We start from the raw sequence: 113,477 nt of genomic DNA, 5'->3' as shown, positions 1-113,477 counted from the left end.
GAGGTGGTGAAGGAGAGCTGGGCGACCGGGGAGTCGATCGCGGACAGGCCCTCCAGCAGGAAGCCGGGGTTGAAGGCGATGGAGATGTCGTCGCCCTCCAGCCGGGCGTCGACCCTTTCCACAGCCTGTGCGTCGTCGCTGGAGCCGGCCTCCAGGATCAGCACGCCCTGCTCGAAGCTCAGCCGGACAGGGGTGTTGCGCTCGGCGACCAGGGCCACACGCTTGACGGCCTCGACGAAGGGGGCCGTCTCGATCACGGCGACCGAGTTGAACTCGGTCGGGAAGAGCGTGCGGTACTTCGGCAGGTCGCCTTCCAGCAGCCGCGTCGTGGTGCGGCGGCCGGCGCCCTCGAAGCCGATGAGGCCCTCGCCCGCGCCGGAGCCGGAGAGCGCCAGCGAGACGGAGTCGCCGCCGCTGAGGGACTTGGCGGTGTCCAGCAGCGTCTTGGCGGGGACCAGGGCCACTGCGGAGACGTCGGGGGTCTCCGGCTTCCACATGAACTCGCGGACGGCGAAGCGGTAGCGGTCGGTGGAGGCCAGGGTGACGGTGTCGCCCTCGATCTCGATGCGCACACCGGTGAGCACCGGCAGGGTGTCGTCACGGCCGGCGGCGATGGCGACCTGGGCGGCGGCGGACGCGAAGACCTCGGCCGGGACGGTGCCGGTGGCGGTGGGCATCTGGGGCAGCGCCGGGTACTCCTCCACAGGCAGGGTGTGGAGTGTGAATCGCGAGGAGCCGCAGACCACGGTGGCGCGGACGCCGTCGGTGGAGATCTCCACAGGCCTGTTGGGAAGTGCGCGGCAGATGTCGGCGAGGAGCCGGCCGGAGACGAGGACGGTGCCGTCCTCTTCCACGTCGGCCTCGACGGAGACGCGGGCCGAGACCTCGTAGTCGAAGCCGGAAAGGCTGAGCGAGCCGTCCTCGGCCTTCAGCAGCAGTCCCGCGAGGACCGGCACCGGCGGACGGGCCGGGAGGCTGCGGGCCGCCCAGGCCACTGCCTCCGCGAGTACATCGCGCTCCACCCGGATCTTCACCGGAACCGCCTCCTGCTTGTTGCTGGCTGGCCCTGCTGGGCTGTCTTCATCGGCTTCGTCGGCTTCCAAGCCGGAGACCAGTCTGACGTACGCCGCTGACAGCCGGCGCTGCTCGGGGTCAAGTCGGACCGGACGGCGTGGCGCGGCCTCGGGCCGAGTTGTGCACAGGGCCCACTTCGAAACGAGTTCCCCGGTTGATCTCAGTGGTCGTAGTAGTAGGGCCTGTGGAAACCGTGGAAAACTTCCTTTGCCCAGGTCAGGCCGGATTTTTTGTCCACTGCCCCTGTGGGCGGCCCCGGTGGAAAACAGGGGGTCACTGTGGAGAAACAAAAGTTCTGCACAGGCGGTGCACAGGCGAGGTGCACTTCTCCCCAGGCTCGTCCCCAGCTTTACCCAGGTTCCCCACAGCCCAACCCGGCAGCTTGGTGTGACGCCTTTCACTCGGCGCGGTGAGCCCGGGCGTTTCGTTGCCGAACAGTGGACAACCCTGGGGAAAGGCTGTGCACAACGCCTCTCTTCCTGTGGGCGGCCGGTGGACAACCGGCGCGGCCGCTGTGGGCGGACTCGTCATCCACAGGCTGTGGACTTCGGTTCCCCACACTTCCACACCCTGCTGACCTCCTCTGATGAGCTGTCAACAGGCCCGGCTGTGGACATCATCTGGATAACTTCCCAGTCCCCAGGATGTGGACGGGCCTCGGGGGCGGTTTCTGTGGAGAACGCGGTGACCTGGGTCCCTATTCGAACGAGGTGGCCGCGAGGCGACGCCGTCCGGAACGGCGAAAGGCGCCCCGGGAACCGTCCCGGAGCGCCTTCGGAGGCGTCCCCGCGCGCTCGGCGCGGTCCTGTCAGCCGTTCTTGATGCGGTTGGTCAGCTCGGTCACCTGGTTGTAGATGGACCGCCGTTCGGCCATCAGCGCGCGGATCTTGCGGTCCGCGTGCATCACGGTCGTGTGGTCGCGGCCGCCGAACTGCGCGCCGATCTTCGGCAGGGACAGGTCCGTGAGCTCACGGCAGAGGTACATGGCGATCTGGCGCGCCGTCACCAGCACCCGGCTGCGCGAGGCGCCGCACAGGTCCTCCACGGTGTGCCCGAAGTAGTCGGCCGTGGCGGCCATGATGGCCGGCGCGGTGATCTCCGGCGAGGCGTCCTCGCCGCCCGGGATCAGGTCCTTGAGGACGATTTCGGTGAGGCCCAGGTCCACGGGCTGCCGGTTGAGGCTGGCGAACGCCGTGACGCGGATGAGGGCGCCCTCCAGCTCACGGATGTTCCGCGAGATCCGGGAGGCGATGAACTCCAGCACCTCCGGCGGCGCGTTGAGCTGCTCCTGGACCGCCTTCTTCCGCAGGATCGCGATCCGGGTCTCCAGCTCGGGCGGCTGGACGTCGGTGATCAGGCCCCACTCGAACCGGTTGCGCAGCCGGTCCTCCAGGGTCACCAGCTGCTTGGGCGGTCGGTCCGAGGAGAGCACGATCTGCTTGTTGGCGTTGTGCAGGGTGTTGAAGGTGTGGAAGAACTCCTCCTGCGTCGACTCCTTGCTCGCGAGGAACTGGATGTCGTCGACCAGCAGGATGTCCATGTCGCGGTAGCGCTTGCGGAACGCGTCCGCCTTGCCGTCGCGGATGGAGTTGATGAACTCGTTGGTGAACTCCTCGGAGCTCACGTACCGCACCCGCGTCCCCGGGTAGAGGCTGCGCGCGTAGTGCCCGATCGCGTGCAGCAGGTGCGTCTTGCCGAGCCCCGACTCCCCGTAGATGAAGAGGGGGTTGTACGCCTTCGCCGGCGCCTCGGCGACCGCCACGGCCGCCGCGTGCGCGAAGCGGTTGGACGCGCCGATGACGAAGGTGTCGAAGAGGTACTTGGGGTTCAGCCGGGCGGTCGGCTCCCCCGGGCCCGACCCGGAGGACTTCCCCGCGCCCGGTGCGCCCGAGCCGCCGGGCACCGGCCGGTCGCTCTGGCCGGCGCCGCGGCCGTGGGCGTCCGGGAGCTCGCGCTGCTGCTCGTAGGGCCGCTCGGTGCCGGCCGGCCGGTAGCCGCCGGGCTCGCGTTGCTGCTCGTAGCCGGGCGGGGTGTGCTGCGGCGAGGCATAGGGGTCGCGCTCGTTCTCGGCGAAGCCGAGCCGCGGCTGCTGCCAGCCGTAGTCGCCCCGGTCCGGCGTACGGCTCCCCGGGCCGCCGGGGCGGCCGGGGCCCGTGTGCCGCGGCCAGGAGCCGGGCTCGCTCCGGGACTGCTGGTAGTCGGGGTAGGCGGGCCGGACCGTCGGCAGGTCGTCGCCGGCGCCGCGGCCGTAACCGTCCCGGCCGTCGTAGCCCGGGCGTCCGTCGTACCCCTCGTACGTGTCACGGCCCTGGCCGTTGTGCGAACGCTCTTCGTGCGCGGGCTGCTGCGGCGCGGCCGGCTCGCCGACCGAGTTGTCGACGGTGATCGCGATGCGGATGGGGCGGCCGCACTCCCGGCTGAGGGCGTCGCTGACGACCGGGGCCAGCCGCCCCTCCAGTACGCCCTTGGCGAACTCGTTGGGGACGGCGAGCAGCGCCGTGTCCGCGACCAGGGCCAGCGGCTGACAGCGCTTGATCCAGTGCTCGTCCTTGCTCTCGACTCTTCCCTCGCCGAGGAGCTGCTCCAGCACGCGCGGCCACACTGCGGCAAGATCGGCAGGCAGGTCAGCCACAGGGCACGCTCTCTCGGTCAGCGGGGGCGCCCTCCGGTCCCACGAATGTGTGGTTCTCGGGACGGGCGGGAAGGATTCGGAGTTCAGCCACGGTAGTCAGGCCGTGGCACGTCGTTCAAGTCGTTGTCCACAGGGTGTGTACAAATGTGCCATGGGGCCGTCCGTGGCGCCTCATCCGGGCACGGCTGGTACTTCCGGGGCATCCGGGAGGCTACGGTTAATGCTGGTGCGCTGCCGGTTTGACCGGATGGCGTAACGGCGCGTACCGTGACCAGGTCGAGTTGTCGATGGCTGCTGCCGCCTGCCTCCGATGGGCAAGGGTCGCACTTCTCCCATGTGGGGTGTGATCGTGAAGCGGTGCCTTGCGTATTGCGAGCTTCCTCGTGGGCGCACGGTGACAGCCAGGCGATGTCCCGCCATCACACGATTCATTTCTGGAGCCCCCGAGTGAGCAAGCGCACCTTCCAGCCGAACAACCGCCGTCGCGCGAAGACCCACGGCTTCCGCCTGCGCATGCGCACCCGTGCCGGCCGCGCGATCCTCGCGTCCCGCCGTGGCAAGGGTCGCGCCCGCCTGTCGGCCTGAGCAGCCTGACTCAAGGTCCATGACGTGCTGCCTTCCGAGTCTCGGCTGAGGCGGCGCGAGGACTTCGCGACCGCGGTTCGACGAGGACGCAGGGCCGGGCGCCCACTCCTCGTCGTCCACCTCCGCACCGAAACGGACCCGCACGCGCCTGGGGGAACTGTCCCCCCGGCACGTGCGGGTTTCGTCGTGAGCAAGGCGGTGGGCGGCGCGGTGGTCCGCAACCGTGTCAAACGCCGGCTGCGCCACCTCGTGCGTGACCGGCTCGAAGCGCTGCCCGCCGGTAGCCTGGTGGTGGTGCGAGCCCTGCCGGGCGCGGGCGAAGCCGATCACGGTCAGCTTGCCCGCGATCTCGATACCGCATTGCAGCGGCTGTTGGGAGGGGCGCCGCGAAGCTGCAATCCCCCGGGTACCGATACCCCGGTTCCCCGGAACCCCGGCCATGACCCGGGAGGGAGTGCACGGTGAAGTACCCGCTGCTGTGGTTGATCAAGCTGTACCAGTGGACCATCAGTCCGCTGCTCGGCCCGGTCTGCAAGTACTACCCGTCGTGCTCGCACTACGGCTACACGGCCATCCAGGTGCATGGCGCGATCAAGGGGACGGTGCTGACGGCCTGGCGCATCCTGCGCTGTAACCCGTGGTCGCTCGGTGGCGTCGACCACGTACCTCCCCGGAAGCGTCCGGTCTGGCACCAGCGGCTGAGGAGCCGACTGGGCGGACACCCCGTAGCCGGGGCCGCCGCACAGCCCGAGACTCAGCCCAACGCCCAAGGAGCCTGATACGTGGACACGGTCCTCAAGCCCCTTTATTACGTAGTTTCCTGGATCATCGTCCAGTTCCACTCGTTCTTCAGCCTGATCTTCGACAAGAACAGCGGCTGGGCGTGGGGTCTGTCGATCGTCTCGCTGGTCGTCCTGATCCGCATCTGCCTGATCCCGCTCTTCGTGAAGCAGATCAAGGCGACCCGGAACATGCAGGCGCTCCAGCCGAAGATGAAGGCGATCCAGGAGCGCTACAAGAGCGACCGGCAGCGCCAGTCCGAAGAGATGATGAAGCTCTACAAGGAGACGGGCACCAACCCGCTCTCGAGCTGTCTCCCGATCCTGGCCCAGTCGCCCTTCTTCATCTCGCTGTACCAGGTCCTCAACCACATCGCGCAGGGCAAGACGGTCGGGTTCATCAACGAGGACCTGCTGGCCAGTGCCCGTGAGGCCCATATCTTCGGTGCCCCGCTGTCCGTGAAGTTCATGGACAGCGCGGCCAAGATCGAGAAGCTCGGTTCCACCGTCACCGACGTCCGCGTCGTCACGGTGGTCATGATCGTCCTGATGTCGCTGTCGCAGTTCTACACGCAGCGCCAGCTGATGACGAAGAACGTCGACCTCACGGTCAAGACGCCCTTCATGCAGCAGCAGAAGATGCTGATGTACGTCTTCCCGATCATGTTCGCCGTCTTCGGTATCAACTTCCCGGTCGGTGTCCTCGTCTACTGGCTGACCACGAACGTCTGGACCATGGGTCAGCAGATGTTCATCATCCGCCGCAACCCCACCCCGGGCAGCCTCGCCTTCAAGCAGCGCCAGGAGCGCCTGCGGGCCAAGGGCAAGCTCAAGGAGGACCCGGCCGAGGTCGAGGCCAAGCAGGCCGCCGAGGCCGCCCGCGCCGCCCGCCAGCAGCCCAAGCGGCAGCCGAAGGCCAAGCGCACCGCCGCCCCGGCCGCCGGGCAGCAGCCGGCCGGGCGTCCGCAGGCCCGCACCAAGGCCTCTTCGGGCAACGGTGCCGCCTCCTCGGAAAACGGTGCCAAGGAGCAGGCCGAGGACGCCAAGCCCAAGCAGGGCGGTGGCTCGTCCCGCGGCGCCAAGTCCGGGCAGCGCAAGGGCGGCCCGCAGCGGCCCAAGCACCCGTCGTCCAAGAAGTAGCGAAGGAGTCCCACCGTGACGGACACCCAGGACCAGACCCGTGCGGACGCCGCCGAGGGCACCGACCCGCTGACCCGCCTGGAGCAGGAGGGCGAGATCGCGGCGGACTACCTGGAGGGTCTGCTCGACATCGCCGACCTGGACGGTGACATCGACATGGACGTCGAGGCCGACCGGGCGTCCGTGTCGATCATCAGCGACTCCACCAGCCGGGATCTGCAGAAGCTGGTGGGCCGCGACGGCGAGGTGCTGGAAGCGCTCCAGGAGCTCACGCGGCTCGCGGTGAACCGGGAGACCGGCGACCGCAGCCGGCTGATGCTCGACATCGCCGGCTTCCGGGCCCGCAAGCGCGAGGAACTCGCCAAGCTGGGTGCCCAGGCCGTCGCGGACGCGAAGCAGAGCGGCAAGCCGGTCAAGCTCGACCCGATGACGCCGTTCGAGCGAAAGGTCGTCCACGACGCGGTGGCCGCCGCAGGTCTGCGCAGCGAGTCCGAGGGCGAGGAGCCCCAGCGCCGCGTGGTCGTCCTGCCGGTGTGACCTGCTCCCGTTTCCCGGTAGCTTCGGCCCCGTCTGTGCGCAGACGGGGCCGATCCTTGTCAGCCTGACATCGGACTCCGGTGCATGGAGTCCCACCCATTCGTCGATACGCAGAGTCGTCGATAAAAACGTGGTACGGAAGGACGGTTCACTGTGGAAGAGGCAGCGGAGCTCCCCCCGGCGCCCCCGGAGGCACGGGCGGTTTTCGGTGACCGCTTTCAGGACGCCGTCCGCTACGCCGAACTGCTCGCCGACGCGGGCGTCCGGCGTGGGCTGATCGGCCCGCGGGAGGTTCCCCGGCTCTGGGAGCGGCACCTGCTGAACTGCGCGGTGCTCTCCGAGGCCGTCCCCGAGGACGTCTCCGTGTGTGACGTCGGCTCGGGCGCCGGCCTGCCGGGCATCCCGCTGGCCCTGGTCCGCCCCGACCTCCAGATCACCCTGCTGGAGCCGCTGCTGCGGCGGACGACCTTCCTGTCCGAGGTCGTCGAACTGCTCGGCCTGGACCACGTCACGGTCGTCCGGGGGCGCGCCGAGGAGGTCCTGGGCAAGCTTCAGCCGGTGCACGTGGTGACGGCGCGCGCCGTGGCCCCGCTGGACCGGCTGGCGGGCTGGGGCGTTCCCCTGCTGCGGCCGTACGGCGAGATGCTGGCCCTCAAGGGCGACACCGCCGAGGAGGAGCTCAAGGGCGCCCGCGCTGCGCTCAGCAAGCTGGGCGTCGAGCGGACCTCGGTGCTCCAGGTCGGCGAGGGAGTGGTGGACCCGCCGTCCACGCTGGTGCGGGTCGAGGTCGGGGAGAGCCCCGGCGGCGTCCGCTTCGCGGCGAAGCGCGCCAAGGCCGCCCGGGTGAGCCGGACGCGTCGCCGCCGCTGATTACTCCGGCCGGCGGCACCGGGAGTGCTCCATACAAGCTGCCTAAACTATGCGTCACGGAGTGTCGTGACGGGGTAGCCAAGGGTCACAGGCATCGTGTTTCACGTGAAACATCGCTCGTTGCTGCAAGGGATCATCGGTCGTGGCCGTGCGGCCGCGGCTCGCGACCGTCGGCCGGCCGACGCTGTGGAACCTCCCCCGGTATCCACAGGAACGGCGGATTCATCCACAGGAGAGTGGGCCTCACTGGTTCGTACCCGGCGAACCATGGCAGGCTCTCCCCATCGCGAGCCTGATGTCGAGGAGAGTGAATCCTTGCGGTCCGACGCCAATATCGCGGGGCCGATGGCCGACCCGGTCCCCGGTCCCCGCCCCGCCGACTCCGAGCCGGTGCCCGGCCATCTGGGTGCCGCCGAGGTCGTTTCACGTGAAACCCGGATGCCGCGGCCCGACCAGACCCGGGTCATGGTGGTGGCGAACCAGAAGGGTGGCGTCGGCAAGACGACGACCACCGTGAACCTGGCGGCCTCCCTGGCGCTGCACGGCAACCGTGTGCTCGTCGTGGACCTGGACCCACAGGGCAACGCCTCCACCGCGCTGGGCATCGACCATCACGCCGATGTGCCGTCCATCTACGACGTCCTGGTGGACCAGAGGAAGCTCTCCGACGTCGTGCAGCCGGTACGGGACGTGGAGGGCCTCTTCTGTGCACCGGCCACCATCGACCTGGCCGGTGCCGAGATCGAGCTGGTCTCCCTGGTGGCCCGGGAGAGCCGGCTGGACCGGGCCATCAAGGCCTATGAGCAGCCGCTGGACTACATCCTCATCGACTGCCCGCCCTCGCTGGGACTGCTGACCGTCAACGCGCTGGTCGCCGGCGCCGAGGTGCTGATCCCGATCCAGTGCGAGTACTACGCGCTCGAGGGCCTGGGCCAGCTGCTGCGGAACGTCGAGCTGGTCCGCGGCCACCTCAACCCGAAGCTGCATGTGTCGACGATCCTGCTGACCATGTACGACGGACGCACCCGCCTCGCCTCCCAGGTCGCCGACGAGGTACGCAGCCACTTCGGTCAGGAGGTGCTGAGGACCAGTATCCCGCGCTCGGTCCGCATCTCCGAGGCGCCCAGCTATGGGCAGACGGTGCTCACCTATGACCCGGGGTCCAGCGGTGCGTTGTCGTACATGGAGGCGGCGCGCGAGATCGCGCTGCGGGGCATCGGTGTGCATTACGACGACAGCAAGGCCCATACCGTGGGTCATCAGCCGGTGGGGCACCAGCCGGTGGGCCATCAGCAACAGCAGGACCAGCACAGCATGTCGGAGGGGCTGCAGTGAGTGAACGACGTAGAGGACTGGGCCGTGGGCTCGGGGCGCTGATCCCGGCGGCGCCGAAGGGGGCGGAGATCGGCACCCCCACGGTGGGGCCCGGTGCCACGTCTCCCACTGCGGTGCCGCTGCTGACCGCCGAGCGGTCGCACGCGCCGGCCGGCGTGACGCCTCTTGAAGGCGGAGTGTCCGTGGCGGAGCCGGCGGACGTCCGGAAGCCCGAGCCGGAGCCCGAGGTCACGGAGACGGTGGCGGGGGCCCACTTCGCCGAGCTGCCCCTGGACTCCATCACGCCCAACCCCCGGCAGCCCCGGGAGGTCTTCGACGAGGACGCCCTGGCGGAGCTGGTCACCTCGATCCGCGAGGTGGGTCTGCTGCAGCCGGTGGTCGTCCGGCAGCTGGCGCCGGAGCGGTACGAGCTCATCATGGGCGAGCGCCGCTGGCGCGCGTGCCGTGAGGCCGGTCTGGAGAGCATCCCGGCGATCATCCGGGCGACGGAGGACGAGAAGCTCCTCCTGGACGCTCTCTTGGAGAACCTTCACCGGGCGCAGCTCAACCCGCTGGAGGAGGCCGCGGCCTACGACCAGTTGCTGAAGGACTTCTCCTGCACGCATGACGAGCTGGCGGACCGTATCGGGCGGTCGCGCTCGCAGGTTTCCAACACGCTGCGGCTCCTGAAGCTCTCGCCCGAGGTGCAGCTCCGGCTCGCCTCAGGGGTGTTGTCGGCCGGGCACGGCCGGGCGCTGCTCGCCGTGGACGACGTCGAGGAGCAGGAGAAGCTCGCCCGCCGCATCGTGCAGGAGGGCCTCTCCGTGCGGTCGGTGGAAGAGATCGTCCAGCTGATGGGGTCCCGGACGAAGAAGTCGGCGAAGGCCAAGGGGCCGAGGGCCGGCGCCCGGGTGTCCCCGGCCCTCAGCGACCTGGCATCCCGTCTCTCCGACCGTTTCGAGACGCGGGTCAAGGTCGACCTCGGGCAGAAGAAGGGCAAGATCGTCGTCGAATTCGCGTCGATCGAGGACCTTGAGCGAATCCTCAGCACGCTCGCCCCGGGCGAGGGCGGCGTGCTGGAGCAGAAGCTGTCGGACGGAACCACCGAGGACGCGGACGAGTAGGTCTGCGGCCGGATCCACCCTCGGGGCGGGGTGTGTTCCACGGGAAACGCGATGTTTCACGTGGAACACACCCCGCCCCTTTGCCTTTGTCGGCTGTCGGGCCAAACCCCCGGTGGATACGATGCGTTGAGGTATGGCACCACCACGTCGGACATGCGGACGCAGTTGACGGAGGAACGAGGCCATGCGAACGGTGAGCCGGACCGGACTGGTGGCGACGGGCCTGGGCCTGGGCGCGGTCGGCGGATTCGTCGGCGGCCTGCTCAGGGAGCGCAGTGCGCTGGGCGCCGCCTGCGGCGCGGCACGGGTAGGAAGTGAGGAACTGGCTCCATGGGGCGTCGCCTCGTACCGCTCACTCTGGACAATCTGCCGGACCTTCCCCAGCGCTGCCGGGCGTGTGTGTTCTGGGAGCTTGACCCCGTCAGCGGCGAGGCCGCGCTGAGGGCGGGCCGTCCCGAGCTGGAGAAGGAGGCCTGGATCTCCGCCGTGCTCCTGGAGTGGGGATCCTGCGGCCGCGTCGTCTATGTGGACGACGAGCCGGCGGGGTTCGTCCTCTACGCTCCACCGGCCTATGTGCCCCGGGCGACGGCGTTCCCCACGAGTCCCGTGGCTGCCGATGCCGTCCAGCTCATGACGGCATGGCTGGCACCGAAGTTCCAGGGCCAGGGTCTGGGCCGGGTCATGGTGCAGACGGTCGCCAAGGATGTGCTGAGGCGCGGGTTCAAGGCGATCGAGGCGTTCGGGGACGCGCGGTGGAAGGAACCCGCGTGTGTCCTCCCGGCCGATCATCTGCTGGCGGTCGGCTTCAAGACGGTGCGCCACCATCCGCGGTACCCCCGGCTCCGGCTTGAGCTGAGGTCCGCGCTGTCCTGGAAAGAAGATGTGGAGCTGGCGCTGGACCGGCTGTTGGGCGCCGTACAGAAGGAACCGGCGCTACGGCCTTTGTAGAGGAAGCGGAACGGGGTCCGTCTCCCGAAGGAGACGGACCCCGTTTCACGTGAAACCGTGCTGCCGACTACTTTCCGGCGATGAAGACGTCCAGGTCGCGCTCGAGAGCGGCCTTCGCCTTGGCACCCACGATGGTCTTGACGACCTCGCCGCCCTGGTAGACGTTGAGGGTCGGGATCGACATGACACCGTACTTGGCAGCGGTGCCCGGGTTCTCGTCGATGTTCAGCTTGACGATCTCGAGCTTGTCACCGTGCTCGGCGGCAATGGCCTCGAGCGAGGGAGCGATCTGACGGCACGGGCCGCACCATTCGGCCCAGAAGTCCACCAGCACGGGCTTGTCGCTCTTGAGGACGTCCTCGTCGAAGGACGCGTCGGTCACGGCCTTGAGAGCCATTGCGGTCTCCTTGGTTGTTCTCTGTGGGGGAAAGGGGTCAGGCGCTCTGCTCGGGCTCGCGGACGTTCTCGCCGTCACCGAGGGCGGCGAGGTAGCGCTCCGCGTCCAGGGCGGCGGAGCAGCCGGTGCCCGCGGCGGTGATCGCCTGGCGGTAGGTGTGGTCCACAACGTCACCGGCGGCGAAGACGCCCGTGAGGTTGGTGCGGGTGGAGGGCGAGTCGACCTTGAGGTAACCCTCGTCGTCCAGCTCCAGCTGACCCTTGAGGAGCTCGGTGCGGGGGTCGTGACCGATGGCGATGAAGAGGCCGGTCACCGGCAGCTCCGAGGTCTCTCCGGTCTTGACGTTGCGCAGGGTCAGCCCGGAGAGCTTGGCTTCGCCGTGGATCTCGGCGACCTCGCTGTCCCAGACGAAGGAGATCTTCGGGTCGGCGAAGGCCCGCTCCTGCATGGCCTTGCTGGCGCGCAGCGCCTCACGGCGGTGGATGACGGTGACCGACTTCGCGAAGCGCGACAGGAAGGTGGCCTCCTCCATCGCGGTGTCGCCACCGCCGACCACGGCGATGTCCTGGTCCTTGAAGAAGAACCCGTCGCAGGTGGCGCACCAGGACACACCGCGCCCGGAGAGCTCGTCCTCGCGCGGCAGACCGAGCTTGCGGTGCTGGGAGCCGGTGGTGACGATCACGGCCTTGGCCCGGTGGACGGTGCCGGCGGAGTCGGTGACGGTCTTGATCTCCTCGGTGAGGTCGACGGCCGTGACGTCGTCCGGGATCAGCTCGGCGCCGAAGCGCTCGGCCTGGGCCCGCATGTTGTCCATGAGGTCCGGGCCCATGATGCCGTCGCGGAAGCCGGGGAAGTTCTCGACCTCGGTGGTGTTCATCAGCGCACCACCGGCGGTGACGGCGCCCTCGAACACCAGCGGCTTCAGCGAAGCGCGGGCGGTGTAGAGCGCGGCCGTGTAGCCCGCGGGCCCGGAGCCAATAATGATCACGTTGCGGACGTCGCTCACGGGTGTCTTCCTTGTCTCTGCCGACTGCTGACTGGGTCCTTGCTGGGTCTCACCCCACCCAACGGATCCTACGGGGCGAGCATTCCCCCAAGGACATCGCAGCGGCCGGAGAGACGGCCTACGAACGCGAGACCGTCTCGCGCGCCAGCACCTTTCCGGGGGCTCCGGAGGAGGTGACGACACAGTCCGCCGCGACGACATAGACGTCAACGAGCGCGGCATCGCGGGAGTGCGGGTAGATCACCAGGTAGGTGTCCGTTCCGGTGAAGCGCTCCTGGCGCACTGCGAGGGCGCGGTCCGCGCGGCCGATGCCTTGACTCACACAGTACGGAGCGGTGCCGTTCGAAGAGCCCTGGTAGGTCTCGGTGCCGTCCTGTGCGCGCATGCCGCGCGTCTCGGCCGGCTTGAGGTTCGACAGCGCGTCGTGAACCCGCGTCTTCAGCTCGGCCACGGCCACCGCAGTCGCGTCCGCTTGTGGTGTGGCACGGTCTCCCCCGTCGTCGCCTGAGCCCTGGAGGAGGAAGGTGCTCACGCCGATGGCGGCTGCGGCGCAGGCCGTACCCAGAAGGGTGCGGCGCCAGCGGCGGCTGCGGGCGGGCGACGGGCGGCCTGGGCCGACGGCGCCTCGGGGACGCCCGGCGGGTCGTTCACCGGCCGGTGTTTCACGTGAAACCAGACGGTCCATGTCGTGGGCAGGATCAAATGATGTTTCACGTGAAACAGGACCGGTGATCACTGTCGTCGCCGTTTCACGTGAAACGGTCGCGACCGCCTCCTGGGGCGCCGTCGCGTCAAGCAGCGCTTCGGCGGCGAGAGCCGCGTTGATCCGGCCCGCGACGTCCTCCGGCATCCTTGCGGGGCCGGGCAGGGTGCCCAGCAGCTCGCGGATCTCGTCGAGGGAGGCGCGGACGTCGTCACAGACCGTGCAATCGGCCAGATGCTCTCGCAGGTCCGCGCTGCGTGCGGGTGAGAGCACGCCCTCGGCGAGCGCGGAGATCTCGGAGACCTCCGGGTGCCCGTCCGTGTCGGTCGTCGAGGTCACGCTCGCCCACCTCCGCCCTTCACTGGGTTCACGTCACTCCGTCCAGCCGGTGGTGGGACGGACGTCCCCTGCGACCGGTTCCTTTCCCTCTCGGTACGAGGGCTACCCCTGCCGCCGGGGTGCAGATGGGTGAGCAAGGGCAGCAGTCTCGCCCGTGCTCTGGCGCACCGACTCTTCACCGTGCCCACGGGAACATTCAATACGGCCGCCGCCTCGGCGACGGGATAACCCTGCATATCGACCAGGACGAGGACGGCCCGCTGATCGGGCGGCAGGGTCGCGAGGGCTCTCAGTAGCTCTCTGTGGAGATCGCTTCGCTCGGCCGGCTCGGCCGCCGACTCATAGGGCTCCAGCAGGTGCTCAAGCTTCTCGGTCTCGGCGAGCGGTGACGTACGGCGCGCGGCGGCTTTGCGGGCCCGGTCCAGGCAGGCGTTCACAGTGATGCGGTGCAGCCAGGTGGTGACGGCCGACTGGCCACGGAAGGTGTGAGCGGCGCGGTAGGCGGAGACGAGGGCGTCCTGCACGGCGTCGGCCGCTTCCTCCCGGTCGCCGAGGGTCCGGAGGGCTACCGCCCAGAGCCGGTCGCGGTGGCGCCGGACGAGTTCGCTGAAGGCATCGGGGTCCCCGGCGACATGCAGGGCGAGCAGCTCGCTGTCACTGCCGGCCGTCGGCGTCCGCTGCTGCCGTCCGTCCTCTGCGATGGCACTCACCCCGCCCTGAGAGCGCTGTCCCGCGCGCGATCTGTTGTTGAGACCAACTTAGAGAGGTGGGGGAATGGCTGGGTAGGGGCAGAGGGCCCCACCGCCGGTTGGGTTGCCGAGTACCCGGCGGGCACTGCCTCAGGATCGGGTGCCGAACACCTTGATTTCATAGATGCCACCCCGGTAGGTGTTGCCGCTTTCCAGGGGCAGCTCGGTGAGGTGGACGAGCACGTAACGCGTTTTGACGCTCTTGACGACCTGGAGGTTCTCCCCGGGCACTCGCCGAGATCCCAGGAGTTCCTTCGGGAAGTCCGCCAGCGCACTGGGCTGAGAGGCGGAGGTGTCGGCAGCGCGGATCTCTATGGTCTGTCCCGCGAACATCCGCACATCGATGCGTGAGACCTCCTTGACCTTGCCCAGGTCGACGACGATCCCGCTGCCCTGGGCACGCTGGTCCAGGTTGCCGAAACGGGGATAACCGTAGAAGGCCCCGGTCTTCCAAGCCGTGTTCTCGTCGCCATCGGCTGCGAGTGACACGGACTTGGGCCCGGTCGGCGAGGCCAGCGGGGAGAACTCCATGACCTTCTCGATCGGAAGCTGCTTCTGCTGAGGCTTCTTCCTTCTGGCCTCGTTGTCAGACAGCTGCGACTGTTGGGGATCGTCTTCCGAGTCCGTGTGCTTCAGCAGGGTGTCCGCGAGCTGCCAGCTGCCCAGGCCCAGCGCGGCGATGAGGAGCGAGGAGACGATCCACTTGATGGCGGTGCCGGTACGGCTCTGCAGCGGGGGCGGCGGGGTGAGGGGAGCGGAGTGGACGGTCTGCGGGCCGTATGCGCCACCTGCCGGGGGGCGGGGGTAGGACGGTGTGGCGGAGAACGGCGTCTCGGGGGGACGGATCCGCGGCATGGCCGAGACGGCCTTGGCGAGTTCCTCCGGCGTGGTGCAGGGCGGCTCCTGACGGGACGCGGTGGCGCCGTCGTTGACGAGGGCGCGCATCGCCAGCTGGGAGAGCCCCCGGTGGACACCCGCCCGCACCTGGTCGGGCGGGATGAGACCGACGTCCTTGGGCAGGCCGGCCAGGCCGTGGGCGTCGCCCTCGTAGGGCCAGCGCTGGGTGAGGGCGGCGTACAGGAGGGCGCCGATGGCCTCGGTGTCGGTGCGCTGGGGAGTGTCGGAGGTGATGCCGCGGAGTGCCGCCATCACGGCCAGGCCGCGGATGCGGTACTGCCCGGAACCGGTGCGCAGCACGCAGCCGGGGCCCAGACGCAGATGGGAGAGCCCCTCGCGGTGAGCGGCGGCCATGGCCTGCGACACCTGGCTGACCAGCTGGTAGGCGTCGAAGGCCGCCATGGGCCCGGAGGCCAGTACGGAGGTCAGTTCGGTGGCGTCGGGCAGCCACTCGTGGACGACGTAGACGAGGGCGTCCTCCTCGACGGCGTCGAGGACCTGGACGAAGCGCGGGTCGCCCAGCAGCGCGGCGGAGCGGGCTGCCGCGAGCACCGTGCGGGCCCGCGGGTGCTCGGCAGGCAGCAGGTGGACGCCGACGGCCCGGCGCAGCTTCTCGTCGACGGCACGCCAGCTGCTGAATCCCTCCAGACGGGTGACGCACTCCTCCAGGCGGTACCTTCCGGCGAGCTTGTGACCGCTGTGCAGTTCGGGCACGCGATCGCCGCGCGGGCCCTTTCCGCCTGTCGCGCGCTCGGTGTCCGGGGGCACGCCGACGCTGCTCTCCTCGGTGTTGCCGGCCTCCGTACCGTCGGCCGTGGCCTTGTCCGCCTTGGCGGTCAGCGACGGTTCGTCCTGCGCGTCGCTGCTGTCTGCCACGTCGACGGCAGCCGTGCTCCGTTCCGCCACCGTCGCTCCTGCCTCCCCGTCCGTTGCACCCTGTCCGCAGCCAAGACAATTGTGCCCACACTCCGTCGCCCTGCACGACACACGACGACGGGTGATGGTTGTGCTCCGGTCAGCGTCCCAGACGCCCGCGGACCATGCCGACCATGGCGTTGACCTCTTCCACCCGCATGCGTTTGGCGGCGATGTAGAAGACGCCGAGGAGCATCACGCCACCGCCGATCAGGGCGGCGAGCGAGCCGAGGACGCCGCTGCCCAGGACCTGGCCGATGCCGTAGGCGATGGCGCCGCCGATGAGCGTCGCGGGGACGCACGCGCCGATGAGGCGGGCGTACGTACGCACCACGCGGGTGCCGTCCAGATCGCCGCCGAGCCGGTTGCGCAGCCTGCGCCATGCGACGCCCACACCGACGGCGTAGGCGAGACCGTAGGAGACGCCCATGCCGACCACGACCCAGCGGGCGGGCAGTAGGAAGTAGCTGAGCGCCGCGCCCGCCGCGTTGACCGCGGCGACGATGACCGTGTTGTAGAAGGGGGTGCGGGTGTCCTCGTAGGCGTAGAAGGCGCGGAGGACGACGTACTGCACCGAGAAGGGGATCAGGCCGAGGCTGAAGCCCATGAGGGCGTAGCCGAAGAAGCGGGCTCCCTCGATACCACCCGATCCGAAGAGCAGGGTGCAGATCGGGACGCCGAGGGCCAGGAAGGCGAAGGCGATGGGCACGATCGCCACGGCCGAGGAGCGCAGGCCCTGCGAGATGTCGTCCCGGACGGCGCTGGTGTCGCCGTCGACAGCCGAGCGCGACAGGCGCGGGAGCATCGCCGCCATGATCGAGACGGTGAGGATGGCCTGCGGCATGTTCCAGATGAGCTGGGCGTTGATGTAGGCCATGATGCCGGTGCCGGCCTGGCGACTGTTGACACCCGCAGCGGTGGCGAGCTGGGTGACGACCAGGTTGCCGGCCTGGTTGGCGAGGACGAAAAGCATCGTCCACTTGGCCAGCTTCGCGGCCTTGCCGAGGCCGTGGCCGCGCCAGTCGAAGCGCGGACGGATCTTGAAGCCCGTAGCCCTCAGGTAGGGGATCATCGCCAGCGCCTGGACGACGAGACCGAGCAGAGTGCCGACGCCCAGCAGTCGGATGCCCTCCGGCGGGATCGTGATCTCGTGCCCGCCGAAGCCCGAGCTGTTCGCCGTGCCGTACACCCAGAGGAACATACCGAGGGTGGCGATGACGACGATGTTGTTGAGGACGGGGGTCCACATCATCGCGCCGAAACGGCCTCGCGCGTTGAGGATCTGCCCCATCACCACGTGGATGCCCATGAAGAAGATGGTGGGCATGCAATAGCGGACGAAGGCGACCGTCACCGAGTTGGCGTCAGGATTGTCGGCGAACTTGCTGGACAGCAGGGGCACGAGGAACTCGGCCCCGAACACGGTCAGCAGAGTAAGACCGCCGAGGATGACGCCGACCACCGTCAGCAATCGGTTTGCGTAGGCCTCTCCGCCGTCGGCGTCCTCCTTCATCGAGCGCACGAGCTGTGGAATGAAGACCGAGTTGAGCCCGCCGCCGATGGTCAGGAAGAAAATCATGGCGGGGAGCTGGTACGCCACCGTGTAGGTGTCGCCCAGTACGCCGGCGCCCAGGGCGGCGACGAGCATCGCCTGTTTCACAAAGCCCAGAAGCCGGGACGCCATCGTGCCCGCCGCCATCAGGGCGCTCGACTTCAGCAGGCCCGCCGCCTTGCCGCCCTTCGCCGCCGGCGCCGCAGGAGCGGGCTCCGGCTCCACCAGGGGCTCGGCCGCGGGGGGCTCCACCGCGGGCACCATCGGCTGGGTGTGTTCCATCGACGCCGCCGCCGGGTGCGGCCCGGGCGCCGGGACCGGCCGGCCCTGCGGCCGCTGCGGCTCGTAGGGCTGCTGCTGGTCCCGGTAGAGGTGGGCGAAGGCGTCGCGCTGGGGCGGCGTGGGCGTGGTCCGGTCGGGGAAACCGCTCACGCTGCCGATGAGCTGGGTCGCGTCGTCGTCACCGGCGGCCGGGGGAGTCTGCGCCTGGGGCGCGGGCGGCCACGCCTGCTGCTGCGGGTACGAGGGGGCGGGCGGCGGAGGGACCTGCGGACCGCCCTGGGGCTGCCCGTAGGGCTGCCGGCCGTAGAGGGGCTGCCCGCCTTGGTGGAAACCACCCTGCTGCGCCGCGCCGTCGTCGGCCGGTGCTTGGCCGGGGTACGGCTCGGCGGGGTAGGGGTCCCCCAAGTACGGGTCCGGGGCGTACGGGCCCGGCTGCGGCGGCTCCTGGGCACCGGGCGGTGCCGGCGGGTACTGGTCCCGCCGGTCACCTCCCGCGCCCCGGCCGCGGTCACCGTCGTACGGCGCGTTCATCCCTAGCCCACCTCATCCGTCCGCGGCCGACCGGCCCCACGACACGTCAACGTTCCACTTTCTCACCCGGCCGGGAGGGTTCACCGCTCCCCGTTCCGTCGTCCGTCGCCGGGTCACCCGGGCGCTCGGGCTCGCCGCCGCCGTTGTCGCCGCCGTCCGAGGGGCCCTCGCCACCGGTCTCCGGACCGTCTCCGGCGCCGTCACGGCTGCCCGAACGCTTGCGCTTCAGGTAGATGCGGAGTCCCGCGAGGACGAGGAGGAGGACACCACCGGCGATGACCAGCAGAACCATAGGGGTGATGGACGTGACATGCACAGTGAAGTCCATCCGCTTGCCCACCTGCTGGCCGTCCGCAGTGTAGAGGCGGGCGCGCACATTGACCGGACCGTTGGCGTAGGCCCGGGTCTCGAACTTCACCGACTGGCTGTGCCCGCCGTCGATCTTCACGAGCTGCTTGTCCGTGACCTTCAGACGGTTCGGCTGCGTCGACTCCAGCTGCAGATACAGGTGGTCGACGCCCTGGAGCAGGCCGTTCTTCACGGTCACCGGGATCGTCGCACTGCGCCCGGAGAGGGTCGCGTCGGACTTCTCCACCAGCTTGACCTGGTCCTGCAGGGTGTCGAGGTACGACTCCACGGACGCCCGGAAGTCGGAGGCGCCCGCCGGGTCACCGCGCCACGAGGTGGACATCTCGCGCATGATCGCGCTGCCGAAGGGGATGACGACCCGGTCCGGGGAGGTCAGGATCGTCTTGAAGGAGGACAGTTTCTGTTGGGTGTCCTGGATCTCCGTGAACGCCTCGGAGGGCAGTTCCTGGGCGCGGAGGGCCTCCGGGTACGAGCCGGGACCGGGGATCCGGCGGCCGGCGGCTGGGTCCGGCTTGGCCTTGGCCGCGTCGCTCAGGCGGTCGAGCGGCTGGGTCCAGCGCCCGGCGGACAGCCCACCCAGCGCTGTCGCCATCGCCTGGGCCTGGCTGGTGGTCGGCATGCGCTGCGGGGCGACGACGATGCTGCGCTCGTTCTCCGGCGCCTGCTTGTTGATCATCAGGCTCTGGGCGAGGAACCGCTGTACCGCGAGCGAGGCGTCGCCCGCGCGGGTCATATCGCCCTCGAAGGCCGTGGAGAGGCGCGCGTCGGCGACGATGGCCGTGACCCCTCCGCCGATCTGCCGGGCCGCCGTAGGGGCGTAGGGGGAGCCGTCGGGCTCCCGGAGGCTGTCGCTGCGGGTGATGATGTTGTGGGCGCCGGCCGAGGTGCCGACGTCGACGACGGAGCGGTCGATGGCCCCGTCGACCGGCCAGGCGAAGTCCGTGCGCGGCTTCACTTGGAGGATGGTGTCCACGGTCGTGGCCGCGAGCTCGGTGGCCGACTGGAGGTGGCTGAGGCCGCCACCGCGGTGCGCCAGCGAGGCGATGTCCGGGTCTCCGAAGGGCAGGGCGACGACCTCCTTGCCGTTCACCGCCGTCTGGAGCTGGCTGAGCCACTGCTTGGCGACCGCCTGGCCCCGGCCGGGGATGTTCTTCCCGCCCGGTCCGGCGACCTGGTAGCTCTTGGTCATGGCCTCGACGGTGGCCAGCAGGTCGGGGTCGATCACCCAGGTGACGTGCAGATCCTGGCCGAGGGCCACCAGCTGCTGGAGGCGGCCGCCCGGGGCCAGCTCCGCCGCGAGGTCGTCGTTGGGGAAGATCGGCGTCTGCTGCTGGTCCGACTCGGTGCGGGCCGTGAGGTGGGTGCTGGAGATCAGCGGCCAGAGGAAGGTGACCTTGGTCTTCTTGCCGTCGGCGCCGGACGGCTGCCACGGCAGCAGGGTGCGGCGGATGCCGAGCACCCGCTCGTACTGCTGGTCGCTGGTCTGGCCGGAGAACGAGACGCCCAGCGGGTAGACACCATCCCGGTCCAGGCTGAGGTCCTTCGCGGGGACGGTCAGCGTGAACTCTCGGGAGATGCCCGGCTGGAGCTTTCCGATCTTCTGCGTGTGGCCGTTCAGCTCGGGGCCGTCGTTGCCCGGGGAGAAGGGGGTCCGGTCGCCGATGTCGTCGATCTCGCTGCGCGTCGAGAGGAGCCCTCCCACCCGCAGTCCGATGTGACCCGCGCTGACCGTGGACCGCCCCTTGTTGGTGACCGTCCCCGAAATCGTGATCTTGTCGCTCTGGGTGGGGGCGACCGGAGTCAAAGAGTCGATGGAGATCGCGACCGTCCGGGAGCCCGTGCCGTCGGCGCGCGCCGTGGGCGCGGTGGAGAGCTCGGTGACGCCCAGGAGCACCAGCAGGACGGCGAGGAGGGGCAGGACCGACCGGATCCGGTGGAAAGCGGCAGGAGGCGTCGTCCCCCGGAACGTCTCCTGGAACTCTGCCGCCTCGGCCACGCGCTCGCCCGTCCCTCGTCGTCGTCAGTGGTCGTCGGTTGTGCGTCCACGAATGGTAACGAGGCGCGCTGTGCCGAAGTGCTGCGGACCGGAGCGCAAGATCACCGGAGCGGGCCGATGCCCAGGCTGTGGCGGTTTATGACGGTCCTCACACAGCTCCGCCGATAGAGGACGGCTATCGGCGTCCGGCCACGTACCCTTTCCTGTTGTGCCGAACGCCAACAACAGCCACTCCGTGCCGACGAACGAACTGAACCAGGTGCAGCGCCGCGCCGTGAGCGAGCTCCTGCGGGTGTCCCCCGTGGCCGACGACCTCGCCCAGCGCTTCCGCGCCGCCGGGTTCACCCTCGCCCTGGTCGGCGGCTCGGTACGGGACGCGTTGCTCGGCCGGCTCGGCAACGACCTGGACTTCACCACCGACGCCCGTCCGGACGACGTCCTGAAGATCGTCCGCCCGTGGGCGGACACGGTCTGGGAGGTCGGCATCGCCTTCGGCACCGTCGGCTGCCGCAAGTCCGGCTTCGATCTCGAAATCACGACTTATCGGTCGGAGGCGTACGACCGGACCTCCCGCAAGCCGGAGGTCTCCTACGGCGACTCCATCGAGGAGGACCTGGTCCGCCGCGACTTCACCGTGAACGCCATGGCCGTGGCGCTCCCGGAGAAGGAGTTCATCGACCCGCACAACGGCCTGGAGGACCTCGCCGCCCGGGTCCTGCGGACGCCCGGCACCCCGGAGGAGTCCTTCTCCGACGACCCGCTGCGCATGATGCGGGCCGCTCGCTTCGCCGCCCAGCTCGACTTCGAGGTGGCGCCCGAGGTGGTCACCGCGATGAAGGAGATGTCCGGGCGGCTGGAGATCGTCTCCGTCGAGCGGGTCCGGGACGAGCTCAACAAGCTCGTCCTCTCCGACCACCCGCGCAAGGGCCTCCGGCTGATGGTCGACACGGGGCTGGCCGCCCTGGTCCTGCCGGAGCTCCCGGCCCTGCGGCTGGAGCGCGACGAGCACCACCGGCACAAGGACGTCTACGAGCACACCCTCATCGTCCTGGAGCAGGCCATCGACCTGGAGGCCCCGCGCGACGAGCCGGGCGGCGGTCCCGACCTGACGCTGCGGCTCGCCGCCCTGCTGCACGACATCGGCAAGCCGCGGACGCGCCGGTTCGAGAAGGACGGCCGGGTCTCCTTCCATCACCACGAGGTGGTCGGCGCGAAGATGACCAAGTCGCGGATGACCAAGCTCAAGTACCCCAACGAGCTGGTGAAGGACGTCTCGCGCCTCGTCGAGCTGCACCTGCGCTTCCACGGCTACGGCACCGGCGAGTGGACGGACTCGGCCGTCCGCCGGTACGTCCGGGACGCCGGGCCCCTGCTCGACCGGCTGCACAAGCTCACCCGCTCCGACTGCACGACGCGCAACAAGCGCAAGGCGCAGGCCCTCTCCCAGGCCTACGACGGACTGGAGCAGCGCATCGCCGACCTTCAGGAGAAGGAGCAGCTCGACGCCATCCGCCCGGACCTGGACGGCAACGACATCATGCGGATCCTGGACATCGCTCCGGGGCCCCAGGTCGGCAAGGCGTACCAGCACATGCTGGAGCTGCGGCTGGAGAACGGACCTATGGAGCACGACGAGGCCGTCGCCGCGCTGAAGGAGTGGTGGGCCGCGCAGGGCTGACCGCTTCGCCGGCGATGTTTCACGTGAAACTCCCGGCGTCGTCGGTGGGCTCGGGCTCGCTCTCAGGCGTCGATGTTTCACGTGAAACCCGGGCTCGGGCCGCCAGGGCGGCGGCCGTCGCCGCGTAGAGCACGGCGACGGTGACAACCAGGGGCACGGACCGGCCGTCGTGCGGCAGCATCAGGGCCGCCACGGCCGCGGCCCCCACGAAGGCGACGTTGAACAGGACGTCGTAGAGGGAGAACACCCGGCCGCGGAACGCGTCGTCCACCGCTGCCTGGACGACCGTGTCCGTCGAGATCTTCGCGCCTTGGGTGATGAGCCCCAGGACGAAGGCGGCGATCAGCATCGGGGCCGGCTCGAAGGGGAGGCCCAGGGCCGGTTCGAGCACCGCGGCGGTGGCGGCGCAGACCACCATCCAGCCGAGCCGGCCGAACCTGCCGACGGCCCAGGGGGTGATCAGTGCCGCCGCGAAGAAGCCGGCCCCCGACACCCCGACCGCGAGCCCCAGCAGGGCGAGTCCTGCGGAGTCCGTGTCCGTCCAGGCGTAGCGGCACAGCATGAGCAGGGTGACGGTGAGGGCGCCGTAGCAGAAGCGCATCAGGGTCATCGCGGCGAGCGCCCGTGCGGCGGGCCGGCGGTGGGCCAGATGGCGGAGCCCGGCCGTCAGACCGCGGACGGTCACTCCGATGGCCGTACGCAGGGTGGTCGGCGTTCCGTCGGTGTCCGGGCCCAGCAGGCCGGGTGGCATACGCAGGGCGCTGAGGCCCGCGCACAGGTAGAGCAGGGCGCCGACCAGGACCACCAGGGCGTCGGAGGCGCTCCCCTTGGGGGCGGCGAGCCGGACCGCGAAGGCGATTCCGCCGCCGGCGGTGGCGGCGAGGGTGCCGGCGGTGGGCGAGACCGAGTTGGCCATCACCAGCCGCTCCCGGCTGTCGACCACATGCGGCAGGGAGGCGGAGAGGCCGGACAGGACGAAGCGGTTGACGGCCGTCACCGAGAGAGCCGAGGCGTAGAAGAGCCAGTCGGGTACCGCGGCGAGGATGAGTACGGCGGTGCCGACGGCCAGGACCGAGCGGACCAGGTTGCCGTGGAGCAGCACCTGGCGGCGGCGCCAGCGGTCCAGCAGGACGCCGGTGAAGGGGCCCAGCAGCGAGTAGGGCAGCAGCAGGACGGCCATCGCCGAGGCGATGGCGGCGGGGGACGCCTGTTTCTCGGGGGAGAACACCACATACGCGGCGAGCGCGACCTGGTAGACGCCGTCCGCGGCCTGGGAGAGCAGCCGTACGGTCAGCAGGCGGCGGAAATCGCGCAGTTGGAGCAGGACGCGGAGATCTCGCACAACGGGCATGTCGCACAGCCTCACACACGGGACAGGCCCCCGAGGAGATTCCCTCCGAGGGCCTGCGCGAGAGCTCTACGAGCGGGTCAGCGCTCGACCTCGCCCTTGATGAACTTCTCGACCTGGTCGCGCGCCTTGTCGTCGAAGTACTGCACCGGCGGGGACTTCATGAAGTACGAGGAGGCCGACAGGATCGGGCCGCCGATGCCGCGGTCCTTGGCGATCTTCGCGGCGCGGAGGGCGTCGATGATGACACCGGCGGAGTTCGGGGAGTCCCAGACCTCCAGCTTGTACTCCAGGTTCAGCGGGACGTCGCCGAAGGCGCGGCCCTCGAGGCGGACGTAGGCCCACTTGCGGTCGTCCAGCCAGGCCACGTAGTCGGACGGGCCGATGTGGACGTTCTTCTCGCCGAGCTCCCGGTCAGGGATCTGGGAGGTGACGGCCTGGGTCTTGGAGATCTTCTTGGACTCCAGGCGCTCGCGCTCGAGCATGTTCTTGAAGTCCATGTTGCCGCCGACGTTCAGCTGCATGGTGCGGTCCAGGATGACGCCCCGGTCCTCGAACAGCTTGGCCATCACGCGGTGCGTGATGGTGGCGCCGACCTGGGACTTGATGTCGTCGCCGACGATCGGGACACCGGCCTCGGTGAACTTGTCCGCCCACTCCTTGGTGCCGGCGATGAAGACCGGGAGGGCGTTGACGAAGGCGACCTTGGCGTCGATGGCGCACTGCGCGTAGAACTTGGCGGCGTCCTCGGAGCCCACCGGCAGGTAGCAGACGAGCACGTCGACCTGGCGGTCCTTGAGGACCTGGACCACGTCGACGGGGGCCTCGGGGGACTCCTCGATGGTCTGGCGGTAGTACTTGCCGAGACCGTCCAGGGTGTGGCCGCGCTGCACGGTCACGCCGGTGGCGGGCACGTCGCAGATCTTGATCGTGTTGTTCTCGCTGGCGCCGATGGCGTCCGCGAGGTCGAGACCGACCTTCTTGGCGTCCACGTCGAAGGCGGCCACGAACTCGACGTCGCGCACGTGGTAGTCGCCGAACTGCACGTGCATCAGACCCGGCACGCGGCCGTTCGGGTCGGCGTCCTTGTAGTACTCGACGCCCTGCACCAGCGAGGCGGCGCAGTTGCCCACGCCGACGATGGCTACGCGAACCGAACCCATTCCGGTTGCTCCCTGTTCGTTCTCGACGAAGCCCTGCTGTATGCAGGGCTCACTGGTCCGGACCGGTGCGTCTGTCACGCCCGGCCCGCTCGCTCTCGATCAGCTCGTTCAGCCAGCGGACTTCGCGCTCCACCGACTCCATGCCGTGCCGCTGGAGTTCGAGGGTGTAGCTGTCCAGCCGCTCGCGCTCGCGGGAACGGGCGAGAGAGGCACGCATCTTCTCCAGCCGCTCCTCGAGCCGGCTGCGGCGGCCTTCCAGTACCCGCATCCGTACGTCCCGCGAGGTCTGTCCGAAGAACGCGAAGCGGGCGGCGAAGTGCTCGTCCTCCCACGCGTCCGGACCGGTGTGCGCGAGCAATTCCTCGAAGTGCTCTTTTCCCTCTGCCGTCAGCCGGTAGACGATCTTCGCCCGCCGTCCGGCCAGGGACGCCGCCTTGGCGTCGTCGGGAGCGCTCCCCTGCTCCTCCACCAGCCAGCCGTTCGCCACCAGGGACTTCAGGCAGGGGTAGAGGGTGCCGTAGCTGAACGCCCTGAACACCCCGAGCGAGGTGTTCAGACGTTTCCGCAGCTCGTAGCCGTGCATGGGGGACTCGCGGAGCAGGCCGAGGACGGCGAACTCGAGGATGCCGGAGCGTCTGCTCATGTTTCGCCTCCTTGTCCCCCACAGCCTAGTCCTTTGCTCCCGCGTCTTTACTGGTCACTTATGCCGAGCTGATGTATCGACTCGATACATCCAGACGATAGAACGCGCCTCCTGAGTCGACAAGAGGGGGAACGGTGAACGAGGTCACATCACCGGTTCGTGGGACACGAGGGGCCTGAATTGGAGTGAACATCCCCAGTAGTCGCGATTTGACCGTGCGTACTCTGTGCGCCATGCAGACCACTGGGAACCGGGTGACGCGACATGACGTCCTCGACCCGGATGCAGTGCGCCCGGCCGTTCAGGGGGCCGGATCGCACCGGGGGGAACGCAAGCCACCTGCCGCTTCCAGGCGATAGCGCCTGCCCGAGGAAGTAGTCGTTCGATGAGCGAGCATCGCCGTAAGCCGCCCCAGCCGCAGGGCGGCGGACGAGCCGCGGCCCGGCGGGCGGCGCAGCAGCCGACGCCCGGCCGCCGCGCCGCACCACGCGGCGGCCCCGCCCTGCCCGGCCGTGGGCGGGTCGAGGAGCCCCGGTCGGGGGGGCCGCGCCGAAGCCCGGCGGGCGGACCGGCGCGGGGCCGGGCCGGGAGGGCGCAGACGCCCGCCCGGTGGCGCGGGACCGGGCCGGTCCCGGCGGGACGGCGGCAGGCCGGGGAAGAAGCGGTTCATCGACTATCCCCGGGCCGGCCGCGACGGCTGGCGGCGCTGGATCCCGTCCTGGCGCCTGGTCACCGGTTCGATCGCGTCGTTCATCGGGCTGATCGTGGGCACGGTGGGCGTGGCCCTGGCCGTGGTGCAGGTCCCCAGTGCCCAGCTGGCCTCGAAGGTGCAGAAGAACGTCTACTACTGGTCCGACGGCAAGCAGATGGTCGTGGCCGGCGGCGGCAGCCTCAACCGGCAGATCGTGCCGATCTCCCAGATCCCGATGTCCATGCAGAACGCGGTGATCTCCGCCGAGAACGCCAGCTTCTACAAGGACTGGGGCGTGGACCCGATGGGCATCGCCCGCGCGGTCGTGAAGATGGCGCAGGGCGGTGAGACGCAGAGCGGTTCGACGATCACCCAGCAGTTCGTCAAGAACACGTACCTGAGCCAGGAGCAGACGCTCAAGCGCAAGGCCACCGAGCTGCTGATCTCGGTCAAGGTCGGGGCCACCCAGGACAAGCACGACATCCTCGCCGGCTACCTCAACACCGCCTACTACGGCCGGGGGGCCTACGGGATCCAGGCGGCGGCGCGCGCGTACTACGACAAGGACTGCGCGGACCTGACGCCGAGCGAGAGCGCCTATCTGGCGGCGACGCTGAACGGGCCGAACCTGTACGACCCGTACGGGGGCCAGGGGCCGGCGGCGACGCCGGAGAAGAACACGAAGCGGGCCACGGACCGCTGGAAGTGGACGCTGGACCGCGAGGTCCAGGTCGGCCACATGCAGGCCGCCGAGCGGGACAAGTGGGTCGGCCAGGGCTTCCCGCAGCCGCAGAAGCCGAAGCCCGCGACCAACCGCGCGGGGCAGATCGGCTACCTCACCGACCTCGCCGACAACTACATCACCAACCACTCCACGATCAGCAAGGGCGAGCTGGACAAGGGCGGTTATCAGATCTACACCACCTTCGACCGGAAGAAGGTCAACGCCCTGGCGAAGTCGGTCGAGGACGTGCGCAAGGCGAACCTCAAGCCCGATGTGCGGGACGTCGACAAGTACGTCCAGTTCGGCGGGGCGTCGGTCGAGCCGGGGACCGGGAAGATCGTGGCCATCTACGGCGGCGAGAACGCCCTGACCCACTTCACCAACAACGCGGACTACACCGGCGTCCAGGTGGGATCGACGTTCAAGCCGTTCGTGCTGGCGGCGGCCATGACGCACGGGAAGCGGAACCCCTCCCTCGGAGCGCAGCAGAGCGACACCCAGCGCACGCTCGTCTCCCCGGAGAGCATCTACAACGGTGACAACAAGCTGACCCTGCGGATGTACAACGGGACCGTCTGGCACGACCAGGACGGCCAGGAGTGGCACCAGAAGAACGACGGTGACGAGGACAAGGGCCTGATCAGCCTCCGGACGGCCATGCAGTTCTCCGTGAACACCCCCTACATCCAACTGGGCATGGACGTGGGGACGGACCTGGTCCGGGAGGCGGCGCTGGCCGCGGGCCTGGACAAGGAGCAGCTGGCCTCGATCACCCCGACCTTCTCGCTGGGCACCTCCGCGCCGAGCGCGATCCGGCTGGCGGGCGCCTACGCGACCTTCGCGGACAGCGGCCGGCAGATCGACCCGTACTCCGTCGAGAAGGTGGAGAAGAACGGCAAGCCGGTCTACCAGCACGAGAAGAAGAGCGCCCAGGCGTTCAGCGCCAACGTCGCGAACAACGTCACCGACGTGCTGAAGACGGTCGTGGAGGCGGGCACCGGTACGGCGGCCAAGCTGGGCGCGCGGCCGGTGGCGGGCAAGACCGGGACGACGGACGGGAACCGCTCTGCGTGGTTCGCGGGGTACACCCCGCAGCTCTCCACGGCCATCGGGATGTACCGCGTCGATCCGAACGCCAAGAACCAGCAGTTCCTGTCGATGCGCGGGGTGGGCGGCAAACCCACCATCCACGGCGCCTCGTTCCCGGCGGAGATCTGGGCCGACTACATGGGCAAGGCGCTCAAGGGCGTTCCCATCCGGCAGTTCGACCCGCCGCAGCCCATCGGCGAGAAGATCTTCGGCGACGGGGCCAGTCCGTCCCCGGCCCCCGCGCCGTCGTCGTCACCGTCCGCGTCGCCTTCGGAGTCGGCGCCCGCCTCCCCGTCCGCCCCGCCGTCCCCGACGCCGCGTCCCACCCGGACCTGCGGGCTGCTCGACCCGCGGTGCCGGCTCGGCGACCACGGGCACAAGGACGACGGCGGGCCCGGCGGCGGGCCCGCGGGGACCACGGGCGGTGAGCCCGGCGGGCCGGGCGGCCAGGAGGGCGACCCCGGTGGCGGCGACGACCAGATGCCGCCGGGCCAGAGCCGGCGGCAGGGCGGCGGCCTCTTCGGCGGGCCGTTCGGCTGAGCGTCCACCAGCCGCTGAGGGCTTCGGGGCCGTTCCGTTCACTCGGAACGGCCCCGAGGTTTTCCACAGGCGCGGGCTTGCCCCCAGGTTGTCCACAGCCTCCAGCGGGCCCGGGGGACGTACGGCAGGATGGGCGCATGAGGAGCGTGCGGGACGACCGGATGGTGCGGCCCACCCAGGAGGACGAGGTCGCCGCGGCCGGCAGCGAGCTGATCGGCGGGCCGGCCGGGCGGCGAGCGCTGCCCGGCGGGTGGCGGACGCCGGTGCGGGTGGTCGTGCTGGTGATGATCGGCATGTTCGCGCTCGGCATGGTGCAGAAGGTCCCCTGCTACGACCACGGCTGGTTCTTCGGCGCCACCACCCAGTACACCCACGCCTGTTACTCCGACATCCCGCACCTGTTCACGGGCCGTGGCTTCGACCAGGGGCTGATCCCGTACCTGGACGAGATCCCGCGCTCCATGGGCGACATGGACTACCTGGAGTACCCGGTCCTGACCGGGGCCTTCATGGAGGTCGCCGCGCTGCTGACGCCGGGCGGCGGTGCTCAGCACCGGGCCCAGCTCTACTGGTTCGTGAACTCCGGGATGCTGCTGGTCTGCGCCGTGGTGATCGCCTTCTGCGTGGCCCGGACACACCGGCGGCGGCCCTGGGACGGGCTGCTGGTGGCCCTCGCGCCGGCCTTCGCGCTGACGGCCACGATCAACTGGGACCTGCTCGCGGTCGCCCTGACCTCGGTGGCGCTGCTCGCCTGGTCGCGGGGGCGCGCCGGTACGGCGGGGGTGTTCATCGGGCTGGCGGCGGCGGCCAAGCTGTATCCGGTGCTGCTGCTGTGGCCGCTGCTCCTGCTGTGCTGGCGGGCGGGGCGGTGGCGGGAGTTCCGGGCCACGCTCTCGTCGGCGGTGGTGGCCTGGCTGGTGGTGAACGTGCCGTTGATGCTGGTCGTCGACGGGCCGATGGCACCGATCCGGGCCGGCTGGGCGAAGTTCTACACCTTCAGCCATGACCGGCCGGTCGACTACGGGTCGCTCTGGCTGCTCGTCTCCCAGCGCACGGGGGACCCGATGGACGACGTCAACACCTACGCCATAGTGCTGATGGTCCTCGGCTCGCTGGCGATCGGCGCGCTGTGCCTCTACGCGCCGCGCCGCCCGCGCCTCGCCCAGCTGGTCTTCCTGGAGATCGCGCTGTTCGTCGTCGCCAACAAGGTCTACTCGCCGCAGTACGTGCTGTGGCTGATCCCGCTGGCGGTCCTGGCCCGGCCGCGGTGGCGGGACTTCCTGGTCTGGCAGACGTGCGAGGTGCTCTACTTCCTCGGCATCTGGTTCCACCTGGCGTACAACGGCGACGGCGACAAACACCAGGGGCTGCCGCAGGACGGCTACCAACTCGCTCTGGTGCTGCACCTGCTGGGGACGCTGTACCTGTGCGCGCTGGTCGTGCGCGATGTCCTCAGGCCCGACCGGGACGTGATCCGGCGGGACGGCTCGGACGACCCGTCCGGCGGTCCGCTCGACCAGGCGCCGGACATACGCGTCCTCGGCCGGACGCGTCCGCACGAGCGGCAGGACGAGCGTCCGGAGACCTTGCGGGTCCAATGGGGCTCCGGGAGCGGCGGCACGGTCTAGCCGCCGCTCCGGGGCCGGTCACACGGGGAGATCAGCCGGGGGGGGGCTCAGTGATCGAGTATCCGGTCGAACTGGGTGGTGGTGTGCCGCAGGTGGGCCACCAGTTCGTCGCCGACCTGCGGCGCGGGGGCGTCGTTGGGCACGAAGAGGATCGACACCTGCATGTGCGGGGGCTCGGCGAACCAGCGCTGCTTGCCCGCCCAGACGAAGGGCGACAGGTTGCGGTTCATGGTGGCCAGGCCCGCGCGGGCGACGCCCTTGGCGCGCGGCATCATGCCGTGCAGCGCCTTCGGCGCCTCCAGGCCGACGCCATGCGAGGTGCCGCCGGCCACGACGACCAGGTAGCCGTCGCCGGCCGTCTTCTGCTGGCGGTAGCCGAAGCGGTCGCCCTTGGAGACCGGCGTGACGTCCAGGACCGCGCCGCGGTACTGGGTGGCGTCGTGGTCGCCCAGCCACAGCCGGGTGCCGATCCGGGCCCGGAAGCGGGTCTGCGGGTACATCTGCTGGAGCCGGGCCAGGTCCTCGGACTTCAGGTGGCTGACGAACATGGTGTGCAGCGGCAGGTGGGCGGCGCGCAGCCGCTCCATCCAGGCCGACACCTCGTCGACGCCGGTGGTGCCGTCGGCGCGGTCCAGGGGCAGGTGTATCGCGAAGCCCTCCAGGCGCACGTCCTCGATGGCGGCGTGCAGCTTGGGCAGGTCCTCCTCGCTGATGCCGTGCCGCTTCATGCTGCTCATGACCTCGATGACGACGCGCGCGCCGACCAGGCCGCGCACCCCCTCGACCGAGGAGACCGAGCGGATCGCCCGGTCGGGCAGCGGCACCGGCTCCTCGCCGAGCCGGAAGGGGGTGAGCACCAGCAGGTCACCACCGAACAGGTCCTTGGCACGGGCCGCTTCGTAGGTGGTGCCGACGGCGAGGGTGTCCGCGCCGAAGCGGATGACCTCCTCGGCGAGGCGTTCGTGGCCGAAGCCGTAGCCGTTGCCCTTGCAGACCGGGACGATGCCCGGGAACTGCTGGAGGACGGACTGCTGGTGTGCCCGCCAGCGCTGGGTGTCGACGTAGAGCGTGAGCGCCATGGCCGGTCCCGGAACCTTTCCCTGAGTGTGGATGGAGCTGTCGGATCAGCGGCGCGACATGTAGATGTCGAGGGCCTTGTGCAGCAGCTTGTTGAGCGGGAAGTCCCACTCGCCGAGGTACTCGGCCGCCTGTCCGCCCGTGCCGACCTTGAATTGGATGAGGCCGAAGAGGTGGTCGCTCTCGTCCAGCGAGTCGCCGATGCCGCGGAGGTCGTAGACGCTGGCGCCGAGCGCGTAGGCGTCGCGCAGCATCCGCCACTGCATGGCGTTGGACGGCCGGACCTCGCGCTTGTGGTTGGCGGAGGCGCCGTAGGAGTACCAGACGTGCCCGCCGACGATCAGCATCGTCGCCGCGGCCACGGCCTCGCCCTCGTGGATGGCGAAGTACAGCCGCATGCGGTTGGGGTCCTCGGTGTTGAGGGCGGTCCACATGCGCTGGAAGTAACTCAGCGGGCGCGGGCGGAACTTGTCGCGCTCCGCGGTGATCTCGTAGAGGTGCTGCCAGGTGGCCAGGTCCTCGTAGCCGCCCTGGACGACCTCGACGCCGGCCTTCTCGGCCTTCTTGATGTTGCGGCGCCACAGCTGGTTGAAGCCCTTGTGGACGTCCTCCAGCGAGCGGTTCTCCAGCGGCACCTGGAAGACGTAGCGCGGCTGGACGTCGCCGAAGCCGGCCCCGCCGTCCTCGCCCTGCTGCCAGCCCATGCGGCGCAGCTTGTCGGAGACCTCGAAGGCGCGCGGCTCGATGAACGTGGGCTCGACGTCGCGCAGGCGCTTGGCGTCCGGGTCGGCGATGCCGGTCTTGATCGCGTTGGCGTCCCAGCGGCGGATGACGACGGGCGGGCCCATCTTCACCGAGAACGCGCCCTGCTTCTTGAGGTGGGCCAGCATCGGCTGGAGCCAGTCCTCGAGGTTCGGGGCGTACCAGTTGATCACCGGGCCCTCGGGCAGGTAGGCCAGGTAGCGCTTGATCTTCGGGAGCTGGCGGTAGAGCACCAGGCCCGCGCCGACCATCTGGCCGGTCTTGTCGAACCAGCCCAGGCTCTCCGAGCGCCACTCGGCCTTGACGTCCGCCCAGGCCGGCACCTGCATGTGACTGGCAGCGCGCAGGCTCTGGATATATGCCAGATGCTGCTGTCGGCTGATGGTCCTCAGGGTCAGGCTCATGCGGGGCGCTCCTCGGCAGGTGTGTCCCCAGGGTCGGGGCTCCGGCTCTCGCGCCGAAGCCTACTGCGACCGGGGAGCGCCCCGTTTGGGCGTACGGTCCGTTATCCGATCACACCTCCGAAGAGGCCGCCGTGGGCCATGCCCAGGAAGAAGCCGATGGCGGACGCGCCCAGGCCGATGATCAGCAGGAAGCGCTCGCCCGTGGTGGCGGAGATGAACTGGCCCCACGCCCCGGTGAGGATCCCCACCAGGCCGCTCCAGGAGCTGAGCAGGTGGAGGTTGGACCAGGCGGAGGAGACGATGGCCAGCAGGCCCAGGACGACCGTCGCCGCGACCAGGGTGTTCTCCCGTGGATGCGGCTTTCCGTCGCTGTTGAGCACCGTGTTGATGAACGAGCGGGGGTTCCTCGATGTGGGAGTCCGGCGGACTGCCTGTGTCATGGGTCTACCTCCTGAAGGCAGGCGGCGCGGTGTAGCGCCGGTCACACCCGGTGCGTCCAGAGTGAAGGGGCGGGCGGCCGGATTTCAACCGGACGCCGTGGTGCGGGTACTCTGGACGGTCTGCATCGGTATCTGCCCGGACCCGGCTTCCGTCCCGGGGGCGACCCAGGGACTTCCCGCTGATCGTCCGTGCGGTTGGCATCGGCCTCGGTGTCAGTGTCAGCCGATACCGTTGTTCACGCATCACGACCCTCCTGCCACGGATCGACCGTGGCCGCTGAGTCCAAAGGAGGTGGGTTCCACATGCGTCACTACGAGGTGATGGTCATCCTCGACCCCGATCTGGAGGAGCGCGCTGTCTCTCCCCTGATCGAGAACTTCCTCTCCGTCGTCCGTGAGGGCAACGGAAAGGTCGAGAAGGTCGACACCTGGGGCCGTCGTCGTCTCGCTTACGAGATCAAGAAGAAGCCCGAGGGCATCTACTCGGTCATCGACCTGCAGGCCGAGCCTGCGGTCGTCAAGGAGCTCGACCGCCAGATGAACCTGAACGAGTCGGTCCTCCGGACCAAGGTCCTCCGTCCCGAGACCCACTGAACCCCTTCGGTTCAGAGGTAATCGGGCTGTATCGCAACGAGTAGCAAGCAGCCAGCAGCACACCCGCCGAGAGGTTCACCCATGGCAGGCGAGACCGTCATCACGGTCGTCGGCAATCTCGTCGACGACCCCGAGCTGCGCTTCACCCCGTCCGGTGCGGCGGTCGCGAAGTTCCGTATCGCGTCCACTCCCCGCACCTTCGACCGCCAGACCAACGAATGGAAGGACGGCGACAGCCTCTTCCTGACGTGCTCGGTGTGGCGGCAGGCGGCGGAGAACGTCGCCGAGTCGCTCCAGCGCGGCATGCGCGTCATCGTGCAGGGCCGGCTGAAGCAGCGGTCCTACGAGGACCGCGAGGGCGTCAAGCGCACGGTCTACGAGCTCGACGTCGAAGAGGTCGGCGCCAGCCTGAAGAACGCGACGGCGAAGGTCACCAAGACCACGGGTCGTGGTGGCCAGGGTGGCTATGGCGGCGGCAACGGCGGCGGCCAGGGTGGCGGCGGCTGGGGCTCCGGTCCCAGCGCTCCGCAGGGCGGCGGGGCTCCCGCCGACGACCCCTGGGCGACCGGCGCTCCGTCCGGCGGCCAGCAGGGCGGCGGCGGAGGTGGCTGGGGCGGCGGCTCCGGCAACTCCGGCGGCGGCTACTCCGACGAACCGCCCTTCTAGGCCCGCAGGGTCTGGAGCCAGGCCCTCCGGGGCCCGGGCCGTCCTCCGTGGCGGTCCGTGGGCGACAGCAACAACTTCTTGATCACACTGGAGAGAGACAATGGCTAAGCCGCCTCCGCGCAAGCCCAAGAAGAAGGTCTGCGCTTTCTGCAAGGACAAGACCGCTTACGTGGACTACAAGGACACGAACATGCTGCGGAAGTTCATTTCCGACCGCGGCAAGATCCGTGCCCGCCGCGTGACCGGCAACTGCACCCAGCACCAGCGTGACGTCGCCACGGCCGTGAAGAACAGCCGTGAGATGGCGCTGCTGCCCTACACCTCGTCCGCGCGATAAGGGAAGGGTGACCGAAAAATGAAGATCATCCTCACCCACGAGGTCTCCGGCCTCGGCACCGCCGGTGACGTCGTCGACGTCAAGGACGGCTACGCCCGCAACTACCTGGTCCCGCGCGGTTTCGCGATCCGCTGGACCAAGGGCGGCGAGAAGGACGTGGCGCAGATCCGCCGCGCCCGCAAGATCCGCGAGATCGCCACGATCGAGCAGGCCAACGAGGTCAAGGGTCAGCTGGAGGGTGTCAAGGTCCGCCTGGCCACCCGTGCCGGCGAGGCCGGCCGCCTGTTCGGCTCCGTGACCCCCGCCGACATCGCTTCCGCGATCAAGGCTTCCGGTGGTCCCGAGGTCGACAAGCGCCGTGTCGAGGTGGGCTCGCCCATCAAGACCCTGGGTGCCCACCAGGTGTCCGTGCGTCTGCACGCCGACGTCGTCGCCAAGCTCGGCATCGAGGTCGTCGCCGCGTAAGCGGAACGCCGCTCCCCAGCGGAGTGGCGTGAGGAAGGGCCGCACCCCTCGGGGTGCGGCCCTTCCGGCGTTCGGGGCGGGGGTGCGGCGGGGCGTCAGGCCCGTACCGCTCCGGTGACGAGCCAGCGGCCGGAGCGGACGCGCAGCCACAGCGTGACCATCCGTACCGCCATCATCAGCGCCATCGCCCACCAAAGGGCCGTGAGGCCGCCGCCCAGCGGCGGGACGAGCAGCGCGACGGGCGCGAAGACCGCGAGCACCACCAGCATCGCCCGGGCGAGGTACGGGCCGTCCCCGGCGCCCATCAGCACGCCGTCCAGGACGAAGACCACCCCGGCCACCGGCTGGCTGAGCGCGGCCACCAGGAGGGCGGGCAGCAGCGTCCGCCGTACGTCCGGGTCGGCGGTGAACAGCGGGGTGAACAGCGGCCGGGAGGCCACCACCAGGACCCCGAGGACGACGCCCGTGCCGATCCCCCACTGGACCATCCGCCGGCAGGCGGCGCGGGCGCCGTCGGTGTCGCCCGCGCCCAGATAGCGGCCGATGATCGACTGGCCGGCGATGGCGATGGCGTCGAGGGCGAAGGCCAGCAGGTTCCACAGGGAGAGCACGATCTGGTGGGCGGCCACCTGTCGGTCGCCCAGCCGGGCCGCGACCGCCGTGGCGATCAGCATCACGGCGCGCAGCGCCAGGGTCCGGACGAGCAGCGGGACGCCGGCCCGGGCGCAGGCGCGGATGCCGGCGGCGTCCGGGCGCAGCGACGCGCCGTGCCGCCGGGCGCCCCGGACCACGACGACGAGGTAGGCGGCGGCCATGCCGTTCTGGGCGACGACGGTGCCCCAGGCCGAGCCGGCGATGTCCCAGCCCGCTCCGTAGACGAAGGCGAGGTTGAGCACGGCGTTGGCGGCGAAGCCGGCGACGGCCACGTACAGCGGGGTGCGGGTGTTCTGCAGGCCGCGCAGGACGCCGGTGGCGGCGAGGACGGCGAGCATGGCGGGGACGCCCAGGGCGCTGACGCGCAGGTAGGTGACGGCGTGCGGGGCGGCGTCCGCGGAGGCGCCGAAGGCGTCGACGAGGGCGGGGGCGCCGGGGAGGACGGCGAGGGCGATGACGGTGCCGAGCAGCAGGGCGAGCCAGATGCCGTCCATGCCCTGCCGGATGGCGGCCGGGAGGTCGCCGGCGCCGACCCGGCGGGAGACGGCCGCGGTGGTGGCGTAGGCGAGGAAGACGCAGACGCCGACGGCGGTGGTGAGGAGCGGGGCGGCGATGGCGAGGCCGGCGAGGCGGTCGGTGCCCAGGTGGCCCACGATGGCGGTGTCGGCCATGAGGAACAGGGGTTCGGCGACGAGTGCGCCGAAGGCGGGCACGGCCAGGGCGAGTATCTCGCGGTCGTGCCGCCGGGCGGGGCGCGGTTCGCGCGCGAGGGCGTCGCTCATACGTTCCATTCAATCTTCCACAGGTAATGAGCGCAACTGGTAAGCGTCTGTTACCTTGGGCGTCGGGGTGTGATCTTCTCTGCGCCGTTTGTCGCGATCCGGCCCCGGCGGGAGAACTTTTTCTCCTCAACAGCCGGTGGATGGGAAAAGTGCAGGTCAGCGGCGTTCGGCTGGATCGGGTGTGGGGTTGTCCACAGCGGTTTCCCCCGGCTCGTGCACAGGATCGGGGGGGTTCTCCACAGGATGGGGCCCGTCATCCACACCTCCTGTGGATAACCAGATTGGCTGACGGTGCCCGCGGCCCTACCGTGGACCGGCGCCCGCCGTCCGTTCCCGTCCCGTCCCGCGCCTCCGGACCACCCCGTCCGGTACCGCGCGGAGCGTCGGAAACCGCGTCGAACCCGATGTGCCGGAACCGGAGTCGGGCGTCCTGTTTGTCGGTGCCGTGCCGTAAGAAAGAGGTGCGCGGCGAGGTCCGCGCCGCGGACGGGAGGAGGTGGCGGGGTGAGCGTCCATGAGCCCATGGACGGCCCGTGGGGCGATGAGGGGCCGGGCGACCGGCTGCCGTTCCCCCGCTCCCGCAGGACCGACGGCAAGGGCCGTGGCGAGCGGCGCGACGGGGACGAGGGCGGCGACTGGCAGGGCTCGCAGGGCGAGCGCGGTTCTCAGGGGTCCCAGGGAAGCGGTTTCGAGCGCGTCCCGCCGCAGGACCTGGACGCCGAGCAGTCGGTGCTGGGCGGCATGCTGCTGTCCAAGGACGCCATCGCCGACGTCGTCGAGATCCTCAAGGGCCACGACTTCTACCGGCCCGCCCACGAGACCGTCTACCAGGCCATCCTCGACCTCTACGCGAAGGGCGAGCCGGCCGACCCGATCACCGTCGCCGCCGAGCTCACCAAGCGCGGCGAGATCGCGCGCGTCGGCGGCGCGGCCTATCTGCACACCCTGGTCCAGACGGTCCCCACCGCCGCCAACGCCGAGTACTACGCCGAGATCGTCCATGAACGGGCGGTCCTGCGGCGGCTGGTCGAGGCGGGCACCCGCATCACCCAAATGGGTTATGCGGCCGACGGTGACGTGGACGACATCGTCAACAGCGCGCAGGCCGAGATCTACGCGGTCACCGAGCAGCGGACCAGCGAGGACTACCTCCCGCTGGGCGACATCATGGAGGGCGCGCTCGACGAGATCGAGGCCATCGGCTCGCGCAGCGGCCAGATGTCCGGCGTCCCCACCGGCTTCACCGACCTCGACGCGCTGACCAACGGCCTCCACCCCGGCCAGATGATCGTCATCGCCGCCCGTCCCGCGATGGGAAAGTCGACCCTGGCGCTGGACTTCGCCCGGGCCTGCTCCATCAAGCACAACATGCCGAGCGTGATCTTCTCGCTCGAAATGGGGCGCAACGAGATCGCCATGCGCCTGCTGTCCGCCGAGGCGCGGGTGGCGCTGCACCACATGCGCTCCGGCGCCATGACGGACGAGGACTGGACGCGGCTCGCCCGCCGCATGCCGGACGTCTCCCAGGCCCCGCTGTTCATCGACGACTCGCCGAACCTGTCGATGATGGAGATCCGGGCCAAGTGCCGCCGCCTGAAGCAGCGCCAGGACCTCAAGCTGGTCATCATCGACTACCTCCAGCTGATGCAGTCCGGCGGCTCCCGCCGGGCCGAGAGCCGCCAGCAGGAGGTCTCGGACATGTCCCGGAACCTCAAGCTCCTCGCCAAGGAGCTGGAGCTCCCGGTGATCGCCCTGTCCCAGCTGAACCGTGGGCCCGAGCAGCGCACCGACAAGAAGCCGATGGTCTCCGACCTCCGTGAGTCCGGCTCCATCGAGCAGGACGCCGACATGGTCATCCTGCTGCACCGCGAGGACGCCTACGAGAAGGAGTCCCCGCGCGCGGGCGAGGCCGACATCATCGTCGGCAAGCACCGAAACGGCCCCACGGCGACGATCACCGTGGCCTTCCAGGGCCACTACTCGCGGTTCGTGGACATGGCGCAGACCTGACGGGCGGCGCTGCGGGGTCCCGGATTCCGTGTCGGCCCCGCCCGTCGGCGGATCGCGATCCCGGCCCAGCCGACCTCTCGGCGCCGCACGGGCTTCTTGGCATCATCGCGAGATGACCCCGACACTTCCCCGCACCGTCCGTGCCGTCGACACGGCGCGTCTCCTGGACTTGGCCCAGGAGGCCGCCACGCACGGTTTCAGCCAGCGCCTCCCGGTCGGCTGGCTCCAGGAGCACCTCGCCGCGGAGGCGACGCACTACCTGTTCCCGACGCTCGTGCAGAGGCTCACGCACCGTCCCGAGGTGCCGCCGCAGTGGCGGTGCCAGCAGCTGCTGACCGTCAGGACCGGCGAACAGGTCCTGGGTCTGCCCGACGTCCTTCCCGACACCTTCGAGCAGATTCCGGAGACCCTGGACACGGCGTCCAAGAAGGACATCGCCAGCCGTATCGAGCGAGCGGTATCCGTGCGGGAGTGGGTGGAACGGACGGGTGCCGAAGCGGGTTTGTGACGCCCAGGCCACAACGCCGGCATGTGGCACCGGAGGTGAGAACCTCCATGCGCCGGCGGGGTCTCGGGTCTCACCCGCCGGCCTGTCCGTTTCGGGTGAAGAAGGTGATCAGCTCCTCCGGGCTGGGGTTGCGGCCGGACACGGCGGCGGCCTCGGTGCCGCGGGGGAACAGGGCCCGCTCGTACACGGTGAGGGCGGTCTCGACGTCGTCGGGGTGTGCGGCGAGGGCCTTGCCGAGTTCGGCGCCGTCGAGCATGGCCAGGTTGGCGCCTTCCCCGTTGGGGACGGAGAGATGGGCGGCGTCGCCGAGCAGGGTCACGCCCGGCACCCGGTCCCAGCGGTGCCCGGCCGGCAGGTCGTACAGGGGGCGCAGGGCCGGGGCGGTGTCGCCGGCGGTGATCAGGGCGGTGAGTTCCGGGGCCCAGCCGGCGTACTCAGCGGCGAGGCGGGCGAGGATCGTGGCGGCGTGGGCGGGGTCGGTGGGACCCGTGCCGGCGAACCGGTTCCGCGGGCCGGGTGCGGTGATGTACGCGCGGAGGGTCCCGCCCTTCTCCCGGTGGGCCACCAGCCACCTCCCGTTGCGGTCGGGGTCGAGCGCGACGAGCGTCCCGCCGCCGACCGCCTTCGCGGTGGCCGGGTGCCGGGTGTCGGCGTCGTGCAGGGAGGTCTCGACGACGGACCGGCCGACGTATTCCGGTACGGCCTCCGAGAGCAGCGGGCGGACGCGTGACCAGGCGCCGTCCGCTCCCACCAGGAGGCTCGCGACGGTGGTCGTGCCGTCGGCGAAGGTCACCTCGTGACGGCCCCCGGGCAGGGCGCGGACGCCGGTGGCCTTGCGGCCCCAGCGGACGGTACCGGCCGGGAGCGCGTCGAGCAGGAGCCGTCGCAGCTCGCCGCGTTGCACCTCGGGGCTTCCGCCCGTGCCGTCGTCGCCCTTCTCGAACAGGATGGTTCCGTTCCGGTCGAGGAGCCGTATCGCTTGCCGGCCGGGCAGGACGAGAGCGCGGAACGCGTCCGTCAACTCGGCCGCCTCCAGGGCTAGTCGGCCGCTGTGATCGTGGATGTCGAGCATCCCGCCCTGCGGGCGCGCCGTGGGGGAGGGGTCCGCCTCGTGGACCGTGACCGGGATGCCGTGGAGGTACAGGACGCGGGCCAGGACGAGGCCGCCGAGGCCGGCGCCGATGATCGTGACGGGAGTGCGCATGGGGCTCCTTGGGGGGCGGGGGCAGGGGGCGGATCACCGGGACGTGCGGTGGACGAGGGGGTGAGGGGCGAGAGGTGAGGGTGAGGGGTCAGATGATCAGGACGCGGCGGCCGCGCGCATGGCCGGCCCGGCTGTCGACGTGGGCGGTGGCGGCGTCGGCGAGCGCGTACGTCTTCTCGACCGGGATGTGGAGCCTTCCGCGGGAGATGAGGTCGACGGCCTCGGCGAGGGCCCGCGGTACGTCACCGGTCACGCCGGAGAACCGGGCCCCGTGGTCCGGCGCGCCGAGATCGGCGATGGAGACGACCTTCCGCGGATCCCCGGTCAGTTCGACGAGCTCGCGGATCACGCCCGAGCCTGCCAGGTCGAGCGCCGCGTCGACGCGGCCGAGCCGCCGGACCCGGTCGGTCCAGCCCTCGTCGTAGGTCGTGGCGAGAGCGCCCAGGCCGCGCAGGTAGTCCTGGTTCGCGGCCCCGGCCGTGCCGATCACCGTGATGCCGCGGTCGCGGGCGATCTGCAGCACCGCCGATCCGACGCCCCCTGACGCGCCGCTGACCAGCAGTGTCTGCCCGGGCCGCACTCCGGACTCGCGGACGACGCGCAGCGCGGTCTCCACGACGGAGGGGTAGCCGGCGGCCTCCTCGAAGGTCAGGCCCTCGGGCATCCGGGCCCAGGCCGACAGCACGGCGTACTCGGCGTACGTGCCGGAGCCCCGCCCGAACACGAGGTCGCCGACCTCGACCCCTTCGACGCCCTCACCGACCTCGTCCACCACTCCGGCGGCGTCCTGTCCCACCCCGGCGGGCAGTTCGACCGGACGGGTCTTCCGGAACTGGCCTTCCCGGATCCGCCAGTCGACGGGGTTCACGCCCGCCGCCCGCACGGCGACGCGTAGGTGGCCGGGGCCCGCGTGGGGCTCCTCGGCGTCGATGAGTCGGAGCACCTCGGGACCGCCGAATTCGGCGAAGCTCACTTTCTTCATGCCGGGAACGTAAGACTAACCGTTAGTGTTTTGGAACGGTTAGGTCTTCGGCCTCAGAGTGGGAGGCGTAGTTATTGACCTGTGGGTCAAGAAAGCGGTAGGTTATCGATCATGGGAAGGCCGAAGCAGTTCGATCCGGACCTCGCCGTCGAGCGGGCCATGGAGGTGTTCTGGAGCAAGGGGTACGCCGCCACCACGCCCCAGGACCTGGTCGACGCGCTCGGCATCGGCAAGGGCAGCCTCTACAACACCTTCGGCAGCAAACGGGAGTTGTTCGAGCGGGCGCTGTGCCGGTACCGCGACGGCCAGGCGCTCGCGCTCGTCGAGCTGCTGGAGGCTGACGGTCCGGTCAAGGAGCTGCTGCGCCGGACGCTGCGTCTGCTCGCCGAAATGGATCTCGCCGATCCCGGCCGCCGCGGCTGCATGGCCGTCAACACGGCGGCCGAACTGGGCGGCAGGGACGAAGAGGCCGTCGCGCTCGTCCGGCGCATGTTCGACCGCACCGAGGACGCTTTCCGTGCCCTGATCGAGAAGGGGCAGCGGACGGGGGAGATCGCTGCCGGCCGGGACGCCCGGGGCGTCGGGAGTCTGCTGTTGAACACGGTGATCGGCCTGCGGCTCATGGCCCGGGTCGCGGACGGTCCGGAACGGCTGGACCGCGTGATCGACGCTGTGATCGACGGACTCTGACGGGCGGCCCCGGCGGCCCCGGCGCGTTCGCTCGACTTCGCGCCGGTCGTCCGGGGCCCTTTCCCGCCCTTTTTCTGACCTCTTTTTGTACCTCTAATTCAAGAATGGCGAGGACATCATGGATCTCCACCTCACCGGCAAGACCGCCGTCGTCACCGGCGCGAGCCGCGGCATCGGCCTGGCCACCGTCCGTTCGCTGGTCGCCGAGGGCGTACGCGTGGTCGGAGCGGCCCGGACGATCACTCCCGAGCTGCGCGAGACGGGCGCCGTGGCGGTCTCCGCCGACCTGGGCACGCCCGAGGGCGTACGGACCCTGGAGGAGCGGGCCCTCGCCGCCCTCGGCGGCATCGACCTGCTGGTCAACAACGTCGGCGCCGGCGACGACGTCGAGCCGGGCGGCTTCCTCGACGTGGACGACGACCAGTGGCGGGGCGTCTTCGACCTCAACCTCATGAGTGCCGTACGCGTCTCCCGGTTCGCCCTCCCCAGCCTCGTCGAGCGCCGCGGGACGATCGTCAACGTCTCGTCGGTCAACTCCCGTCTCCCCTCGGCCGGTCCCATCGCCTACAGCGCGGCGAAGGCGGCGCTCACCGCGTTCGGGAAGTCCCTCAACGAGGAGTTCGGCCCGCAGGGCGTGCGCGTCAACACCGTGTCCCCCGGCGTCGTCCGGACCAGCATCTGGGCGGGGCCGGAGAGCTTCGGCGGGAAGATAGCGGAGGCCGCCGGGGTCGAGGACTACGACGCCTTTCTCCAGGGCCTGCCGGCGGCGTTCGGCATCACCACCGGGCGGATCACCGAGCCGGAGGAGGTCGCGGCGCTGATCACGTTCCTGCTGTCCGACGTGGCGGGCAACGTCTCCGGCGCGGACTACGTGATCGACGGTGGGACGGTCAAGGTGCTGTGACCGGCGGAAGCCGGCTCGCGGGGCGGTCGGTACGCCACGGTGAGCCGGCTCCCGGGCGGTCAGTAGGCCACGGTGAACCGCGCCCCGCGGTGCCTCGGCCGCTCGGCCTCGTCCAGCAGGGCGACCGCGAAGTCCTGGTACGAGATCGCCGAGTTGCCGTCGGCGTCGACCAGCAGTTCGTCGGTGCCCGAGCGGTAGCCGCCCGTCCGCTCGCCGTTCTCCAGCAGGGCCGGCGGGCTGACGTACGTCCACTCGACGTCGGGGCCGGCGGCGCGGACGAGGGCGAACTGCTCCGTGCTCGCCTGGGCGATCGGCCGCCAGGCATCCGGCACCCAGGCGGGGTCGTCGAGGACGGTACGGCCGTCGCCGCCCGGCACGGTCAGGCTGCCGGCGCCGCCGACGACCAGCAGCCGGGCGCCGGTTCCGGCGACGCCGGCGAGCAGCGCCTTGGTGGCGGTGACCAGGTCGTGTTCGCGGCCCGGCGCGGGCCTGACCGCGCTCACCACGATGTCCTGGCCGGCCGCCAGCCGTGCCACGTCGCCCGGATCGGCGGCGTCGCCGGTGCGGTGTGCGGCCGCCGCGGGCAGCCGGTCGAAGCGGGCCGCGTTCCGGACCACGGCGGTGACCTGGTGACCGCGGGCCAGTGCCTCGGCCGCGATGGTGCTTCCCGCGTTGCCTGCCGCGCCGAAGATGGTGATGCGCATGGTCATTCTCCTTGTGAATGGCGTTGAGGGCGTTGAAGACGGTGAAGAGGAGGGGGATCAGCGGGTCGGGGCGGCGGCCTCGCGCCGGGCCGCCGACGGGCGGAGCTGGGCCGCGACGAGGGAGCCGAGGACGATCAGGCCGCCCAGCGACTGCAGGGCGGTGAGCCGCTCCCCGACGGCGATCAGGCCGATGGCCGTGGCGACGAGCGGGCTGAGCAGGCCGAGGAACGTCACGTCCGTGGCGGGCAGTTCGCGCAGGCCGCGGAACCACAGGGCGTAGGCGAGCGCGGTCCCGACGGCGGAGAGGTAGGCGTACCCCGCCAGGTTCCCGGCGGTCAGGCCGGCCGGCGGGAGGCCCTCGACGAGCAGGGCGACCGGGACGAGGAGCACGCCGCCGGCCACCAGCTGCCAGCCGGTGGTGGCGAGGAGGGGCGCCGGGGACGGCCAGCGCTTGCTGAGCACCACGCCCGTCGCCATGAGGAGGGCTCCGCCCAGGGCGGCGGCGACCCCGACCCCGTCCAGCCGCGCCTCGGCCCGGAGGACGAGCAGGCCGACGCCCGCGACGCCCGCGATTCCGGCGACGAGGGTGCGGGTGGTGAGCCGCTTGCCGAGGAGGCCGGTGGAGAGGAGGGCGGCTATCAGCGGCTGTACGGAGCCGACGGTGGCGGCGACGCCGCCGGGGAGGCGGTACGCGGCGACGAAGAGGAGGGCGAAGAAGGCGCCGATGTTGAGCGTGCCGAGGACGAGCGCGCGCCACCACCAGTCGCCGCGCGGCAGCCGCCGGGTGAGCGCCACCAGGAACAGGCCGGCGGGCAGCGCCCGCAGGACCGCCGCCAGCAGCGGGCGGCCCGGGGGCAGCCATTCGGTGGTGACGTAGTAGGTGGTGCCCCAGAGGGCCGGCGCGAGCGCGGTGAGGAGGAGGACACGCAGTCGTTTGCTTAGCACGAAGATAAATTAGCTCATCGCTAAGCTAACTTGATCGTCGGCGAGGGGTGATCTACCTCACCGCTAAGGCATTGCTAGGGTGGATGGGTGGCAGATCACGTCGACCTCGTGCTGGAACAGTGGGCCGCCCAGCGGCCCGACCTGGACGTCTCGCCCATGGCCGTGTTCGGCAGGCTGAGCCGGCTCAAGCGGGTGGTCGACGCCGAGCTGGGGCGGACCTTCGCCGCCCACGGCCTCGACCGGGCCTCGTTCGACGTCCTCGCCACCCTGCGCCGCAGCGCGCCCCCGCACCGTCTGACGCCGACCGAGCTGATGCGGGCCGGAATGGTGACCTCCGGCGCGATCAGCCAGCGCCTCGACCGCCTGGAGGGGCGCGGCCTGGTGGTCCGCACGCCCAACGAGGAGGACGGGCGGGGCGTCCGCGTCTCCCTGACGGACGAGGGGCGCGAACTCATCGACCGGGCGCTGCCGGAACACCTCGCGACCGAACGGCGCCTGCTGGGGCCGCTGTCGGAGGAGAAGCGGGACCGGTTCGTCGAGACGTTGCGGGAGCTCCTGGAGGAACTTGAGGGGCCGGCCGGGTCGGTGGGGGCTGCGCGCTGACACAACTCGTCGCGGCCGAGCGGGGCTTGCCGCGCCGTCTGAGGCGTTTAAGTCCTTTGAGTCGCCTGAGGGCTTGCCGTCGGGGCACCCCGGGACTGTGCGCCGGTCTTGACCTTCAAGCCGCTCGAAGGTCGAGGATCCCCCACATGCATCCCACGGACACCCCCAGCCGCTCGGAAGGCGATCCCGAGCCACTTCTGAGCATCGGGGCCTTCGCCCGCAGGGTCGGGCTGGCCCCCAGCGCCCTGCGCTTCTACGACGACTGCGGCCTGCTGCGCCCCGCCCACGTCGACGCCGTAACCGGCTACCGCTCCTACCGCCCGGACCAGGAGCGCCGCGCCCTGCTCGTCCGCCGGCTCAGGGCCGCCGGGCTGCCGCTCGTCGACGCGGTGTCCGTGCTCGACGGACCTCCGGAACAGGCCGAACGGATCCTCCGCGACCACCTGCGGACCACCCGCGCCGCCGCCGCGGCGGCCCGGACGGCGGTCGAGGATCTGCTGGGCACCCTGCCGGCGGCGGGCGGCAGGGCGTCGGCGCGGCTGGGCGGGCTCGAACTGGCCGCCGCCGTACGGCAGGTGGCGCCCGCCGCCGCCGAGGGGCCCGGCCGGGAGGCGTTCCCGGTGCTGGGCCGGGTGCTGCTGGAGCTGGAGGGGGACGAGGTGCGGCTGGTGGCCACCGACCGTTACCGCCTCGCCGTCCGGGTGCTGCGTGCGGAGGACGCCGACGACTGGGCCGGCCGCCGCCGCCACGCCCTCGTCGACGTCCCCGACCTGCGACGGGCGGCGTCCTGGGCGCTGCGGTGGCCGGAGGTGACCGTGGTGCTCGACGGGTACGGCCTCAGGCTGTGCGCCGGTGACGAGACCCGGACCGTGGCCCCTTACACGGAAGAGGAGTTCCCCGCGTACCGGCTGGTCCTGGACGAGCTGCCGGCCCCGCGGCACCGGGTGATCGTGGACCGCGCCGGCCTGTGCGGCGCGCTCGGCGCCGCGGGGGCGGCCGGCGCCGGTCCCGTACTGCTGCGGGCGGAGGGGGACGGACTCGTCGTCACCGGCGACGGCGCCGACGGTGTCACCCTGCGCGCCGTGTGTACCGGGCCGCCGCTGCGCGTCGCCTTCGATCCGGCGGTGTTCCTGGCGGCCCTGGACGCGGGCGTCGGCCCCGACGCGCTGCTGGAGATCGCGTCGCCCACCGGCCCGGTCGTCGTGCGCTCGGCTGACCAGGGGAGCTTCACGACCCTCGTCATGCCGGTCCGCGACGCCACCGCCACCCCGGACCGGCGGGGTTGACCGGCGGCGGTGGGGCGCTCAGGAGGTCCAGGGGAGCGCGCGCGAGCCCGGCTGCCCCGGTACAGACACCTGGCCGTCGGCGCGCATGGCGACGAGCGCCTCGGCGCCCGCGTCGTCCGCCGCGCGCACCTGGCGCAGCACGTTGGGCGGCAGGACGACCGCGCCGCCCGCGCGCACGGTCTCGGTGGTCCCGTCGGCGGTGAAGGAGAGCGCGCCGCTGAGCACCGTCCACACCTGCTCGCGGTCCATGGAGTGCTCCGGGCCCGCGGCGCCCGCCTCCATCCGCACGCGCCACGTGCTGAGTTCGGTGCTGCCCGCGCTGGGGGCGGCGAGGTGGGTCATGACGGCGTTGGGGGTGAAGGTCGTGCGGTCGACGGACGGGGTGATGACGTGCATCGTCGCTCCAAGGGCGGCTGCGGGAAGGGCGGGCGCCAACACGGAGTAAAGCTGCTTTACTCGCGCCGGACGCGAATGAGTAAAGCAGCTTTACTTTCCTGTGTCAGCATGTTTCCGTGACCGACGACCCGATCAGCCGTGCCGACGACCCCTTCCCCGGCCTCGAACTCACCTTCCTGCTGGGCATGGGCTTCCAGCTCCTGCTGGGGGAGTTCAACGCCCGCCTGGCGGAGGCCGGTTACGGTGACCTGCGGCCCGTGCACGGCATGGTGTTCCAGCTCCTGCGCGGAGGGGGCGCCACCGCCAGTGAGCTGGCGGAACGGCTGGGGATGACGAAGCAGGCGGCGGGACAGCTCGTCGACCGGCTGGAGCGGGCGGGGTACGTCCGCAGGGAGCCGCACCCGGCGGGCGGGCGGCGGCGGCTCGTCGTCCTCACCGAGGCGGCCCATGCCCACCTGGCCGTCGCCGGGCGGGTCATGCACCGGCTGGAGGCCGAGCTCGGCGACCGGCCCGGCGGCCCCCGCCTGCCCGTCCTCCACGCCGAACTCGCCCGGCTGGTCCGGGCCATGGGCGGTGACGAACCACCGCCCCTGCGGCCGGTGTGGTGAGCCCGTGCCTGTGGCGTGACCGCGCGCCCGTGTGGTGACTCCGCGCCTATGGGGTGACCCGTGCCCGTGTGGTGACCCCGCGCCCGTCAGCTGGGGGCGATCCAGGGCAGCTCGGCGGCGAGGTCCTGCCGCAGGCGGCGCAGGGGGCGGGCGCCGACCAGGGTCAGGACCGGCTCGCCGGCGCGGAACAGCGTCAGGGTCGGGGCCGACAGCACGCGGTGGGCCGCGGCCGTCGCGGGGTTGAAGTCCACGTCGAGCGAGACGACCTTCAGCCGGCCCGCCTCGGCCGCCGCCAGTTCGGCGAGGACCGGGGCGATCTGCCGGCAGGGGCCGCACCAGTCGGCGGTGAACTCCACGAGGACGGGCAGGCCGGAGGCGAGGACCTCGGCGGGGAAAGTGGCGTCGGTGACGGGAGTTACCGGGGTGGCGGTGGGTTTGGGCGTCGTCGTGGGCGTGGGCGTCGTCGTGGGCGTGGGCGTGGGCGTGGGCGTGGGCGTGGTCGTGGTCGTGGGCGTGGTCGTGGTCATGGGAAGCCGTTCCTCCGTGAATGAGGGACTCGGTGAGGGATAGGGAAGTGAGTCGTTCAGGCGTACTCGGCCTGCCCGGCGTCCCCCGCGTCGCACGGCGTGAGCGCGCAGCGCGGTGGCGGGCCGCCCGGGACGTCGGCCTCCGCTTCCAGCGCGGCGCGTTCCCGCTGGGCGCGGGTCAGTTGCGCGCTCACCTCGGCGCGGACCTGGGCCAGCCGCTCGATGCACTCGTCCAGCTCGGCGAGTTTGCGCCGGTAGACCTCCAGGGACGCCGGACAGGAGTCGCCGGCGGGGTGGCCGGCGCGCAGGCACTCGACGAACGGACGGGTGTCCTCCAGGCCGAAACCGAAGTCCTGGAGCGTACGGATCTGGCGCAGGAGCCGCAGGTCGGCCTCGTCGTAGTCGCGATACCCGTTGCCCGCGCGGCGGGCGGGCAGGAGGCCGAGCGACTCGTAGTGCCGCAGGGCGCGTGTGCTGATTCCGGCCTGTTCGGCCAGTTCCCCGATCCGCATGAAGTGACCGTAAACGTTGACGCGGACGTCAAGGCCAGCGCTGGGCAAGGGGGAAGACAGAAATCTCCGCCCGTTACATCCGCCCGTCACAGGAGGACTGTTTAGGCTGCGGAAATGGCCAGGGATCACGAGAACACCACGAGCACCTCCGGAATCGCGAACACCTCCGGCATCACGGAGACCGACCGTTTCGCAGACCTGTTGCCCGCGACCCGTCGGGCGCTCCTGCACCAGGTCGCCACCACCCAGGTCCAGGGCCGGGCCCCGTCCCTGGTGGCGGCCCTGGTCCGGGACGGACGGCCGGTGTGGGCCGCCGGCCGGGGGGCGGTGGACGGGCGTGAGCCGGACCCGGAGGCGACCCAGTACCGCATCGGGTCGATCACCAAGGCCCTGATCGCCGTACTCGTCCTGCGGCTGCGCGACGAGGGCCTGCTCGACCTCGGCGACCCGCTCGGCCGCCACCTGGACACGCCGGCCGGCGGGGAGGCGACCGTCGCCCAACTCCTCGCCCACGGCTCCGGCCTGGCAGCGGAGTCGCGCGGCCCGTGGTGGGAGCGGACGGGCGGGGAGCTGCGCCCGACGCCGGCGGACCTGTTCGGCGAGCGCCCGCAGCGGCACCGGGCGGGGGAGCTGTACCACTACTCCAACACCGGTTACGCCTTGCTCGGCGCCCTCGTCGAGAAGCTGCGGGGGGGAGCCCTGGTACCCGGTCCTGCGCCGCGAGGTGCTGCTGCCGCTGGGCATGGAGCGGACGACGTACGGACCGGAGGCCCCCCACGCGGAGGGCTGGGCCGTGCACCCCTGGGCGGACGTCGTCCTTCCGGAACCGGCCGCGGAGACCGGCCTGATGGCGCCGGCGGGGCAGCTCTGGTCGACCGTCGCCGATCTGGGCCGGTTCGCGGCCTTCCTGATGGAGGGCGACGAGCGGGTGCTCTCCGCGGCGACGCTGGCGGAGATGCGGCGGCCCGCGGCCGAGCCGCAGAACGCGGACTGGAGCGCGTCCTACGGCCTCGGGCTCCAGCTGATCCGGGTGGACGGCCGGGTCCTGGTCGGTCACGCGGGTTCCATGCCGGGCTTCGTCGGGGCCGTTCTCGCCTCCCCGGAGGAGGGACTGGCGGCCGCCACCCTCGCCAACCAGACGTCCATGCCGGAGGTCGTGTCGCTCGCCGCCCGGCTCGTGCTGACCACCGCCGAGGCGGAGCCTCGCATTCCGGAGCCGTGGCGCCCGGATGCGGACCCGGACCTCACGCTGCTGGAGCTCACCGGCCCCTGGTACTGGGGGCCCCGGGCCATGGTCCTCCGGCTGGGGCCGGGCCGGACGCTCGACCTGGCGCCGCTCGCCGGCGGGGGCGTGCGCGCCTCACGGTTCCGGCCGGAGGAGGACGGGACGTGGACCGGCCTCGACAACTACTTCGCGGGCGAGACGCTCCGGGTCGTCCGGCGGGCGGACGGCACGGTGAGCCACCTGGACCTCGGCTCCTTCGTCTACACCCGGGAGCCGTACGCGCCGGAGGACGCCGTTCCGGGCGGGGTGGCCGAGGGCGGCTGGCGCGGGGTGGCGGAGGGCGGCCGGCGCTGAACCGCTCCGTAGGACCCGGGGCCGCCCCGGCGTAGGGTCGGGGCAGAGACCGGCGGGCGCCGCGCCGCGGCGCCACCACATCCTGGAAGGCACCGTGACCGCGAACACCGCACCGGACCTGCTCGACCTCCCGCCGCTGGGCGCGGACCACTTCGCCCGCATCGAGGACAAGATCGCCGCGCTGATGCGCACCCGCGAGACCGTCGTCACCCTGCAGGGCGAGGCGCTGCTGCCGCTGGAGGCGTGCATCCGCTCGGCCGTGCGCCCCGGCAGCACCGCCCTCAACGTGATCACCGGGCCGTACGGCGAGACGTTCGGCGGGTGGCTGCGGTCCTGCGGCGCCGACGTGGTCACGGTGTCGGCGCCGTTCAGCGGCGCGGTGAGTCCGGAGCGGATCGCCGACGCGCTGCGCGCCCACCCGGAGATCGACTTCGTCAGCCTGGTGCACGCCGAGGCGGCCACCGGCAACACCAACCCGGTCGCCGGGATCGGCCGCGTGGTGCGGGAGCACGGCGCGCTGCTGATGCTGGACGCCGTCGCCTCCGTCGCCGCCGAGCCGCTGCTCACCGACGAGTGGGGCGTGGACCTGTGCGTCATCGGCGGGCAGAAGGCGATGGCCGGTCCGGCGGGCGTGTCCACGGTGTCGGTCAGCGCCCGCGCGTGGGAGCGGATCGCGGCCAACGAGCAGGCGCCCCGGCGCTCGTACCTGTCCCTGCTGGACTGGAAGGAGCGCTGGATCGACGGAGGGCGCGCGGTACTGCCGCACGCCCCCGCCCAGTTGGAGATGCTGGCCCTGGAGCAGGCGGCCGACCGGATCGCGGCCGACGGCCTGGACGCGGTGATCGGCCGCCACCTGGCCGCCCGGGGCGCCACCCGCACCGGCGTCCGCGCGCTGGGCGGGCTCACCCCGTACGTCGTCCGGCGCGAGCACGCGGCGCCCGCCGCGACCACGCTGCGCGCGCCCGAGGGCGTCGACGCGCGGGAGATCGTCGCGGCGGCCCTGGCGGCCGACCCGGCCGTACCGCTCCAGGCGGGCGGCGGCGCGCTCGCCAAGGAGATGATCCGGGTGAACCACTACGGGAGGGCCGCCGCCCGCGCCACCGTCCTGGCCTCCCTGGCGGCCCTCGCGGCGGGCCTGCGGACGCTCGGCGTCCCGGTCGCGGACGACGACGAGGTGCTGGCCGCGGCGGGGGCGGAGTGGGACGGCCTCGTCCAAGGCTGATCTCCGACGGCGGAAGCGGCCGGTGCGCGGGGTGCGCGCCGGCCGCTTCGTCGTACGGGGACGCGTGTCAGGGCCCGTGTATGGGCCCGTGTCAGGACCCGTGTCAGGGGCGTGACAGCCGCGTGTCAGGGCCGGCCGCGACGGTAGGGGCATGAACGGTTCGGCGATCGCGGTCTCGGGACTGCGCAAGACATACGGTGATCAAGTCGTCCTCGACGGCATCGACTTCGACGTCCCCGCGGGGTCGGTCTTCTCCCTGCTCGGCCCGAACGGCGCGGGCAAGACGACGACCGTCAACATCCTGACCACGCTGGCGAGGGCCGACGCCGGAACGGTGCGCGTCGCCGGGCACGACGTCGCGACCGGGACCAGGGACGTCCGCGCGGCCATCGGCGTCACCGGGCAGTTCGCGGCGGTGGACGACCTGCTCACCGGCCGGGAGAACCTCCGGCTGATGGCGGACCTGAAGCGCGTCCGCTCCGCCGGCCGGGTGGTCGCGGGACTGCTGGAGCGGTTCGACCTGACGGAGTCGGCGGACAAGCCGGCGGCGGCGTACTCCGGCGGCATGCGCCGGAAGCTGGACCTGGCGATGACGCTGGTCGGCACTCCTCGGATCATCTTCCTGGACGAGCCGACGACGGGCCTCGACCCGCGCAGCCGCCGCACGATGTGGGACATCGTCCGCGCGCTGGTGGCCGACGGCACCACCATCTTCCTCACCACCCAGTACCTGGAGGAGGCCGACGAACTCGCCGACCGCGTCGCGGTGCTGAGCGGCGGCGCGATCGCCGCCGAGGGCAGCCCCGACGCATTGAAGCGGCTGGTCCCCGGCGGGTACGTGCGGCTGCGGTTCACCGGCCCGGCCGCGTACCGGTCCGCCGCCGGCGCGCTGCGCGAGGCGACCGCGGACGACGAGACGCTGTCCCTGCGGATCCCCAGCGACGGCAGCCAGCGCGAACTCCGCGCCCTCCTCGACTGGCTCGACGCGTCCGGCGTCCAGGCCGACGAACTGACCGTCCACACCCCCGACCTCGACGACGTCTTCCTCTCCCTCACCGACCGCACCGGCACCGACCGCACCGGCACCGACCACGCCGGCACCGACCACACCCACAAGGAGGCGATCGCGCCGTGACCACGCTCCCCGCGCCCCTGGCCGACTCGTTGATCATGCTGCGCCGCAACCTCAAGCACACGGTGCGGAATCCCGTCACGGTGTTCCAGGCGCTCCTGTTCCCCATCGTCATCATGCTGATGTTCGTCAAGGTGCTCGGCGGCGGCTTCGCCGTCGGCGAGAAGTACATCGACTACGTGACGCCGGGGTTGCTCGTCATGGCCATCAGCTACGGGCTGGGGACCACGGCGGCGGCCGTCAACTCCGATATGACGAAGGGCGTCATCAACCGGTTCAAGGTCATGGACGTCTCCCGGGGCGCCGTACTGACCGGGCACGTCGTCATCACCGCGCTGCGCTGCGTCGTCGCCTGCGCGGCCATCGTCGGGGTCGCCTTCGCGATGGGCTTCGACCCGGAGGCGGGCGCCCTCGACTGGCTCGGCGTGGTGGGAATGGTCCTGCTGCTCGGCGTCTCGGCCGGCTGGCTGACCGTCGCCCTGGGGCTGGCCGCGAAGACCGTGGAGTCGGCGGGCATGGCCGCCGTTCCGCTGGTCATGCTGCCGTTCCTGAGCAGCGCGTTCGTCCCCGCGGACACGATGGGGACCGGCGTGCGGCAGTTCGTGGAGTACCAGCCCTTCACCCCGATCATCGAGACGCTGCGCGGGCTCCTGGCGGGACACCCCTCGGGCGGCGACGCGGCCGCGGCGGTGGCCTGGTGCGTCGGCTTCGCGGTGCTGGGGTACGTGTGGGCGGTCGCGACGTTCAAGAAGCGGGCTTGATGCGGGCTTGATAAAGCCCGTCCGGCGTTTGATGTCCCTCCTACGCCAACGCGGCCTCCACCAGCCGGACCCAGCCGCCATCCGCCCCCTCCAGAGCCCCCTCCCGGGCCGCCCCCGCGAAAGCCGCCGCACCGAGGCACTCCCGCGCCACCCGCTCGATCCGGATCGCGTCCGGGTGGGAGCGGTCCGGCAGCCCGCGCACGGCCGCGCTCGCCGCGAGCAGCCGCACCGCCTGCGCGGGCTCAGCGCGGCGCAGCGCCAGGTCGGCGACCCCGACGAGCACCTGCGCGATCAGCGGCGCGTGCCCCGCCTCGGCCGCCGCCGCGCAGGCCGCCGCGCGGTGCGAACGGGACTCCTCGACGTCGTCGGTGAGGTAGGCGAGCAGATCGTGGCGTCCGGCGCGGACGTTCGGCTGCTCCGCCTCGTCGCCCCAGAGGGCCGTCGCGACGCCGAGCTGCCGGCGGGCCTCGTCGGTGTCGCCCCGCCAGCGGGCGAGTTCGGCCCGTACCAGGGCCAGGTCGATCAGCGCGTCCGGCCAGGTGACCCGCTCCGCGCGGCGCGTCGCCTCGGCGAGGGCCGCGGCGCCGGCCGCCTCGTCGCCGAGCAGCCGGTACAGGCGGGCCTGCCGGGCCCGCATCCGGATGACGTCCTCGGTGGCGCCGACCTCGGTAACGGCCGCGATCGCCTGCTCGTAGTGCTCGCAGGCGGCGGCGAACTCGCCGCGTACCGCGATCCGTTCCGCCAGTTCGGTCAGGGCGATCGAGATCCCGTACCGCTCACCCAGCGCCCGGAACTCGGCCACCGCGCCCTCCAGGTACGCGTCCGCCTCCCGCCCGCCGTGGCCGAGCATGACCCGCATCTTGCCCAGGTGCCAGCGGCCCAGGGCGCGTACCCACGGGTCCTCGTCGTCGAGCAGCGGCTCGAACGCGGACAGGGCCGCGCCGGGCGTCCGCAGCATGCGTTCCAGCGGATCGACGAGCCTCAGCAGCGGGTAGCGGTACCGCCCGTTCCGGCCGAGCCGGTACGCCTCGTGGATCCAGTGCTCCGCGTGGTGCTCGTCGCCCTGCCCGCCGCTGACGAACAGCACCACCAGCCCGTACGCCATCGCCCGGACCTCGTCGTCCGCCGTGCCGGGCGCCGCGGCGGCGGCCGTGACCAGCTCGTGGCCCTCGGCCTTGTGCCCGCTGAGCCACCAGTACCAGCCCGCGCCCGCCGCGAGCCGCATCGCCGCCTGCGTCTCGCCGGCCGCGAGCGCGCCGCGCAGCGCCGCGACGATGTCGTCGTGCTCGGCGTCGAGCGTGGCCAGCCAGTCGAGCTGCTCGGCGCGGCGCAGGTGCGCGTCGGCCGCCTCGGTAAGCCCGGTGAAGTACGCCAGGTGCGCCCGGCGTGCCGCTTCCGCCTCGCCCGCCTCCGCCAGGCGCTGCGCGGCGTACTCCTTGATCGTGCCGAGCATGCGGTAGCGCGGGGCGCCGTCGCCCTCGGCGACCAGCAGGGACTTCTCGGTCAGGGCGGTGAGCAGGTCGAGGACGTCGTCGCGCGTGACGCCGTCCGCTTCGCTCGCGCAGACGTGTTCGGCCGCCTCCAGGCTCGCGCCGCCGGAGAAGACCGCCAGCCTGCGCAGGACCGCCCGTTCGGCGTCGGTGAGCAGCTCCCAGCTCCAGTCGACGACCGCCCGCAGCGTGCGGTGGCGCGGCAGCGCGGTCCGGCTGCCGCCGGTCAGCAGGCGGAAGCGGTCGTCGAGGCGGGCGGCGAGCTGGTCGACGGAGAGCGTGCGGAGGCGGGCCGCGGCCAGTTCGATCGCCAGCGGCATCCCGTCCAGCGCCCGGCAGACGCGCGCCAGCGTCGTCAGGGTGCGGTCGTCGGCCGCGAGGTCCCGGCGCACCGCCCCGGCCCGGTCGCGCAGCAGCCGGACGGCGGGGGACGACGCGATCACGCCCGGCTCCGCGTCCGCCCCCGGCAGGGCCAGCGGTTCGACGGGCCACAGCGCCTCGCCGGTGATGCCCAGCGGCTCCCGGCTGGTCGCCAGGACGCGCAGCCGCCGGCACTCGCCGAGCAGCCGGTGGGCGAAGACCGCCGCGGACTCGATGACGTGCTCGCAGTTGTCCAGGATCAGCAGGGCCTCGCGGTCCCGGACGGCGGCGACGAGCCGGTCCGCCGGCTCGGCGTGCGGGGCGCCGCCGAGGAGGGCGTCCCGGAGGCCGAGCCCGGCGAGCGCCGAATGCGCCACGTCGGCGACGTCGCCGTCCGGGCCGAGGGCGGCGAGCTCGACCAGCCAGACGCCGTCCGGCAGTTCGCCGAGCAGCGTCCGCGCGGTCTCCGCGGCCAGCCGGGTCTTGCCCGAGCCGCCCGGGCCGAGCACAGTGGTGAGCCGGTGCCCGGCGACGAGCTCCCGGACGGCGGTGACGTCGGCGTCCCGGCCGACGAAGGTGGTCAGCTCGGCGCGCAGGTTGGTCTTCGGGGGCTCCTCGCGGCGCGCCACCTCGCCCCGCAGCAGCGCGACGTGCAGCGCGGCCAGCTCCGGGGAGGGGTCGGCGCCCAGCGCGTCGGCCAGGGCCTCCCGCGCCCGCTCGTACACCAGCAGCGCCTCGCTGTCGCGGCCGGCGGCGGCGAGGGCGCGCATCAGGGCGGCGGCGAACCGTTCCCGCAGCGGGTGCGCGGCCACCAGGTCGGTCAGCTCCCGGACCGCCTCCGCGCCGCGCCCGAGGGCGATCTCCGCGTCGAACCGGTCCTCCAGGGCGGCCAGGCGCAGCGCCTCCAAGCGGCCGGCCGCGGCGTCGAACGCGGCGCTGTCCCGCAGGGGGACGTCCTGCAGGGCGGCACCGCGCCACAGGCCGAGGGCCTCGCGCAGCAGGCGGGCCCGTTCGGAGGCGGCTGCCGTACGGGTGGCTGCTGTGGGCGCGTCCGCTGTGGGCGCGTCCGCTGGGCGGGGCTGTTCGGTACGGGCGTGTGCGGCGGTGACGAGGCGTTCGAACCGCACGGCGTCGACCGCGTCGGGCTCCACGGCCAGCCGGTAGCCGTCCGTCCGGCCTTCGACCGCGTCGCCGTCCGGCAGCGCCTTCCGCAGTCGGGAGGCCAGGCGCTGCAGGGCGTTCGCCGCGTCGGCGGGCGGGTTCTCCCCCCAGATCCAGTCGACGAGTGACGCCTTCGGGACCACCCGGCCCGGTGCGAGCGCGAGGGCGGCGAGCAGCGCGCGCAGCCGCGCGCCCGGCACGTCGACCAAGTCGCCGTCGTTCGCGCGCACCTCGAACGGACCCAGCATCCCGATCTGCACGCGCTGATTTTGCCATGGGCGTCCGGCGGGCTCGCCGAGCCCGATCCGCCTCGGCCGCCCACTCGATCCGCCACGCTAGAATCGGAACTCGCATCCCGTTTCTGCTGTGCTCCGCCCCGCTCTTTCCTGAGGCCCCCACCATGTCGCGGAATCCCGCTCCGACGCCCTCCGGCAGCCGGCCGGGCCCGCTCCGGGCCGACGCGCGCCGCAACCGTCAGCTGGTGCTCCAGGCGGCCCGATCCGCCTTCGAGGAAGCGGGATTGAGCGTCCCGCTGGGGGAGATCGCGCGCCGGGCCGGGGTCGGCACGGGCACCGTCTATCGGCATTTCCCTTCCAAGGAAGCGCTGTTCAGGGCGACGGTGGTGGACCGCGTGCGGCTTTTCACCGACACGGCACGGGAGTTGGCCGACGCCGCCGACCCCGGTCCGGTGTTCTTCCGGTACCTGGCGTCGGTGGTCCGGCTGTCGGCGCGGAACAAGGGCCTCTGCGACGCCCTGGAGGCGAGCGCGGAGGGCCGGTTCGACCCGTCGCCGGGCGTGGAGCGGGACTTCCGCGAGGCGCTGTCCGTCCTGCTGGACCGGGCCCAACTGGCCGGTGCGGTACGGCGGGACGTCACGCTGGACGACGTGCTGGTCCTGCTGCTCGGCTGCCTCTCGATGGAGCAGCGGCGAGGCTCCCACGGTGAGCCGGGGCGGATGACGGCCCTGATGTGCGACGCTCTGCGGCCGGGCCGGAACGTGACGAAACTCCCCGTCCAGGCGCCGTCGCGGCGTAACGAAACGGGTTGCCCGGTCTGCGGGGCCGCGCTGCCCGCCGCCCGCACGGGACGGCCCGCCCGGTACTGCGGCGGGGCGTGCCGGCAGAAGGCGCACCGGCGGCGGGCGCGGGAGGGCGTACGGGGGCGGGCGGGGGAGTCGTAGAGCGCGCGGGCCTGGGGAGTCGTGGGCCCGTGGAGCTGTGGACTCGTGGACCCGTGGAGCTGTGGACCCGTCGGACCCGCCGCGTTCGGAAGGCTCGGCTCAGAGGTGGTACTTGAACCCGAGGTGCGACGCCTCGAAGCCGAGCCGCTCGTAGAAGCGGTGCGCCTCCACCCGGGTCGCGTCCGAGGTGAGTTGGAGGAGTACGCATCCCTGGCGGCGGGCCTCCTCGATGGCCCACCGCATGAACCGGCCCCCGATGCCGTTCCCCCGCTCGTCGGCGTGGACGCGGACCGCCTCGACGAGTGCGCGCTTGGAGCCGCGCCGGGAGAGGCCGGGGATGACGGTGAGCTGGAGGGTGCCTATGGTGCGCCCGTCCCGGACGGCGACGGTCAGGTGCTGATGGGGGTCGGCGTCCAGGGTGCGGAACGCCTCCAGGTAGGGCGTCAGGTCGTCGGGTGACTCCCGTCGGGAGCCGAGCGGGTCGTCGGCCAGCATGGCCACGATGGCGGGGATGTCGTCGGCGGTCGCGCGCCGGAACTCGATGTCGCTCATGATCGCGACCTTATGTGTCGGCATGGCGTCGCCACGAGGGTCGGCATGGGGACGGTCCCGAGGGGCGTCACGAGACCGGAGCGAGGGATTCCACCGCGGCGACGAGCGGGGCGAGTTCGGGCCTGGCGGCAGCCTCCCGGAGCGCTTCGCGCAGGGCGGCGTCATTGGTCGGACGGGCCTCGGCCAGCAGTGCGAGCCCGGCCTCGGTGACGTCCGTGTAGATGCCGCGGCGGTCGGTGAGACACAGGTAGCGGGTGAGCAGGCCGCGGTCCTCCAGCCGGTTGACCAGGCGCGTCGTGGCGCTCTGGCTGAGCACCACCGCGTCGGCGACCTCGTTCATGCGAAGGTGGCCGCCCTCGCCGCTGTGCTGCCGGCTGAGCACGTCCATGACGGAGAACTCGCGGACGCTCAGGCCGTGCGCGGCCTGGAGCGCACGCTCGATGTGCGCCTCGATCCGGCCGTGCAGCGCGGAGAGGGCACACCAGCCCTGTGCCAGGCCGGCCAGTGCGGGGTCCAGGGTGCGGGTCATGGGGCCCTCCTTCGTTCGGTCGTCCGTCGGTCGGTGACGCTGCGCACGGGTGCGGGTGCGGGTGCGGGTGCGGCCTCGGGGCCGTCATCACCAGGATATCCCCCCGACGCAATAGCCAGCGCTTGCATGTAACAGGCGTCCGCAATTATTGTGGACGCCGGTTGGAGCTGCGCGCATGGACCGGCGGGCGCCCCGGCCGTACTTACGGGCGCCGGGCCGGAACGGCCTGCCCGGCCCGGCGCCCGTACCGGCGGACCGGGGCGCGCGCCGCACGCCCCCCGCCCGTCCCCGCGCTCCGGGCCGACGACGCCCCGGACGGACCCCGCGTCCCCCACCCGTCCGCCCCCATCCGAGAGCCTCCCGAGCCTCCCCGACCCAAGGACCCCCTCATGCCCCTCGCCCTGCTGGCGCTCGCCATAGGCGCCTTCGGTATCGGCACCACCGAATTCGTGACCTCGGGCCTGCTTCCCGAGGTGGCGGAGGAATTCCACGTCTCCGTCCCCACCGCCGGCTGGCTCACCACCGGCTACGCGCTCGGCGTGGTCATCGGCGCCCCGATCCTCGCGATCCTCGGCAGCCGCGTCTCCCGCAAGAAGATGCTGATCTCCCTGATGGGCCTGTTCACCGCGGGCAACGCGCTGTCCGCCGTGGCCCCGGCCTTCGGCGTGATGCTCGCCGGCCGGATCGTGGCCTCCCTCGCGCACGGCGCGTTCTTCGGCATCGGCGCGATCGTCGCCGCCGGGCTCGTCGCCCCGCGGAAGAAGGCGGGCGCCATCTCGATGATGTTCTCGGGGCTGACGGTCTCCAACATCGTCGGCGTCCCGTTCGGCACCCTGCTCGGCCAGAGCGCGGGCTGGCGCGTCACCTTCGCCGTCATCGCCGGCCTCGGACTGCTCGCCATGCTGGGCATCGCCACGCTCGTCCCGCGGCTGCCGCACCCCGAGCGCACCCCGGTCTCCGGCGAGCTCGCCGCCTTCCGCAACCCGCAGGTACTGCTCGCCATGGCCATGACCGTCCTCGGCTTCGGCGGCGTCTTCACCCTCAGCACCTACATGGCGCCCGTCCTCACGGACGTCGTCGGGTACGCGCCCTCCTCCGTGACCTGGCTGCTGATCCTCTTCGGCTTCGGGATGTTCGGCGGCAACCTCATCGGCGGCCGGTTCGCCGACCGCGCCCTGATGCCCATGCTCTTCACGGCCCTCGGCGGGCTCACCCTGGCCCTCGCCCTGCTGCCACTGGCCGCGGAGAACAAGGTCACCACGGCCATCGCCCTGCCGCTGATCGGCGGGTTCGGCTTCGCGACCGTGCCGCCGCTCCAGAAGCGGGTGCTCGACCAGGCCGCCGCCGCCCCGACCCTGGCCTCCGCCGGTAACATCGGCGCCTTCAACCTGGGCAACGCCATCGCCGCCTGGCTCGGCGGCCTGATCATCTCCGCCGGGTTCGGCTACACGACGCCGACCTGGGCCGGCGCGGCGATGACCGCCGGCGCCCTGGTGCTCGCCCTCGTCTCGGCGGGCCTGGAGCGGCGGACGGCGGACGCGAGCCGCGCCGCCATCCGGGTGGCCGGGAACGCTTCCGGCGCCTCCGATGCCTCGGACTCCCGGCCGGCCGTCGCGGTGGGCCGCTGACGGGGCGAGACGGGGCGGGGCGCCCCCGGGGGATATTCCCTCGGAGGGCGCCCCGCCGCCCGCCTACGCTTCCCGCCATGAGCAGACTGCACTTGTTCGACCTCGACGGCACCCTCCTGCACGGCTCCGCGGCGGCGATCGAGATATCCCGGCAGCTCGGCTGCGAACGGGAGATCGACGCCCTGGAACGGGACTTCTTCGACGGGCTGATCGACCCGGCCGGCTTCGCGGCGGCCGCCTGCGCGCTGTGGGGCGAGGCGCTGACGGACGCCGTGGTGGCCGCGGCCTTCGAGAGCGCGCCGTGGCTGGAAGGGATCAAGGACGTCTGGGCGGACATCGAGGCGCGGGGCGAGCGCTGCGCGGTCATCTCACTGTCCCCCCAGTTCTTCGTGGAACGCCTCACCGACTGGGGCGCCCACGCCACCCGCGGTTCGCGGTGGCCGGCGATCCCGTTCCGCGAGCCGGTGGACCCGGCGGGCATCCTCGACGCCGAGGCGAAGGTGCGGATCGCCGACGAACTCTGCGCCGCGTACGGGCTCACGCGCGCCGACTGCGTCGCGTACGGCGACTCCATGTCCGACGCCCGGCTCTTCGCCGCCGTCCCCGTGTCCGTCGCCGTGAACGCCGATCACCACGTCCGCGACGTCGCCTCGCTCGCGTACAACGGCCTTGACCTCAGGGAGGCTTACGCGCTGGTCGGGGACGGGCGCGGATAACCGCGGCCGGCGAGGCCGCCGGGTGCCCGGCCGCGCGTCGCCACCCGCCGCCGCGTGTCGCCCACTCGCCGCCGTGCGTCACCCACTCGCCGCCGTGCGTCACCCATTCGTCGACCAACCGTCGTCCAACCGTCCGTTCGAACCGGGAACCATAACCGCAATCGCCCTCCCGCCGCGCGGAGTTCCGCGAATCGGCCGGGGTCCGGGCGCGGGCTGGCATGCTACCCGGCACCGAACACCCCATCACCCCAAGGGGATCGCGGGCACCGCCCGGCTCGGCCGGGCGGCGCGGACCGACGAGAGAGGGCCGAGGCGAGAGACGAATGGACGCTCCGAGCCGTCCGTCGCCCGAAGGCGGCGCACCCGGCAGGCGAGGCGACTGGGGCTGGTTCACCCCACCCGGCAGACCCCCGGTGCCCCACCGCCCGGAGCACGGGGAGCCACCGATTCCGGCCAACTCCCCCGCGTCGAGCGGGAAGGTTGGCCGGGGCGGGCCCCGGCGCCCCGACGCCACCACCGCCATCCGCGGCGCCTTACGCGCCGGTCCCCGCCGCCGCACCACCCCCGAGCCGGGCGCTCCGGACGGACACAGCCGCACTGCTCCTGACGGTCCGCACCGCGAAGGCGGGAAGGACGCCCGGAACGTGCGCGACGGTGACGGTGCCGGTGCCGACGGCGTAGACGGGGCCGGGTTCGGCCGAGCCGATGCGACCGGTGCAGGCCGGGGCGACGCGTCCGGCGCCCGGCCCGGGACGTCCGCCGGACACTTCCACGATGTCGGCCTCGGCGGAGGCGCCGGGCGCCTGCCGGCGGCGGACGACGGCCCGCACCGCCCAGGCGGTCACCCGCAGCCGCACCTCCACGACCGGCTTCCTCCCGCACCGCCCGAACTGCCGCCCGGTGCCTCCACCCCCGCGCCGCCGACGGTCGCGGGGCATCCGTCGGGGCATCCGTCGGAACCGGTCCGCGCCCCGGCGGGCCCTGCCGCGCCCCGGTCCGCCGCCCGCGCCACGGCCCGCCCCGGCGCACCGGGCCCGATCCGTACCGCCGAGGCCGTGGCGCCCACGACCGCGGACGCCACGCCCCCCGGGCCGCCGAGCGGCTCGTCGGCCGGCCAGGGGCGTGGTGCGCCGTCCCTCCCGGCGGACACCGGGCAGGCCGAGGTGGCGCCCGGGCCGTCGGCCGGCACGGCGGCCTGCGGGCAGGGCGGTGGGCAGGCGCGGCCGACGGGCGACACCGAGGTGGCGGTGCGACCGTGGCCCACCGGCTCGTACGGACCGTCCGCCGTCACCCCGGCGGGGCCGCCGGGCGCGGGTCCGGCCCCCTTACCGGCAGCCGATCCGGCACACTCGTCGGCCGGCGGGCCGGGTGCGCAGGGGACGGCCGTTCACGGCGGCCTCGTCGGCCTCGGCCGCCAACCCGACCGCGCCACACGTGACGTGACCCGCCGGGCCGCCATCGCGGAGCCGGGCGGCCGCGGCGCACCCGTCGTCCCGGGCGGCCCCGGGCAGGGCGAGGAGCGGCGCGGCGGTGGCCAGTCCCGTACGCCGGCCACGGCCGCCCCACCGGCCGGCCCCGCCGACGCCGCCCCCGACGGCGAACTCATCCGCCGCACCCTGACCGAGATCGAGCCGATCGCCGACACGGTCGTCTCGCACTTCTACGCGCTGCTCTTCCTCCATCACCCCCCACTGCGTGACCTGTTCCCCCCGGCCATGGACGCCCAACGCGACCGCCTCTTCAAGGCCCTGCTGACGGCGGCCCGTTACGTCGACGACGCGGCGGCCCTGACCGCGTACCTCTCCCCGCTGGGGCGCGGGCACCGCAAGTACGGCACCCGGCCCGAGCACTACCCCGCCGTGGGCGAGAGCCTCATCGGCGCTCTCGCCCGCTACGCCCCCCGCACCTGGGGTCCGGCGGCGGAGGCCGCCTGGGTGCGGGTCTACACGGTGATCTCCCAGACCATGATCGACGCCGCCGCCGAGGACGAACCGAACGCACCCCCCTGGTGGCACGCGGAGATCGTCGGGCACGAACTCCGCACGCCGGACATCGCCGTGCTCACCCTGCGCCCCGACCAGCCGTACCCCTTCCTCGCCGGCCAGTACACCAGCGTCGAAACCCCCTGGTGGCCGCGTGTGTGGCGGCACTACTCCTTCTCCTCCGCCCCCCGTCCGGACGGACTGCTCTCCCTCCACGTCAAGGCCGTCCCCGCCGGCTGGGTGTCCGGTGCGCTGGTCCATCGCGCCCGCCCTGGGGACGTCCTGCGACTCGGTCCTCCCGCCGGTTCCATGATTGTGGACCACACCACTGACAACGGGCTGTTGTGCCTCGGCGGCGGCACCGGCATCGCCCCGATCAAGGCGCTGGTCGAGGACGTCGCGGAGCACGGCGGCCGCCGGCCCGTCGAGGTGTTCTACGGCGCCCGGCACGATGGCGACCTCTACGACATGGACACCATGCGGGACCTGGAACGCACCCACCCCTGGCTGTCCGTGCGCCCGGTGGTGTCCGACGGTCCGACGAGCGCCCTCAGCGGCCAACTCCCGCACGTCGTGCGCGCGTACGGGCCGTGGAACGCGTACGACGCCTACCTCTCCGGGCCGCCGGGGATGATCCGCAGCGGTCTGGACACCCTGGTGGGGGCCGGCATCCCGACCCACCGAATACGCCATGACGGGATCGACGGACTTCTTGCGGAGGCGAGAGGCTGATGCGGACGGACGAGCGCGCGGCGATGGACGAGCTCGTGGCGACGGACGAGGTCCCGGTGACGGACCAGCTCGTCGTGACGGACGCGCCGGTGCCGCCGGTGCCGCTGGAACCGCCTGCTCCGCGCCCGGGCAGCGCGGGGGAGCACGCCCTGCAGGAGCGGTTCGGTACCGTCGACCGCGCCGACCGCTTCTACGCCGAGCAGACGCTCGCCTACGTCAACTCCGCCATGCGGGAGTTCCTGGCCCGGCAGGAGATGTTTTTCCTGGCGACCGCCGACGCGAGCGGCGCCTGCGACAACAGCTTCCGGGCCGGGCCGCCCGGATTCCTCAGGGCGCTGGACGAGCACACTCTGGCCTACCCCGAGTACCGGGGCAACGGGGTCCTCGCGAGCCTGGGCAACATCGAGGAGAACCCCCGGGTCGCCATCCTGCTCGTCGACTTCTTCCGCGACCGCGTCGGCCTCCACGTCAACGGGCGCGCCAGGGTCGTCGAGGACGCCGAGATGCGGACCGCCCACCCCGGCCTGCCGGTTGAGGAGGCGCCCGGCCGCCGTACGCCGGTCTGGGTGGAGATCACCGTGGAGGAGGCGTACGTGCACTGCGGCAAGTACATCCCCCGGCTGAGCCTGGTCGGCGACGGACGGCTCGGCGACGGACGGCTCGGCGAGGAAGGGGCCGGTCCGGCGGTCGGCGGCCGCCGGAGGGGCGGCGACTACTTCGGGGCCGCCGCCGGCCGTCCCTGAGGGGAGAGCGGGGGGCGGGGCGCTATCCGAGATCGTCGGCGAGCAGTGCCCGTACCCCCTCGACGTTCTCGCGCAGATAGGCGCGGAGCGAAGGCGGCACGAGCTCCACCGAGGCGATGCCCTCGCGGGTGAACGGCACCCGGACCACCTCGTAGGTGCCGCGCGGTTCATCGACCTCGGGGCCGTGCCGCAGGGCGAGGTCCATCGAGGCCAGGCGGCAGACGAAGAAGTGCTGGACCTTGACGCCGCCGGGAACGGTCCGGTCGTCCGGGTCGGCGGGGTCGGGGACGTGGAGGACGGTGTCGACGAACGCGGGCACGACGTCGACGACCTTCGCGCCCAGCTCCTCGTCGACCTCCCGGTGCAGGGCGGCGATCACGGTCTCGTCACCGGCTTCGACGCCCCCGCCCGGAGTGATCCAGTAGGGGGCCTCCCCGGGCTTGGTGCGCTTGATGAGGATGAGCTGCGGCTCGCCGGAGCCCGAGCCCGGCTCGTCTGCCAGCAGGATGGCGCGGGCGGTGCGTTTGACCACCGGTCGTACGGTCATAAGCGACATCTGCCGCGTCAAGACCACCGCGAAACCCCTTCCTCACCAGGAAACGGCGGCGCGCAGCAGCCACTCGTGTGCCCGGGCCAGATGCGGGTGGGCCAGGGTGCCGGTCCGGACGACGAGGAAGTACGTGCGCAGCGGCGGCACCGGCGGGTTGAGCAGGGCGACGACCTCGCCGGTGTCCAGCGCGTCCTCGCACAGATAGCGGGGGAGGACCGCGATGCCCGCCCCCGCGACGACGCAGGACAGCACCGCCCGTAGGTCGGGGGCGATGACGGCGCCGGTGGCGGCGGGCTTGCTGTCGAAGACGGCGGCCCAGTAGCGGCTGACGAACGGCAGGCTCTCGTCCACCTCCACCACCGGCAGGTGCTGCAGGACGGCCACCCCCTTGTCGCGGACGACGGCCGCGCCGCCGAGCCGGGCCGCCCAGCGCGGTGCCGCGATCAGGACGTGCTCCTCGTCGCACAGCGGCGTGGCGGTCAGCAGCCGGCCCCGGGGGCGGGAGGTGGTGACGGCGAGGTCGTGGTGGCCGGCGGCCAGCCCTTCGAAGAGCGGTTCCGACATGCCCTGCGCGGCGCGCACGGTGAGTCCCTGGATGATCAGCGGGCTCAGCGCGGGCAGCACGCGCAGCGCGGTGAACTCCGGCGGGCCCGCCAGGTGGAGGGTGCGGTGCGGCCACTGCTCGTCGAGCCCCGATTCGGTGATCTCCAGCAGGGCGTCGACGTGTGGCGCGATGCGGTGCGCCAGCTCGTCGCCGAGCGTCGTGGGGGTGACGCCGCGCGCCTGGCGGAGGAAGAGGGGGTGGCCGAGTTGGCGTTCCAGCGTGCGGATGTGCCCGGTGACCGCCGGCTGGGAGAGGCCCAGGAGGGCGGCGGCGCGGGTGAAGGAGCCCGCCCGGTGGACGGTGACGAAGGTGCGCAACAGGGTCAGATCCATGCTGTCTCCCCGGGAGGTCCGCCACCGACCGTAGAGGAACTATAAATAAGTCGATAGGGCTGTGCCGTCAGGGTGATTGGACACTGACGTAGAGTCAACTAGCCTTGGTCGCGCGGTTCTTCTCCACGCGGACCGCGGCGGCTCAAGCCATGAGGGGGGAGGCTTGAGCCGCCTTCGCGCTGTCGCGGGCCTGGTGCACGGCGTCCGGGCCGTACGGGCTCGGAGTCATCACGTCGCCAAATCGCCTGCGGCGGCCTCGCTTTGCCCCCTGTCACTTTGTCGACGATGGACGGTCTTCTGTCCTGTCGATGTTTCCCCGGACCCGTTCCCGCCCGGGCATCGGGCGAGCAGGACGCGAGGCGACGCGACGCGACGCGTCGTGCCGACAAGGTGTGCGCCGGGGTGCGCCCGTGGCAGTCTGGGGCGCATGGATGAGTTCTCCGCCGGCGCGTCCCCGGACCCTCCGTACCCATGGCGGTCACCGGCCCTGCCCGGTGAGCCGCCGTACTACACCACGGACACGTGCGCCGGCTGCGGCGCCATCGTGCACGGCATCCACGGCCGCTGGACCTGCGCCGCCTGCGGGGCGTGCAGCCCGTACCAGGAGCCTCCGGAGGGCTGGTCCACGGAGATCACCCCGGAGGAGCTGGCCGCCAACACGGTCGGGTACGACCCGCCGCCGGCCGGCCGGTGACGCGACTTCCGCCCTCCCGTTCCTCCCGTTCTCCCCGCCCTTCCACCTTCCCGCCGTCCCGTACGTGCCGTGTCAGTCCTTGTCGTCCGGCAGGATCACATGCATCGCCCAGGCCACGATGGAAATGATCACGCCGCCCACCAGCGCCGGTCCGAAGCCCCCCACGTGGAACGCGAGATCGAACTTGCCGGCCAGCCAACTGGTCAGCAACAGCATCAACGCGTTGATCACCAGCGTGATCAGGCCGAGCGTGAGAATGAAGAGCGGGAACGACAGCAGTTTGACGACCGGCTTGACGAGAAAGTTGACCAGGCCGAACAGGAGCGCCACGACGAGCAGCGTGATCGCCTTGGCGGCGGTCGTCTCACCGGCCAGGGTGATGCCCTTGAGCAGCCAGATCGCCACTGCGAGGGCCGCCGCATTGGCGATCGTCTTGACTACGAAATTCTTCATACGTGAGATCGTGGCAGACGGGACCGACAGGTGGGATCGGCGATCGGCGGCACAGCCGGCGCCCGGAGGAGGAGACGGCGGATGAAGGCGTTCCGGCTGGATGAGCTGGAGGCGGAGCGGGCCGCGAACGAAGGGGCGTACCTGCAGTTCCTCAAGGAACGGAACATGTCGGTCGGCCTCTACGCGCTCGACGCCGGGGACGTGGACCCGCAGGGCCCGCACGGTCAGGACGAGGTGTACGTGGTGGTGAGCGGCCGGGCGTCGATCACCGTGGGGGACGAGACGACGGAGGTCGGGCGGGGCAGCGTCGTCTATGTCCCGGCCGGGGTGACGCACCGGTTCCACCACATCAGCGAGGACCTCCGGGTCCTGGTCGTCTTCTCGCCGCCGGAGAGCTGACGCCGGTCCGACGCCCGGGGACCTGACCCGGCTCGCGGCCCGTGGGGCTTGCCCCGGCCTGCGGCCCGGGGACCCGACCCGGTCCGTTGCCCGGGCCCTTGACCCGGCCCCGCTATCCGGGAACCGGGCGTCAGTCCGGGAGCCCTCCCAGGTCAGGCCCTGCCAGGCCCCCGGTCGGCGGCCCGGCCGAGGCCCTGCGGGGCCCGGGATCTCAGGGTCGCCGGCGTCCAACCCGTAGGGGAAGGTTCAGGGATGTACGGGGGCCGCGACGGCCCCGTTCGCACCCCGGTCCGCCCTAGCATCGAAGCAGGCCGGAGCGACCGCTCCGGACGGCCGGTGACACCGGTGGCACACGACCCGCCCGCCGCTCGCGCCGCGGACGGCGGAGTGGCACGGGCGGCCGTGATCCGACAACGACGCGCATAGCGGAGAGCAGGGAACGACATGGGTCAGAAGGGGATACTCGCGGGACTGCCGTGGTGGGTGAAGTGGATCGCCCTGCCAGTGCTCGTGTGCGTGGTGTTCGGCAGCCTGATCATCAGCGTGCTGGGGATCGTCATCGACGTCCTGTTCAAGGCGCTGCTGCTGGTCGCGCTGATCGGTGGGCTGGTCTTCGTCGTCAAGAAGTTCACAGGGTCCTCGTCGTCGAAGGGCGGCGACTGGTAGGCCCGTCGCTCCGGCGAATTCGTCAACTCAACGAATCGGAACGCGGGGAGTAACTTCGGCCGTCAGCCGGTACGGCCGGTTCACCCCGGCACCGAGTGTGCGAGGAGGGGCGGGATTTCCGCCCCTCCGGCATGTCCCGGCATGATTCCAACCGGTTTGCGCGGGGCAGGAGTAGGGCGGGCCCGGCCCGCCCGTTTCCTCATCGCCCCAGCGTCGTTCCCCGTCTTCCATCGTCACGCCGTCGGCCGCGCCCGCCGCCGGTACGGCGTCCGGCAGCCGCCTGGCAGCTGCCCGGCAGCCATCCGTCGGGGGTCCGTCCACCGTCCCGCCCCGGCGGTGGGCGCCTCCGCACTTTGGCCAGTTCTCTGCTTATGCCCGCCCGGAATCCGGCGGAACGACTCCATGCCGTAGTCGAGTCGCTACTCTCCAGAGTCGAAGAGCCGTAAGCTCCCTCTCAATCTCTATCGGTAACTGAAAAATCACTCCTTGTGATCCGCAGGGCGTTGTTGTCAGACTATGGCGTCATGAGTAGGGCCATGAGGATCCAATCCCGGCCAAACCGACAAAGACGGGGCATTGGGCGATGCGCGACACAGTTCAGGCAGAAGTGATCATGACGTTCCTCGTCTCCGAGGAGCTGTCCTTCCGTATCCCGGTGGAGCTGGCCTATGACAGCAGCGATCCCTACGCGGTGAAGTTCACCTTTCATCTGCCCGGCGACGCCCCGGTGACCTGGGCTTTCGCAAGGGAGTTGCTGCTCGACGGGTTGAGCCAGCCCTCCGGCGAAGGCGATGTGCACATCGCCCCCGCCTCCGCCCAGCACCTCTCGGACGTGTTCATCCGTCTGCAAGTGGGCGGCGAAGGCGCGCTGTTCCGGGCCGGGGCGGCGCCCCTCGTGGCCTTCCTCGACCGGACGGACCGCGTCGCCCCACTCGGCGAGGAGCGCTCGGTCGCCGATTTCGACTACGACCTGGCCGCGGCGCTCGAGAGCATCCTCGCCGGCAACACCGAGGGGCAGAACGCCGGTTAACGTGCCGGTGCGCCGCCACCGCCCCCGGCCGGGCCCCCGGCGGGCCGCTCGACCGGCACCCGCTCGGTGCGCGGGACCGGGCCGCCCGGCGCGGCGGCCGTAGCCCGGTCGGGGATCCCGGCCCCGTCGCCGCCGTCGGCACCCCCCACGGCTCCCGGTGCCCGGCCACCCCTCCCGCCGGATCCGCCGGTGCCGCTGGCTCCACCGGTGCCGTCGATGCCACCGGTGCCGGGGACGCCGTCGAGACCGCCGCTCATGGCCGACAGGAGCTGCCGCGCCAGACCCAGGCCCGTACCGCCCAGGGTCAGCGCCTTGGCGAACGCCTCCGACAGGCCGTCCGCACCGTTCAGCACCACCATGTGATCCACGCTTCCGAACGCCTGGGCGCCGGCCCCGACGATCTCGGGCCACTTCTCGGCCAGTTGCTGGGCGACCACCGCGTCCTGGTTCTCCGCCAGCGCCGCCGCCCTCGCCTTGATCGCCTCCGCCTCCGCCAGCCCCCTGGCCCGGGCCGCCTCCGCTTCCGCGAGGCCCCGGGCCCTGGCCGCCTCGGCTTCCGCCAGCCCGCGCGCCCGGGTGGCCTCCGCCTCGGCGAGCCCCTGCGCCTTCGCCGCCTCGGCCTCCGCCAGGCCCTGGGCCTTGGCCGCCTCGGCCTCGGCCACGCCCTGCGCCTGCCCGGACGCGGCCTCCGCCTCACCGGTGGCCCGCGTCGAGGCCGCCTCGGCCAGGCCGCGCGCCTTGGTGGCCTCCGCCTCGGCCGCGGCCTCCGTCTTCACGCGCGTCGCGTCGGCCGCGGCGGCCAGCTCCGTCTCCCGGGCCAGCGCCTGCGCCGCCGAGATCCGGGCGTCCCGCTCGGCCTCCGCCAGGGTGCGCGTCTTGTACGCGGCGGCGTCGGCCGGCTTCCGGACGTCCGCCTGGAGCTGCTGCTCCCGGCGGCGCGCCGCCAGCTCCGCCACCCGCGTCTCCTGGACCACGACCTCCTGCTGCGCCGCCGCCTCGGCCAGCGGCCCGGCCTGCCGCGCCTTGGCCGCCGCGCCGTCCCGTTCGGCCTGGTAGCCGGCCTGGAGTATCTCGCTGTCCCGGGTGGCCTCGGCCATCCGCGCGGCCGCCGCCTGCTCGGCCTCGGTGGCCAGCCGGTCCGCCTCGGCCTGGGCGATCCGGGCGTCGCGGTGCACGGCCGCGGCGTGCGGCGCGGAGAGGTTCTTGATGTAGCCGGTCGGGTCCTGGATCTCGTGGATCTGCAGGGAGTCGATGATCAGGCCGAGCTTCTCCATCTCGGTGCCGGAGGCCGCCCGGGTCTCGCCCGTCAGCCGCTCCCGGTCGCGGATCATGTCCTCCACGGTCAGCCCGCCGACGATCGACCGCAGATGCCCGGCGAACACGTTGTGCACCCGCTCGGACATGAACTTCTGCTGGTCCAGGAAGCGGCGGGCCGCGTTGGCGATCGAGACGAAGTCGTCACCGACCTTGAAGATGACCACGCCATGCACCTTGAGTGGTATGCCCTGGTTCGTCACGCAATCCACGTTCAACTGCGCCTCGTTGAGGTCCAGGGACAGCTTGCGCACCACCTGCACCCCGGGCAGCACCAGCGTGCCCCGCCCGGTGACGATCCGGAAGCCCATCCCCTCCCCGAGGCCCTCCGTGCGGTGCTTCGAGCCGGAGATGACCAGCGCCTCGTTGGGCTCCGCGACGCGCCACATCAACTTGAACAGCCCTACCGCGAGGGCGACCGCCACCACGACGGCCCCCGCCACGATCCCGATGAACATGTCCCGTTTCCCCCTTTTGCGTTGCTGCCCGGCGGGCGCGTCGTGACCCGTCGGGCGCCGGTCACCGGCGGGCGGGTCACCCGTAGGCGGATGTCACATAGACCGTGCGGGGCGGCTGGTACTCCACGACCACCACGAGCGTCCCCCGCGTGATCCGCTCGCCCGGTTCCACCGCGTACGCCAGGAACGCCTCGGCGCCCCCGCGCACGCGGAGCATCACCTCGCCGACCAGACCGGGGCCGATCGCCCCCGTCACCCGGCCCGTCTCCCCGATCACGGCACCCCCCGTCCGGCCGTCCCACCGACAAGCACCTGCGCGCGCGCCCGTCGACGCCCGTACCGCCCGGTCCCCCGCGCTAGCGCTTCGCCCGGCGGCGCCGTCCGCCGCCGGACCGCACACCGGTGCCGCCCCCGGGCCCGGTGTCCGCTCCCTCACCCTCAGTGTGCCGGTCGGCACTGACAACGAGCGCCGCCAGCAGCGTCGTCACCGGCACCGAGAGCACGAGCCCGACGCTGCCGACCAGCGTCCGTACGATCTCCTCCGCGACGATCTCGCTCGTGGCCACCGTTCCCACGCCGCTGTCGGCGATCGAGAACAACAGGAGCAACGGCAGTGACGCACCGGCGTACGCCATCACGAGCGTGTTGACCACAGAGGCGATATGGTCCCGCCCGATGCGCATCGCCGCACCGTACAATTTGCGCCAACTCGCCGAGGGATCGGCCTCCTTCAGCTCCCACACCGCCGACGTCTGCGTGACCGTCACGTCGTCGAGGACGCCCAGCGAGCCGATGATGATCCCCGCCAGCAGCAGGCCCTGGGTCTCGATGCCCGGAAAAAGGCCGTGGACGAGTGCGGTCTGGTCGTCGGTGTTCCCCGTCAGCCGCGCCCAGTCGATGAACCACGACCCCAGCAGCCCGATGACCAGCAGCGAGGTGAGCGTCCCCAGGACCGCCACCGACGTGCGGGCGTTGAGGCCGTGGCACAGGTACAGCGCGATCAGCATGATCGCGCTGCCCCCGACCACCGCGACCAGCAGTGGGTCCGAACCCTGGAGCACCGCCGGGAGGATGAACAGCGTCAGCACGCCGAAGCTGATGACGAGGGCCACCAGTGCGAAGACGCCGCGCAGCCGCCCGATGGCCACCACCGCCACGGCGAACAGGCCGGCCAGCAGGCCGACCGGGAGGTCGCGGTCCACGTCCATGACCGAATAGCGCAGGTTCTCGGGGGCCTTGGGGGCGTAGGCGAGGATGACCCGCTGCCCCACCGTGTACTGCCGGGACGCCCCGGGGTGCACGATCTCGGTGAACGTACGGCCCTTGTCGGGCCCCGAGGAGACTTCGATGACGGCCGACCGGCAAGGGCCTTCGGCCGGGGCCGGCCCGCCCGGTGCCCCCGCTCCTTGCTGCGTCGGAGCCTGACCGTCCCCCGGCCCCCCGGCGGTCCCCGCGCCTCCCGCGCCCCCGGCGCACGCCACCTCCTCCTGCTTCACCACCCGCCCCGACTCCGTGTGCCGGTCCAGCCCGAGCCCGCTGTGCGAGTGCGGTGGCGCGCCCCCCGGCCACAGCACCACCAGCCCCACCAGCACCGCCGCCGTGAACGGGATCAGCACCGCCGCGATCACCTTGCGCAGCCGGTGGGAGACGGGAGCGGCGGGGCCGTGGCTGTGGCTGTGCCCGTGATGGCCATGACCGTGCCCGTGACCGTGATGGCCATGACCGTGCCCCGCCTTCGCCCCGAACCCGGACCCCTTCCGCCGTTTCCGTGCCCGCCCCCGCCCGCGACCATGGCCGGATCCATGCGGGGACGAGGGCGGCCGGGGCGGGGGAACGGCGTCGCTGGCGGTCATCGCCCGATCATCGCAAGCCCCTCTGGCACTCCGGCGCCGGAAGGCGCTAGCGTTGTGTCACCTTTGCAATCGCGGGAGCTCGGAGCACCGGGCTGAGAGGGCGCTGACCTCCGTACGAACGGTACGGAAACCGCTGCGTCGACCGCTGAACCTGTTACCGGGTAATGCCGGCGTAGGGAGTTACGGTCATATGACCTCGCAGGACGCACGCACGTCTGCCGACCCGTCCACCACGCGACCGACGGCCGAAGCCACGGAACGTACCGGACAGACCGGACGGATCGGCTGGCACAAGGACTATGTCACCGGCTCCCGCCCCGACCTCCGGGTCCCGGTGCGCCGGGTGCACCTGACCAATGGACAGGACGTACAGCTGTACGACACCTCGGGCCCCTACACGGACCCGGACGTCACCACGGACGTCCGCCGGGGCCTGCCGCCGCTGCGCGAGAACTGGATCATCGGCCGCGGCGACACCGAGGAGTACGCGGGCCGCCCGATGCGCCCGGAGGACGACGGCATCAAGCACACGTCGCCGCGCGGAGGCCTGAAGAACCTCGACGCGGTCTTCCCCGGCCGCCCCCGCCAGCCCCGCCGGGGCCGGTCCGGCACCGCCGTGACGCAGCTCGCCTACGCGCGCCGCGGTGAGATCACCGAGGAGATGGAGTACGTCGCCCTGCGGGAGAACGTCTCCCCGGAGACCGTCCGCGAAGAGATCGCGGCCGGCCGGGCCGTCCTCCCGGCCAATGTGAACCACCCGGAGACCGAGCCGATGATCATCGGCAAGAAGTTCCTGGTCAAGGTGAACGCCAACATCGGCAACTCGGCCGTCACCTCCTCCATCGAGGAGGAGGTCGAGAAGATGACCTGGGCCACCCGCTGGGGCGCCGACACGGTGATGGACCTCTCCACCGGCCGCAACATCCACACCACCCGCGAGTGGGTGCTGCGCAACTCCCCCGTCCCCATCGGCACCGTGCCGCTCTACCAGGCGCTGGAGAAGGTGGACGGCAAGGCCGAGGAGCTCAGCTGGGAGATCTACAAGGACACGGTCATCGAGCAGGCCGAGCAGGGCGTGGACTACATGACCGTCCACGCCGGCGTACTCCTGCGCTACGTCCCGCTGACCGCGCGCCGGAAGACCGGCATCGTCTCCCGGGGCGGTTCGATCATGGCCGCCTGGTGTCTGGCGCACCACAAGGAATCGTTCCTGTACGAGAACTTCGAGGAGCTCTGCGAGATCCTCGCGGCCTACGACGTCACCTACTCCCTCGGTGACGGGCTCCGCCCGGGTTCGATCGCGGACGCGAACGACGAGGCGCAATTCGCCGAACTGCGCACGCTGGGCGAGCTCAACACGATCGCGAAGCGGCACAACGTCCAGACGATGATCGAGGGCCCGGGCCATGTCCCGATGCACAAGATCAAGGAGAACATCGACCTCCAGCAGGAGATCTGCGAGGAGGCGCCGTTCTACACCCTCGGCCCCCTGACGACGGACGTCGCGCCCGCGTACGACCACATCACGTCGGGCATCGGCGCCGCGATGATCGCCTGGTGGGGCACGGCGATGCTCTGCTACGTCACCCCCAAGGAGCACCTGGGGCTGCCGGACCGTGACGACGTCAAGACCGGCGTCATCACGTACAAGATCGCCGCACACGCCGCCGACCTGGCCAAGGGCCACCCGGGTGCCCAGGAATGGGACGACGCGCTCTCGGACGCCCGCTTCGAGTTCCGCTGGGAGGACCAGTTCAACCTGGCCCTCGACCCGGACACCGCCCGCGCCTTCCACGACGAGACGCTGCCCGCCGAACCGGCGAAGACCGCACACTTCTGTTCCATGTGCGGCCCGAAATTCTGCTCGATGAAAATCAGCAGAAGCATCACAGAGCGGTTCGGCGGTGCGGACGCGGACGGGACCGCTACGCCGGAGGAGGTAGAGGCGGGGATGATGCAGAAGTCGAAGGAGTTCGCGGAGGCCGGCAGCAGGGTGTACTTGCCGATCGCGGACTAATCGATCGTTCGTCGACGGAGTTGTCGACGAACTCGACCATGCTCTCGCCCAGAGGCCACAGCGTCGACATGGCGGATGCTCAGGTTCCTAAACGCCAAGGGGCCGGTACTGGAAGGAGTACCGACCCCATCGCGACCACAACTTGTGATCAAGAGCGTCGGCTCACCGGTTTTGAACCCACCAGATAAACCATGCGCCGGCGCCGGTACCGAGGGCGCTGGCTGCCCCTCCGACGAGTCCGTGCACGGCAGTCCGGCACAGAGCTCGGAGAGTGGGAGGGGTGGCCCGCTGGCGGCCCATACGGGTGGCGCGACTCGACGGCGCCTCGGTCTGGCCCGTAGGCTCGGGTGTATAGCTGATGGCTCTCTCCTGTCGTCGCTGAACGTGGCGTTATACGGGTGGGAGACCCGTCGGACTACGTGAGTGGCCCCCTGTTGGCGCAGGGGGCCACTGTCATGTCACCTCCAGGTGTCGGAGACCTGCTGGACTACGTGTTGACGGCAACCCGTTGGCGCGGTGCCGGTGTGAGCGCCCCAACTTGGGGAAGCGACCCGGCCGTTCCCGTCTTCGAAGAAGCGTATCGATAGGTGGTGACACACCATTGGTGTAGAAAGATGTCGCGAGACATCAGGGGTGGCGGGAGGGAGGAGCGAGTCAGTGCCAGCGCATCCGAAGGTCCCGGATCCGGCACAAGGCCCAGTGCAGAAGTTCGCCTACGACCTGCGTGAACTCGGGCGGCAGAAACCGTCGATTCCGGTTGTCGCTAAGAGGTGCAACGGCGCCGTATCCCGAGCTGCACTGTACGGAGCGCTATCCGGTACACGGTTCCCGGCGCCTGTGACTGTGGGCACCCTCCTGCGCTGGTGGATCGGCGATCCATATGCGGAACGGTCGGCACGCGCGTACCTGCCTGTGTTTCCTGGCTGGGCGTGGCTCGGCAGATTGCCAGAAGGTCACCAGGGCGTTGACGTCGGCTGGGAATGGTATGACCGATATGTGGAGGTGCGTCTGTACCTTGAGGAGCTGGACCGCCCTCGAGCCGAAGCTGTCAGCATCCCGGTTCCGGAGGAACAGCAACGATTCACCGCAGCTCTAAGAGATTTGGTGGAGTCAACCGGACTGTACGAGGAGCGATGGCTGATCTTCGGTGACAACACCCGGCAGGTAGAAGGTTACTTGGAGGGCCGGTACATCCCGCAGGACACGGCCCTGCGTGGCATAGCCAAGAAGTGCGCAAGGCACACCGACAAGGATGGTGCTGACACGGCGAAGAACCTCCAGTACCTGTTGTACCTGGCTCGAGAGGCACGCGCAGGGCGGGCCCGGGCACGGCGTCTTGCCCGTCGCCAGGTACGAGAGCAGGGAGAGCCGCCGCGGTAGGCGCGACGCTATTCGCTGTGGAAGAGTGTGTGGTCCCGCGCCTACTGCCTCGGCAGGCCCTTGCCCACGGTAAGGGCCGGTTTGGCTGATGCAGCTTGACCGGCTGATCGAAGAGTTGGTCCACCCCTCTCACCGTCCAGGTGCCCTCAGGGATGCTGAGTGTTGACGGCGAGAGGGGTAACTCACATGCAGTGGAAGACCCACGGTGAGCGACAGATCTACACGAATCCCTGGGTGAACTTGTGCCTCGTGGACGTGGAGCAGCCGGACGGCCGGCGGTGGGAGCACCACGTTGTCCGGTCGTTGGGGGAGGTCCTCGGCGTAAGGCTCATCAGGCGGTCCGCCAGACCGGCTTGAGGAGTTCCACGTCGAACGTCTTGTTCCCCTTGCCCCCGGGCACGGCGATGACCGCGTGAAGAACCTTCTTGATCGCGGTCCGCTTCTGCGTCAGCGTTTTGTCTCCCCACGAGGCGGTGATGTCCTCGCGCGCCGCCTCGGCCTCGGCCTTCATTGCGAGGTGGTGAGCCTGCTCCGCTCGGAGCTGCTTGACGCGGGCTTCGAGCGGCGCGAGGTTCCGGAAGAACGCCTCGTCGTCGATCTCGCCTTTCTGCCAGCGCTGCTCCAGGGCGTTCCGGCTCTGCACCGCGCGTTCCAGGTCATCGGCTCGGGGCCACTCGGGTACTTCCTCGCGGGCCGCCTCTGCCTCGGCCTTGAGCTTCGCGATCACCAGCCGCTCGATGTGTTCGTCGCTCTTGTCGCCACGCTTGTACGTCTTGTTGCATCCGCCGTCGACCGTCTTCTTGCAGAAGTACGCATGCTTGTACTTCAGCCAGTCGTTGGCCTTGACACCGATCATCTTGCTGTTGCAGATCGTCCCGTCTTCCAGCACGTTGCCGCACCGCATGATGCCGGTCAGCAGGTACTTGTGAACAAGCCCCCCGCGCGGCAACCCTGTCCCCTGGCCGCGCTCGCGGATTTTGGCGGTGATCGCGTACCACTGCTTCGGCGTGATGATCGCTTCCCACGCGCCCACAATGGGTTGATCGTCGCCGTCGCGAACGAGCTGTCCCTTGAGCTCGCGGTAGCCGCACAGCCGAGGGTTGACGAGTACCTGTTTTACGGTCTGGTACTGGAAGAGGTTGCCCCGGCTCGTGCGGTACTCGGCTTCCTTCCACCGGCGCGTGATCTCCGAAATGGACGCCCCGGCAAGCACGTCCTTCACGGCTTGCCTGATGGCTTCAGACTCCACGGGGTCAAGCGTGACCTTGTCGTCCTGCCACCCGAAGGGCCGCCACGCGGCTACCGGTTGGCCTCTCAACGCACGACTGCGGTGGCTGTTCCTGGTCCTTCGCTGCTTCTTCCGGGTTTCACTGAGGGACATGGCAACGCCCACCAGGCCCTTGATCTCGAACCCTTCGGCGTAGAGGTCTTGGACCCCGTTCGAGTCGTGGTAGACGCGGTCCCCGTGGGCGGTGAACGCCTTGAGGTAGCGTTCCCAGTCGCTGGGTCGGCGGTACAGGCGGTCTTCGTTCGCAGCCATGACGCCGTGGATCGGGTAACCCTCGGGCGTGGTGCCGACCGTCAGGTCGTTGATCAGTTGCTCGAAGTCATCCCGGACGACGGTCTCCTTGCTCGCGCTCTTGTCGTTGTCCGTGTACCGGTACACGACAAGCCAGTTGAACTTCCTGGCGTCCTCGGACATGTCGCGATGCTGGTCCTCGACGCCGTGGGCGTCCTTCACTCGGCCGTCGAACGAGATGCGGGCGTAGCAGACCACGCACTTGAGCGTCGGATCCGCCGCCAGCATGGTGCGCACTTCCTCGACCGAAGGCAAGCCCTCCGGTGTGCCGCGCAGCTTGCTGATCTTCTCGTCCCGTGACGTCACGTAGGTCCCCCCTGGGTCCGTGAAGCGGGTGATGCCACCACGCTAGGCCATGTGGGGGTTCTATGTATGTTCTTCTCGATGAAGATCTCTCAGGACATCCGCCGCGAGCACGGCGGTGACCTGGGCGCCACGGACATCGAGGCGGGGATGCGGGCCAAGTCGGAGGAGTTCGCCGCGTCCGGGAACAGGGTGTACCTGCCGCTCGCCGACTGACGGCGGGCGCGTCGGCCGGTGACGGGACCGGGGGAGCTCCGCTCGGCGGGACTGCCCCGGGCGGTCGGCGGATTGTCCGGTTCCGTTGTTCGTCGTGAGACTGGCCGGATGAACGACATATCCCTGGGCAAGGGCGCCAATTGTGTGGTGCCCGTGACCGCTGTGCACGCCGTGCTCAGTTGGAAAGCCGTGCCGGGAGCGCCGGACGTCGATGCCGGCGCCCTGCTCCTCACCGCCGGCGGAACGGTGCGCGGCGACGGCGACTTCGTCTTCTACAACCAGCCGCGGCACGCCTCGGGCGCCGTCGCGCACCGCGGAAAGCGGACGGTGGCGGAGGGGCTGGTCACCGATACCGTCCTGGTCGACCGGAGCGGTCTGGAGGCCGACGCCGAGCGGGTCGCCCTCTGGGCCGCGGCGGACGGCGGGACGTTCGGCGAGGTGAGCGGGCTGACGCTGGAGCTGCTGGACGCCGTGACGGGTGCGGTGCTGGCCCGGTACGAGCTGTCCGGTGGGCCGGAAACCGCGCTCGTCAGCGGGGAGTTGTACGTGCGGGACGGCCGCTGGAAGTTCCGGGCGGTCGGCCAGGGGTACGAGACCGGGCTGGCCGGGCTCGCCACCGACTTCGGCGTGGTGGTGGAGGGGGAGGCGGAGGCGGAGCCGGTGGCTCCCGTCGAGGATCCCCTCCCCCTTGAGCTGCGCGAACGGCTGGCGCTGCGCAAAGAACAGGTGTCCGTCAGCCTCAGGAAGCGGGGCGCCGACGGGCTCCGGGCGCGCGTGATCCTGGTGCTCGACGCGTCCGGTTCGATGAGCGGGCTGTACGACGACGGTGTGGTCGCCGGTGTGGTGGAACGGATGGCGGCCGTCGCCGCGCAGCTGGACGACGACGGCACGTTGGAGGCGTGGGTCTTCGCCGACCGCCCGGCCCGGCTGCCCGATCTGCGGCCGGCCGGCCTGCCGGAGTGGATCTCCCTGCATGTGCGGCTCGACGACCCCTGGGACTACGGGCGGGGGGAGCGCCGCGCCGGACAGATCGACATGGGTCGCATCGGCTGGGGGAACAACGAGCCGAGCGTGATCGCCAAGGTCCGGAAGGCCGTCCGGGCGGATCCGTCCGCCGATCCGACCCTCGTCCTGTTCTTCTCCGACGGCGGTGTGTACGAGGACGAGCGGATCGAACGGCAGCTCCGGGCCGCCGTGAAGGAGCCCGTCTTCTGGCAGTTCGTGGGGCTCGGGCGGGCCGACTACGGGGTGCTGGAACGGTTCGACACCCTGCCGGACCGTTCCCTCGACAACGTCGGGTTCTTCGCCGTGGACGACATCACCGCCGTCTCCGACCAGGAGCTCTACGACCGGCTGCTGTCCCAGTTCCCCGCCTGGGTCGCCGCGGCCCGGCGGGCGGGTGTCCTCGGACCGGACGCCGCCCGCCCCGCGCCGTGAGCGGCGCGGGCCTCACTCCCGGCCGTTGGACCCGCCGAACTCCGGACCGGTGTAGTCCGGGCTGGTGAAGCGGGGCCGGAGGTGGGGGCCCGGCTGCTCCTCGTGGCTGGAGAAGCCCGGGCTGGAGAAGCCCAGCCGCGAGGTGCGGCCCCGCTCCTCCCGCGGCCCCGGCACGTACGAGGAGTCGGGCGCCACGGGCGCGTCGGCCAGGGCCCGGCGCAGGAAGGGCAGGACGCCGCGGTGCAGCAGGGCCTCGTGCCAGGCGTCCCGGGCCCGGTCGGCCTCCAGCTCGACCCGGGGGACCCGGGAGGGGCCGGCGGCGGACGTCACGGTTCCGGGGGCGCCCGGGCGGCCGTTGCGCAACGCCGTGAGCAGCAGTGCGCCCATGGCGATCAGCGCGCCGGTGGCCGTGAGGCCGGCGAACCACCAGCCCGCGGTCACCATCGGCCGGGCCACCGAGCTCTCGGTCCCCATCGCCTTGAGCACGTAGCCGATGAGGAGGAACAGGAAGGCGGCTATCCCGGCGAGGACCGGTGCCAGGACGGTGAGCACCGCCCCCGCGCCGGCTCCGGAGGCGTCGGCTCCGGAGGCGCTGGTCCCGGAGGTGCCCGGGCCGTCGGAGGTGTCGCCTTCTTGCCGGGCGCGTCCCCGGGATCCGACCGCGGCCGAACGCTGGTGCGGTCTGCGCAGTTCCTCACGCGCCCTGACGTAATTCCGGTATTCCGGCAGCGCGCTCGCCGAAATGGCGGCCATGGCCCGGACGGCCGAAGTCCGCAGCTGTTCGATGTCGAGTCGCCGTCCTTCCGCGGCGATCAGTGCGCTGATCTCCGGATCCCGGTCCGCCGAGCGCAGTGCCAGGTCCAGGACCCGCTCGAATTCCGGGCGGTCCTCGGCCAGCAGATGCGGAGCGCTGTTCATGTGCATCCCCCGATGCTCCGTAGGGCCCTTGGCGCCGACGGCGCCTGCATGGGGCGGAAACGGAGGAGAGCCTGCTACGGATAAGCCGATGGTAGAGCCGCACCGGCGCGGGGTGACAGTGCGTTTCGCGAATTCCCCCGCGGCGGTGGGAATCCCAACCTGCCCATGAACCGGTCGGATAATCCTCAGTCCGCGAGCGGCAGTTGCACCACCAGCAGCTTTCCAGCCATGGTGACGCCGCCGTCCATGGCGAGGGCCAGACCGTCCGCGTACAGGTGCGGGCCCTCCACGACGGGGGTGCTCTCCTCGCCGTCGGAGTCCTCGCCGGGCACGTCGCCGAGGAGGTACGGGATGGGGCTGTGCCCGTGCACCACGCGGCTGCCGCCGTAGGTCTCCAGCAGTTCGCGGGCGGCCGTGGAGCCGGACTCGTCGCGGAAGGCGAAGCGCTTGGTGAACTTGCGGAACAGGTCCCAGCACTCGTCGGGGTCGTTGCGCTGGAGGGCCTCGGTCACCGCGTCGTTGACGGCCTCGATCGAGTCGCCGTACTCCAGGTAGGCCGTGGTGTCGGAGTGGACGAGCAGGTGGCCGTCCTCCTCCGCCATCGCGTCGAGCCGCGACATCCACTGGAGGTGGTGGTCCTCCAGCCGCTCCATGTCGGTGCGCTGGCCGCCGTTGAGCAGCCAGGCCGCCTGGAACGAGGCCGTTCCCGCGCCCGAGTTGACGGGGGTGTCGCCGAACCGCTTGGCGCCGATGAGCAGCAGCTCGTGGTTGCCCATGAGCGCCTTGCAGTAGCCGCCGGCCGCCGCGGCCTCGGCGGAGAGCCGCATGACCAGGTCGATGACGCCGACGCCGTCGGGACCGCGGTCGGTGAAGTCGCCGAGGAACCACAGGCGGGTGTTGCCGGCCGCCCAGTTGCCGTGCGCGTCGACGATGCCCTGGGCGGCGAGTGCCGCGTACAGCTCGTCCAGGTAGCCGTGGACGTCGCCGACGACGTACAGCGGGCCCGGACCGCCCGGGACGGGGTGCTGCTGCGGGGCGGTGATCGGCGTCAGCTCGACGGTCGGGACGTCGAGGGGCGCCTCGCCGTACGGCCGGGGCTGCCGGGGCTCGATGACCGGCAGGTCGCGTGCGGTGGGCGTGTAGCCGTCGAGGTGCCCGGGGTCGTCCGCGGCCGGGTGGTGCACTTGATCGTCCCCCAGGTGCTCCCCGAGGCGGTGCCCGTGGTCCTCCGCGAGGTGCTCCCCGAGATGTTCTCCGAGGTGCTCCCCGAGGTGCGGAGGGGGCAGCGGATGGGTGTATCCGGGCAGGGCGTACCCCGGGTAGGGCGACATCGCCTCCGCGGTCCGTCCCGCAGGTCCCTGTCCGGCCCCCTGAGCCATCGACCCCTCCACCGTCGCGCCGCAGTGCACCTTGTGGACCCTGCCTGGTCATGGCGGCCCGTGGTGTCGTGCGCCCATCATAGGAATGACCGTCGCGGCTTGTGACGCACCAGGGGCCGTCAATCGGGGACGGAACCCGGGAGGGCCGGTGTTTTGCCGGGTATTGGCGGTTTTGCTCCCCCTTGTCGAGGTGCTCGTGTGTGGTGGCCCATAGGAGGAGTGCGGTTGACGGGGGTGGGTGGGGGTGCCCCGGTCCCTCCCTTTCTCGGTTTCTCGCGGGGGCCAGCCCCCGCGCCCCGACAACCGCGCTTCGCGCGGTTGTCCTCAAACGCCGGACGGGCTGAATCGTGCGCTCGGGCGCGCTATCCAGCCCGTCCGGCGCTTGAGGACGAGCGGCGAAGCCGCGACAAGCGGGGTCTGGGGCGCAGCCCCAGGAATCGAGGCACAGCCCGCCGCAGGCGGATTCACCCCCCGCCCGGCCCCCGCGGCGCGCCCACCGTGCCGCGCGCCGGGCGGCGCTCCGACGAGGTCCGGATGATCAGCTCGGTGGATATGACCTGCTCCACCGGCCGCCCGTGGTCCAGCCCTTCGATCGCGTCGATCAGCAGCTGCACCACCGCCGTGCCGATCCGCCGCGGCTTGAGCGACAGGGTGGTGATCGGCGGCTCGGTGGTGGCGTAGACCGTGGACTCGCTGCAGCAGACGAGCAGCAGGTCGTCGGGGACGCGCAGGCCGTAGCGGCGGGCGGCGGCCAGCAGGTCGGTGCCGTTGGGGTCGAAGAGGCCGTACACCGCGTCGGGGCGGTCCGGGCGGGCGAGCAGCCGGTCGGCCGCGACCGCGCCGGCGCACGGGTCGTGCGCGGGGTACTCCTCGTACACCGGGTCCTGCCCGCTCCGCTCGCACCAGTCCAGGTAGGCGTGGGTGGAGAGGCGGGTGTACGTGTCGGTGGACGTGCCGGTGAGCAGCCCGATGCGGCGGGCGCCGGCGGCGGCGAGGTGGTCCAGGATGCCCAGGACGGCGGCCTCGTGGTCGTTGTCCACCCAGGCCGTCACGGGCAGCGTGCCGGCGGGGCGGCCGTCGGAGACGACGGGGATGCCCTGCCGGACGAGCTCCGAGACGACGGGGTCGTGGTCGGACGGGTCGATCACCACCGTGCCGTCGAGGGCCACGTTGGACCAGACGTCGTGGCGCGACGTCGCCGGGAGGATCACCAGGGCGTAGCCGCGGGCGAGTGCGGCGGAGGTGGCGGCCCTGGCCATCTCGGCGAAGTAGGCGAACTCGGTGAAGGTGAAAGGTTCATCCCCGTAGGTGGTCACGGTCAGACCGATAAGGCCCGATTTGCCCGTGCGGAGGGTGCGGGCGGCCGCGGACGGCCGGTAGCCCAGCCGGTCGGCCACCTCGCGGACGTGGCGGCGGGTCGCGTCCGGCAGCCGGCCCTTGCCGTTGAGCGCGTCGGAGACGGTCGTGATCGAGACACCGGCGGCGGCCACATCACGGATGCCCGCCCGTCCCTGCCGGGTGCCTCGCCGGGCGGTCTCCGTCCGGCTCACCTGGTGCTTCCCTGCTGCTGTCATGGCGAGCCGATAGTAGGGCTCGGCCGGTGCCCGCCCGGGGGCCCACATTTTGGAGTTGACAGGTACGTTTCTGCATGCCGGAACCTGCTCAATGACCATGGAAGTACAGGCGGTTGTCCCGGCTCACAGTGAACCGTTGGCCCCTGGCATATCTACGTCTGATGAAGGTGTCAGGTCTCGAAGAGGTCTCAACTCACCTTCACGGGGGACGCGCGCCAGGGCGCTCGCCACGGCGCACGCTCAGCGGACTGGCGCGCCCGGAAGTCTGGACGCCACCCGGGGCAATCCTCATAAGGTGTGCAGTATTCACGTGCACGCGGCGGTGCCACGTGGGTGCCGCCGGCCTGCGCGCCGGTCCGGCGCCCCCGTGCCGCCGTGTGCTGACGAGTGCGGATTCCCGGGTGGCCGGAGCGCACGGGATGCGGAGGAGGACCCGCGGTGACCGAGAAGACCCCCAGGCTGCGTCCGGCCCTGGACGACGTCCCCACCTACAAGCCCGGCCGCCCGGCCGCGAAGGACGGACCGGTCGCCTACAAGCTGTCCGCCAACGAGAACCCGTACCCGCCGCTGCCCGGCGTGCTGGAGGGCGCGGTGGCGGCCGTCGGGCAGCTCAACCGCTACCCGGACATGGCCTGCGCGGGGCTGATGGCCGAACTCGCGGACCGTTTCGACGTGCCGCTCTCCCACCTGGCGACCGGCACCGGCTCGGTGGGCGTCGCCCAGCAGCTCGTCCAGGCCACGGCCGGCCCCGGCGATGAAGTGATCTTCCCCTGGCGCTCGTTCGAGGCGTACCCGATCGTCGTCCAGGTGGCCGGCGCGACCCCGGTGCCGGTGCCGCTGACCGAGGACGACCGGCACGACCTGGACGCGATGGCCGCCGCGATCACCGAGCGGACCCGGCTGATCTTCGTCTGCAACCCCAACAACCCCACCGGCACGGTGGTGCGCACCGCCGAGCTGGAAGCCTTCCTGGACCGGGTGCCCTCCGACGTCCTGGTGGTGCTGGACGAGGCGTACATCGAGTTCATCCGGGACGCGGACGTGCCCAACGGCATCGACCTCTACCGGACCCGGCCCAACGTCTGCGTGCTGCGGACCTTCTCCAAGGCGTACGGGCTGGCCGGGCTGCGGGTCGGCTTCGCCATCGCGCACGAGCCGGTCGCGGCGGCGCTGCGGAAGACCGCGGTGCCGTTCGGTGTGCTGCAGGTGGCGCAGGAGGCCGCCATCCTCTCGCTGCGCAGCGAGAAGGAGCTGTGGGAGCGGGTGGACGCGCTGGTGGCCGAGCGGACCCGGGTGGTCGAGGGGCTGCTGGCGCAGGGGTGGCCGCTGTCGGAGACCCAGGCGAACTTCGTCTGGCTGCGGCTGGGCGAGCACACCGAGGCGTTCGCGGCGGCCTGTGAGCGGGCGGGCGTGATCGTGCGGCCGTTCGCGCCGGACGGGGTGCGGATCACGATCGGCGAGACCGACGCCAACACGATCTTCCTGCGGGTGGCAGGGCAGTTCCGCAAGGAGATGGCGCTCTAGGAGGGCCCTTCCGGAGCGACGACCGCGCTCCGACCGTACTCGGCCGGCGAAAGCGCCGCGTACCCCTGTGGAGGGGCGCGCGGCGCTTTCGCGTGCCCCCGTGGGCCGTGGGGCTCCTGAGGCTGCTGAGGCGAGATCCGCAGTGTGGGAGCTTCCGGCGCCGATCGCAAGAGCCGAAGGGGGTACCCCCGCTGCTTGTCCGAAAATCCCATGCGCCATAATTGCTTGTGAATGTGAACGCGTTCACAAGCTCGTCCTTTATGAGGCCTTTCACCCGGTCATAGCGGGACGAAACGCCGGCGGAGAGCGTCGGCGAAGCGTCGGCACGGAGTGCCGGCGACGCACGACGCAAGGAGGGACCGAGTGAACCTGGCTCTGGCGCCGGAGACGCTGGCGCGCTGGCAGTTCGGCATCACGACCGTCTATCACTTCCTCTTCGTCCCCCTCACGATCAGCCTCGCGGCGATCACCGCTGGCCTGGAGACGGCCTGGGTCCGCACCGGCAAGGAGAAGTACTTCCACGCCACCAAGTTCTGGGGGAAGCTCTTCCTGATCAACATCGCGATGGGGGTGGTCACCGGCATCGTGCAGGAGTTCCAGTTCGGCATGAACTGGTCGGACTACTCCCGCTTCGTCGGTGACGTCTTCGGGGCGCCGCTCGCGATGGAGGCGCTGCTGGCGTTCTTCTTCGAGTCCACCTTCATCGGGCTGTGGATCTTCGGCTGGGACAAGCTGCCCAAGAAGATCCACTGCGCCTGCATCTGGATCGTCGCCCTCGGCACGGTCCTGTCCTCGTACTTCATCCTGGCCGCCAACTCCTGGATGCAGCACCCGATCGGTTACGCGGTCGACAAGGCGACCGGGAAGGCGCGGCTCACCGACATCTGGGCCGTGCTCACCCAGAACACCACCCTGGTGGTGGTCTTCCACACCCTGACCGCCGCGTTCCTCACCGGTGCCGCCTTCATCGTCGGCATCTCCTCGTTCCACCTGTGGCGCGCCAAGCGCAAGCGGCTCAAGGGCGAGGAGCTGGGCGAGAAGCAGCGGAAGCAGCTGCCCGCGATGCTCGCCTCGCTCCGGGTCGGACTGGTCGTGGCCGTGATCGCCGGCATGGGCACCGCGATCAGCGGTGACGAGCTGGGCAAGGTCATGTTCGAGCAGCAGCCGATGAAGATGGCCGCCGCCGAGGCCCTGTGGGAGAGCCAGTCGCCCGCGCCCTTCTCGGTCTTCGCGGTCGGCGACGTGTCCAAGGGGCACAACAGCGTTGAGATCGAGATACCCGGTCTGCTCTCCTTCCTCGCCCACAACAACTTCACCGAGACCGTCCCCGGCGTCAAGGACACCGCCGCCAAGGAGGCGGCGCTCTACGGCGGCAGTCCGGACGACTACATCCCCAGCATCTTCATGACGTTCTGGGGCTTCCGCCTCATGATCGGGTTCGGGATGACGTCCTTCGCCGCCGGTCTCGTCGGGCTCTGGACCACGCGTAAGAAGTTCTGGGTGGCCCCCGAGTACCGCTCCGGCGAGGACGAGATCCCGCGGCTGATGCTCACCAAGCGCCGTGAGATGAACCCCTTCCTCACCAAGTGGTCCTGGCGGATCGGCATCCTCACCATGGGCTTCCCGCTGATCGCCAACTCCTTCGGCTGGATCTTCACCGAGATGGGCCGCCAGCCCTGGGCGGTCTACGGCCTGATGAAGACCGGCGACGCGGTGTCGCCGGGCGTGGGCCAGGGCGAGGTGCTCACCTCCGTGCTGGTCTTCACCGCGCTGTACGCGGTGCTCGCCGTGGTCGAGGTCAAGCTCCTCACCAAGTACGCCAAGGCCGGGCCCGACACGGACGAGAAGCCCCCGGCCAAGGACCCCCGGCTGCGGTTCCCGTCCGGCGGGCCCGGTGGCCCCGGCGGTCCCGGCGCGGGCGGGTCCGCGGCGGCGGCCGAGGCCGCCGAGGAAGCCGACAAGCCGATGACCTTCGCCTACTGACGCGGCCGGCGGAGAACGGAGAACCGACCATGCACCTCCACGACTTCTGGTTCCTGCTGATCGCCGTCCTGTGGATCGGCTACTTCTTCCTCGAAGGCTTCGACTTCGGCATCGGCGTGCTCACCAAGGCGCTGGCCAGGGACCGCACCGAGCGGCGCGTCCTGATCAACACCATCGGTCCCGTCTGGGACGCCAACGAGGTGTGGCTGATCACCGCGGCGGGTGCCACCTTCGCGGCCTTCCCCGACTGGTACGCCACCCTCTTCAGCGGCTTCTACCTGCCGCTGCTCGCCGTCCTGGTCTGCCTGATCGTGCGCGGCGTCGCCTTCGAGTACCGCCACAAGCGCACCGGTGAGCGCTGGCAGCGCAACTGGGAACACGCCATCTTCTGGTGCTCGTTGATCCCCGCCTTCCTCTGGGGCGTCGCCTTCGCCAACATCGTGCGCGGTGTGCCGATCGGGCCCGACAAGAACTACTCGGGCGGCCTGCTCGACCTGCTGAGCCCTTACGCCCTGCTCGGCGGCCTCTTCACCCTCGTCCTCTTCACCTTCCACGGGGCGCTGTTCGCCGCGCTGAAGACCGTCGGCGACATCCGGCACCGGGCGCGGACCTTCGCCGGGGTCTCCGGCCTGGCCGCGGGCGCCCTCGCGGTGGCCTTCCTGGCCTGGACCCAGGCCGAGTCGGGCAACGGTCGCAGCCTGCCCGCGCTCGTCGTGGCCGTGGCGGCCCTGGCCGCCGCGCTGGTGATGAACCGGCTCGGCCGGGAGGGCTGGGCGTTCGCCCTGTCCGGCCTGACCGTCGTGGCCGCCTTCGCCATGATCTTCCTCGCCCTCTTCCCGGACGTCATGCCCTCCTCCACCGACGCCCGGTGGAGCCTCACCGTCACCAACGCCGCCTCCAGCCCCTACACGTTGAAGATCATCACCTGGGTCGCGGGCTTCATGACGCCCGTGGTCGTGGCCTACCAGGCGTGGACGTACTGGGTGTTCCGCAAGCGGATCGGCACCCAGCACATCCCCGCGGCGCACTAGAGCACCAGAGGACCGGCAGCCCATGAAGCCCGTCGACCCCCGCCTCCTCCGCCACGCGTCCGCGACCCGCCGCTTCCTGGCCGCCTCCGTGCTGCTCGGACTCGTCGGGGCCGGCCTGGTCATCGCCCAGGCCATGCTGATCGCGGACACCGTCACGGGAGCCTTCCGGCACGGCCGCTCGCCCGGTGACCTGGCCGTACCCCTCGCCCTGCTGGCCGCCACCGCGGCCGGCCGGGCCCTGGTCGCCTGGCTCACCGAGCTCGCCGCGCACCGCGCCAGCGCCGCCGTCAAGTCCCGGCTGCGCACCCGGCTGCTCGGCCACGCCGCCCGGCTCGGCCCCGGCGCGGTGCACACCGGCGAGCTGACCACCCTGGCCACCCGGGGCGTCGACGCGCTGGACGACTACTTCGCCCGCTACCTCCCCCAGCTCGGCCTCGCGGCCGTGGTGCCCGTCGCCGTCGTCGCCCGTATCGCGGGCGCCGACTGGCTCTCGGCCCTGATCATCGTCCTCACCCTCCCCCTCGTCCCGCTGTTCATGGTCCTCATCGGCTGGGTCACCCAGTCCCGGATGGACCGCCAGTGGCGCCTGCTGGAACGGCTCTCCGGACACTTCCTCGACGTCGTCGCCGGGCTCCCCACCCTCAAGGTCTTCGGCCGGGCCAAGGCCCAGGCCGCGTCGATCCGCGCGATCACCTCCGACTACCGGCGCGCGACGCTGCGCACCCTGCGTATCGCCTTCCTCTCCTCCTTCGCCCTGGAACTGCTGTCCACCCTCTCGGTCGCCCTCGTCGCGGTCGGGATCGGCATGCGGCTCGTCCACGGCGAACTCGACCTCTACACCGGTCTGTTGGTGCTCGTCCTCGCCCCCGAGGCGTACCTCCCGCTGCGCCAGGTGGGCACCCACTACCACGCGGCGGCGGAGGGCCTGGCCGCCGCGGACCGGGTCTTCGCCGTCCTGGAGACCGCGCCGCCCGCGGCGGGCACCCGCCCGGCGCCCGACGCCCGCGGCGCCGTGCTCACCGTCGACCGGCTGGTGGTCCGGCACCCCGGCCGGGAACGGCCCTCCCTGGCCGAGACCTCGTTCGAGGTGCGGCCCGGGGAGACGGTGGCCCTGACGGGCCCCAGCGGCGTCGGCAAGTCGACTCTGCTGAACGTGCTCCTCGGCTTCGCGCGCCCCACGAGCGGGCGGGTGTCGGTCGGCGGTACGGATCTGTCATCGCTCTCCCCCGAAAGCTGGCGGGACCAGGTGGCCTGGGTCCCGCAACGGCCTCATCTCTTCGCCGGCACGGTCGCCGAGAACGTCCGGCTGGCGCGGCCGGACGCCACCGACGCACAGGTGCGCGAAGCACTCCGTGCGGCCGGTGCCCTCGACTTCGTCTCCATGCTGCACCACGGCACTGACACTCGCCTCGGTGAGGACGGTGCCGGTCTGTCGGCCGGTCAGCGCCAACGCCTCGCGCTGGCACGGGCGTTCCTCGCCGACCGGCCCGTCCTGCTCCTCGACGAGCCGACCGCCAACCTCGACGGCGAGACGGAGGCGGCCGTCGTCGAGGCCGTCCGCCGCCTCGCCACCGGCCGGACCGTGCTCCTGGTCGTCCACCGGCCCGCGCTGCTGGCGGTGGCGGACCGGGTGGTGCGGCTGGAACGCGATGGCGCGGAGCGCGACGACGCGGAGGGGGAGGTCGCGAGGCGCGTCGGGCGGGAGGGCTCGGTGGCGCAGAGGGGATCGGCCGTTCACGAGGGCTCGGCTGTCTACGACGGTTCGACCCTCCGCGAGGGGTCGGCCGTCTGCAACGGCTCGACCATCCGCGAGGGCTCGACCGTCCGCGAGGAGCCGGCCGAGAACGTTTCTCCGCTCCCGCTCCCGCTCCCGCTCCCGCTCCCGCTTCGGACCGCCACCTCCGCTGCCGCAGCCCCTACCGCGTCCCCGCCCCAGCCCTCGGCCCCCACCCCGGCCGGCGCCTCAACCCCCTCCCCCCTCGCCCGAGTCCGCGCCGAAGGCCGCCCTTTCCGGTCCCGCTTCCTCCTCGCCCTGCTCCTCGGCAGCCTGGCCCTCGGCAGCGCGACCGGCCTGATGGCGGTCTCCGGCTGGCTGATCTCGCGCGCCTCCCAACAGCCGCCCGTCCTCTACCTGATGGTCGCCGTCACCGCGACCCGCACCTTCGGCATCGGCCGTTCCGTCTTCCGCTACGCGGAGCGCCTGGTCTCGCACGACGCCGTGCTGCGCGCCCTCGCCGGCCTGCGGGTCTCCGTCTACCGGCGGCTGGAGCGGCTGGCCCCCGCCGGGCTGCGGGACGTCCGCCGCGGCGATCTGCTGTCCCGGCTGGTCTCCGACGTGGACGCGCTCCAGGACTACTTCCTGCGCTGGCTGCTGCCCCTCGGCTCGGCCGTCCTCGTCGGAGCGGCCTCCGTGGGCCTCACCGCCTGGCTGCTGCCGGAGGCGGGCGCGGTGCTCGCCGTCGGCCTGCTGACCGCGGGGGCCGCCGTGCCGCTGCTGTCGGCCGCCGTGGCGCGCCGCGCGGAGCGGCGGCTGGCGCCGGCGCGCGGAGAGCTGTCCGCGCACGTGGTCGACCTGCTGGCCGGTACGGCCGAACTGACGGTCGCGGGCGCCCTGCCCGCCCGGCTGGCGCGGCTGCGCCGGGCGGACGGCGTCCTCACGGGCATCGCCCGCCGGGCCTCCGCCGCCACCGCGCTCGGCGCCGGCCTGACGGCCCTGGCCTGCGGCCTCACCGTGGCGGGCGCGGCCTGGGCGGGTGTCGCGGCCGTGCACGACGGGCGGCTGGACGGCGTCCGGCTGGCCGTCGTCGTGTTGCTGCCGCTCGCCGCGTTCGAGGCGGTGACGGGGCTGCCGCTCGCCGTACAGCACCGGCAGCGCGTCCGCCGGTCGGCGGAGCGGGTGTACGAGGTGCTGGACGCGCCGGAACCCGTACGGGACGGTACGGAACCGGCCCCTCCGTCCCCCTTCCCGCTGCGGCTGACCGGGCTCACCGCGGCGTACCCCGGCAGCGCCGCCCCCGCGCTGCGGGGCGTCGACCTGGAGCTGACCGCCGGGCGGCGGGTGGCCGTCGTCGGCCGGTCGGGGGCGGGCAAGACGACGCTCGCCCAGGTGCTGCTGCGCTTCCTGGACACCGACGGCGGCACGTACACCCTCGCGGGCCGGGACGCGTCGCGGATGGACGGCGACGGGGTGCGGCGGCTGGTGGGGTTGTGCGCCCAGGACGCGCACCTCTTCGACAGCTCCCTCCGCGAGAATCTGCGCCTCGCGCGCCCCGGCGCGAGCGACGCACACCTGCGCCGGGCGCTGGCCGACGCGCGCCTGCTGGAGTGGGTGGACTCCCTGCCTCAGGGGCTCGACACGCCGGTCGGCGAGCACGGTGCCCGGCTCTCCGGCGGACAGCGGCAGCGGCTGGCGCTGGCCCGGGCGCTGCTCGCCGACTTCCCCGTGCTGGTACTGGACGAGCCGGCCGAGCACCTCGATCTGGAGACGGCCGACGCGCTCACCGCGGACCTGCTGGCGGCGACGGAGGGCCGGACCACGGTGCTGATCACACACCGGCTGGCGGGGCTGGAGGCGGTGGACGAGGTGATCGTCCTGGACGGCGGCCGGATCGTGGAGCGGGGCGGGTACCGGGAACTGGCGGAGGCGGACGGAACGTTCCGTTCGATGCTGGAGCGGGAACGGGCCGAGCACGACATGGTGCATCCGCCGCTTTCTCTGGCAAAAGGTACTTATTAGGCTCTGCCTATGCCCGCCACCGAGGATTCCGCCGAGGACCCCATCGAGGACCTTGCCGGGGGTCCCGCCGAGGACCCCGCCACCGAGGAACCCCTCGGCACCCCGACGCCCACCCCGCCCCCGGCCCCGCCCTTCGGGCCGATGGACCCGGTGGCCGTCGCCACGGAGGCCACCCGCGGCCTCCAGGGCATGTCCACCGAGCTCACCGGCCGGGTCCCGCAGCTGCTGGAGGCCATGCGGTCGGTGGGCACGGGCCTGGAGCTGCACTCCACCCTCGACCGGATCGCCCGGACGGCCGCCGAACTCGCCGGCGCCCGTTACGCGGCCATCGCCGTCAACGGCGCGGCCGACCCGTCCGGCGAGGGCCTGGCCGACTTCGTCACCTACGGCGTCCCCGACGCGGACACCGCCGATCAGGACGTTCGCGGCGGCGAACCCTCCGCCGACCGCGAGGTGCTCGACGCCCTGCTGCGCCACGCGGGCCGTCGTACGGCGGAAGGCGTTCCGGAGGGTGTGCCGGGCGACGTCCTCGCCGTCCCGATCCGGGTGCAGGGCGAGGTGTTCGGCAACCTCTACCTGGCCGGGAAGCTCGGCGGCGGCGCGTTCGGCGTCGCCGACCTGCACATGGTGAAGATCCTCGCCACGGAGGCGGGCATCGCGATCGGGAACGCGCGGGTGTACGAACAGGGCCGGCAGCGGATGCGCTGGATCGACGGCTCGGTCGCCGTCACCACCGCGCTGCTCTCCGGCGGCGACGCCGAGGACGCCCTCGCCGTCGTCGCCGAACAGGCCCGCCGGCTCGCGGAGGCGGACGCGGGGATCGTGCTGCTGCCCGACGGCGAGGGCGGGCTGGAGATAGTGGTCGTCTCCGCCGACGATCCGACGGGGCTGATGGGGACGGTGATGCCGCCGCATAGCCCTGTGGTGTCCCAGCTCCTCGCCGGGGAACCGGTGTTCATCGACGACTCCGCCACCGACCCCCGCATGATCACGGCGGTGGCGCCGCGCTTCGGCCCGAGCATGCTGCTGCCGCTGCGCAGCGGCGGGCGGGTGCTCGGCACCCTGGCCATCCCGCGCCGCCGGGGCGCCCGGCGGTACACGGCCACCGAACGCACCCTGGCCGCCCAGTTCGCCGCCCAGGCCGCGCTCGCGCTCGTCCTGGCCGAGGCACAGCGCGACCGGGAGCGGCTCGCGGTCTACGAGGACCGCGACCGGATCGCCCGCGACCTGCACGACCTCGTCATCCAGCGGCTGTTCGCCACCGGCCTGCTGCTGGAGAGCGCGCAGCGCAGGGCCGTGGTGCCGGAGGTGCGGACGACCGTGGGGCAGGCCGTGGACGAACTGGACCGGACCATTCAGGAGATCCGGACGGCGATCTTCGCCCTCCAGCAGGGCCCGGCCGAGGCGCCCGCCGGGCTGCGGACCCGCGTCCTGCGGGAGATCGGCACGGCCGCCGTCCCGCTGGGCTTCCAGCCGTCCGTGAACTTCGTCGGCCCGGTGGACGCGCTGGTCGGCGAGGGTACGGGCAAGAACCTCATCGCCGCGCTGCGGGAAGCGCTGTCCAACGCCTTCCGGCACGCGCACGCCTCGCGGATCGAGGTCGTCGTCGACGTGACGGCCCGGCTGCCGGACGGCCGCGACGCCGTCCGCCTCACCGTCGCCGACGACGGCATCGGCCTCCCGAAGGGCGGCCGGCGCAGCGGCCTGCGCAACCTCGCCAAGCGGGCGGAGTCACTGGGGGGCTCGTGCGTGTGCGGGCCGGGGCTGGGGGAGGCGGGCGGGGGGACGCGGGTGGTGTGGGAGGCGCCGCTTTAGGGAGGGGGCGGTGGGGTGGGGCCCGTTTTGAGGGGGCGGCGAGTGGGGTCCGCGGTGTCCGCCGTACGGGATCCCCGGGTCCGTCCGGGCGTCGCCTGAACGGTCCCCCTGCGGAAGCGGAGGTACCGGATCCCGGGTCACGATCGCGTCCATGCGGCGACTTCAGCGTTCCCATACCGGCGGCGGCCGGCAGCCGTTCGGCATCCGCGGTGGCGACGGCGGACGGCCGCGCCCGCGCCGCGCCGGGCGCCGGCTCCGCCGTGACGGCTGCCTGATCCTCTGCGCGCTGGCCGTCACGGTGTCGCCCGTGCTCGGCTCCCGGCCGCCCGACTCCTACGCGGCCCCGGGCCGGCTCGCCCGCGCCACTTCGGACGTGTACCGGCTGACCAGGGAGGAAGCCCGGGTCAGGGAGCGTTACGAGCGCACGGAGCCGGCCGCGCGGGAGCGGCGGCGGGAGGTGGACCGGCTCGCGGAACGGCTGAACGGCCTCCGGTTCGTCTCCGGGGTGCTGCGGGAGGACGCGGGCGCCGCCGCCCGGGCGCAGTACCGCACCGGCGGTTTCACCGCACGGGAGAGCACCCGGCTGCTGGACGACCCGCTGGAACTGCTCTCCGTCCAGGAGGACGACACCGGACGCCGCGAATGGCTCGCCCGGCGGCTCGGCGAGACCGACGACCGCAGCCGGGCCCTCGCCGCCGAGGCGCGGGAGACGGCGCTGGCCTGGCAGGCGCTGGACCGGGACGCCGCCCACATGCGGACCACCCTCGACGCCATGGCCGACCGGCTGACCGAGGCCCGCGGCCGGCTCGACGCGCTCGCCGCCGCTGAGGTCGCCGAAGGCCGCTGCCGGACGGCCGACCGCGACGCGCTCGAACCGGACGACGGCGAACGGCCGGACGGCGACCCCTCCCGCCACGGCTGGACGCGCCCGGTACTCGGCTACCGGCTCTCCGCCGGCTACGGCGGCTCCGGCGCGAACTGGTCGGGAACGCACACCGGCCAGGACTTCGCCGTGCCCACCGGCACACCCGTGCGCTCGGTCGGGCCGGGCACGGTGGTGTCCGCCGGCTGCGGCGGCGCTTTCGGCATCAGCATGGTCATCCGGCACCCGGGGGGCTGGTACTCGCAGTACGCGCACCTGGCCGCGCCGTTCGTGGCGCCGGGGCGGCGGGTGCGGCCGGGGGAGTGGATCGGGCTGTCGGGGACGACGGGCAACTCCACCGGGCCCCACCTGCACTTCGAGGTGCGGACGACGCCGGAGTTCGGGTCCGCGGTGGATCCGGTGGAGTGGTTGCGGCGGCGGGGGGTCGGGGTCTGAGGGTGCCCCGGTCCCTCCCCCAGAGGGGGAGCCCCCATTCGCCGTTTCCTGGGGCTGCGCCCCAGACCCCGCTTTTCGCGGCTTCGCCGCTCGTCCTCAAACGCCGGACAGGCTGATATTCAGCCTGTCCGGCGTTTGAGGACAGCGCGCGCAGCGCGCTTCGGGGGTGCGGGGGCTGGCCCCCGCAAGAAACGGTGAAAGGGAGGGACCGGGGCATCCCTCCGCCGAAGGCGGCACCGCCCCACCCGTAGACCGGCAGTCACCAACCGTAGTCAGACCCCGTGGTGCGGGCGATGTCCCGCGATGTGCATTCGTCGGCGCAAGTCACCCGACGCAACGTCAAACTACCTGCTCACGGCCCTGATTGGGGCCGAAAATCAACCTCCGCTTATCACATTGCCATGCTCAGACCATGGTGTATGGTTCCGACCGCTGTCACCCAGAGTGCTGCTTTGGCCAGTGGTCCCCTCGTCGGACGACCACGCCCGCACCCCGGGGGGCAGTGCGCAACTCCCCCACAGCGGCGCTCGCGTGGCCCGGAACCGATCGGCCGGAACCGGACAGCGCACGCCGCGGAAAGGTTTGCTCATGTCCGGAAAACGGGCCAAGAGACGTGTCCTGAGACCCGTCCCGCTGACCGCTCTGGCAGGCGTCGGCGCTTGCCTGGTGGCCGCCGCCGTCGTACCGTCCGCGTTCGCCTCGGATGCCGCGCGTACCGAGGCCCGCTCGGCCGCCGCCCCCAGCGGCACCTGCACCATCCGCTCCGCGGACAACCGCGCGGAGACACCGTTCAGTTGCCTCGGCGTGACGGCCGCCCTCGACCACCTGCCGGCCGTCGGCGAGCAGGCCACCCTCACCGTGGACGTCACGGCGCAGACGAGCGTCAAGAACGCCGGGCTGTCCGTCCAACTACCGCCCGGCCTGCGAATATCCGACAAGGATGCCGGTCTCGCCACCCCCACCGCGGACGCCTTCGGCCAGCGCACCGGCCGGAAGCTCGCCCTGGCCCCCGGCACCCGCACCGTGAAGCTCAAGGTCAAGGCCGTCGCCGCCGGACCCGCCCAGATCCAGGCGGACATCAGCGACATCGACCATCCGGACCCGCGCCGCTCCGGACACGACTCGGTCGAGCTGACCGTCGGCGCCGCCAAGGGCTCCACCGGCAAGGGCGTCACGGTCTCCAAGGGGCGCGCGGCCAAGGTCACCAGTCCCGGGGCCGGTACCCGCAAGCCGCGCCAGGCCGCCCCGAAGTCCCCCGCTCCCGCCCGTTCCTCGGCCGCCCCCACCCCGTCCGCGCGGGCCCAGGTCTGCGTCGGCGGCACCTTCCGGAACCGCTTCCAGTCCGCCGAGGGCGGCAGCTGGAACGCCAAGGCCAACCGGGACGAGCCGGTCAGCAACGCCAACGTCATCCTGTGGGGCAAGCCGACCGCCGGCGGCGCCACGCGCCAGCTGGCCACGGGGATGACCGGCAACGGCGACGGCAAGTTCAACCTCTGCTACACCCCGAGCACCTCCGTCACCTCGGCCGCCTGGGTGGAGTTCCGGACGCAGGCCGGTCGGATGTGGTCGGTCGTGGACGCCAACGGCGGTCTCTACGCGACCTCTTCGTACGCGCTGAACAACATCTCGGGCAGCACCAGCCTTGGCACCGTGTACGCCAACGCCGGGCAGAGCCGGGCGTGGCACGTCCTGGACACGCTCAACAAGCTCTGGTGGAACCGCGGTTCCACGACCGACTGCTGGGCCTCCAGTGAGCAGGGCGGCCGCTGCTCCCCGATCACCGTTCAGTGGTACCCCGGCTCCACCGACGGCACGTACTGGAACGGCGGCGAGGACAAGATCCACCTCGCGGACAACGACCCGGACTCCGAGCACACCACTGTCCACGAGGCGGGCCACGCCCTCCAGGGCAAGCTCTACCGGGGCTGGTGGCCGCGGGTGAGCAACTGCTCGCCCCACTACGTCGACCGCACCTCCTCCACCAGCTGCGCCTGGACCGAGGGCTACGCCAACGCGGTGGCGTTCCACACCTTCGGCGACACCACCTATTACTGGGGCAACGGCGCGTCGCTGGACCTCGCCAACGACCGCTCCACCCGCGGCATCGACGCGGGCGACGCCTGCGAGGCGCGCGTCGCGACCACGCTGGTCGACCTGTGGTCCCAGGTGGACGGCGGCTGGACGAAGAGCAACACCATGATGTCCCGGGACACGCAGTCCAGCTTCCGCGAGTACTTCGTCACCGACCGGCCGGCCTACGGCCTGGACACGGGCGCGACGGCCCGCGACATCATCTGGAAGCACACCATCTGGTACTGACCGGCAGGCACTGAACCGGCAGGCACTGACCGGCACGCACTGACCGGCACGCACTGACCGCTGAGCGCCGAGTACGGCGCTCAGCGGCACGCCACCCGCACGATCCGCTCGATCACCGCCGCCACTCCGTCCTCGTTGTTGGCGGCGGTCCGGTGCGTCGTGGCGGCCAGGACCTCGGGGTGGGCGTTGGCCATGGCGTAGGAGGTGCCGGCCCAGCCGAGCATCTCCAGGTCGTTGGGCATGTCGCCGAAGGCCACCACTTCCTCGGGTGTGATGCCGTGGTCCGCGCAGTAGCCGGCGAGGGTGCTGGCCTTGCTGACGCCGAGGCCGCTGACCTCCAGCAGCGCGGTGGGGCTGGACCGGGTGATCGAGCCGTGTTCGCCGGCCGCGGTGCGGGCCAGGGCGAGGAACGCGTCGGGGGCGAGCTCCGGGTGGTGGGCGAGCAGCTTGAGGATGGGCCCGCGGGGTTCCCCGTCCGCACGCGGGACGGCGTCCCCGGCCAGGAACTCCTCCGCCGGTCCGACCGTCGCGTCCGGGTCGAGCTGGTACGGCGGGTACTCCGGCTCGTAGTGGAAGCCCGTGGTGGACTCGACGGCGAACGAGGTGCCGGGCACGGCGGCGCGCACCCGCTCCACGACGGCCAGGGCGTCCGCCCGTTCCAGCGGTCTGACCTCGACGAACCGCCCGCCGCCCCGGAGGTCCACGACGGCGGCGCCGTTCGCGCAGATCGCCAGGCCGTGGCCGTGCACATGCGCGCTCGCGACGTCCATCCAGCGTGCCGGGCGGCCGGTGACGAAGAAGACCTCGATCCCGGCCGCCTCGGCGGCGGCCAGCGCGGCCACGGTCCGCTCGGACACCGTCTTGTCGTCCCGCAGCAGGGTGCCGTCGAGATCGGTGGCGATCAGCCGGGGTATCGGGGCGGTCCGGCCGGCGGCCGGGGTCTCGGGCTGCTCGGTAGCTGAAGTCACGGTTCCCATTGTCGGATACCGGACGCTTCGCGGCGCACGGGTGTGCGCGGCGGCGCGCTTTTGAGCCAGGGCCCCGGGGGCTGTGGTGCGCATGTGGCCTGTATCAACCAGAGAGACGTGGTCTGACCAGGGAGGCGAGACGTAGGCTCCGAAGCATGAGTCTGCGCCTGAGCACCGTGATCCTCCCCGTCGACCGCTGGCACCAGGGCGGGCGCGCGAAGTGGCAGCGCGCCGAGGAGCTCGGCTTCCACACGGCGTACACCTACGACCACCTCTCGTGGCGCACCTTCCGCGACGGCCCGTGGTTCGGCGCCCTGCCCACCCTCACCGCCGCCGCCACGGCGACCGAGCGGCTCCGCCTGGGCACCCTCGTGACCTCCCCGAACTTCCGCCACCCGGTGACGCTCGCCAAGGAGCTGATCTCCCTCGACGACGTCTCCGGCGGCCGGATCACCCTGGGCATCGGCGCGGGCGGCAACGGCTTCGACGCGACCGCGCTCGGGCAGGAGGCGTGGACGCCGAACGAGCGGGCGGACCGGTTCGCCGAGTTCGTACCGCTGCTCGACCGCCTGCTCACCGAGGGCGCCGTCACCCACGAGGGCGCCTTCTACTCGGCCGTCGAGGCCCGGAACGTCCCCGGCTGCGCGCAGTCCCCCCGGCTGCCCTTCGCCGTCGCGGCGACCGGCCCGCGCGGGCTGAGGCTCGCGGCGCGGTACGGGCAGGCGTGGGTGACCACGGGTGACCCGAAGCTGTACGAGACGGGCACGCCCGCCCAGTCGGACGCGGCGCTGCGCGCGCAGGCGGCGAAGCTCGGCGCGGCGTGCGAGGAGATCGGCCGGAAGCCCGCCGAGCTGGACAGGATCCTCCTCACCGGCTTCACCCCGGACCGCTCCTCGATGCTCGACTCGGTCGACGCCTTCGTGGACTTCGCGGGCCGGCAGCGGGAGGCCGGCTTCACCGAGATCGTGCTGCACTGGCCGGTCCCCGACTCCGACTTCGCCGCTGACCAGGCCGTCTTCGAGCGCATCGCGACCGAGGGGCCGGCGCAGCTCGGCTGAGCACCGGCCTTGGACGGGGGGTGTGCATATCGCAGTATGCTCGCCGTATGGCGGACACGACGCGCATCACGGTGACGCTGCCGACCGAGCAGGTCGCCGAGCTGAGGAAGATCACCGACAACGTCTCCGGTTATGTCGCCGAGGCGGTGGCCCGTCAGCTCAGGCACCGGCTCCTCGGCGCCGACCTGCTGCGTCACCAGGAGGAACACGGGGCTTTCACGGAGGAGGAACTGGCGGAGGCCCGTTCCCGGATCTTCGGGGCGGCGGACGCCGACGGGCCGGCGAGCGCGGCGTGAAAGAGCACGTCGAGACCGTTGTCCTGGACTCCCAGGGGGTCTCCGGCTGGATCGCGCAGGACCGGAAGCTCCTGGCGATGTTCCAGGTGTTCCACGCCATGGGCGCCGATTTCGTCATCGGGGCCAACACCATCGTGGAAGTCAGTCACGCGCGGGTGAACATGTCCCGGCTGCGCTGGATGCTGTCCCGCGTCAAGGTCGAGCCGGTGACCGAGAGTGCGGCGCGGGCGTCCGCGGAACTGCTGAAAGCCGCGGGGCCGCACGGCCACAAGTACGCGATCGGCGCGACCGTCGCCGAGGTGGCCCTGCGCCAGCCCGGTCCGGTGGCCCTGCTGACCTCCGACGTCGACGACATGACACGGCTGTGCGGCGACCGGGTCCGGATCATCGGGCTGTGAGTCCGGGCGAGCGGAATGGGCGAGGCGACCGGATGAGCGCAAGAGGCGAAGCGCGAGGGAGAATCGTGACAGAAGGGCCTTTTCCGGCGTGACGGAGGCGTCGGCGCGGCTGTCCGTGTGACCGTGCGCGCCGACGTGACGGAGGAGCCCCTCCCGGGCGCCGGTGCGAGACTGGGAGGCCGCCGTGCGGAAGACGACGCGAGCCACACGATTCGCCCCCGACCGCGGGCTGACCACCCGCATGGTGGGCACGATGTTCTTCATCGGGCTGCTGTACGTGGTGTTCGTCGGCGTGCTCGTCGTGCTGCTGCGCGGGGCGTGGCCGATCGTGCTGGTGCTGGCCGGTGGGCTGTTCGTGGCCCAGTTCTGGTTCAGCGACCGGATCGCCGAGTTCGGGATGGGGGCGCGCGAGGTGACCCCGCGCGAGGCCCCCGAGCTGCACGGCGCGGTCGACCGGCTGTGCGCCCTGGCGGACATGCCCAAGCCGCGCGTGGCCGTCGCCGACACCGACGTGCCCAACGCCTTCGCCACCGGCCGCAACCGCAACAACGCCCTGGTCTGCGCCACGACCGGGCTGCTGCGCCGGCTGGAGCCCGAGGAGCTGGAGGGCGTCCTGGCGCACGAGCTGAGCCATGTCGCGCACCGCGACGTCGCGGTGATGACCATCGCCTCCTTCCTGGGCGTCCTGGCCGGGATCATCACCCGCGTCGGCCTGTGGGGCGGCCTGCGCAGGGTGGGCGGACGGGACGCCAACACGGCCCTCCTGATGGTGGTCGTCCCGCTGGTCAGCGCCGTCGTCTACGCCGTGAGCCTCCTGCTCACCCGGATGCTGTCGCGCTACCGGGAGCTGTCCGCCGACCGGGCCGCCGCCCTGCTGACCGGCCGGCCGTCGGCGCTCGCGTCCGCGCTCACCAAGGTCACCGGGCAGCTCGCCCGGATCCCGACCCGCGACCTGCGGCAGGCGGAGCCGTTCAACGCCTTCTGGTTCGCCCCGGCCCTCTCCCGCGAGACCCTGAGCGGCCTGCTCTCCTCGCACCCCCCGCTGGAACGGCGGCTGGACCAGCTCGGCAGGATCGCGGCGGCCCTCGGACGGGCGGGGTGACGGCGACCCATGGGCTTCCTGGACGTGATCCTCGGACGCACCAAGCCCGTCCGCCCCGATCTCGACCGCCTCTTCGCCCTGCCGTCCGCCGCCCTGACGCTCCGGGCCGGTGCCGGGCTGGAGCCGACCGGGCGCGGTTCGGTCTGCTTCGCCAGCGTGGAGGGCGGGGCTTTCGACGCGCTGCGCGAGGACGTCCGGCGGCTGCTCGACGCGGACACCGCGCGCGGCGGGACGCCCGTCGAGTTCCTGCGGGACTCCTACGGGTACACCTGGCTGCTCGCCCAGGAGCCGCCCGACGATGTCCCGGCCCTGGTCAACGACCTGCACGCGGTGAACACGCTGCTGGAGGACGCCGGGTTCGGGCCCCAGCTGCTCTGCTCGCTGCTGGGCTTCCGGGACGGGCGCGGCCGCCCGCTCGCCCTCGTCTACCTCTACAAACGCGGCACCTTCTACCCCTTCGCGCCCGTCGAGGGCGCCCAGGAGCGACGCGATCACGAACTGGAGTTGCAAGCACGGGCGTTGCTCGCCGACGACCTGCGGATCGAGGACGATCTGAGCCGCTGGTTCCCGGTGTGGGGCGCGCCGGGTCTGTGACGGCCTACCCCGTGCCCTCCCGATGCCGCTCGGCCAGGCCGTCCATCGCCCGCGCCCGCACCTCCCGTTCCGCCGCCGCGGCCACGAAGGCGCTCACACCGTCCGGGCCGACCAGGTCCCGTACGGCGTCCACGGTGGCGGCGGGCAGTTCCACCGCGGCCCTCGCCTCGTCCGCCGCGACGGCGGGAGCGCCGCCGGTGACCTCCCCGAGGTGCCGGCGCAGGTTTCGCACGGCCAGCAGCCGCATGGCGCGGGCGAGTTCGGCGTCCACGGTCTGCTGGGCGAGCGGCCGCAGCCGGCGCACGAGGGCGGCGGCCCGGTCCGCCTCCTCCTCGGACGGCGCGTGATCCAGGTACGGCCGGAAGACGTGCTCGGTGGTGAAGTCGAGGAAGCGGGCTGCGAGGTGCTCGACCTGGGAGCGCACCTCCCGGAGGTGGGTGAGGATGGCCGGCAGGGGGACGCCGGAGGCGTGCAGTTCGGCGGCGACGGCGAGCAGCTGCGGGCTCGGGACCAGGAAGGTGTCCGGGGCGCCCGGGACCGGTTCGAGGACGCCCAGCTCCACGGCGTCCTCGACGGCGGAGTCGTCCGGCCCGCCCCCGAACCGTTCGACCAGGTCGGCGCGGGTGACCCGGCCGGTCCGCTCGTCCGACCACGGCCCGTCCACCTCCGCGACGAGCCCGAGGATCCCGCCGAGTCCCCGCCCGGCGTCCCAGGCGTCGAGCAGTTCTTTGATGCTGGCGAGGGTGTAGCCGCGGTCCAGCAGGTCGGCGATCCGCCGGAGCCGCTCCAGGTGGGCGTCGCCGTAGACGTTCGCCCGGCCGCGCCGCTCGGGCCTGGGGAGGAGGCCCCGGTCCTGGTAGGCGCGGATCGTGCGGACCGTGGCGCCGCTGAGGTGGGCCAGGTCCTCGATCCGGTACGCCGGCGGTTCGCTCACGGGGCACTCCTCACAGACACCACCCGTCACTCTACGACGCGACCGCGCCGCCCGGCGCCCGCCCCCGGCCCGCCGCCGGCGAGGCCGCCAGGTAGGCGACGGCCCTGCTCAACGACCCCTCCTGGGACGGGTGGTAGGAGCGCCGGAGGTAGCGCGGTATGGCCGCGCCCAGCTCGCCCCAGGTGGGCAGCAGCCCCTTGTCGACGGCCCGCTTGTGGTGCCGCAGCGTGTAGCGGAGCCGCTTGGCGAGCCGGGGGTCGTGCCGGATCAGATAGGCGGCTCCGCGTCCCCACAGGTACGTCAGGATGGGGGCGGTGATCGCCATGCCGAGCACGCGGCGGGCGTAGCGGCCGGGCTCGTCGCCGCCGCAGTGCTGGTACATGTCGAAGGCCACCGACCGGTGTTCGACCTCCTCGGCGCCGTGCCAGCGCAGCAGGTCGAGCATCACCGGGTCGGGCCGGGCGGCGTCGAGCGTGTCGGCCCGCAGCACCCAGTCGCCGAGGACGGCGGTGAACTGCTCCACCGCCGCGATCACCGACAGCCGGAACCGCAGCCACTCCCGCTCGGAGAGCGGCAGTCCGAACGGCGGCCGCTCGCCGAGCAGCACGTCGAAGAGGTAGTCGACCTGCCTGGTGTACGGGCCGGTGTCCAGCTTCTGGTGGGCCAGGTGGTCGAGGACGTAGGAGTGCTGGACGCTGTGGGTGGCCTCCTGGCCCATGAACCCTTTGACGTCCTTGAGCAGTTCGGGGTCTCTGACCAGCGGCAGGGCCTCCTTGAAGACCTTGACGAACCACCGCTCCCCGGCGGGCAGCAGCAGGTGCAGCACGTTGATGACGTGGGTGGCCGTCGGCTCGTCGGGGATCCAGTGCAGCGGCGTCTCCCGCCAGTCGAAGGAGACGCGGCGGGGGGCGATGGGGTGGTGGTCGGCGGTCATGCGGGTCCTCCTCCGAGGGGTTCGGGACGGCCGGTCAGAGCCGGGGTTCGGCGCGTGCGACGGCCCGCCGCAGGCGGGGCGCGAAGCGGGCGAGGAGGCGGAGTCCGTGCGCCTCGGGGGTGACGGGGACGACGGGCAGGTCGTCGTGGACGGCCCGCAGGATCGCGTCCGCGACCCGCTCCGGCGGGTAGTCGCGCCGCCCGTAGAGCCGGGTGGTCCGCTCCCGCAGCCGCCGCTGCTCCTCCTCCGGGACGCCGGTGAAGAGGGTGGCGGAGGTGATGCCCGTGGCGACGATGCCGGGGCAGACGGCGGTGACGCCGATGTCCCGGTCGCCGAGCTCGGCGCGCAGGCACTCGGAGAGCATCAGTACCGCCGCCTTGGAGGTGCTGTAGGCGGACAGCGTCCGGGAGGGCTGGAAGGCGGCGGCGGACGCGGTGTTGACGATGTGGCCGCCCTCGCCGCGCTCGGCCATCTGCCGGCCGAAGAGGCGGCAGCCGTGCAGCACGCCCCACAGGTTGACGTCCAGGGTCTTCCGCCACGCCTCCGGCGGCGTGTCGAGGAACGGCCCGGCGACGCCGATCCCCGCGTTGTTGACGAGGACGTCCACGACGCCGTGGGCCTCGGCCGTGCGGGCGGCCAGCTTCTCCATCGCCGCCTCGTCGGAGACGTCGACGCACTCGGCCCAGGCCCCGGGCGCGCCGAGCAGCCGGGCGAGCTCGGCGGTGCGCGCCGCGCCCTCCGCGTCGCGGTCCACCGCGACGATCCGGGCGCCCGCCTCGGCGAAGGCGAAGGCGGTGGCCTGGCCGATGCCGCTCGCGGCGCCCGTCACCAGGACGAGCCGGCCGGCGAAGCGCTGCGCGTACCGCTCCGGGCGGGCCTTGCCGGTCCCGGGAAGGGGCCGCCGGACGGGGACGGCCGACGGGCCGTCCGCCTGCCGGCCGACGAACTCGGTGATCCAGTCCGCCAGTTGCCCGGGGCGGGTGCGCGGCACCCAGTGGCCCGCGCGCACGGTGCGCCGCACCAGGCCGGGCGCCCAGCGCTCCAGGCCGTCGTAGAGCCGCGCGGAGAGGAACGCGTCGCCGGTGGGCGTGATCAGCTGCACGGGGGCGTGCGCGTACGCGTCGGGGCGCGGACGGCGCGTCCGCTCCCGGACGTTGTCGCGGTAGAGCCAGGCGCCGTGCGCGGCGTCGGTGGGCAGGGACGCGGTCGGGTACGGGCCCTTCGGCACCTTCTCGGACCGCTCCAGCACGTCCGGCCACCGCCGGCCGAGCGGCCCGCGCCAGGCGGCCTCCGGCAGGACGGGCGTGTGCAGCGCGTACACGTACCAGGACCGGGCGCCCTGCCCGAGCAACTGGGCGGCGCGGCGCGGGGTGGGCCGCGCGGCGCGCTCCTTGATCCAGTGACCGAAGTGGTCGAGCGAGGGTCCTGAGATGGAGGTGAAGGAGGCGACGCGCCCCTCGGTGCGGCGGACGGTGGTGAACTCCCAGCCCTGGACGGATCCCCAGTCGTGTCCGACCAGGTGCACGGGGGCGTCGGGGCTCACCGCGTCCACGACGGCGAGGAAGTCGCCGGTCAGCTTCTCCAGGGTGAAGCCGCCGCGCAGCGGGCTGGGCGCCGTCGACCGGCCGCAGCCGCGGACGTCGTAGAGCACGACGTGGAAACGTTCCTGCAAGCGCTGTGCGACCGGCGCCCAGACCTCCTTGCTGTCCGGGTAGCCGTGGAGGAGGACGACGGTGGGGTCGGCGGGGTCGCCCAGTTCGGCGACGCACAGCTCGACGCCGGCCGACCGCACCCTCCGCTCCCGCGCGCCGTCGAGTTCCGTGCCGCCGCGCTTCGTGCCGTCGAACTCCGTGCCGCCGTGCTCCGCGCCGAAGGCGTTCATCGTCCGGTTCCCTTCTGTCCGTCCCGTTGCGCTTCCCGTCCCCCTGCCCGCCGCCGCCGGACATGCGGAAGATCGTCGTCCAGCCAGAACGCGCTCTCCTCCGGATCCCGCGAGTCGGTCACCACCAGCAACTCCTCGAACTTCACGCCCGTCCCGCGGAACCCGAGGTGCGGCTCGACCGCCCACAGCCCGGGGGTGGGCGGGTGGTCGGAGAAGCGGTACGGGCTCCACAGCGGCGACCAGCCCTCCCGGTGGCCGTGGAGGGCGTCGGAGGCCAGCCCTTTCAGCGCCTGGGTGCCGAAGCCGAGGACCCGTGGCGACCAGCGCCGGTCGCGGACCCGGCCGACCTTGTGGGCGATCACCCCGAAGGGATAGGCGCGGTGCCGGTTGGCGTAGCCCTGGCGCATCATGAGCCGGTCGACGTCCTCGTAGACCGTGCGCAGCGGGCGGCGCTCGCGGACGCCGCGCAGGACGAGGTCGCGGTGGTCGAGGAGGTCGTCGAGCATCCGGGCGTGCAGCGGGTCCGGGCCGAGGCAGCCGGAGTAGCCGACGTCGGCGGTGAAGCCCCGGTACACCGGCGCCAGGTCCAGGACGAACGGCATCCCGGGCGCCAGCCGCCGCCCCGACGGGAAGAACTGGGTGGGCACCCGGAAGCCGGTGAAGGCCGTGCGGTCGCCGAACCAGGCGAAGGGCAGATGGAACCAGTCGCGCACCCCGCGCCGCCGCAGCCACTCCCGTTGCAGCCGGGCGGCGTCGCGCTCGGTCATCCCGGGGACGAGCTGCGCGGCGACGGCCTCGGCGCAGGCGTAGGCGAGGCGCTGCACCTCCCGGAAGCCGGCCAGGTCCTGTGTGACGTGCGGTGACGCTCCGGTCTTCATGGCGCAACCGTCCCTGCCGGTGCGGAAGTTGACATCGATGAATGTGACAATATTCGGAGGCGGCGTCAAGGGGTGGGGCACAAGGTGCCTCCGACGTCCCGATGCGTGCCACCGGGCGTCCCGGTCCGTGGCCCCGACATTCCGGACCGCGCCCCGACGCGTGCCCCTGATGTCCGGTTCCGTACTTCCGGCCCATCCCCTACGGGACGGTCAGACCCGAGGACTACACCGAAGCCGTCATCCAGACTGACGCCCGATGTGGTCCGCGCCACTACCGTCGATGACGTGACAGTGATCGCCACCGAAAGCCTCAGCAAGCGGTACCCCAAGGTGACCGCGCTCGACCGGCTCTCCGTCGACATCACTCCGGGCGTGACCGGTCTGGTGGGTGCCAACGGGGCCGGCAAGTCGACGCTGATCAAGATCCTGCTGGGGCTCTCCCCGGCCACCGAGGGCCGCGCGCACGTCCTGGGCCTGGACGTGGCCACCGAAGGGGCGGCCATCCGGGAGCGGGTCGGCTACATGCCGGAGCACGACTGCCTGCCGCCCGACGTCTCGGCCACCGAGTTCGTCGTGCACATGGCGCGGATGTCCGGGCTGCCGCTCTCCGCCGCGCGCGAGCGCACCGCGGACACCCTGCGCCACGTGGGCCTCTACGAGGAGCGCTACCGCCCGATGGGCGGATACTCCACGGGCATGAAACAGCGGGTGAAGCTGGCCCAGGCGCTCGTCCACGACCCGCGCCTGGTGCTGCTGGACGAGCCGACGAACGGCCTCGACCCCGTCGGCCGCGACGAGATGCTGGCCCTCATCCGCCGGGTGCACACCGACTTCGGCATCTCGGTGCTGGTCACCTCCCACCTGCTCGGCGAGCTGGAGCGCACCTGCGACCACGTCGTCGTCATCGACGGCGGCCGCCTGCTGCGCTCCTCCGCAACCAGCGACTTCACCCAGGCCACCGGCTCCCTCGCGGTCGAGGTCACGGACACCGACGCCCACCCGGACGGCACGTCCGCCCTCGGCGCGGCCCTCACGGCCGCCGGGCTCGCGGTCCGGGCGGCCGGCGGCGCGGGCGGGTACGGGGTGGCGGGCGGCGGACACGTCCTGCTCGTCGACCTCGCCGGCGACGAGACGTACGACGTCGTGCGCGACGCCGTGGCCGGGCTCGGGCTGGGCCTGGTGCGGATGGAGCAGCGCAGGCACCGCATCGCGGAGGTGTTCCAGGCGGACGCCGACGACAGGACGAACGACCACAGCGCGCAGAAACGGGGCACCACCCATGCCGCCTGAGACCACGGCCACGCCCGCCCAGGACGTGATCCACAACATCGGCTACCGGCCGTACACCGGCCCCCGGCTGGGCCGCGGCTACGCCCGCCGCGCGCTCTGGTCGCAGAGCCTGCGCGGCGCGTACGGGCTGGGCCGCTCGGCCAAGTCCAAGGTGCTGCCGATGACGCTGTTCGCCGTGATGTGCGCGCCGGCCGCGATCATCGTCGCGGTCGCGATCACCACGAAGATGGACAAGCTGCCGGTGGAGTACACGCGGTACGCGATCCTCCTCCAGGCCGTCGTCGGCCTCTACCTCGCCTCCCAGGCGCCGCAGGCGGTCTCCCGGGACCTGCGCTTCCGGACGGTCCCGCTCTACTTCTCCCGCCCGGTGGAACGCGTCGACTACGTGCTGGCCAAGTACGCCGCGCTCGCCTCGGCGGTGTTCCTGCTCACCGCGGCGCCCCTGCTCATCCTCTACGTGGGCGCCCTGCTCGCGAAGCTCGACTTCGCCGCCCAGACGCAAGCCTTCGCCCAAGGACTGGTCTCCGTGGCCCTGTTGTCCCTCCTCTTCGCCGGCCTCGGCCTGGTCGTCGCCGCGCTCACCCCGCGCCGCGGCTTCGGCGTCGCCGCCGTGATCGCCGTCCTGACCATCTCGTACGGCGCCGTGAGCACCGTCCAGGGCATCGCCTACGCCCGGGACAACACCGACGTCATCGGCTGGCTGGGCCTGTTCTCGCCGATCACCCTGATCGACGGCGTGCAGACGGCGTTTCTCGACGCCACCTCCAGCTTCCCCGGCTCCCACGGCCCCGGCACCGGCGCGGGAGCCGTCTACCTGCTCGCCGTCCTTGCGCTGATCGCCGGCTCGTACGCCGTCCTGATGCGCCGCTACCGGAAGGCGGGCCTGTGACGACCATCCGTATCGACAACGTCTCCCGCTGGTTCGGCAACGTGGTCGCCGTCAACGACGTCTCCATGACCATCGGCCCCGGCGTCACCGGCCTGCTCGGCCCCAACGGCGCCGGAAAGTCCACGCTCATCAACATGATGGGCGGCTTCCTCGCCCCCTCCACCGGCACGGTCACCCTCGACGGGACGGTCATCTGGGGCAACGAGCAGATCTACCGGCACATCGGCGTCGTCCCCGAGCGCGAGGCGATGTACGACTTCCTCACCGGGCTGGAGTTCGTCCGCGCCAACGCCGAGCTCCACGGACTGCCTGACGCGGCGGCCCACCGGGCGCTGGCCACGGTCGAGATGGAGTACGCCCAGGACCGGAAGATCTCCACGTACAGCAAGGGCATGCGGCAGCGCGTCAAGATGGCGTCCGCCCTGGTCCACGACCCGTCCGTGCTGCTCCTCGACGAGCCGTTCAACGGCATGGACCCCCGTCAGCGCATGCAACTCATGGACCTGCTGCGGCGGATGGGGGCCGAGGGGCGCTCGGTGCTGTTCTCCTCGCACATCCTGGAGGAGGTCGAGCAGCTCGCGGCGCACATCGAGGTCGTGGTGGCCGGACGGCACGCCGCGTCCGGTGACTTCCGCAAGATCCGCCGGCTGATGACCAACCGGCCGCACCGCTACCTCGTCCGCTCCAGCGACGACCGCGCCCTGGCCGCCGCCCTCATCGCCGACCCGTCGACCTCCGGCATCGAGGTGGACGTCCAGGAAGGCGCGCTGCGCGTCCAGGCCGTGGACTTCGGCCGGTTCACCACCTTGCTCCCGGCCGTGGCCCGCGCACACGGCATCCGCCTCCTCACGGTCTCGCCCTCCGACGAGTCCCTGGAATCGGTCTTCTCGTACCTCGTCGCGGCCTGACCGTCCCGAAAGCCTGAAAGGAGGCGCCGGCCCCATGCACTCCCTCTACCACCCGACCGTCGCCCGGCTCACCTACCGGGGACTTCTCGGCCGCCGCAGGGCCGCCGTCCTCTTCACCCTCCCCGCCCTGCTGCTGATCATCTCGGCGGCGGTCCGCCTGCTGACCGGCGCCGACGACGACACGGCCACCAAGGTCCTCGGCGGCTTCGCGCTGGCCACCATGGTCCCGCTGATCGGCGTCATCGCCGGAACGGGCGCCATCGGCCCGGAGATCGACGACGGCTCGGTCGTCTACCTCCTCGCCAAGCCGGTGAAGCGGCCGACGATCATCTTCACCAAACTCCTCGTGGCGACCGCCGTCACCGTCGTCTTCTCGGCCGTCCCGACCCTGATCGCCGGCCTGCTCCTGAACGGCGACAGCCAGCGGATCGCGCTCGCTTACACCGTCGCCGCCGCCGTCGCCTCGGTCGCCTACAGCGCGTTGTTCCTGCTGCTGGGCACGGTGACCCGACACGCGGTCGTCGCCGGCCTCGTCTACGCCCTGATCTGGGAATCTCTCTTCGGCAGCCTGGTCCCCGGGGCACGGACGCTCAGCGTCCAGCAGTGGGCCCTGTCCCTGGCGGAACGCATCGCCGCGCCGGGCGCGATCTCCTCGGACGTGGGCCTGCCCGTGGCGGTGGTGCTGCTCGCGGGCGTCACGGTGGCGGCGACCTGGTACGCGGGCGAGAAGCTGCGCAAGCTGACGCTGGCGGGGGAGGAGTAGGCCCCTGTCCCGCCCCTTCACCGTCTCCCGGGACATCACCCCGGACCCCGGTACCGCGGCCCACCGCTTGCACACGTGGGTCGCGGACTGGGCCGCGCCGGCCGACGAGCCCCTCGAGGGGCTCGGAGGAGGCGTCGATCGCCATGGCGAGGGGCGGAGTCACAGGGCTTCGACGTGGGTGCCGGTGCCGGACAACCGGTTTCGACAGTCGAGTATGTAGGGCGCGTGCTCAAGGAGTGCCTTGTAGTCGAACGCGTCGTGATCCGTGAGCAGGACCACGGCGTCGGAGGCCGCGATCTCCTGCGCGGTCGCATCGACCCGGATCAGGTGTGCGCCGGTTGGGCTGTCTTCCACGACGTGCGGGTCCGCGCCGCGCACCTCGGCGCCGAGGGCGAGCAGGAGATCAGCGACGCGCGACGACGGTGACTCGCGGGCGTCACCGGTGTTCTTTTTGTACGCGAGCCCCATCAGCAGGATCCGGGAACCCTTCACGGAGCGCTGCCGGTCGTTCAGTGCTTCGCCGAGCCGGCGCACCACGTAGTCGGGCATGTGGCCGTTGATATCAGTGGCCAGCTCGACGAACCGGAAGGTCCTGGCGAGTGCCCGCTCCACCCGCCACGAGAGGAAGTGCGGGTCGATCGGCAAGCAGTGCCCGCCCACTCCGGGCCCCGGGGTGAAGGGCATGAAGCCGAACGGCTTGGTCGACCCGGCGCGGATCGCCTCCCAGATGTCGACGCCCAGATCGCGGGCGAGTATCGCCGTCTCGTTGATCAATGCGATGTTGACGTGCCGGAACGTGTTCTCCAGCAGCTTGGTCAGCTCGGCCACCTTGCAGGAGGAAACCGGCACGGTGTGCTCGACCAGTTCCTGGTAAAAGGACTCCACTGCGCGAAGCGACGCCTCGTCGATCCCGGCGACGATCTTGGGGGTGGTCTCCAGCCGCCACGTTCGGTTGCCCGGGTCGATCCGCTCGGGGCTGTACCCCAGGTGGAAGTCCGGTCCGGCGATGAGCCCGGAGCCCTTCTCCAGCACCGGGCCGAGCAACTCCTCGGTGGTGCCTGGGTAGGTGGTGGACTCCAGTACCACGGTGGCACCCGGTCGAAGATGCCCGGCCAACGTCTCACCGGCCGCCTTGATGTGGGTGAGGTCCGGCACCCCGTAACGCAGCGGTGTCGGCACGGTGATCACGGCGAGATCAAAGCCGGTCAGCGTCGCGGGGTCGGCCGAGGGGCGGTAGGAGCCGGTCGCCAGCAGTGGGCGCAGCCTCTCGTCCGGGATGTCTTCGACGTAGGACGTGCCGCCGACCAGGTGCGCGAGCCTGTCGCGGTCGATCTCGTACCCGACCACCTGATGACCGACTTCGGCCGCTCGCGCGGCCAGCGGCAGACCCACGTAACCCTGACCGGCGACAACAATGCGCATGGCATCTCTTCCTACCGTTCCGGTGCTTGAATGGACCGTCTCGTTCTGATCTGGCAAGGAGAGCGGCTGTGCCTCTGGTGTCTGTCGTGATGCCCGTGTACAACTCGGCAGCCACCCTCGGTGCCTCGATCAGGTCGGTGCTTACGCAGACGCACAGTGATCTGGAGCTTTTGGTCACCGACGACAAGTCCACGGATGAGTCGATGGACATGCTCAGGGACTTCGCCCGGCAGGACGAGCGCGTTCTGCCCGCGTCGGCGCCCGAGCAGGGCGGTGCGGGACGGGCGCGTAACCTCGCGATCGCGAGGGCCCGTGGGGGTTATGTCGCCTTCCTCGACAGTGACGACATGTGGCTGCCGGAGAAGCTGGAGCGGCAGCTTGCCTTCGCGGCGACGGCGGGTTCGCCTTTGACGTTCACCTCCTACTACAAGGTGGATGCCGACTATGCCGGGGAGAGCACCGATTTCATCCCGAACGGGAGGGTGGTCCGGGCGCGTACGCACGTGGATTACCGCGCGATGCTGACCCAAGATCACATCGGCGCGCTGACCGCCATGTATGACCGCACCGTCCTGGGGACGCGGTTGATGCCGGAGATGCGGAAGAGACAGGACTATGCATTGTGGCTGTCGATCACGCGGGATGGCGTGGACGCTCGGGGGCTTCCCGAACCACTGGCGTTGTACAGGGCCCACCGCGCGGGATCGCTGTCCTCGAACAAGATGTCGCTCATCAAGTACAACTGGGAGCTGTACCGCGAACATGAGCGCTTGTCGCTGCCCCGGTCGGCGCGGGCGCTGGCCGGGGCAGCGTGGCATTCGGTACGGAAAGCGCGGATCTAGCGCTACCGGCGACTGCGCAGGAAGAGCTGGAGGAGCACGCGGCGCTCCTCGCCGGGGACGTTTTCCTGGCCGTCGGCGAGCGGTTCGCGACCGTGGAGCGACCGATGTTGGTTCACGATCAGAACGTCACCGCGCTGGAGCGTGAAGGTGACCTGCCCGGCGATCAGCTCGGCTGCCAGTTCCTTCGCCGCGTGGGTGTGGGCCTCGCTGAGGTCGGACTCGGTAAGCATCTTGGCGCTGAACCGTACGAATCCGACCTCCGCGGGCTCGTTGTCCAGGACCGGAAACGGTGCGTACTCCTCGCCCACATCGGACAGTTCGAAGAACGACCCGTAGCGGTACACCGGTTCTTCGAGGAGGGAGCGAGTCGCAGGTGCCAGGCGTGACACGGCCGCGCGTGCGTCGGAGACGATGCTCGCGCCGGCGCCGAGCGGATCGGGGCGGACACACAGGAGGACGGTGAAATCCGGGGGCCGGTGCACGTTGACCAGGTCCATGTGGAAGGCGTTGTAGCCGATCCCGGTGGACATACCGGGCTTGGCGGCGAGGTCGGTCCCGATCGTCTTCCACAGCGGCCATCGCCGGAACGGCTGGAACGGCGTGGCAACTTCGGCGAGGAGGGCCGTTGTCACGCGAAGAAACCGCTCCTCAAGCCCCAAAGCCTGCGCGACGCTCCTCAGACGTAGCACGGCGTATCCGCCGGCCTCTGCCCCCAGGGAGGAGCGGAGGAAGTCAATGAGGTCTCGGGAGAGCGGAGCCGAGTTCAGCGTCGCCCGGTAGCGCTCGACCGTGGTGTCTGCCAGGAACGTACCCTTCCTGCCCCAGGGGGGAAGGGCGCAGGCAATGTGGATCAGAGCCTCCTCCAGTTCTTGCGGCGGGGCGATGAAGCCGTTCCGGTCAGCGGTTCCGGTCTCGGACATCGTGGTGGCCCTTTCTGCGAGTTGGTGCGCTTCTTGCGGTCGGAGCGGTACGCGATACGCTCAGCGGCGAGCGGGCTCGCCCGAGGTGGACGAAACCCCGGAGTGGTCCGCTGACGTCCCCCACCGTGTGGAGCGGGTCTCCGCGAGCAGGCGCCGATGCCGGCGGAGAAGCTGGTGCACCTTCCGTTGGCTAACGTGCCGTCGCCATGAATCGGCGACCTGAGCGGCGCCCCGGACGATCCGTTCACGCAACGTGGGAATCGGCTCGCAGAAGATGAGGACGACGTTTCGTTGCTCCTGTGCAAGCGATGCCATCGGGCGGCGCAGCCTGAACTTCGGCTCCGCGCTCGGGCGGTGGATGCGGGAAACCGGTCGACGAGTCACGAGCGGGCCTCGACGAGAAGCTCCGCCCAGACGATCTTGCCCCAGGCGCGTCGGCGGTACCCC

At 71.6% G+C, this 113,477-nt stretch carries 99 protein-coding genes and 4 pseudogenes (2 of these 103 cut by a window edge); 58 read left to right on the top strand and 45 right to left on the bottom strand.

All coding sequences use genetic code 11. The features are described from left to right. On the bottom strand, positions 1 to 1,034 hold the 5' portion of the coding sequence (gene dnaN, locus K7I03_RS16310; RefSeq protein ID WP_004939840.1) for a DNA polymerase III subunit beta. The gene continues 97 nt to the left of window position 1, outside the view; only the first 1,034 of its 1,131 coding nucleotides appear in the window; it begins with the start codon at positions 1,032 to 1,034; its stop codon lies off the left edge, out of view. Positions 1,035 to 1,882: 848 nt separating this feature from the next. Further along, a complete protein-coding gene (dnaA, locus tag K7I03_RS16305) occupies positions 1,883 to 3,706 on the bottom strand; it encodes a chromosomal replication initiator protein DnaA (protein ID WP_185940351.1) in 1,824 nt (607 codons plus the stop codon). A gap of 447 nt (positions 3,707 to 4,153) precedes the next feature. Between dnaA and rpmH the strand changes: the two genes are divergently transcribed. From rpmH to K7I03_RS16260, 9 genes and pseudogenes are all read left to right on the top strand, one after another. Continuing rightward, a complete protein-coding gene (gene rpmH / locus K7I03_RS16300; protein WP_003949374.1) occupies positions 4,154 to 4,291 on the top strand; it encodes a 50S ribosomal protein L34 in 138 nt (45 codons plus the stop codon). Positions 4,292 to 4,315: 24 nt separating this feature from the next. Continuing rightward, positions 4,316 to 4,681 (top strand): annotated as a pseudogene (gene rnpA / locus K7I03_RS16295) (ribonuclease P protein component); the annotation flags it as partial. Positions 4,682 to 4,752: 71 nt separating this feature from the next. After that, entirely contained in the window at positions 4,753 to 5,070 is a 318-nt protein-coding gene (yidD, locus tag K7I03_RS16290; protein ID WP_004939828.1) for a membrane protein insertion efficiency factor YidD, read from the top strand. 3 nt (positions 5,071 to 5,073) lie between these two features. Beyond that, positions 5,074 to 6,210, top strand: a complete 1,137-nt coding sequence (yidC, locus tag K7I03_RS16285) for a membrane protein insertase YidC (protein WP_185940353.1) — start codon at positions 5,074 to 5,076, stop codon at positions 6,208 to 6,210. Between the two features lie 15 nt (positions 6,211 to 6,225). Continuing rightward, positions 6,226 to 6,747 (top strand): Jag family protein, encoded by a 522-nt coding sequence (locus K7I03_RS16280; protein ID WP_004939824.1) that lies wholly within the window; start codon positions 6,226 to 6,228, stop codon positions 6,745 to 6,747. 153 nt (positions 6,748 to 6,900) lie between these two features. Further along, positions 6,901 to 7,617, top strand: a complete 717-nt coding sequence (rsmG, locus tag K7I03_RS16275) for a 16S rRNA (guanine(527)-N(7))-methyltransferase RsmG (RefSeq protein WP_185940354.1) — start codon at positions 6,901 to 6,903, stop codon at positions 7,615 to 7,617. A 267-nt stretch (positions 7,618 to 7,884) separates the two neighbouring features. Continuing rightward, positions 7,885 to 8,952, top strand: a complete 1,068-nt coding sequence (locus tag K7I03_RS16270) for a ParA family protein (RefSeq protein WP_185940355.1) — start codon at positions 7,885 to 7,887, stop codon at positions 8,950 to 8,952. Next, positions 8,949 to 10,055, top strand: a complete 1,107-nt coding sequence (locus K7I03_RS16265) for a ParB/RepB/Spo0J family partition protein (protein ID WP_185940356.1) — start codon at positions 8,949 to 8,951, stop codon at positions 10,053 to 10,055. Before K7I03_RS16270 ends, K7I03_RS16265 begins: the two co-directional genes overlap by 4 nt. Before the next feature lie 330 nt (positions 10,056 to 10,385). Further along, entirely contained in the window at positions 10,386 to 11,003 is a 618-nt protein-coding gene (locus tag K7I03_RS16260; RefSeq protein WP_185940357.1) for a GNAT family N-acetyltransferase, read from the top strand. A gap of 67 nt (positions 11,004 to 11,070) precedes the next feature. Here K7I03_RS16260 and trxA read toward each other — a convergent pair whose 3' ends face one another. The 7 genes from trxA to K7I03_RS16225 form a co-directional block, all read right to left on the bottom strand. Continuing rightward, positions 11,071 to 11,400 (bottom strand): thioredoxin, encoded by a 330-nt coding sequence (gene trxA / locus K7I03_RS16255; RefSeq protein ID WP_185940358.1) that lies wholly within the window; start codon positions 11,398 to 11,400, stop codon positions 11,071 to 11,073. A gap of 37 nt (positions 11,401 to 11,437) precedes the next feature. Next, positions 11,438 to 12,406 carry a thioredoxin-disulfide reductase gene (gene trxB / locus K7I03_RS16250; RefSeq protein WP_185940359.1) on the bottom strand — a complete coding sequence of 323 codons (969 nt, stop codon included), beginning with the start codon at positions 12,404 to 12,406 and terminating at the stop codon, positions 11,438 to 11,440. A gap of 118 nt (positions 12,407 to 12,524) precedes the next feature. Further along, positions 12,525 to 13,448 carry an anti-sigma factor gene (locus K7I03_RS16245; protein WP_185940360.1) on the bottom strand — a complete coding sequence of 308 codons (924 nt, stop codon included), beginning with the start codon at positions 13,446 to 13,448 and terminating at the stop codon, positions 12,525 to 12,527. After that, a complete protein-coding gene (gene sigM, locus K7I03_RS16240; RefSeq protein ID WP_185940361.1) occupies positions 13,445 to 14,158 on the bottom strand; it encodes an RNA polymerase sigma factor SigM in 714 nt (237 codons plus the stop codon). The genes K7I03_RS16245 and sigM overlap by 4 nt, the downstream gene beginning before the upstream one ends. Before the next feature lie 129 nt (positions 14,159 to 14,287). Beyond that, the gene (locus tag K7I03_RS16235; RefSeq protein ID WP_185940362.1) at positions 14,288 to 16,000 is read right to left on the bottom strand and encodes a protein kinase family protein; all 1,713 of its coding nucleotides are present in this window, start codon (positions 15,998 to 16,000) and stop codon (positions 14,288 to 14,290) included. Positions 16,001 to 16,109: 109 nt separating this feature from the next. After that, positions 16,110 to 18,374: a murein biosynthesis integral membrane protein MurJ gene (murJ, locus tag K7I03_RS16230; RefSeq protein ID WP_185940363.1), complete on the bottom strand. Its 2,265-nt coding sequence runs from the start codon at positions 18,372 to 18,374 to the stop codon at positions 16,110 to 16,112. A 46-nt stretch (positions 18,375 to 18,420) separates the two neighbouring features. After that, positions 18,421 to 20,739 carry a DUF6049 family protein gene (locus tag K7I03_RS16225; RefSeq protein WP_398857311.1) on the bottom strand — a complete coding sequence of 773 codons (2,319 nt, stop codon included), beginning with the start codon at positions 20,737 to 20,739 and terminating at the stop codon, positions 18,421 to 18,423. Between the two features lie 208 nt (positions 20,740 to 20,947). On the opposite strand from K7I03_RS16225, the gene K7I03_RS16220 reads away from it, so the two are divergent. Further along, on the top strand, positions 20,948 to 22,417 hold the full coding sequence (locus K7I03_RS16220) for a CCA tRNA nucleotidyltransferase (protein ID WP_185940364.1): 1,470 nt from the start codon (positions 20,948 to 20,950) through the stop codon (positions 22,415 to 22,417). A gap of 19 nt (positions 22,418 to 22,436) precedes the next feature. On the opposite strand, the gene K7I03_RS16215 is transcribed toward K7I03_RS16220, so the two are convergent. The 3 genes from K7I03_RS16215 to K7I03_RS16205 form a co-directional block, all read right to left on the bottom strand. After that, the gene (locus tag K7I03_RS16215; RefSeq protein ID WP_185940365.1) at positions 22,437 to 23,768 is read right to left on the bottom strand and encodes an MFS transporter; all 1,332 of its coding nucleotides are present in this window, start codon (positions 23,766 to 23,768) and stop codon (positions 22,437 to 22,439) included. A 77-nt stretch (positions 23,769 to 23,845) separates the two neighbouring features. Continuing rightward, a complete protein-coding gene (locus K7I03_RS16210) occupies positions 23,846 to 24,928 on the bottom strand; it encodes an inositol-3-phosphate synthase (RefSeq protein ID WP_185940366.1) in 1,083 nt (360 codons plus the stop codon). A 49-nt stretch (positions 24,929 to 24,977) separates the two neighbouring features. Then, complete coding sequence (locus K7I03_RS16205) at positions 24,978 to 25,571, bottom strand: PadR family transcriptional regulator (protein WP_004950660.1); 594 nt, start codon at positions 25,569 to 25,571, stop codon at positions 24,978 to 24,980. Positions 25,572 to 26,083: 512 nt separating this feature from the next. On the opposite strand from K7I03_RS16205, the gene K7I03_RS16200 reads away from it, so the two are divergent. Both K7I03_RS16200 and K7I03_RS16195 read left to right on the top strand, forming a co-directional pair. Then, positions 26,084 to 28,615 carry a transglycosylase domain-containing protein gene (locus K7I03_RS16200; protein WP_224347077.1) on the top strand — a complete coding sequence of 844 codons (2,532 nt, stop codon included), beginning with the start codon at positions 26,084 to 26,086 and terminating at the stop codon, positions 28,613 to 28,615. A 137-nt stretch (positions 28,616 to 28,752) separates the two neighbouring features. After that, positions 28,753 to 30,243 (top strand): glycosyltransferase family 87 protein, encoded by a 1,491-nt coding sequence (locus tag K7I03_RS16195; protein WP_185940368.1) that lies wholly within the window; start codon positions 28,753 to 28,755, stop codon positions 30,241 to 30,243. A gap of 47 nt (positions 30,244 to 30,290) precedes the next feature. On the opposite strand, the gene K7I03_RS16190 is transcribed toward K7I03_RS16195, so the two are convergent. The 3 genes from K7I03_RS16190 to K7I03_RS16180 all read right to left on the bottom strand — a co-directional run bounded on the left by K7I03_RS16190 (position 30,291) and on the right by K7I03_RS16180 (position 32,926). Then, a complete protein-coding gene (locus K7I03_RS16190; RefSeq protein ID WP_185940369.1) occupies positions 30,291 to 31,322 on the bottom strand; it encodes an alanine racemase in 1,032 nt (343 codons plus the stop codon). A gap of 45 nt (positions 31,323 to 31,367) precedes the next feature. Further along, on the bottom strand, positions 31,368 to 32,486 hold the full coding sequence (locus tag K7I03_RS16185) for a lipid II:glycine glycyltransferase FemX (RefSeq protein WP_004950672.1): 1,119 nt from the start codon (positions 32,484 to 32,486) through the stop codon (positions 31,368 to 31,370). A 101-nt stretch (positions 32,487 to 32,587) separates the two neighbouring features. Then, on the bottom strand, positions 32,588 to 32,926 hold the full coding sequence (locus K7I03_RS16180) for a hypothetical protein (RefSeq protein WP_051072700.1): 339 nt from the start codon (positions 32,924 to 32,926) through the stop codon (positions 32,588 to 32,590). Between the two features lie 303 nt (positions 32,927 to 33,229). Here K7I03_RS16180 and rpsF point away from each other — a divergent pair, with 303 nt between their 5' ends. From rpsF to rplI, 4 genes are all read left to right on the top strand, one after another. Beyond that, positions 33,230 to 33,520 (top strand): 30S ribosomal protein S6, encoded by a 291-nt coding sequence (rpsF, locus tag K7I03_RS16175; RefSeq protein WP_004950685.1) that lies wholly within the window; start codon positions 33,230 to 33,232, stop codon positions 33,518 to 33,520. 81 nt (positions 33,521 to 33,601) lie between these two features. Further along, a complete protein-coding gene (locus K7I03_RS16170) occupies positions 33,602 to 34,186 on the top strand; it encodes a single-stranded DNA-binding protein (protein ID WP_185940370.1) in 585 nt (194 codons plus the stop codon). A gap of 100 nt (positions 34,187 to 34,286) precedes the next feature. Beyond that, positions 34,287 to 34,523: a 30S ribosomal protein S18 gene (gene rpsR / locus K7I03_RS16165; RefSeq protein WP_004950692.1), complete on the top strand. Its 237-nt coding sequence runs from the start codon at positions 34,287 to 34,289 to the stop codon at positions 34,521 to 34,523. Between the two features lie 18 nt (positions 34,524 to 34,541). Then, on the top strand, positions 34,542 to 34,988 hold the full coding sequence (gene rplI / locus K7I03_RS16160; RefSeq protein ID WP_185940371.1) for a 50S ribosomal protein L9: 447 nt from the start codon (positions 34,542 to 34,544) through the stop codon (positions 34,986 to 34,988). A gap of 95 nt (positions 34,989 to 35,083) precedes the next feature. Here rplI and K7I03_RS16155 read toward each other — a convergent pair whose 3' ends face one another. Continuing rightward, positions 35,084 to 36,424: an MATE family efflux transporter gene (locus tag K7I03_RS16155; protein WP_185940372.1), complete on the bottom strand. Its 1,341-nt coding sequence runs from the start codon at positions 36,422 to 36,424 to the stop codon at positions 35,084 to 35,086. A gap of 504 nt (positions 36,425 to 36,928) precedes the next feature. Between K7I03_RS16155 and dnaB the strand changes: the two genes are divergently transcribed. Both dnaB and K7I03_RS16145 read left to right on the top strand, forming a co-directional pair. Continuing rightward, positions 36,929 to 38,434, top strand: a complete 1,506-nt coding sequence (gene dnaB, locus K7I03_RS16150) for a replicative DNA helicase (protein WP_185940373.1) — start codon at positions 36,929 to 36,931, stop codon at positions 38,432 to 38,434. Positions 38,435 to 38,546: 112 nt separating this feature from the next. Continuing rightward, entirely contained in the window at positions 38,547 to 38,942 is a 396-nt protein-coding gene (locus K7I03_RS16145) for a hypothetical protein (RefSeq protein WP_185940374.1), read from the top strand. Between the two features lie 70 nt (positions 38,943 to 39,012). On the opposite strand, the gene K7I03_RS16140 is transcribed toward K7I03_RS16145, so the two are convergent. Continuing rightward, positions 39,013 to 40,146 carry an FAD-dependent oxidoreductase gene (locus K7I03_RS16140; protein WP_185940375.1) on the bottom strand — a complete coding sequence of 378 codons (1,134 nt, stop codon included), beginning with the start codon at positions 40,144 to 40,146 and terminating at the stop codon, positions 39,013 to 39,015. Positions 40,147 to 40,234: 88 nt separating this feature from the next. Continuing rightward, positions 40,235 to 41,128, bottom strand: a complete 894-nt coding sequence (locus tag K7I03_RS16135) for an NADP-dependent oxidoreductase (RefSeq protein ID WP_185940376.1) — start codon at positions 41,126 to 41,128, stop codon at positions 40,235 to 40,237. 111 nt (positions 41,129 to 41,239) lie between these two features. On the opposite strand from K7I03_RS16135, the gene K7I03_RS16130 reads away from it, so the two are divergent. Both K7I03_RS16130 and K7I03_RS16125 read left to right on the top strand, forming a co-directional pair. Further along, positions 41,240 to 41,818 (top strand): TetR/AcrR family transcriptional regulator, encoded by a 579-nt coding sequence (locus K7I03_RS16130; protein ID WP_185940377.1) that lies wholly within the window; start codon positions 41,240 to 41,242, stop codon positions 41,816 to 41,818. Positions 41,819 to 41,936: 118 nt separating this feature from the next. Then, positions 41,937 to 42,722 carry an oxidoreductase gene (locus K7I03_RS16125; protein ID WP_185940378.1) on the top strand — a complete coding sequence of 262 codons (786 nt, stop codon included), beginning with the start codon at positions 41,937 to 41,939 and terminating at the stop codon, positions 42,720 to 42,722. A gap of 59 nt (positions 42,723 to 42,781) precedes the next feature. On the opposite strand, the gene K7I03_RS16120 is transcribed toward K7I03_RS16125, so the two are convergent. Both K7I03_RS16120 and K7I03_RS16115 read right to left on the bottom strand, forming a co-directional pair. Next, positions 42,782 to 43,426, bottom strand: a complete 645-nt coding sequence (locus K7I03_RS16120; protein ID WP_185940379.1) for an NAD(P)-dependent oxidoreductase — start codon at positions 43,424 to 43,426, stop codon at positions 42,782 to 42,784. Between the two features lie 57 nt (positions 43,427 to 43,483). Next, on the bottom strand, positions 43,484 to 44,371 hold the full coding sequence (locus tag K7I03_RS16115; protein WP_185940380.1) for an EamA family transporter: 888 nt from the start codon (positions 44,369 to 44,371) through the stop codon (positions 43,484 to 43,486). An 87-nt stretch (positions 44,372 to 44,458) separates the two neighbouring features. Between K7I03_RS16115 and K7I03_RS16110 the strand changes: the two genes are divergently transcribed. Together K7I03_RS16110 and K7I03_RS16105 are read left to right on the top strand one after the other, a co-directional pair. Further along, the gene (locus K7I03_RS16110) at positions 44,459 to 44,974 is read left to right on the top strand and encodes a MarR family winged helix-turn-helix transcriptional regulator (protein WP_185940381.1); all 516 of its coding nucleotides are present in this window, start codon (positions 44,459 to 44,461) and stop codon (positions 44,972 to 44,974) included. Positions 44,975 to 45,120: 146 nt separating this feature from the next. Continuing rightward, the gene (locus K7I03_RS16105) at positions 45,121 to 46,260 is read left to right on the top strand and encodes a DNA polymerase III subunit beta family protein (protein WP_185940382.1); all 1,140 of its coding nucleotides are present in this window, start codon (positions 45,121 to 45,123) and stop codon (positions 46,258 to 46,260) included. An 18-nt stretch (positions 46,261 to 46,278) separates the two neighbouring features. Here K7I03_RS16105 and K7I03_RS16100 read toward each other — a convergent pair whose 3' ends face one another. Continuing rightward, on the bottom strand, positions 46,279 to 46,656 hold the full coding sequence (locus K7I03_RS16100) for a cupin domain-containing protein (protein WP_185940383.1): 378 nt from the start codon (positions 46,654 to 46,656) through the stop codon (positions 46,279 to 46,281). 185 nt (positions 46,657 to 46,841) lie between these two features. Between K7I03_RS16100 and K7I03_RS16095 the strand changes: the two genes are divergently transcribed. Next, complete coding sequence (locus K7I03_RS16095; protein WP_185940722.1) at positions 46,842 to 47,264, top strand: MarR family winged helix-turn-helix transcriptional regulator; 423 nt, start codon at positions 46,842 to 46,844, stop codon at positions 47,262 to 47,264. Between the two features lie 86 nt (positions 47,265 to 47,350). Here K7I03_RS16095 and K7I03_RS16090 read toward each other — a convergent pair whose 3' ends face one another. Both K7I03_RS16090 and K7I03_RS16085 read right to left on the bottom strand, forming a co-directional pair. Then, on the bottom strand, positions 47,351 to 47,791 hold the full coding sequence (locus tag K7I03_RS16090; protein WP_313772135.1) for a thioredoxin family protein: 441 nt from the start codon (positions 47,789 to 47,791) through the stop codon (positions 47,351 to 47,353). Positions 47,792 to 47,847: 56 nt separating this feature from the next. Then, positions 47,848 to 48,303, bottom strand: coding sequence for a MerR family transcriptional regulator (locus tag K7I03_RS16085; protein ID WP_185940384.1), 456 nt, complete (start codon positions 48,301 to 48,303; stop codon positions 47,848 to 47,850). Between the two features lie 114 nt (positions 48,304 to 48,417). Between K7I03_RS16085 and K7I03_RS16080 the strand changes: the two are divergent. The 4 genes and pseudogenes from K7I03_RS16080 to K7I03_RS16065 all read left to right on the top strand — a co-directional run bounded on the left by K7I03_RS16080 (position 48,418) and on the right by K7I03_RS16065 (position 52,997). Then, positions 48,418 to 49,882 (top strand): annotated as a pseudogene (locus K7I03_RS16080) (serine hydrolase domain-containing protein). A gap of 94 nt (positions 49,883 to 49,976) precedes the next feature. Then, positions 49,977 to 51,104, top strand: a complete 1,128-nt coding sequence (locus K7I03_RS16075; protein ID WP_185940385.1) for a pyridoxal-phosphate-dependent aminotransferase family protein — start codon at positions 49,977 to 49,979, stop codon at positions 51,102 to 51,104. Between the two features lie 151 nt (positions 51,105 to 51,255). Next, complete coding sequence (locus tag K7I03_RS16070) at positions 51,256 to 52,239, top strand: ATP-binding cassette domain-containing protein (protein WP_185940386.1); 984 nt, start codon at positions 51,256 to 51,258, stop codon at positions 52,237 to 52,239. Further along, positions 52,236 to 52,997 carry an ABC transporter permease gene (locus K7I03_RS16065; RefSeq protein WP_224347076.1) on the top strand — a complete coding sequence of 254 codons (762 nt, stop codon included), beginning with the start codon at positions 52,236 to 52,238 and terminating at the stop codon, positions 52,995 to 52,997. Before K7I03_RS16070 ends, K7I03_RS16065 begins: the two co-directional genes overlap by 4 nt. A 40-nt stretch (positions 52,998 to 53,037) precedes the next feature. On the opposite strand, the gene K7I03_RS16060 is transcribed toward K7I03_RS16065, so the two are convergent. Next, positions 53,038 to 56,268 (bottom strand): AfsR/SARP family transcriptional regulator, encoded by a 3,231-nt coding sequence (locus tag K7I03_RS16060; protein ID WP_185940387.1) that lies wholly within the window; start codon positions 56,266 to 56,268, stop codon positions 53,038 to 53,040. 140 nt (positions 56,269 to 56,408) lie between these two features. On the opposite strand from K7I03_RS16060, the gene K7I03_RS16055 reads away from it, so the two are divergent. Continuing rightward, positions 56,409 to 57,188 carry a TetR/AcrR family transcriptional regulator gene (locus tag K7I03_RS16055; RefSeq protein WP_185940388.1) on the top strand — a complete coding sequence of 260 codons (780 nt, stop codon included), beginning with the start codon at positions 56,409 to 56,411 and terminating at the stop codon, positions 57,186 to 57,188. Between the two features lie 99 nt (positions 57,189 to 57,287). Here K7I03_RS16055 and K7I03_RS16050 read toward each other — a convergent pair whose 3' ends face one another. Both K7I03_RS16050 and K7I03_RS16045 read right to left on the bottom strand, forming a co-directional pair. Then, entirely contained in the window at positions 57,288 to 57,740 is a 453-nt protein-coding gene (locus K7I03_RS16050; protein ID WP_185940389.1) for a GNAT family N-acetyltransferase, read from the bottom strand. 67 nt (positions 57,741 to 57,807) lie between these two features. Beyond that, entirely contained in the window at positions 57,808 to 58,269 is a 462-nt protein-coding gene (locus K7I03_RS16045) for a MarR family winged helix-turn-helix transcriptional regulator (protein WP_185940390.1), read from the bottom strand. Between the two features lie 389 nt (positions 58,270 to 58,658). Here K7I03_RS16045 and K7I03_RS16040 point away from each other — a divergent pair, with 389 nt between their 5' ends. Both K7I03_RS16040 and K7I03_RS16035 read left to right on the top strand, forming a co-directional pair. Continuing rightward, positions 58,659 to 59,897 carry an MFS transporter gene (locus tag K7I03_RS16040; RefSeq protein WP_185940391.1) on the top strand — a complete coding sequence of 413 codons (1,239 nt, stop codon included), beginning with the start codon at positions 58,659 to 58,661 and terminating at the stop codon, positions 59,895 to 59,897. Between the two features lie 77 nt (positions 59,898 to 59,974). Next, entirely contained in the window at positions 59,975 to 60,613 is a 639-nt protein-coding gene (locus tag K7I03_RS16035; protein WP_185940392.1) for an HAD family hydrolase, read from the top strand. Positions 60,614 to 61,146: 533 nt separating this feature from the next. On the opposite strand, the gene K7I03_RS16030 is transcribed toward K7I03_RS16035, so the two are convergent. Then, positions 61,147 to 61,476: a hypothetical protein gene (locus K7I03_RS16030; protein WP_185940393.1), complete on the bottom strand. Its 330-nt coding sequence runs from the start codon at positions 61,474 to 61,476 to the stop codon at positions 61,147 to 61,149. 192 nt (positions 61,477 to 61,668) lie between these two features. On the opposite strand from K7I03_RS16030, the gene K7I03_RS16025 reads away from it, so the two are divergent. Both K7I03_RS16025 and K7I03_RS16020 read left to right on the top strand, forming a co-directional pair. Further along, a complete protein-coding gene (locus K7I03_RS16025) occupies positions 61,669 to 63,327 on the top strand; it encodes a globin domain-containing protein (protein ID WP_224347075.1) in 1,659 nt (552 codons plus the stop codon). Next, positions 63,327 to 64,070, top strand: coding sequence for a pyridoxamine 5'-phosphate oxidase family protein (locus tag K7I03_RS16020; protein WP_224347074.1), 744 nt, complete (start codon positions 63,327 to 63,329; stop codon positions 64,068 to 64,070). Before K7I03_RS16025 ends, K7I03_RS16020 begins: the two co-directional genes overlap by 1 nt. A 22-nt stretch (positions 64,071 to 64,092) precedes the next feature. Here the strand turns inward: K7I03_RS16020 and K7I03_RS16015 are convergent, their stop codons facing one another. After that, positions 64,093 to 64,617 (bottom strand): NUDIX domain-containing protein, encoded by a 525-nt coding sequence (locus K7I03_RS16015; protein ID WP_185940394.1) that lies wholly within the window; start codon positions 64,615 to 64,617, stop codon positions 64,093 to 64,095. A 42-nt stretch (positions 64,618 to 64,659) separates the two neighbouring features. Next, positions 64,660 to 65,556, bottom strand: a complete 897-nt coding sequence (locus tag K7I03_RS16010) for a LysR family transcriptional regulator (RefSeq protein ID WP_185940395.1) — start codon at positions 65,554 to 65,556, stop codon at positions 64,660 to 64,662. Positions 65,557 to 65,983: 427 nt separating this feature from the next. Here K7I03_RS16010 and K7I03_RS16005 point away from each other — a divergent pair, with 427 nt between their 5' ends. Next, positions 65,984 to 66,250, top strand: a complete 267-nt coding sequence (locus K7I03_RS16005) for a hypothetical protein (protein ID WP_004948400.1) — start codon at positions 65,984 to 65,986, stop codon at positions 66,248 to 66,250. A gap of 72 nt (positions 66,251 to 66,322) precedes the next feature. On the opposite strand, the gene K7I03_RS16000 is transcribed toward K7I03_RS16005, so the two are convergent. Further along, positions 66,323 to 66,703 (bottom strand): phage holin family protein, encoded by a 381-nt coding sequence (locus tag K7I03_RS16000; protein WP_152263078.1) that lies wholly within the window; start codon positions 66,701 to 66,703, stop codon positions 66,323 to 66,325. Positions 66,704 to 66,784: 81 nt separating this feature from the next. On the opposite strand from K7I03_RS16000, the gene K7I03_RS15995 reads away from it, so the two are divergent. The 3 genes from K7I03_RS15995 (at position 66,785) to K7I03_RS15985 (ending at position 68,798) form a co-directional block, all read left to right on the top strand. Beyond that, positions 66,785 to 67,102, top strand: coding sequence for a cupin domain-containing protein (locus K7I03_RS15995; protein ID WP_185940396.1), 318 nt, complete (start codon positions 66,785 to 66,787; stop codon positions 67,100 to 67,102). A 444-nt stretch (positions 67,103 to 67,546) separates the two neighbouring features. Beyond that, positions 67,547 to 67,768 carry a DUF5326 family protein gene (locus K7I03_RS15990; protein ID WP_185940397.1) on the top strand — a complete coding sequence of 74 codons (222 nt, stop codon included), beginning with the start codon at positions 67,547 to 67,549 and terminating at the stop codon, positions 67,766 to 67,768. Between the two features lie 583 nt (positions 67,769 to 68,351). Further along, entirely contained in the window at positions 68,352 to 68,798 is a 447-nt protein-coding gene (locus K7I03_RS15985) for an SsgA family sporulation/cell division regulator (RefSeq protein WP_004948386.1), read from the top strand. Here the strand turns inward: K7I03_RS15985 and K7I03_RS15980 are convergent. The 3 genes from K7I03_RS15980 to K7I03_RS15970 form a co-directional block, all read right to left on the bottom strand. Beyond that, positions 68,795 to 70,570, bottom strand: a complete 1,776-nt coding sequence (locus K7I03_RS15980; protein WP_185940398.1) for an SPFH domain-containing protein — start codon at positions 70,568 to 70,570, stop codon at positions 68,795 to 68,797. The genes K7I03_RS15985 and K7I03_RS15980 overlap by 4 nt on opposite strands. Positions 70,571 to 70,646: 76 nt before the next feature. Next, positions 70,647 to 70,847, bottom strand: a complete 201-nt coding sequence (locus tag K7I03_RS15975) for a hypothetical protein (RefSeq protein WP_185940399.1) — start codon at positions 70,845 to 70,847, stop codon at positions 70,647 to 70,649. 79 nt (positions 70,848 to 70,926) lie between these two features. Then, positions 70,927 to 72,423: a YibE/F family protein gene (locus K7I03_RS15970; protein WP_185940400.1), complete on the bottom strand. Its 1,497-nt coding sequence runs from the start codon at positions 72,421 to 72,423 to the stop codon at positions 70,927 to 70,929. A 190-nt stretch (positions 72,424 to 72,613) separates the two neighbouring features. Between K7I03_RS15970 and thiC the strand changes: the two genes are divergently transcribed. From thiC to K7I03_RS15955, 3 genes and pseudogenes are all read left to right on the top strand, one after another. After that, positions 72,614 to 74,440 carry a phosphomethylpyrimidine synthase ThiC gene (gene thiC / locus K7I03_RS15965; RefSeq protein ID WP_221902408.1) on the top strand — a complete coding sequence of 609 codons (1,827 nt, stop codon included), beginning with the start codon at positions 72,614 to 72,616 and terminating at the stop codon, positions 74,438 to 74,440. A gap of 843 nt (positions 74,441 to 75,283) precedes the next feature. Then, positions 75,284 to 75,820 (top strand): hypothetical protein, encoded by a 537-nt coding sequence (locus tag K7I03_RS15960; RefSeq protein WP_185940401.1) that lies wholly within the window; start codon positions 75,284 to 75,286, stop codon positions 75,818 to 75,820. Between the two features lie 186 nt (positions 75,821 to 76,006). Next, positions 76,007 to 76,120, top strand: a pseudogene (locus tag K7I03_RS15955) (NUDIX hydrolase); the annotation flags it as partial. Positions 76,121 to 76,151: 31 nt separating this feature from the next. Here the strand turns inward: K7I03_RS15955 and K7I03_RS15950 are convergent. Further along, positions 76,152 to 77,705, bottom strand: a complete 1,554-nt coding sequence (locus K7I03_RS15950; RefSeq protein WP_224347073.1) for a recombinase family protein — start codon at positions 77,703 to 77,705, stop codon at positions 76,152 to 76,154. Between the two features lie 69 nt (positions 77,706 to 77,774). Between K7I03_RS15950 and K7I03_RS15945 the strand changes: the two are divergent. After that, positions 77,775 to 77,918, top strand: a pseudogene (locus K7I03_RS15945) (thiamine biosynthesis protein ThiC); the annotation flags it as partial. 108 nt (positions 77,919 to 78,026) lie between these two features. Then, positions 78,027 to 79,355: a VWA domain-containing protein gene (locus K7I03_RS15940; protein ID WP_185940403.1), complete on the top strand. Its 1,329-nt coding sequence runs from the start codon at positions 78,027 to 78,029 to the stop codon at positions 79,353 to 79,355. A 12-nt stretch (positions 79,356 to 79,367) separates the two neighbouring features. On the opposite strand, the gene K7I03_RS15935 is transcribed toward K7I03_RS15940, so the two are convergent. The 3 genes from K7I03_RS15935 to K7I03_RS15925 form a co-directional block, all read right to left on the bottom strand. Continuing rightward, positions 79,368 to 80,279: a hypothetical protein gene (locus K7I03_RS15935; RefSeq protein ID WP_185940404.1), complete on the bottom strand. Its 912-nt coding sequence runs from the start codon at positions 80,277 to 80,279 to the stop codon at positions 79,368 to 79,370. Between the two features lie 179 nt (positions 80,280 to 80,458). Then, positions 80,459 to 81,652 (bottom strand): metallophosphoesterase, encoded by a 1,194-nt coding sequence (locus tag K7I03_RS15930; protein WP_185940405.1) that lies wholly within the window; start codon positions 81,650 to 81,652, stop codon positions 80,459 to 80,461. Positions 81,653 to 82,116: 464 nt separating this feature from the next. Then, positions 82,117 to 83,226 carry a LacI family DNA-binding transcriptional regulator gene (locus K7I03_RS15925; protein WP_224347071.1) on the bottom strand — a complete coding sequence of 370 codons (1,110 nt, stop codon included), beginning with the start codon at positions 83,224 to 83,226 and terminating at the stop codon, positions 82,117 to 82,119. Positions 83,227 to 83,664: 438 nt separating this feature from the next. Here K7I03_RS15925 and hisC point away from each other — a divergent pair, with 438 nt between their 5' ends. From hisC to K7I03_RS15890, 7 genes are all read left to right on the top strand, one after another. After that, a complete protein-coding gene (gene hisC / locus K7I03_RS15920) occupies positions 83,665 to 84,750 on the top strand; it encodes a histidinol-phosphate transaminase (protein WP_185940407.1) in 1,086 nt (361 codons plus the stop codon). Positions 84,751 to 85,113: 363 nt separating this feature from the next. Beyond that, on the top strand, positions 85,114 to 86,733 hold the full coding sequence (locus K7I03_RS15915) for a cytochrome ubiquinol oxidase subunit I (protein WP_185940408.1): 1,620 nt from the start codon (positions 85,114 to 85,116) through the stop codon (positions 86,731 to 86,733). Positions 86,734 to 86,762: 29 nt separating this feature from the next. Next, positions 86,763 to 87,764 carry a cytochrome d ubiquinol oxidase subunit II gene (gene cydB / locus K7I03_RS15910; RefSeq protein WP_185940409.1) on the top strand — a complete coding sequence of 334 codons (1,002 nt, stop codon included), beginning with the start codon at positions 86,763 to 86,765 and terminating at the stop codon, positions 87,762 to 87,764. A gap of 22 nt (positions 87,765 to 87,786) precedes the next feature. After that, complete coding sequence (gene cydD / locus K7I03_RS15905) at positions 87,787 to 91,500, top strand: thiol reductant ABC exporter subunit CydD (RefSeq protein WP_185940410.1); 3,714 nt, start codon at positions 87,787 to 87,789, stop codon at positions 91,498 to 91,500. A 141-nt stretch (positions 91,501 to 91,641) separates the two neighbouring features. Next, a complete protein-coding gene (locus K7I03_RS15900; RefSeq protein ID WP_185940729.1) occupies positions 91,642 to 93,315 on the top strand; it encodes a GAF domain-containing sensor histidine kinase in 1,674 nt (557 codons plus the stop codon). Positions 93,316 to 93,466: 151 nt separating this feature from the next. Next, complete coding sequence (locus K7I03_RS34065) at positions 93,467 to 94,633, top strand: M23 family metallopeptidase (protein WP_274390174.1); 1,167 nt, start codon at positions 93,467 to 93,469, stop codon at positions 94,631 to 94,633. Positions 94,634 to 95,221: 588 nt separating this feature from the next. After that, the gene (locus K7I03_RS15890) at positions 95,222 to 96,952 is read left to right on the top strand and encodes a mycolysin (RefSeq protein WP_185940411.1); all 1,731 of its coding nucleotides are present in this window, start codon (positions 95,222 to 95,224) and stop codon (positions 96,950 to 96,952) included. A gap of 80 nt (positions 96,953 to 97,032) precedes the next feature. On the opposite strand, the gene K7I03_RS15885 is transcribed toward K7I03_RS15890, so the two are convergent. Beyond that, positions 97,033 to 97,929 (bottom strand): Cof-type HAD-IIB family hydrolase, encoded by an 897-nt coding sequence (locus K7I03_RS15885; RefSeq protein ID WP_185940412.1) that lies wholly within the window; start codon positions 97,927 to 97,929, stop codon positions 97,033 to 97,035. Between the two features lie 146 nt (positions 97,930 to 98,075). Here K7I03_RS15885 and K7I03_RS15880 point away from each other — a divergent pair, with 146 nt between their 5' ends. The 5 genes from K7I03_RS15880 to pspAB all read left to right on the top strand — a co-directional run bounded on the left by K7I03_RS15880 (position 98,076) and on the right by pspAB (position 101,368). Beyond that, the gene (locus K7I03_RS15880; protein WP_185940413.1) at positions 98,076 to 98,978 is read left to right on the top strand and encodes an LLM class flavin-dependent oxidoreductase; all 903 of its coding nucleotides are present in this window, start codon (positions 98,076 to 98,078) and stop codon (positions 98,976 to 98,978) included. A 47-nt stretch (positions 98,979 to 99,025) separates the two neighbouring features. Next, a complete protein-coding gene (locus tag K7I03_RS15875; protein WP_185940414.1) occupies positions 99,026 to 99,274 on the top strand; it encodes a hypothetical protein in 249 nt (82 codons plus the stop codon). Next, positions 99,271 to 99,672 carry a DNA-binding protein gene (locus tag K7I03_RS15870; RefSeq protein WP_185940415.1) on the top strand — a complete coding sequence of 134 codons (402 nt, stop codon included), beginning with the start codon at positions 99,271 to 99,273 and terminating at the stop codon, positions 99,670 to 99,672. Before K7I03_RS15875 ends, K7I03_RS15870 begins: the two co-directional genes overlap by 4 nt. A 184-nt stretch (positions 99,673 to 99,856) precedes the next feature. Beyond that, complete coding sequence (gene htpX, locus K7I03_RS15865) at positions 99,857 to 100,774, top strand: zinc metalloprotease HtpX (RefSeq protein ID WP_224347070.1); 918 nt, start codon at positions 99,857 to 99,859, stop codon at positions 100,772 to 100,774. A gap of 9 nt (positions 100,775 to 100,783) precedes the next feature. Next, positions 100,784 to 101,368 (top strand): PspA-associated protein PspAB, encoded by a 585-nt coding sequence (pspAB, locus tag K7I03_RS15860; RefSeq protein ID WP_185940417.1) that lies wholly within the window; start codon positions 100,784 to 100,786, stop codon positions 101,366 to 101,368. A 4-nt stretch (positions 101,369 to 101,372) separates the two neighbouring features. Here the strand turns inward: pspAB and K7I03_RS15855 are convergent, their stop codons facing one another. The 4 genes from K7I03_RS15855 to K7I03_RS15840 are packed head-to-tail and all read right to left on the bottom strand — an operon-like array spanning position 101,373 to position 105,996. Further along, on the bottom strand, positions 101,373 to 102,302 hold the full coding sequence (locus K7I03_RS15855) for a MerR family transcriptional regulator (RefSeq protein ID WP_185940418.1): 930 nt from the start codon (positions 102,300 to 102,302) through the stop codon (positions 101,373 to 101,375). Between the two features lie 31 nt (positions 102,303 to 102,333). Further along, positions 102,334 to 103,236: a metal-dependent hydrolase gene (locus K7I03_RS15850; protein ID WP_185940419.1), complete on the bottom strand. Its 903-nt coding sequence runs from the start codon at positions 103,234 to 103,236 to the stop codon at positions 102,334 to 102,336. Between the two features lie 34 nt (positions 103,237 to 103,270). Continuing rightward, entirely contained in the window at positions 103,271 to 105,118 is a 1,848-nt protein-coding gene (locus K7I03_RS15845; RefSeq protein ID WP_185940420.1) for an SDR family oxidoreductase, read from the bottom strand. Next, on the bottom strand, positions 105,115 to 105,996 hold the full coding sequence (locus K7I03_RS15840; RefSeq protein WP_185940421.1) for a M24 family metallopeptidase: 882 nt from the start codon (positions 105,994 to 105,996) through the stop codon (positions 105,115 to 105,117). Before K7I03_RS15840 ends, K7I03_RS15845 begins: the two co-directional genes overlap by 4 nt. A gap of 258 nt (positions 105,997 to 106,254) precedes the next feature. On the opposite strand from K7I03_RS15840, the gene K7I03_RS15835 reads away from it, so the two are divergent. Genes K7I03_RS15835 through K7I03_RS15820 form a run of 4 tightly spaced genes read left to right on the top strand, consistent with a single transcriptional unit; the run spans position 106,255 to position 109,846 of the window. Continuing rightward, on the top strand, positions 106,255 to 107,286 hold the full coding sequence (locus K7I03_RS15835) for an ABC transporter ATP-binding protein (RefSeq protein ID WP_185940422.1): 1,032 nt from the start codon (positions 106,255 to 106,257) through the stop codon (positions 107,284 to 107,286). Beyond that, positions 107,276 to 108,175, top strand: coding sequence for an ABC transporter permease (locus K7I03_RS15830; RefSeq protein ID WP_185940423.1), 900 nt, complete (start codon positions 107,276 to 107,278; stop codon positions 108,173 to 108,175). Before K7I03_RS15835 ends, K7I03_RS15830 begins: the two co-directional genes overlap by 11 nt. After that, positions 108,172 to 109,083: an ABC transporter ATP-binding protein gene (locus K7I03_RS15825; RefSeq protein WP_185940424.1), complete on the top strand. Its 912-nt coding sequence runs from the start codon at positions 108,172 to 108,174 to the stop codon at positions 109,081 to 109,083. Before K7I03_RS15830 ends, K7I03_RS15825 begins: the two co-directional genes overlap by 4 nt. Before the next feature lie 34 nt (positions 109,084 to 109,117). Continuing rightward, positions 109,118 to 109,846, top strand: a complete 729-nt coding sequence (locus K7I03_RS15820; protein ID WP_185940425.1) for an ABC transporter permease subunit — start codon at positions 109,118 to 109,120, stop codon at positions 109,844 to 109,846. A 159-nt stretch (positions 109,847 to 110,005) separates the two neighbouring features. Here the strand turns inward: K7I03_RS15820 and K7I03_RS15815 are convergent, their stop codons facing one another. Then, on the bottom strand, positions 110,006 to 111,268 hold the full coding sequence (locus K7I03_RS15815; RefSeq protein WP_185940426.1) for a nucleotide sugar dehydrogenase: 1,263 nt from the start codon (positions 111,266 to 111,268) through the stop codon (positions 110,006 to 110,008). 68 nt (positions 111,269 to 111,336) lie between these two features. Between K7I03_RS15815 and K7I03_RS15810 the strand changes: the two genes are divergently transcribed. Beyond that, positions 111,337 to 112,110 (top strand): glycosyltransferase family 2 protein, encoded by a 774-nt coding sequence (locus K7I03_RS15810; RefSeq protein WP_185940427.1) that lies wholly within the window; start codon positions 111,337 to 111,339, stop codon positions 112,108 to 112,110. Positions 112,111 to 112,112: 2 nt separating this feature from the next. Here the strand turns inward: K7I03_RS15810 and K7I03_RS15805 are convergent, their stop codons facing one another. Both K7I03_RS15805 and K7I03_RS15800 read right to left on the bottom strand, forming a co-directional pair. Beyond that, on the bottom strand, positions 112,113 to 113,030 hold the full coding sequence (locus tag K7I03_RS15805; protein ID WP_185940428.1) for a TauD/TfdA family dioxygenase: 918 nt from the start codon (positions 113,028 to 113,030) through the stop codon (positions 112,113 to 112,115). A gap of 380 nt (positions 113,031 to 113,410) precedes the next feature. Continuing rightward, positions 113,411 to 113,477 carry the 3' portion of an ATP-binding protein gene (locus K7I03_RS15800; protein ID WP_224347069.1) on the bottom strand. The gene runs 374 nt beyond the window's last position, so the window shows 67 of its 441 coding nt (coding positions 375–441); its start codon lies beyond the right edge, outside the window; it ends in the stop codon at positions 113,411 to 113,413.

The organism is Streptomyces mobaraensis (assembly GCF_020099395.1).
Taxonomy (GTDB): Bacteria; Actinomycetota; Actinomycetes; order Streptomycetales; family Streptomycetaceae; genus Streptomyces.
The sequence above is the reverse complement of the archived record's forward strand: the minus strand, read 5'-3'. Positions and strand labels throughout refer to the sequence as shown.

Excerpts from the sequence above, each read along its gene's own strand:
- trxA (WP_185940358.1), bottom strand. The coding sequence starts at position 11,400 with ATGGCTCTCAAGGCCGTGACCGACGCGTCCTTCGACGAGGACGTCCTC.
- K7I03_RS16100 (WP_185940383.1), bottom strand. The coding sequence starts at position 46,656 with ATGCACGTCATCACCCCGTCCGTCGACCGCACGACCTTCACCCCCAAC.
- K7I03_RS16040 (WP_185940391.1), top strand. The coding sequence starts at position 58,659 with ATGCCCCTCGCCCTGCTGGCGCTCGCCATAGGCGCCTTCGGTATCGGC.
- K7I03_RS15890 (WP_185940411.1), top strand. The coding sequence starts at position 95,222 with ATGTCCGGAAAACGGGCCAAGAGACGTGTCCTGAGACCCGTCCCGCTG.
- K7I03_RS16015 (WP_185940394.1), bottom strand. The coding sequence starts at position 64,617 with ATGACCGTACGACCGGTGGTCAAACGCACCGCCCGCGCCATCCTGCTG.
- K7I03_RS16130 (WP_185940377.1), top strand. The coding sequence starts at position 41,240 with ATGGGAAGGCCGAAGCAGTTCGATCCGGACCTCGCCGTCGAGCGGGCC.
- K7I03_RS16185 (WP_004950672.1), bottom strand. The coding sequence starts at position 32,486 with ATGAGCCTGACCCTGAGGACCATCAGCCGACAGCAGCATCTGGCATAT.
- K7I03_RS16000 (WP_152263078.1), bottom strand. The coding sequence starts at position 66,703 with ATGAAGAATTTCGTAGTCAAGACGATCGCCAATGCGGCGGCCCTCGCA.
- K7I03_RS15900 (WP_185940729.1), top strand. The coding sequence starts at position 91,642 with ATGGACCCGGTGGCCGTCGCCACGGAGGCCACCCGCGGCCTCCAGGGC.
- K7I03_RS16085 (WP_185940384.1), bottom strand. The coding sequence starts at position 48,303 with ATGCGGATCGGGGAACTGGCCGAACAGGCCGGAATCAGCACACGCGCC.
- K7I03_RS15935 (WP_185940404.1), bottom strand. The coding sequence starts at position 80,279 with ATGCACATGAACAGCGCTCCGCATCTGCTGGCCGAGGACCGCCCGGAA.
- K7I03_RS16010 (WP_185940395.1), bottom strand. The coding sequence starts at position 65,556 with ATGGATCTGACCCTGTTGCGCACCTTCGTCACCGTCCACCGGGCGGGC.
- K7I03_RS16215 (WP_185940365.1), bottom strand. The coding sequence starts at position 23,768 with ATGCCCGTTGTGCGAGATCTCCGCGTCCTGCTCCAACTGCGCGATTTC.
- K7I03_RS15815 (WP_185940426.1), bottom strand. The coding sequence starts at position 111,268 with ATGCGCATTGTTGTCGCCGGTCAGGGTTACGTGGGTCTGCCGCTGGCC.
- pspAB (WP_185940417.1), top strand. The coding sequence starts at position 100,784 with ATGGGCTTCCTGGACGTGATCCTCGGACGCACCAAGCCCGTCCGCCCC.
- K7I03_RS16205 (WP_004950660.1), bottom strand. The coding sequence starts at position 25,571 with ATGAGCAGACGCTCCGGCATCCTCGAGTTCGCCGTCCTCGGCCTGCTC.
- K7I03_RS16005 (WP_004948400.1), top strand. The coding sequence starts at position 65,984 with ATGGATGAGTTCTCCGCCGGCGCGTCCCCGGACCCTCCGTACCCATGG.
- rpsF (WP_004950685.1), top strand. The coding sequence starts at position 33,230 with ATGCGTCACTACGAGGTGATGGTCATCCTCGACCCCGATCTGGAGGAG.
- K7I03_RS16090 (WP_313772135.1), bottom strand. The coding sequence starts at position 47,791 with ATGACCACGACCACGCCCACGACCACGACCACGCCCACGCCCACGCCC.
- K7I03_RS15990 (WP_185940397.1), top strand. The coding sequence starts at position 67,547 with ATGGGTCAGAAGGGGATACTCGCGGGACTGCCGTGGTGGGTGAAGTGG.
- K7I03_RS15805 (WP_185940428.1), bottom strand. The coding sequence starts at position 113,030 with ATGTCCGAGACCGGAACCGCTGACCGGAACGGCTTCATCGCCCCGCCG.
- K7I03_RS16135 (WP_185940376.1), bottom strand. The coding sequence starts at position 41,128 with ATGAAGAAAGTGAGCTTCGCCGAATTCGGCGGTCCCGAGGTGCTCCGA.
- K7I03_RS16210 (WP_185940366.1), bottom strand. The coding sequence starts at position 24,928 with ATGGGTTCGGTTCGCGTAGCCATCGTCGGCGTGGGCAACTGCGCCGCC.
- K7I03_RS15985 (WP_004948386.1), top strand. The coding sequence starts at position 68,352 with ATGCGCGACACAGTTCAGGCAGAAGTGATCATGACGTTCCTCGTCTCC.
- K7I03_RS16095 (WP_185940722.1), top strand. The coding sequence starts at position 46,842 with ATGGGCTTCCAGCTCCTGCTGGGGGAGTTCAACGCCCGCCTGGCGGAG.
- K7I03_RS15845 (WP_185940420.1), bottom strand. The coding sequence starts at position 105,118 with ATGAACGCCTTCGGCGCGGAGCACGGCGGCACGGAGTTCGACGGCACG.
- K7I03_RS16270 (WP_185940355.1), top strand. The coding sequence starts at position 7,885 with ATGGCAGGCTCTCCCCATCGCGAGCCTGATGTCGAGGAGAGTGAATCC.
- K7I03_RS15875 (WP_185940414.1), top strand. The coding sequence starts at position 99,026 with ATGGCGGACACGACGCGCATCACGGTGACGCTGCCGACCGAGCAGGTC.
- K7I03_RS16125 (WP_185940378.1), top strand. The coding sequence starts at position 41,937 with ATGGATCTCCACCTCACCGGCAAGACCGCCGTCGTCACCGGCGCGAGC.
- K7I03_RS16055 (WP_185940388.1), top strand. The coding sequence starts at position 56,409 with ATGTCGCGGAATCCCGCTCCGACGCCCTCCGGCAGCCGGCCGGGCCCG.
- K7I03_RS15930 (WP_185940405.1), bottom strand. The coding sequence starts at position 81,652 with ATGGCTCAGGGGGCCGGACAGGGACCTGCGGGACGGACCGCGGAGGCG.
- K7I03_RS16020 (WP_224347074.1), top strand. The coding sequence starts at position 63,327 with ATGCGGACGGACGAGCGCGCGGCGATGGACGAGCTCGTGGCGACGGAC.
- K7I03_RS15925 (WP_224347071.1), bottom strand. The coding sequence starts at position 83,226 with ATGACAGCAGCAGGGAAGCACCAGGTGAGCCGGACGGAGACCGCCCGG.
- K7I03_RS16195 (WP_185940368.1), top strand. The coding sequence starts at position 28,753 with ATGAGGAGCGTGCGGGACGACCGGATGGTGCGGCCCACCCAGGAGGAC.
- K7I03_RS16190 (WP_185940369.1), bottom strand. The coding sequence starts at position 31,322 with ATGGCGCTCACGCTCTACGTCGACACCCAGCGCTGGCGGGCACACCAG.
- rpsR (WP_004950692.1), top strand. The coding sequence starts at position 34,287 with ATGGCTAAGCCGCCTCCGCGCAAGCCCAAGAAGAAGGTCTGCGCTTTC.
- K7I03_RS16260 (WP_185940357.1), top strand. The coding sequence starts at position 10,386 with ATGGGGCGTCGCCTCGTACCGCTCACTCTGGACAATCTGCCGGACCTT.
- K7I03_RS16035 (WP_185940392.1), top strand. The coding sequence starts at position 59,975 with ATGAGCAGACTGCACTTGTTCGACCTCGACGGCACCCTCCTGCACGGC.
- thiC (WP_221902408.1), top strand. The coding sequence starts at position 72,614 with ATGACCTCGCAGGACGCACGCACGTCTGCCGACCCGTCCACCACGCGA.
- K7I03_RS16180 (WP_051072700.1), bottom strand. The coding sequence starts at position 32,926 with ATGACACAGGCAGTCCGCCGGACTCCCACATCGAGGAACCCCCGCTCG.
- K7I03_RS15970 (WP_185940400.1), bottom strand. The coding sequence starts at position 72,423 with ATGACCGCCAGCGACGCCGTTCCCCCGCCCCGGCCGCCCTCGTCCCCG.
- K7I03_RS16120 (WP_185940379.1), bottom strand. The coding sequence starts at position 43,426 with ATGCGCATCACCATCTTCGGCGCGGCAGGCAACGCGGGAAGCACCATC.
- K7I03_RS15830 (WP_185940423.1), top strand. The coding sequence starts at position 107,276 with ATGCCGCCTGAGACCACGGCCACGCCCGCCCAGGACGTGATCCACAAC.
- K7I03_RS15940 (WP_185940403.1), top strand. The coding sequence starts at position 78,027 with ATGAACGACATATCCCTGGGCAAGGGCGCCAATTGTGTGGTGCCCGTG.
- K7I03_RS16140 (WP_185940375.1), bottom strand. The coding sequence starts at position 40,146 with ATGCGCACTCCCGTCACGATCATCGGCGCCGGCCTCGGCGGCCTCGTC.
- K7I03_RS16070 (WP_185940386.1), top strand. The coding sequence starts at position 51,256 with ATGAACGGTTCGGCGATCGCGGTCTCGGGACTGCGCAAGACATACGGT.
- murJ (WP_185940363.1), bottom strand. The coding sequence starts at position 18,374 with ATGAACGCGCCGTACGACGGTGACCGCGGCCGGGGCGCGGGAGGTGAC.
- K7I03_RS16105 (WP_185940382.1), top strand. The coding sequence starts at position 45,121 with ATGCATCCCACGGACACCCCCAGCCGCTCGGAAGGCGATCCCGAGCCA.
- K7I03_RS16145 (WP_185940374.1), top strand. The coding sequence starts at position 38,547 with ATGACCCCGACACTTCCCCGCACCGTCCGTGCCGTCGACACGGCGCGT.
- K7I03_RS16170 (WP_185940370.1), top strand. The coding sequence starts at position 33,602 with ATGGCAGGCGAGACCGTCATCACGGTCGTCGGCAATCTCGTCGACGAC.
- K7I03_RS15840 (WP_185940421.1), bottom strand. The coding sequence starts at position 105,996 with ATGAAGACCGGAGCGTCACCGCACGTCACACAGGACCTGGCCGGCTTC.
- K7I03_RS34065 (WP_274390174.1), top strand. The coding sequence starts at position 93,467 with ATGCGGCGACTTCAGCGTTCCCATACCGGCGGCGGCCGGCAGCCGTTC.
- rplI (WP_185940371.1), top strand. The coding sequence starts at position 34,542 with ATGAAGATCATCCTCACCCACGAGGTCTCCGGCCTCGGCACCGCCGGT.
- K7I03_RS15880 (WP_185940413.1), top strand. The coding sequence starts at position 98,076 with ATGAGTCTGCGCCTGAGCACCGTGATCCTCCCCGTCGACCGCTGGCAC.
- K7I03_RS15820 (WP_185940425.1), top strand. The coding sequence starts at position 109,118 with ATGCACTCCCTCTACCACCCGACCGTCGCCCGGCTCACCTACCGGGGA.
- K7I03_RS15995 (WP_185940396.1), top strand. The coding sequence starts at position 66,785 with ATGAAGGCGTTCCGGCTGGATGAGCTGGAGGCGGAGCGGGCCGCGAAC.
- K7I03_RS16155 (WP_185940372.1), bottom strand. The coding sequence starts at position 36,424 with ATGAGCGACGCCCTCGCGCGCGAACCGCGCCCCGCCCGGCGGCACGAC.
- K7I03_RS15885 (WP_185940412.1), bottom strand. The coding sequence starts at position 97,929 with ATGGGAACCGTGACTTCAGCTACCGAGCAGCCCGAGACCCCGGCCGCC.
- K7I03_RS16050 (WP_185940389.1), bottom strand. The coding sequence starts at position 57,740 with ATGAGCGACATCGAGTTCCGGCGCGCGACCGCCGACGACATCCCCGCC.
- cydD (WP_185940410.1), top strand. The coding sequence starts at position 87,787 with ATGAAGCCCGTCGACCCCCGCCTCCTCCGCCACGCGTCCGCGACCCGC.
- K7I03_RS15980 (WP_185940398.1), bottom strand. The coding sequence starts at position 70,570 with ATGTTCATCGGGATCGTGGCGGGGGCCGTCGTGGTGGCGGTCGCCCTC.
- K7I03_RS15850 (WP_185940419.1), bottom strand. The coding sequence starts at position 103,236 with ATGACCGCCGACCACCACCCCATCGCCCCCCGCCGCGTCTCCTTCGAC.
- K7I03_RS16045 (WP_185940390.1), bottom strand. The coding sequence starts at position 58,269 with ATGACCCGCACCCTGGACCCCGCACTGGCCGGCCTGGCACAGGGCTGG.
- cydB (WP_185940409.1), top strand. The coding sequence starts at position 86,763 with ATGCACCTCCACGACTTCTGGTTCCTGCTGATCGCCGTCCTGTGGATC.